The organism is Alcanivorax sp. (assembly GCF_019431375.1).
GTDB lineage: Bacteria > Pseudomonadota > Gammaproteobacteria > Pseudomonadales > Alcanivoracaceae > Alcanivorax > Alcanivorax jadensis_A.
Genome location: NZ_CP080267.1, coordinates 2,690,150 through 2,805,492, shown reverse-complemented (window position 1 = coordinate 2,805,492; position 115,343 = coordinate 2,690,150). Strand labels below are relative to the sequence as shown.

102 protein-coding genes and 3 pseudogenes (2 of these 105 running past the window's edge) are annotated in these 115,343 nt (G+C 58.9%); 59 read left to right on the top strand and 46 right to left on the bottom strand.

Annotated features, from left to right (window positions below):
* The 6 genes from KZ772_RS13080 to KZ772_RS13055 all read left to right on the top strand — a co-directional run.
* Positions 1–648, top strand: partial view of an SDR family oxidoreductase gene (locus KZ772_RS13080; protein ID WP_290536977.1) — the 3' portion only. It extends 417 nt beyond the left edge of the window; 648 of the gene's 1,065 nt are visible here — the last part of the coding sequence; its start codon lies beyond the left edge, outside the window; the stop codon is at positions 646–648.
* 96 nt (positions 649–744) lie between these two features.
* Positions 745–1,239: a pantetheine-phosphate adenylyltransferase gene (gene coaD, locus KZ772_RS13075; protein WP_290536976.1), complete on the top strand. Its 495-nt coding sequence runs from the start codon at positions 745–747 to the stop codon at positions 1,237–1,239.
* A 210-nt stretch (positions 1,240–1,449) separates the two neighbouring features.
* The gene (gene ggt / locus KZ772_RS13070; RefSeq protein ID WP_290536975.1) at positions 1,450–3,123 is read left to right on the top strand and encodes a gamma-glutamyltransferase; all 1,674 of its coding nucleotides are present in this window, start codon (positions 1,450–1,452) and stop codon (positions 3,121–3,123) included.
* Positions 3,124–3,143: 20 nt separating this feature from the next.
* Positions 3,144–3,341 carry a hypothetical protein gene (locus KZ772_RS13065; RefSeq protein WP_290536974.1) on the top strand — a complete coding sequence of 66 codons (198 nt, stop codon included), beginning with the start codon at positions 3,144–3,146 and terminating at the stop codon, positions 3,339–3,341.
* A gap of 139 nt (positions 3,342–3,480) precedes the next feature.
* A complete protein-coding gene (locus KZ772_RS13060; RefSeq protein WP_290536973.1) occupies positions 3,481–4,515 on the top strand; it encodes a nitronate monooxygenase in 1,035 nt (344 codons plus the stop codon).
* A 214-nt stretch (positions 4,516–4,729) separates the two neighbouring features.
* Positions 4,730–5,149, top strand: a complete 420-nt coding sequence (locus KZ772_RS13055) for an SRPBCC family protein (RefSeq protein ID WP_365870247.1) — start codon at positions 4,730–4,732, stop codon at positions 5,147–5,149.
* A gap of 121 nt (positions 5,150–5,270) precedes the next feature.
* Here KZ772_RS13055 and KZ772_RS13050 read toward each other — a convergent pair whose 3' ends face one another.
* Together KZ772_RS13050 and KZ772_RS13045 are read right to left on the bottom strand one after the other, a co-directional pair.
* Complete coding sequence (locus tag KZ772_RS13050) at positions 5,271–7,391, bottom strand: TonB-dependent siderophore receptor (protein ID WP_290536972.1); 2,121 nt, start codon at positions 7,389–7,391, stop codon at positions 5,271–5,273.
* 123 nt (positions 7,392–7,514) lie between these two features.
* Positions 7,515–9,287, bottom strand: coding sequence for a monovalent cation:proton antiporter-2 (CPA2) family protein (locus tag KZ772_RS13045; protein WP_290536971.1), 1,773 nt, complete (start codon positions 9,285–9,287; stop codon positions 7,515–7,517).
* Between the two features lie 202 nt (positions 9,288–9,489).
* Here KZ772_RS13045 and KZ772_RS13040 point away from each other — a divergent pair, with 202 nt between their 5' ends.
* From KZ772_RS13040 to KZ772_RS13025, 4 genes are all read left to right on the top strand, one after another.
* Positions 9,490–10,125, top strand: a complete 636-nt coding sequence (locus KZ772_RS13040) for a DUF1326 domain-containing protein (protein ID WP_290536970.1) — start codon at positions 9,490–9,492, stop codon at positions 10,123–10,125.
* A 22-nt stretch (positions 10,126–10,147) separates the two neighbouring features.
* Positions 10,148–10,909, top strand: coding sequence for a DUF2182 domain-containing protein (locus KZ772_RS13035; protein WP_290536969.1), 762 nt, complete (start codon positions 10,148–10,150; stop codon positions 10,907–10,909).
* Positions 10,910–11,016: 107 nt separating this feature from the next.
* The gene (locus KZ772_RS13030) at positions 11,017–11,619 is read left to right on the top strand and encodes an HPP family protein (protein WP_290536968.1); all 603 of its coding nucleotides are present in this window, start codon (positions 11,017–11,019) and stop codon (positions 11,617–11,619) included.
* A 73-nt stretch (positions 11,620–11,692) separates the two neighbouring features.
* The gene (locus tag KZ772_RS13025) at positions 11,693–12,952 is read left to right on the top strand and encodes a PepSY-associated TM helix domain-containing protein (protein WP_290536967.1); all 1,260 of its coding nucleotides are present in this window, start codon (positions 11,693–11,695) and stop codon (positions 12,950–12,952) included.
* A 113-nt stretch (positions 12,953–13,065) separates the two neighbouring features.
* On the opposite strand, the gene KZ772_RS13020 is transcribed toward KZ772_RS13025, so the two are convergent.
* Positions 13,066–13,449, bottom strand: a complete 384-nt coding sequence (locus KZ772_RS13020; protein ID WP_290539481.1) for a transposase — start codon at positions 13,447–13,449, stop codon at positions 13,066–13,068.
* Between the two features lie 66 nt (positions 13,450–13,515).
* Between KZ772_RS13020 and KZ772_RS13015 the strand changes: the two genes are divergently transcribed.
* Positions 13,516–13,692 (top strand): hypothetical protein, encoded by a 177-nt coding sequence (locus tag KZ772_RS13015; RefSeq protein WP_290536966.1) that lies wholly within the window; start codon positions 13,516–13,518, stop codon positions 13,690–13,692.
* A gap of 59 nt (positions 13,693–13,751) precedes the next feature.
* Here KZ772_RS13015 and KZ772_RS13010 read toward each other — a convergent pair whose 3' ends face one another.
* The 6 genes from KZ772_RS13010 to serA form a co-directional block, all read right to left on the bottom strand.
* Entirely contained in the window at positions 13,752–14,159 is a 408-nt protein-coding gene (locus KZ772_RS13010) for a DCC1-like thiol-disulfide oxidoreductase family protein (protein ID WP_290536965.1), read from the bottom strand.
* A 48-nt stretch (positions 14,160–14,207) separates the two neighbouring features.
* Positions 14,208–15,503, bottom strand: coding sequence for a CsgG/HfaB family protein (locus tag KZ772_RS13005; RefSeq protein WP_290536964.1), 1,296 nt, complete (start codon positions 15,501–15,503; stop codon positions 14,208–14,210).
* A gap of 61 nt (positions 15,504–15,564) precedes the next feature.
* A complete protein-coding gene (gene lpoB / locus KZ772_RS13000; protein ID WP_290536963.1) occupies positions 15,565–16,158 on the bottom strand; it encodes a penicillin-binding protein activator LpoB in 594 nt (197 codons plus the stop codon).
* 38 nt (positions 16,159–16,196) lie between these two features.
* Positions 16,197–16,595 carry a YcfL family protein gene (locus KZ772_RS12995; protein WP_290536962.1) on the bottom strand — a complete coding sequence of 133 codons (399 nt, stop codon included), beginning with the start codon at positions 16,593–16,595 and terminating at the stop codon, positions 16,197–16,199.
* On the bottom strand, positions 16,592–17,932 hold the full coding sequence (locus tag KZ772_RS12990; protein ID WP_290536961.1) for a hypothetical protein: 1,341 nt from the start codon (positions 17,930–17,932) through the stop codon (positions 16,592–16,594). The genes KZ772_RS12995 and KZ772_RS12990 overlap by 4 nt, the downstream gene beginning before the upstream one ends.
* A 148-nt stretch (positions 17,933–18,080) precedes the next feature.
* Complete coding sequence (gene serA, locus KZ772_RS12985; protein ID WP_290536960.1) at positions 18,081–19,310, bottom strand: phosphoglycerate dehydrogenase; 1,230 nt, start codon at positions 19,308–19,310, stop codon at positions 18,081–18,083.
* Positions 19,311–19,453: 143 nt separating this feature from the next.
* Between serA and KZ772_RS12980 the strand changes: the two genes are divergently transcribed.
* Positions 19,454–20,848: an FAD-binding oxidoreductase gene (locus KZ772_RS12980; protein WP_290536959.1), complete on the top strand. Its 1,395-nt coding sequence runs from the start codon at positions 19,454–19,456 to the stop codon at positions 20,846–20,848.
* On the top strand, positions 20,841–21,539 hold the full coding sequence (locus KZ772_RS12975) for a fumarylacetoacetate hydrolase family protein (RefSeq protein WP_290536958.1): 699 nt from the start codon (positions 20,841–20,843) through the stop codon (positions 21,537–21,539). The genes KZ772_RS12980 and KZ772_RS12975 overlap by 8 nt, the downstream gene beginning before the upstream one ends.
* Before the next feature lie 146 nt (positions 21,540–21,685).
* On the opposite strand, the gene KZ772_RS12970 is transcribed toward KZ772_RS12975, so the two are convergent.
* The 5 genes from KZ772_RS12970 to KZ772_RS12950 all read right to left on the bottom strand — a co-directional run bounded on the left by KZ772_RS12970 (position 21,686) and on the right by KZ772_RS12950 (position 26,034).
* Positions 21,686–23,068 (bottom strand): hypothetical protein, encoded by a 1,383-nt coding sequence (locus KZ772_RS12970; RefSeq protein ID WP_290536957.1) that lies wholly within the window; start codon positions 23,066–23,068, stop codon positions 21,686–21,688.
* Positions 23,004–23,615, bottom strand: a complete 612-nt coding sequence (locus KZ772_RS12965) for an START domain-containing protein (protein WP_290536956.1) — start codon at positions 23,613–23,615, stop codon at positions 23,004–23,006. Before KZ772_RS12965 ends, KZ772_RS12970 begins: the two co-directional genes overlap by 65 nt.
* Positions 23,599–24,282, bottom strand: coding sequence for a lysophospholipid acyltransferase family protein (locus KZ772_RS12960; RefSeq protein WP_290536955.1), 684 nt, complete (start codon positions 24,280–24,282; stop codon positions 23,599–23,601). Before KZ772_RS12960 ends, KZ772_RS12965 begins: the two co-directional genes overlap by 17 nt.
* 75 nt (positions 24,283–24,357) lie before the next feature.
* On the bottom strand, positions 24,358–25,455 hold the full coding sequence (locus tag KZ772_RS12955) for a histone deacetylase (protein ID WP_290536954.1): 1,098 nt from the start codon (positions 25,453–25,455) through the stop codon (positions 24,358–24,360).
* Between the two features lie 114 nt (positions 25,456–25,569).
* Positions 25,570–26,034 (bottom strand): bacteriohemerythrin, encoded by a 465-nt coding sequence (locus KZ772_RS12950; protein WP_290536953.1) that lies wholly within the window; start codon positions 26,032–26,034, stop codon positions 25,570–25,572.
* Positions 26,035–26,231: 197 nt separating this feature from the next.
* On the opposite strand from KZ772_RS12950, the gene KZ772_RS12945 reads away from it, so the two are divergent.
* On the top strand, positions 26,232–28,415 hold the full coding sequence (locus KZ772_RS12945) for an OsmC domain/YcaO domain-containing protein (RefSeq protein WP_290536952.1): 2,184 nt from the start codon (positions 26,232–26,234) through the stop codon (positions 28,413–28,415).
* 79 nt (positions 28,416–28,494) lie between these two features.
* On the opposite strand, the gene KZ772_RS12940 is transcribed toward KZ772_RS12945, so the two are convergent.
* Complete coding sequence (locus KZ772_RS12940) at positions 28,495–30,132, bottom strand: hypothetical protein (RefSeq protein ID WP_290536951.1); 1,638 nt, start codon at positions 30,130–30,132, stop codon at positions 28,495–28,497.
* Positions 30,133–30,472: 340 nt separating this feature from the next.
* On the opposite strand from KZ772_RS12940, the gene KZ772_RS12935 reads away from it, so the two are divergent.
* Positions 30,473–31,492: a class I fructose-bisphosphate aldolase gene (locus KZ772_RS12935; protein ID WP_290536950.1), complete on the top strand. Its 1,020-nt coding sequence runs from the start codon at positions 30,473–30,475 to the stop codon at positions 31,490–31,492.
* 103 nt (positions 31,493–31,595) lie between these two features.
* A complete protein-coding gene (locus KZ772_RS12930; RefSeq protein ID WP_290536949.1) occupies positions 31,596–32,399 on the top strand; it encodes a methyltransferase domain-containing protein in 804 nt (267 codons plus the stop codon).
* 227 nt (positions 32,400–32,626) lie between these two features.
* Here KZ772_RS12930 and KZ772_RS12925 read toward each other — a convergent pair whose 3' ends face one another.
* The 10 genes from KZ772_RS12925 to KZ772_RS12880 all read right to left on the bottom strand — a co-directional run bounded on the left by KZ772_RS12925 (position 32,627) and on the right by KZ772_RS12880 (position 42,458).
* The gene (locus KZ772_RS12925; protein ID WP_290536948.1) at positions 32,627–33,580 is read right to left on the bottom strand and encodes an NAD(P)-dependent alcohol dehydrogenase; all 954 of its coding nucleotides are present in this window, start codon (positions 33,578–33,580) and stop codon (positions 32,627–32,629) included.
* Positions 33,581–33,762: 182 nt separating this feature from the next.
* Positions 33,763–34,179 (bottom strand): alternative ribosome rescue aminoacyl-tRNA hydrolase ArfB, encoded by a 417-nt coding sequence (gene arfB / locus KZ772_RS12920; protein WP_290536947.1) that lies wholly within the window; start codon positions 34,177–34,179, stop codon positions 33,763–33,765.
* 151 nt (positions 34,180–34,330) lie between these two features.
* Positions 34,331–35,683, bottom strand: a complete 1,353-nt coding sequence (locus tag KZ772_RS12915) for an SPFH domain-containing protein (RefSeq protein WP_290536946.1) — start codon at positions 35,681–35,683, stop codon at positions 34,331–34,333.
* Positions 35,684–35,901: 218 nt separating this feature from the next.
* Complete coding sequence (locus tag KZ772_RS12910; RefSeq protein WP_290536945.1) at positions 35,902–37,158, bottom strand: DUF445 domain-containing protein; 1,257 nt, start codon at positions 37,156–37,158, stop codon at positions 35,902–35,904.
* 4 nt (positions 37,159–37,162) lie between these two features.
* Complete coding sequence (locus KZ772_RS12905) at positions 37,163–37,822, bottom strand: hypothetical protein (RefSeq protein WP_290536944.1); 660 nt, start codon at positions 37,820–37,822, stop codon at positions 37,163–37,165.
* A gap of 164 nt (positions 37,823–37,986) precedes the next feature.
* On the bottom strand, positions 37,987–39,858 hold the full coding sequence (locus KZ772_RS12900; RefSeq protein WP_290536943.1) for an MFS transporter: 1,872 nt from the start codon (positions 39,856–39,858) through the stop codon (positions 37,987–37,989).
* A gap of 131 nt (positions 39,859–39,989) precedes the next feature.
* A complete protein-coding gene (locus tag KZ772_RS12895; RefSeq protein WP_290536942.1) occupies positions 39,990–40,589 on the bottom strand; it encodes a TetR/AcrR family transcriptional regulator in 600 nt (199 codons plus the stop codon).
* Positions 40,590–40,709: 120 nt separating this feature from the next.
* Positions 40,710–41,420: a PspA/IM30 family protein gene (locus KZ772_RS12890; protein WP_290536941.1), complete on the bottom strand. Its 711-nt coding sequence runs from the start codon at positions 41,418–41,420 to the stop codon at positions 40,710–40,712.
* 21 nt (positions 41,421–41,441) lie between these two features.
* Positions 41,442–41,714 carry a YiaA/YiaB family inner membrane protein gene (locus tag KZ772_RS12885; RefSeq protein ID WP_290536940.1) on the bottom strand — a complete coding sequence of 91 codons (273 nt, stop codon included), beginning with the start codon at positions 41,712–41,714 and terminating at the stop codon, positions 41,442–41,444.
* 129 nt (positions 41,715–41,843) lie between these two features.
* Entirely contained in the window at positions 41,844–42,458 is a 615-nt protein-coding gene (locus KZ772_RS12880; RefSeq protein WP_290536939.1) for an acyltransferase, read from the bottom strand.
* Positions 42,459–42,628: 170 nt separating this feature from the next.
* On the opposite strand from KZ772_RS12880, the gene KZ772_RS12875 reads away from it, so the two are divergent.
* Positions 42,629–43,339, top strand: coding sequence for a DUF4197 domain-containing protein (locus KZ772_RS12875; RefSeq protein WP_290536938.1), 711 nt, complete (start codon positions 42,629–42,631; stop codon positions 43,337–43,339).
* Positions 43,340–43,373: 34 nt separating this feature from the next.
* On the opposite strand, the pseudogene KZ772_RS12870 reads toward KZ772_RS12875, so the two are convergent.
* Positions 43,374–44,078, bottom strand: a pseudogene (locus KZ772_RS12870) (glutamine amidotransferase); the annotation flags it as partial.
* A gap of 260 nt (positions 44,079–44,338) precedes the next feature.
* The gene (locus tag KZ772_RS12865) at positions 44,339–44,902 is read right to left on the bottom strand and encodes a DNA-3-methyladenine glycosylase I (protein WP_290536937.1); all 564 of its coding nucleotides are present in this window, start codon (positions 44,900–44,902) and stop codon (positions 44,339–44,341) included.
* Positions 44,903–45,158: 256 nt separating this feature from the next.
* Here KZ772_RS12865 and glyQ point away from each other — a divergent pair, with 256 nt between their 5' ends.
* The 5 genes from glyQ to KZ772_RS12840 all read left to right on the top strand — a co-directional run bounded on the left by glyQ (position 45,159) and on the right by KZ772_RS12840 (position 50,151).
* Positions 45,159–46,151, top strand: coding sequence for a glycine--tRNA ligase subunit alpha (gene glyQ / locus KZ772_RS12860; protein WP_290536936.1), 993 nt, complete (start codon positions 45,159–45,161; stop codon positions 46,149–46,151).
* Positions 46,151–48,223 carry a glycine--tRNA ligase subunit beta gene (gene glyS / locus KZ772_RS12855; protein ID WP_290536935.1) on the top strand — a complete coding sequence of 691 codons (2,073 nt, stop codon included), beginning with the start codon at positions 46,151–46,153 and terminating at the stop codon, positions 48,221–48,223. Before glyQ ends, glyS begins: the two co-directional genes overlap by 1 nt.
* A 183-nt stretch (positions 48,224–48,406) precedes the next feature.
* A complete protein-coding gene (gene gmhB, locus KZ772_RS12850; RefSeq protein ID WP_290536934.1) occupies positions 48,407–48,949 on the top strand; it encodes a D-glycero-beta-D-manno-heptose 1,7-bisphosphate 7-phosphatase in 543 nt (180 codons plus the stop codon).
* A 2-nt stretch (positions 48,950–48,951) separates the two neighbouring features.
* Positions 48,952–49,680: a lysophospholipid acyltransferase family protein gene (locus tag KZ772_RS12845; RefSeq protein ID WP_290536933.1), complete on the top strand. Its 729-nt coding sequence runs from the start codon at positions 48,952–48,954 to the stop codon at positions 49,678–49,680.
* Positions 49,681–49,791: 111 nt separating this feature from the next.
* Positions 49,792–50,151: an H-NS histone family protein gene (locus KZ772_RS12840; RefSeq protein ID WP_290536932.1), complete on the top strand. Its 360-nt coding sequence runs from the start codon at positions 49,792–49,794 to the stop codon at positions 50,149–50,151.
* Between the two features lie 69 nt (positions 50,152–50,220).
* Here KZ772_RS12840 and KZ772_RS12835 read toward each other — a convergent pair whose 3' ends face one another.
* The 5 genes from KZ772_RS12835 to dnaA all read right to left on the bottom strand — a co-directional run bounded on the left by KZ772_RS12835 (position 50,221) and on the right by dnaA (position 57,235).
* Positions 50,221–50,442 carry a hypothetical protein gene (locus tag KZ772_RS12835; RefSeq protein ID WP_290536931.1) on the bottom strand — a complete coding sequence of 74 codons (222 nt, stop codon included), beginning with the start codon at positions 50,440–50,442 and terminating at the stop codon, positions 50,221–50,223.
* Between the two features lie 342 nt (positions 50,443–50,784).
* Positions 50,785–53,202 (bottom strand): DNA topoisomerase (ATP-hydrolyzing) subunit B, encoded by a 2,418-nt coding sequence (gene gyrB / locus KZ772_RS12830; protein ID WP_290536930.1) that lies wholly within the window; start codon positions 53,200–53,202, stop codon positions 50,785–50,787.
* A 9-nt stretch (positions 53,203–53,211) separates the two neighbouring features.
* A complete protein-coding gene (recF, locus tag KZ772_RS12825) occupies positions 53,212–54,321 on the bottom strand; it encodes a DNA replication/repair protein RecF (RefSeq protein ID WP_290536929.1) in 1,110 nt (369 codons plus the stop codon).
* Positions 54,322–54,634: 313 nt separating this feature from the next.
* Positions 54,635–55,735, bottom strand: coding sequence for a DNA polymerase III subunit beta (dnaN, locus tag KZ772_RS12820; protein ID WP_290510523.1), 1,101 nt, complete (start codon positions 55,733–55,735; stop codon positions 54,635–54,637).
* Positions 55,736–55,825: 90 nt separating this feature from the next.
* Entirely contained in the window at positions 55,826–57,235 is a 1,410-nt protein-coding gene (gene dnaA, locus KZ772_RS12815) for a chromosomal replication initiator protein DnaA (protein ID WP_290510522.1), read from the bottom strand.
* A 596-nt stretch (positions 57,236–57,831) separates the two neighbouring features.
* Here dnaA and rpmH point away from each other — a divergent pair.
* The 4 genes from rpmH to mnmE all read left to right on the top strand — a co-directional run bounded on the left by rpmH (position 57,832) and on the right by mnmE (position 61,673).
* Positions 57,832–57,966: a 50S ribosomal protein L34 gene (gene rpmH / locus KZ772_RS12810; RefSeq protein ID WP_011590025.1), complete on the top strand. Its 135-nt coding sequence runs from the start codon at positions 57,832–57,834 to the stop codon at positions 57,964–57,966.
* Between the two features lie 38 nt (positions 57,967–58,004).
* Positions 58,005–58,370 (top strand): ribonuclease P protein component, encoded by a 366-nt coding sequence (gene rnpA / locus KZ772_RS12805; RefSeq protein WP_290536928.1) that lies wholly within the window; start codon positions 58,005–58,007, stop codon positions 58,368–58,370.
* 40 nt (positions 58,371–58,410) lie between these two features.
* Positions 58,411–60,147, top strand: coding sequence for a membrane protein insertase YidC (yidC, locus tag KZ772_RS12800; protein WP_290536927.1), 1,737 nt, complete (start codon positions 58,411–58,413; stop codon positions 60,145–60,147).
* A gap of 143 nt (positions 60,148–60,290) precedes the next feature.
* Positions 60,291–61,673 (top strand): tRNA uridine-5-carboxymethylaminomethyl(34) synthesis GTPase MnmE, encoded by a 1,383-nt coding sequence (gene mnmE, locus KZ772_RS12795; protein WP_290536926.1) that lies wholly within the window; start codon positions 60,291–60,293, stop codon positions 61,671–61,673.
* A gap of 9 nt (positions 61,674–61,682) precedes the next feature.
* On the opposite strand, the gene KZ772_RS12790 is transcribed toward mnmE, so the two are convergent.
* From KZ772_RS12790 to KZ772_RS12775, 4 genes are all read right to left on the bottom strand, one after another.
* Positions 61,683–63,848: a DUF6160 family protein gene (locus KZ772_RS12790; RefSeq protein ID WP_290536925.1), complete on the bottom strand. Its 2,166-nt coding sequence runs from the start codon at positions 63,846–63,848 to the stop codon at positions 61,683–61,685.
* Between the two features lie 20 nt (positions 63,849–63,868).
* Complete coding sequence (locus tag KZ772_RS12785) at positions 63,869–65,215, bottom strand: hypothetical protein (RefSeq protein WP_290536924.1); 1,347 nt, start codon at positions 65,213–65,215, stop codon at positions 63,869–63,871.
* A gap of 15 nt (positions 65,216–65,230) precedes the next feature.
* Positions 65,231–65,821 (bottom strand): hypothetical protein, encoded by a 591-nt coding sequence (locus KZ772_RS12780; RefSeq protein ID WP_290536923.1) that lies wholly within the window; start codon positions 65,819–65,821, stop codon positions 65,231–65,233.
* 62 nt (positions 65,822–65,883) lie between these two features.
* The gene (locus tag KZ772_RS12775; protein ID WP_290536922.1) at positions 65,884–67,071 is read right to left on the bottom strand and encodes a hypothetical protein; all 1,188 of its coding nucleotides are present in this window, start codon (positions 67,069–67,071) and stop codon (positions 65,884–65,886) included.
* A gap of 308 nt (positions 67,072–67,379) precedes the next feature.
* Here KZ772_RS12775 and KZ772_RS12770 point away from each other — a divergent pair, with 308 nt between their 5' ends.
* The 5 genes from KZ772_RS12770 (at position 67,380) to KZ772_RS12750 (ending at position 71,009) form a co-directional block, all read left to right on the top strand.
* Complete coding sequence (locus KZ772_RS12770) at positions 67,380–67,946, top strand: RNA polymerase sigma factor (RefSeq protein WP_290536921.1); 567 nt, start codon at positions 67,380–67,382, stop codon at positions 67,944–67,946.
* Entirely contained in the window at positions 67,943–68,629 is a 687-nt protein-coding gene (locus KZ772_RS12765) for a zf-HC2 domain-containing protein (RefSeq protein WP_290536920.1), read from the top strand. Before KZ772_RS12770 ends, KZ772_RS12765 begins: the two co-directional genes overlap by 4 nt.
* 43 nt (positions 68,630–68,672) lie before the next feature.
* Complete coding sequence (locus KZ772_RS12760) at positions 68,673–69,041, top strand: hypothetical protein (RefSeq protein ID WP_290536919.1); 369 nt, start codon at positions 68,673–68,675, stop codon at positions 69,039–69,041.
* A 92-nt stretch (positions 69,042–69,133) separates the two neighbouring features.
* Complete coding sequence (locus tag KZ772_RS12755) at positions 69,134–70,408, top strand: tetratricopeptide repeat protein (protein ID WP_290536918.1); 1,275 nt, start codon at positions 69,134–69,136, stop codon at positions 70,406–70,408.
* Between the two features lie 202 nt (positions 70,409–70,610).
* The gene (locus KZ772_RS12750) at positions 70,611–71,009 is read left to right on the top strand and encodes a hypothetical protein (protein WP_290536917.1); all 399 of its coding nucleotides are present in this window, start codon (positions 70,611–70,613) and stop codon (positions 71,007–71,009) included.
* 363 nt (positions 71,010–71,372) lie between these two features.
* Here the strand turns inward: KZ772_RS12750 and KZ772_RS12745 are convergent, their stop codons facing one another.
* Positions 71,373–72,335, bottom strand: a complete 963-nt coding sequence (locus KZ772_RS12745; RefSeq protein ID WP_290536916.1) for a GIY-YIG nuclease family protein — start codon at positions 72,333–72,335, stop codon at positions 71,373–71,375.
* On the opposite strand from KZ772_RS12745, the gene KZ772_RS12740 reads away from it, so the two are divergent.
* The 5 genes from KZ772_RS12740 (at position 72,334) to KZ772_RS12720 (ending at position 80,939) form a co-directional block, all read left to right on the top strand.
* Positions 72,334–73,713 (top strand): class II fumarate hydratase, encoded by a 1,380-nt coding sequence (locus KZ772_RS12740; RefSeq protein WP_290536915.1) that lies wholly within the window; start codon positions 72,334–72,336, stop codon positions 73,711–73,713. The two genes, KZ772_RS12745 and KZ772_RS12740, sit on opposite strands and share 2 nt — an antisense overlap.
* A gap of 266 nt (positions 73,714–73,979) precedes the next feature.
* The gene (locus KZ772_RS12735; RefSeq protein ID WP_290536914.1) at positions 73,980–75,611 is read left to right on the top strand and encodes a fatty acid--CoA ligase; all 1,632 of its coding nucleotides are present in this window, start codon (positions 73,980–73,982) and stop codon (positions 75,609–75,611) included.
* A gap of 240 nt (positions 75,612–75,851) precedes the next feature.
* A complete protein-coding gene (locus KZ772_RS12730; RefSeq protein ID WP_290536913.1) occupies positions 75,852–76,973 on the top strand; it encodes an efflux RND transporter periplasmic adaptor subunit in 1,122 nt (373 codons plus the stop codon).
* Positions 76,970–80,065 carry an efflux RND transporter permease subunit gene (locus KZ772_RS12725; RefSeq protein WP_290536912.1) on the top strand — a complete coding sequence of 1,032 codons (3,096 nt, stop codon included), beginning with the start codon at positions 76,970–76,972 and terminating at the stop codon, positions 80,063–80,065. The genes KZ772_RS12730 and KZ772_RS12725 overlap by 4 nt, the downstream gene beginning before the upstream one ends.
* A gap of 208 nt (positions 80,066–80,273) precedes the next feature.
* Complete coding sequence (locus tag KZ772_RS12720) at positions 80,274–80,939, top strand: SprT family zinc-dependent metalloprotease (RefSeq protein ID WP_290536911.1); 666 nt, start codon at positions 80,274–80,276, stop codon at positions 80,937–80,939.
* A gap of 100 nt (positions 80,940–81,039) precedes the next feature.
* Here the strand turns inward: KZ772_RS12720 and KZ772_RS12715 are convergent, their stop codons facing one another.
* Positions 81,040–81,483: a transposase gene (locus KZ772_RS12715; RefSeq protein WP_290536909.1), complete on the bottom strand. Its 444-nt coding sequence runs from the start codon at positions 81,481–81,483 to the stop codon at positions 81,040–81,042.
* A 33-nt stretch (positions 81,484–81,516) separates the two neighbouring features.
* Here KZ772_RS12715 and KZ772_RS12710 point away from each other — a divergent pair.
* Positions 81,517–81,950: pseudogene (locus KZ772_RS12710) on the top strand (SprT family zinc-dependent metalloprotease).
* A gap of 100 nt (positions 81,951–82,050) precedes the next feature.
* On the opposite strand, the gene KZ772_RS12700 reads toward KZ772_RS12710, so the two are convergent.
* The 4 genes from KZ772_RS12700 to KZ772_RS12685 all read right to left on the bottom strand — a co-directional run bounded on the left by KZ772_RS12700 (position 82,051) and on the right by KZ772_RS12685 (position 85,581).
* Positions 82,051–82,494 carry a transposase gene (locus tag KZ772_RS12700; RefSeq protein WP_290536909.1) on the bottom strand — a complete coding sequence of 148 codons (444 nt, stop codon included), beginning with the start codon at positions 82,492–82,494 and terminating at the stop codon, positions 82,051–82,053.
* Between the two features lie 225 nt (positions 82,495–82,719).
* Positions 82,720–82,923 carry a cold-shock protein gene (locus KZ772_RS12695; RefSeq protein WP_011590014.1) on the bottom strand — a complete coding sequence of 68 codons (204 nt, stop codon included), beginning with the start codon at positions 82,921–82,923 and terminating at the stop codon, positions 82,720–82,722.
* Positions 82,924–83,118: 195 nt separating this feature from the next.
* The gene (locus tag KZ772_RS12690; RefSeq protein ID WP_290536908.1) at positions 83,119–84,006 is read right to left on the bottom strand and encodes a D-hexose-6-phosphate mutarotase; all 888 of its coding nucleotides are present in this window, start codon (positions 84,004–84,006) and stop codon (positions 83,119–83,121) included.
* 201 nt (positions 84,007–84,207) lie between these two features.
* On the bottom strand, positions 84,208–85,581 hold the full coding sequence (locus tag KZ772_RS12685) for a wax ester/triacylglycerol synthase family O-acyltransferase (protein ID WP_290536907.1): 1,374 nt from the start codon (positions 85,579–85,581) through the stop codon (positions 84,208–84,210).
* 491 nt (positions 85,582–86,072) lie between these two features.
* Here KZ772_RS12685 and KZ772_RS12680 point away from each other — a divergent pair, with 491 nt between their 5' ends.
* A complete protein-coding gene (locus KZ772_RS12680) occupies positions 86,073–87,671 on the top strand; it encodes an isocitrate lyase (RefSeq protein ID WP_290536906.1) in 1,599 nt (532 codons plus the stop codon).
* A gap of 345 nt (positions 87,672–88,016) precedes the next feature.
* Here KZ772_RS12680 and KZ772_RS12675 read toward each other — a convergent pair whose 3' ends face one another.
* The 3 genes from KZ772_RS12675 to KZ772_RS12665 all read right to left on the bottom strand — a co-directional run bounded on the left by KZ772_RS12675 (position 88,017) and on the right by KZ772_RS12665 (position 92,944).
* Positions 88,017–89,831 carry an acyl-CoA dehydrogenase C-terminal domain-containing protein gene (locus tag KZ772_RS12675; RefSeq protein ID WP_290536905.1) on the bottom strand — a complete coding sequence of 605 codons (1,815 nt, stop codon included), beginning with the start codon at positions 89,829–89,831 and terminating at the stop codon, positions 88,017–88,019.
* A 421-nt stretch (positions 89,832–90,252) separates the two neighbouring features.
* Positions 90,253–91,065 (bottom strand): SDR family NAD(P)-dependent oxidoreductase, encoded by an 813-nt coding sequence (locus KZ772_RS12670; protein ID WP_290536904.1) that lies wholly within the window; start codon positions 91,063–91,065, stop codon positions 90,253–90,255.
* A gap of 178 nt (positions 91,066–91,243) precedes the next feature.
* Positions 91,244–92,944 (bottom strand): potassium/proton antiporter, encoded by a 1,701-nt coding sequence (locus tag KZ772_RS12665; RefSeq protein WP_290536903.1) that lies wholly within the window; start codon positions 92,942–92,944, stop codon positions 91,244–91,246.
* Between the two features lie 277 nt (positions 92,945–93,221).
* On the opposite strand from KZ772_RS12665, the gene mnmG reads away from it, so the two are divergent.
* The 19 genes and pseudogenes from mnmG to KZ772_RS18605 all read left to right on the top strand — a co-directional run bounded on the left by mnmG (position 93,222) and on the right by KZ772_RS18605 (position 113,255).
* Positions 93,222–95,117, top strand: coding sequence for a tRNA uridine-5-carboxymethylaminomethyl(34) synthesis enzyme MnmG (gene mnmG, locus KZ772_RS12660; RefSeq protein WP_290536902.1), 1,896 nt, complete (start codon positions 93,222–93,224; stop codon positions 95,115–95,117).
* A complete protein-coding gene (gene rsmG, locus KZ772_RS12655) occupies positions 95,114–95,746 on the top strand; it encodes a 16S rRNA (guanine(527)-N(7))-methyltransferase RsmG (protein WP_290536901.1) in 633 nt (210 codons plus the stop codon). The genes mnmG and rsmG overlap by 4 nt, the downstream gene beginning before the upstream one ends.
* A 34-nt stretch (positions 95,747–95,780) precedes the next feature.
* Positions 95,781–96,578: a ParA family protein gene (locus KZ772_RS12650; protein WP_290536900.1), complete on the top strand. Its 798-nt coding sequence runs from the start codon at positions 95,781–95,783 to the stop codon at positions 96,576–96,578.
* A 13-nt stretch (positions 96,579–96,591) separates the two neighbouring features.
* Entirely contained in the window at positions 96,592–97,512 is a 921-nt protein-coding gene (locus KZ772_RS12645; protein ID WP_290536899.1) for a ParB/RepB/Spo0J family partition protein, read from the top strand.
* A gap of 39 nt (positions 97,513–97,551) precedes the next feature.
* Entirely contained in the window at positions 97,552–98,655 is a 1,104-nt protein-coding gene (locus KZ772_RS12640; RefSeq protein ID WP_290536898.1) for a hypothetical protein, read from the top strand.
* Between the two features lie 570 nt (positions 98,656–99,225).
* A complete protein-coding gene (locus tag KZ772_RS12635; protein WP_290536897.1) occupies positions 99,226–99,606 on the top strand; it encodes an ATP synthase subunit I in 381 nt (126 codons plus the stop codon).
* 35 nt (positions 99,607–99,641) lie between these two features.
* The gene (gene atpB / locus KZ772_RS12630; protein WP_290536896.1) at positions 99,642–100,550 is read left to right on the top strand and encodes a F0F1 ATP synthase subunit A; all 909 of its coding nucleotides are present in this window, start codon (positions 99,642–99,644) and stop codon (positions 100,548–100,550) included.
* Positions 100,551–100,605: 55 nt separating this feature from the next.
* Positions 100,606–100,827 carry a F0F1 ATP synthase subunit C gene (gene atpE, locus KZ772_RS12625; RefSeq protein WP_007151035.1) on the top strand — a complete coding sequence of 74 codons (222 nt, stop codon included), beginning with the start codon at positions 100,606–100,608 and terminating at the stop codon, positions 100,825–100,827.
* A 64-nt stretch (positions 100,828–100,891) separates the two neighbouring features.
* Positions 100,892–101,362, top strand: a complete 471-nt coding sequence (locus tag KZ772_RS12620; protein WP_035245638.1) for a F0F1 ATP synthase subunit B — start codon at positions 100,892–100,894, stop codon at positions 101,360–101,362.
* Between the two features lie 15 nt (positions 101,363–101,377).
* A complete protein-coding gene (locus tag KZ772_RS12615; RefSeq protein ID WP_290536895.1) occupies positions 101,378–101,914 on the top strand; it encodes a F0F1 ATP synthase subunit delta in 537 nt (178 codons plus the stop codon).
* A gap of 16 nt (positions 101,915–101,930) precedes the next feature.
* Complete coding sequence (atpA, locus tag KZ772_RS12610) at positions 101,931–103,475, top strand: F0F1 ATP synthase subunit alpha (protein WP_062815058.1); 1,545 nt, start codon at positions 101,931–101,933, stop codon at positions 103,473–103,475.
* A gap of 23 nt (positions 103,476–103,498) precedes the next feature.
* Positions 103,499–104,359 (top strand): F0F1 ATP synthase subunit gamma, encoded by an 861-nt coding sequence (gene atpG / locus KZ772_RS12605; protein ID WP_290536894.1) that lies wholly within the window; start codon positions 103,499–103,501, stop codon positions 104,357–104,359.
* 58 nt (positions 104,360–104,417) lie between these two features.
* Positions 104,418–105,800: a F0F1 ATP synthase subunit beta gene (gene atpD, locus KZ772_RS12600; protein ID WP_290536893.1), complete on the top strand. Its 1,383-nt coding sequence runs from the start codon at positions 104,418–104,420 to the stop codon at positions 105,798–105,800.
* Between the two features lie 21 nt (positions 105,801–105,821).
* Positions 105,822–106,244, top strand: a complete 423-nt coding sequence (locus KZ772_RS12595; RefSeq protein ID WP_022985898.1) for a F0F1 ATP synthase subunit epsilon — start codon at positions 105,822–105,824, stop codon at positions 106,242–106,244.
* 310 nt (positions 106,245–106,554) lie between these two features.
* Positions 106,555–107,922: a bifunctional UDP-N-acetylglucosamine diphosphorylase/glucosamine-1-phosphate N-acetyltransferase GlmU gene (gene glmU / locus KZ772_RS12590; RefSeq protein ID WP_290536892.1), complete on the top strand. Its 1,368-nt coding sequence runs from the start codon at positions 106,555–106,557 to the stop codon at positions 107,920–107,922.
* 223 nt (positions 107,923–108,145) lie between these two features.
* Positions 108,146–109,204 (top strand): isomerizing glutamine--fructose-6-phosphate transaminase, encoded by a 1,059-nt coding sequence (locus KZ772_RS12585; RefSeq protein ID WP_290536891.1) that lies wholly within the window; start codon positions 108,146–108,148, stop codon positions 109,202–109,204.
* 46 nt (positions 109,205–109,250) lie between these two features.
* Entirely contained in the window at positions 109,251–110,627 is a 1,377-nt protein-coding gene (glmU, locus tag KZ772_RS12580; protein ID WP_290536890.1) for a bifunctional UDP-N-acetylglucosamine diphosphorylase/glucosamine-1-phosphate N-acetyltransferase GlmU, read from the top strand.
* A gap of 162 nt (positions 110,628–110,789) precedes the next feature.
* A pseudogene (glmS, locus tag KZ772_RS12570) lies at positions 110,790–112,618 on the top strand (glutamine--fructose-6-phosphate transaminase (isomerizing)).
* Positions 112,619–113,123: 505 nt separating this feature from the next.
* The gene (locus KZ772_RS18605) at positions 113,124–113,255 is read left to right on the top strand and encodes a zinc ribbon domain-containing protein (protein WP_365870217.1); all 132 of its coding nucleotides are present in this window, start codon (positions 113,124–113,126) and stop codon (positions 113,253–113,255) included.
* A gap of 234 nt (positions 113,256–113,489) precedes the next feature.
* On the opposite strand, the gene KZ772_RS12565 is transcribed toward KZ772_RS18605, so the two are convergent.
* Positions 113,490–113,933 (bottom strand): hypothetical protein, encoded by a 444-nt coding sequence (locus KZ772_RS12565; protein WP_290536887.1) that lies wholly within the window; start codon positions 113,931–113,933, stop codon positions 113,490–113,492.
* Positions 113,934–114,182: 249 nt separating this feature from the next.
* Between KZ772_RS12565 and KZ772_RS12560 the strand changes: the two genes are divergently transcribed.
* Together KZ772_RS12560 and KZ772_RS12555 are read left to right on the top strand one after the other, a co-directional pair.
* Positions 114,183–114,605: an RDD family protein gene (locus tag KZ772_RS12560; RefSeq protein WP_290536886.1), complete on the top strand. Its 423-nt coding sequence runs from the start codon at positions 114,183–114,185 to the stop codon at positions 114,603–114,605.
* A 329-nt stretch (positions 114,606–114,934) separates the two neighbouring features.
* Positions 114,935–115,343: the 5' end (the start) of a DUF262 domain-containing protein gene (locus KZ772_RS12555; protein ID WP_290536885.1), read on the top strand. The gene runs 1,526 nt beyond the window's last position; only the first 409 of its 1,935 coding nucleotides appear in the window; the start codon lies at positions 114,935–114,937; the stop codon falls past the right edge of the window.

The window sequence follows — 115,343 nt, the reverse complement described above, 5'->3', positions numbered from 1 at the left end:
CCAGAGCAAGTGGACTGGCAAGCCGTCTACCGCCGGGCCGGCGGTTATGAAGCCAGCAAGCTGGAAGCAGCGATCCGGGTGCGCGCCCTGGCGGCGGCCAGCGATCTGGATCTGGTGGAGGTGCAGCCCGCCACCGTGGCCGGGCACAGCCAGAACGGCACCCTGGATACTGCCCAGCCCCTGTTTGCCCTGCTCGACAACCTGGCGAGTGGGCGCCTGGCCATGGTACCCGGCAGCCCGGAGCACTGGCTGCCGCTGGTGGCCGTGGACCATCTGGCGGCACTGATTGCCGTTGCCGCCACCAGCGACACCGTGCCGCAACGGTTACTGGCCCTGGATCCGGACACACCCAACTTGCAGGGCCTGCTGGCCATCGCTGCCAATACTCTGGGACGGCGGGCCCCGCAACGGCATCTGCCGATCCCGGTACTGGCGGCCCTGCTGCGCCTGCCCGGCATGCCGCGACTGATGAACACCTGGCCGGAGGCCCTGCACTTTATCCAGCCCACCCGCTTCGATACTGCCAGTACCGATGCCTTCCTGGCACAGCAAGGGCTAACGCGCCCCGCCATGGAAGCGGTGATCGCCGCCAGCGCCCGCTGGTACCAACAATATCGACGTGATCAGCCCGACCTGTATCCGGCCTGACCCTGCATCTTTGCAGACGCTTGGGGTATGCTTGCGGGCATTGTGGGTGCCCGGCGCCAGGCCGGGCACGGTATTCAGCGACAGAGCGAGCCAAGCATGACCAACCGCGTAATCTACCCCGGCACCTTCGATCCGATTACCAACGGCCACCTGGACCTGGTAGAGCGGGCCGCCAAGATGTTCGATGAAGTGGTAGTCGGCATTGCCGCCAGCGAAAAGAAAGGCCCCCTGTTCACCCTGGAAGAACGGGTAGACCTGACCAATCAGGTGCTGGCTCACCTGCCCAACGTGCGAGTCACCGGCTTCTCCAAACTGCTGGCTCACTTCTGCAAGGAAGAGGAAGGCAACATCCTGCTGCGTGGCCTGCGGGCAGTGAGTGACTTCGAATACGAATTCCAGCTCGCCAACATGAACCGGCAACTGGCCCCGGAACTGGAGACGGTCTTCCTGACCCCGGCGGAGCACCTGTCTTTTATCTCCAGCTCCCTGATCCGCGAAATCGCCCTGCTGGACGGAGATGTGAGCAACTTCGTGCCACCGCTGGTGGCAGAAGCGCTGGAGCAAAAACGCCATGAAAGAAAGAAAGGATAAAGTTAGCCGACAACGCCAGTCAGCCCCGGCATGACAGCCAGGCCAACCCCGCGAACCGGAACCAGTCGCGGGTACCGGCTGTTCAGAAACGGTAGCCTTGGATCGCGTCATCAGGATCGCCACTCAATAATAATAACGCTGACAACCCCTGTAGGAGCGCCACTCTCTCTGTGTTCCTACAGAAAATATCCGCATCCACGGAGGAACCCCATGCGCATTCTGCTCTCCTTTCTACTGCTGATCGCCGTCAGTGCCCAGGCCGCCGGGCCGGGCAAGAACGCGGTAGCGAGTGCTCACCCACTGGCCACTGAGGCCGGCATGGAGATCCTCGAGCAGGGCGGCAATGCCTATGACGCGGCCATTGCCGTAGCCGCAGCGCTGGCCGTGGTGGAACCCTACTCGGCGGGCATGGGCGGCGGCGGTTTCTGGCTGCTGCACCGGGAAAGTGACGGCCTGCAAACCTTCGTGGATGCCCGGGAAACCGCCCCGGACGCCGCCATCCCCACCATGTACCAGGATCGCGATGGCAAGGTGGTGCGTGACTGGGCCCTGAACGGCCCCAGCGCCGCCGGTATCCCCGGCCAGGCCGCTGCCTTTGTGCATCTGGCGGACAACTACGGCAAGCTGCCCCTGAAGAACTCCCTGGCCCCGGCCATCCGACTGGCGAAGGACGGGTTCGAGGTGGAAGACCACTACCGCAAACTCGCCGGTTACCGTGAGGATGTGCTCAACCGCTTTCCGGAAGCCGCCGCCATCTTCCTGCACAATGGCAAGGTGCCCCCCGCTGGCCATGTGATCAAGCAACCGGATCTGGCCCGGGTACTGACCCTGCTGGCCGAGAAGGGCAAGGCCGGCTTCTACCAGGGGGAGGTCGCCCGCAAACTGGTGGAAGGCGTGGAGCAGGCCGGGGGTATCTGGACCCTGGAAGACCTGGCCAACTACGACGTGATTGAGCGCTCACCCACCGTGAGCACCTTCAAAAATGCCCGTATCGTTTCTGCACCACCGCCCTCCGCCGGTGGCATCGTGATGGGCCAGGCCCTCAATATCCTCAGCCAGTTCGATGGCGAACCGGACACCCACCTGATCGTGGAAACCATGCGCCGGGCCTACCAGGACCGGGCCCGTTATCTGGGCGACCCGGACTTTGTGGATATCCCTGTGGATAAGCTGTTGAGCAGCGATTACGCCAAACAGCGAGCCAGCACCATCAACCCGGACGAAGCCACCCCCAGCCACACCCTGGGCGAGCCGCTCACCGTGGAAGAGGGTTTCCACACCACCCACCTGTCGGTGCTGGACAAGGCCGGCAACCGGGTCGCCGCCACCCTGAGCATCAACCTGCCGTTCGGCAGTGGCTTCGTGCCCCCGGGCACCGGCGTGCTGCTCAACAACGAAATGGATGATTTCTCCGCCAAGCCCGGTGTCCCTAACGCCTATGGTCTGGTGGGCAGCGAGGCCAACGCCATCGCCCCCGGCAAGCGCCCGCTGTCGTCCATGACGCCCACCTTCGTGGAATTCGACGACCGCGTGGCTATCCTCGGCACCCCCGGTGGCAGCCGTATCATCACCATGGTCATGCTCGGCGTGCTGGAAGCGGCCAACAACCAGCCGGTGGACGCCTGGGTCAACCGGGTCCGCTTCCACCACCAGTACCTGCCCGATGAAGTGCAGGCGGAGCCGGAATTTGTCGGCAGCGACGCCGCCAAGGAGTTGATGCTGCGCGGCCACCATGTGGTTTCCACCGGCCGCGACTACGGCAACATGCAGGCGATCCTGTGGCGCAAGGACAGCAATGAGGTCACCGCCGCCAGCGACCCCCGCGGGATCGGCAGTGCCGAGGTGAGTGGGCAAGCCGCATTGAAGAAAACCGGGTCGGATTGAGGCCTGAAGGAGCCCCTGTTGTGAAAAAAACACTGCTCTTTATCGCCATGACATTTCTGACCGCCTGCAGCCAGAAGGCGGTTTATGACAATATCCAGCTCAACAATCGCATCCAGTGCGACAAGGTGCCGCTGTCGGAATACGATGCCTGTATGGAGCGGGCCAGCAAATCCTACGAAGACTATGAAAGGGAGCGTCGGGAAGTGGACGAGTCATAGCACTCCGATCGTTCGCCAGCATTTATCCCGTATTGCTCAGCAATAACACCTCGCACACTTCCACCCCTCGGACAGCGGTAGCAGCGCACCCGGTTTCCGGTTAGCGTTGCTGTTCCCGTGATTACGACTGGAGCCGTCCATGCCCTCCCTGTTTGGCACAGCCCTTCCCCTGATCCAGGCCCCCATGGCGGGTGTGCAGGACTGGCGCCTTGCGGCGGCGGTGTGTGAAGCCGGTGGTTTGGGGTCGGTTCCGGCGGGGATGCTCAATGCGCAGGGACTGGAAGAACAGTTGGCGCAACTCCGCGCTGCCACCACCAAACCCTGGAATGTGAATTTCTTCTGCCATACACCACCGACGCCGGACCCGGACGGGGAGCAGCGCTGGGTGGAAACCCTGCAGCCCTTCTATGAAGAATTTGCGGCGGATACCTCGGCGATCCCCCGTGGCCCGTCACGACAACCCTTCGACGCGGACTGTGCAGCGATGCTGGAACAGTATCGCCCTGCGGTGGTGAGCTTCCATTACGGCTTGCCGGAAGCCGCTTTGCTGGCGCGGGTAAAGGCCACCGGTGCCCGGGTGCTGTCCAGCGCCACCACGGTGGAAGAGGCCATCTGGCTGGCAGAGCATGGCGCCGATGCGGTAATTGCCCAGGGGCTGGAGGCCGGCGGCCATCGTGGCCATTTCCTCAGCGACGACCTCAGCCGGCAGCAGGGCACCTTCAGCTTGCTGCCGCAAATCTGCGACGCCATTTCCCTTCCGGTGATCGCCGCCGGCGGCATTGCCACCCCCGCAGGGGTCCAGGCCGCCCGCGCGCTGGGTGCCAGTGCGGTTCAGGTGGGCACGGCCTATCTGCTATGCCCAGAGGCCACCACCAAGAGCATCCATCGGCAGTGGCTGCAGAGTGACCGCGCCCGCCATACCGCACTGACCACGGTATTTTCCGGCCGCCCGGCCCGGGGCATGGTGAACCGGCTGATGGACACCCTGGGCACCCTGCCGGACACGGCACCGGCCTTCCCGCTGGCGGGTAATGCCATTGGCCCGTTACGCGCGGCAGCGGAATCGCAGGGGAGCGGGGACTGCTCGCCGTTGTGGGCGGGGCAGTCTGCCAGCGGTTGTCGGGAAATGCCGGCGGCGGAGGTAACCCGGTGGCTGGCCGAGGGCTGGGCTTAATTTTTACGTAGGAGCTATGCTTGCATGGCGAACAGGCTCTGACGCCTTCGCCATGCAAGCATGACTCAAACAGAACCCGCCGGGCTGCTTTCTCCTATGGCCCGATTTAACCTTGCAGGTTGTGGGGCAGCGGTCAGAATCGACATCCTGTTTACCGGCCAGGCCGGTGTGAGACTTGCCCGGCCCGCTGCCGGGCCCCAGCGGAGTGCTTTTCATGCAGCGTATCGAGATTACCAAGACCTTCCCGTTTTCCGTGGACAAGCTGTTCGACTTTCTCAGTGACCACGAGAACCTGGAAGTGATTTTCGCCCCGGCCAAGATCAAGCGGGTGAAGCCCGGCATCGACAGCCCCAACGGCGTGGGCTCCACCCGCCGTATGCGCATCCTGATCGCGCCGCCGTTCGAAGAAACGGTCACCAAGGTGGTCCCCAACGAGCTGATCGAATACAAGATCAGCAAGGGCAGCCCGCTGAAGAATCACAAGGGCACCATGCGCTTTTCAGAAAGTGGTGATGGTGGCAGCCAGTTGCATTACGTGATCGAGTTTGAAGGCAAGTTGCCGCTGATCGGGCCGGCAGTGAAAGCCGGTCTGGGCCAGGCCATCAGCCGCGGCCTGAACAAGCTGAAATTGTAAGCCGCACTCTGTAGGCGCCATGCTCGTATGGCGCCTACAGGGCTTTCAGACATAAAAAAACACCGGCACCCTTGCTTGCACAGATGCCGGCGTTAAACGGTTGCACAGTGATTAACCGAGGTTAGAACGTATAGTTCAGACTCAGGTTTGCGTTGGTCGGTGGGCCGTAATAGCTCTGACCAAAGTAACGCAGACTGCTCAGATATTTTTCGTCGGTCACATTGTTAACACGCAGTTTGGCATTGAAGTTGTCAGTGAAGTCATAGCCGGCCATCAGGTTAACCAGAGCATAACTATCCTGTTTCGTTTCGTTGCCTCCGCTGGTGTTGGTCACACGGCTCTGCCAGTTAACGGTCATTCCCACTTTCAGTTTCTTCAGTCCGACCGGGCGATACGTGGTAGCCAGGGTAAAGGTGTCTTCAGGAATGTAGGTTCTCAGCGCATTCCCTTCATCATCGTCCTCGATATCCAGGTAGGAGTAGCCGGCAGTGATATTCCAATCATTGAGAATCTCACCGGACACTTCCGCTTCATAGCCCCCGCTGTCGAAGTCCTGCCCACGGAATTCGGCTTTCGGTGTATTGTTTTGAATCTCCTCAGCCACATTCTTCTGCTCGGTTTCGAATGCCACTAAAGATGTGTTCAGTCGACCCTGGAACCATTCGCTCTTCAGCCCATATTCAATGTTAACGCCTTCCACCGGATCCAGACGGCTGCCATCCGGCTTCAGTTCTGTTTGTGGATTGAAGATAGTGGTATAGCTGGCGTACAGGGAGTGCTGCTCGGTAAGGTCAAAGATCACGCCAGCATAGGGGACCAGCTCAGAGGCACTGCTGGTTCGTGAAGCACCGTAGGCTTCGCCCTCGCTTTCCACATCCTGATAACGGGCACCAAGCACCGCCGTCAGCGGGTCAGCCAGGTTAAGGCGGGTGGCCAGATAGCCGCCCAGGTAACGGTCAACCCAGTCACTGCCTTCTTTCTCTCCGTCAAAGGCTGGCTCGGGGAAGTCCCCGGTGAACACTTGCTCCGAGTCAATGGGGGTAAAGCGCGAACCGCCGAAATCAGCAAAGGTCGACATTTCTTTCGGGCGGACTTTGCCACGGTTAAAGCCGATGACCATTTCATGGACACGCCCACCGACCTCATAGGGGCCCCGGGCAGACAGATCAACGGTTTCCTGGCGTTCATAACTCTGGAACTTGCTGGGGTAGGCAAACATGCCATCCAGATCACGGGTAGGATTACCGAAGAGATAAAGTAACTTCGAGTCACCTTCCCATTTACGGTATTGGTAAACCGCTTTGCTTTCCCAGCCATTATCAAACTGTTGAGCCAGTTCGACAAAGGCATCTTCCTTGACCGTATCCCAGAAGGCCCAATCGGCACCGGTGCTGGTGGAAACGCTAAAGTCTGTCGGGGTGCCATCCGCATAGAAAAGCGGCAAGGAGCCCCACATGTTCTGGTCCGCTTTGTCTTCCTGACGGGAATAACCAACGGTGAACAAGGTATTCTCGGTCAGATCCGCTTCAACAACACCATAGAGAACGCCACGCTCTTTTTCATAGCGGTCCAGATAGGAGTTTCCATCCCGGTAAGCGGTCACCACACGGGCTCGGACATTATCGGTCAGACTGCCTGACACATCGCCATCGGCGCGGTAGGTGTCCCAGGAGCCTCCGGTCAAGCCCACAGACGCCTGGCTATCACGGGTGGGGCGCTTGCGGACAAAGTTCACCACTGCGGAAGGCTCGCCTGCCCCGGTCATCAGACCATTGGCACCACGAATCACTTCCACGCGTTCAAATAGCGCGGTATCCAGATCGCCTCGCACGCCGGGTCGACCCGATGGTGAACCCACACCATCATATTTGAACGTATCAATATCAAAACCGCGGGCATTATATTCAGCCCGGTCGGTTTCATATTTCTGCACGGTAATACCGGTCGTATTGGCCAACACATCATTGATGGTGTTTTGCCCGAAATCATCCATCTCCGTACGCGTGGTGACCGATACGGATTGCGGCGTTTCCCGCAGACTCATCGACAGGCCTGTGGCACTGGAAACGGCTCTTTTGGGCGCATAGCTCTCGGTATTATCGGACACTGTTCCCGGCGCAGAGGCACCGACAGAAATTTCACCCAGTTCATGGGCTGGCGTATTCGCCTCATCAGCCAGAAGGCCGGGCGAGAAGACTAACAGCGAAGCATTGACAGCCCCGATCAGAATTCGCTTTCTCATTGAAGACCCCAGTCAGTTCAAACACTTATCGGCCCCGCAGGCAGAATGATCGCTGCCCCCACAACACTGTGAGCCGAAACTGACGAAGGATCATAATGATTTTGATAACCGTTCTCAATAGCGTTACCGGCTATTGCCGTCATCCTGGGAAAGCAGAGACTGCAATTCCGCGCGACCACGCTGGTTTGCCTCCACCAGCTTGTCGCCGTCGTGCTGGTGCTCAACCTGCTCGCGCAGCAGGGCCTCGTCCAGCTCGCGGAAGCTGCGCACCAGGTCGATGGCGGTGGATTCCGGCACGCCCAGTTGCATCAGCGTCAGGCGGGTGCTGAGCAGGGCAGACTCGAAGGTTTCGCGGATCACCTGCTCCACCCCCAGGGCATGGAGCTTGTAGGCGTGGAACCGGTCCCGGGCTCGGGCCACGATGGTCACGTCAGGAAAATGGTGGCGCACCAGTTCCGCCGCCTTGAGCGACGCATCCACGTCGTCCACGGCCAGCACCATGACTTTGGCGTGTTCCAGTCCGGCGTTGCGCAGCAGGTCCAGACGGGTCACATCGCCGAAGTACACCTCGTTGCCGTAGCGGCGCAGCATGTCGATTTCGTCCGGGTCGGAATCCAGCGCGGTGAAGGGAATCTTGCGGGCTACCAGTATCCGCGCGGTGATCTGCCCGAAGCGGCCCAGCCCGGCAATCACCACCCGCGGGTGGTGGTCAGGCAAATCTTCCGCTTCCAGATCCGGGCGAGTGCTGCTGGTACGCCGGTCCGGCCACAACAGGGACACCAGCTTCAACAACAACGGGGTGGCCGCCATGGACAGGGCCACCACCAGGTTGAGCTGTCCCACCAGGGTGTTGTCCAGCAGATTCAGCGCCTGGGCCTGGGTAAACAGCACGAAGGCGAATTCACCGCCCTGGCACAGCAGGATGCCAAACAGGGCGGTATTGCGCCATTCCACCCCGCGCAGCCGACTGATCACCGCCAGCACCAGCGCCTTCAGGCCCAGCAGCACCACCAGATACAAGGCAATGTCGCCGGGGTTGTCGACCAGCAGACGCAGATCCATGGTCATGCCGATGGCCAGGAAGAACAGCCCCAGCAACAGGCTCTTGAAGGGCTGGATATCGGTTTCCAGTTGCTCCCGGTAGGGGGAGTTGGCCAGCAATACGCCGGCCACGAAGGCCCCCAGGCCCATGGACAGGCCCAGATGCTCCATCAGGGCGGCGGCGCCCAGCACCAGCATCAGGGCACTGGCGATCATCAATTCCCGATTGCGCAGTTTGGCCAGCCAGCCCAGCCAGGGATTGAGGGCATACTTGCCCGCCAGCACCATGGCGACCAGTGCCACCAGACCCGCCAGCAACTGCGGGCTATCCTCACCGGCCTGGGTACCGGCCAGCAGGGGCAACAGCAGCAGGATGGGAATCACCGCCAAATCCTGGAACAGCAGGATGGAAAACGCGGAACGGCCCTGGGGCGTGCCCAGCTGGTTGTTTTCCACCAGCATCTGCACCACAAAGGCGGTGGAGGACAGCGCCAGGGTAAAGCCGATGGCCAGGCTCTTGTTGGTTTCGAAGCCCAGCAGCAGGAAGGCACCGGCCAGCAGCAGGGCGCTGAGAATCACCTGGCTGGCACCCAGCCCCACCAATCGCTGGCGTTGCGCCCACAGCTGTTGCGGCGCCAGTTCCAGCCCCACCAGGAACAGCATCAGCACCACACCCAGCTCGGCGAAATGCAGCACGTCGGTGCCGCCGCTTACCAGCGCCAGTCCCAACGGCCCCACGGCGATCCCCGCCGCCAGATAGCCAAGGATACTGCCCAGACCCAGTCGCTGGAACAGGGGCAATAACAACAACGTCGCCGCCAGCAATACCAGCGCCTGAGAGAAAAAGCCTTCCACGGTGACTCCTTGTTTTGTCGATTGCTGGCCACAAACCCGGCTCAGCCTGTGTAGCTGCCACGGCTCATAACATATCGAAAATAACACTGAATTATTGCTTCAATTTAATCTAACCACCCAGCCTTTGCCGCTCTTTGTACAACGTTTATACACGGACCTTTTGTTATGCTGATCAGGTAACCCCCTGAAGGAGGACCGCCCCATGACTACCCCCGATTGGCGTCTCCAAGGTCTGGAATTCATTAACTGCAACTGCGCTTTTGGCTGCCCCTGCCAATTCAATTCCCTGCCTACCCATGGCGACTGCGAAGCTCTCGGCGCCACCCATATCGAGAAAGGCTATTTTGGTGATGTGCGCCTCGACGGGCTCGACTTTGCCATGGTGCTGAAATGGCCGGGCCCGATCCACGAGGGCAATGGTGCCGCCCAGGCATTCATTGATGAACGCGCCACGGAGGAACAACGGGAAGCGCTGCTGGCGATTCTGTCCGGCGAAACCTCGGAACCGGGCGCCACCTTTTTCAACGTCTTCGCCAGCACCATGACCACCATGCATGATCCGGTTTTCTGTCCCTTGTCCATCGAGGTCGATGTGGACGGTCGCACGGCCCAGGTCAAGGTGGCAGATCAGGTCGAGGCCCATGGCGAACCCATCATCAACCCCATGAGCGGCGAGCCGTTACGAGCCCGCATCGACCTTCCCCAAGGATTTGAATTTGCCGTGGCCGAAGTGGCCAGTGGCACCACCCGGGCCAGCGGTGCGCTGCCGTTATCGCTGAGCGGCTCCCATGCTCACATGGCAAGGCTGGACATCGGCCCGGCAGGGATTCACCACTGAGGTAAACGCCGGCATGCCTGGCATGAAAGCGTTAAACCTGCTCTGGCAACCCCTGCGCCGCCAGCCGATCACGCTGGCGGCGCTGTTTGCTATTGTCGCGCTCAGTTGGTGGTATCTGGTCAACATGGCGCAGGGCATGACCACCATGGACATGCCCATGCCATTTCGCCCCTGGTCGGGGAATGATTTCCTGGTGATGTTGCTGATGTGGATCATCATGATGGTCGGCATGATGATCCCCAGTGCCCTGCCCATGATCCTGCTTTACAAACAGGTTGCCCGGCATAACCGACTGCGCCACGTCGGGCTGGGCGTCACCCTTTTTGTGTTGGGTTATCTGCTGGTCTGGTCCGTGTTCAGCCTGCTGGCCACGGTGCTGCAATGGCAGCTGGAACGCCTGACGCTGCTCAGCCCCATGCTGGTCAGTAATAGTGTTGTCTTCAGCGCGACGGTGCTGATCCTGATCGGCCTGTACCAGTGGTCACCCTGGAAAGAGAGCTGCTTGCGATGGTGCAGGGGGCCCATGCTGTTCATCACTCGCCACTGGCAGCCGGGGTTATCCGGTGCCCTGCGCATGGGTATTCGCCACGGCGCTTTCTGCACGGGCTGCTGCTGGCTGCTGATGGCGCTGTTATTTGTTGGCGGCGTCATGGATCTGACCGTTATCGCTGCCGTGGCTGTATTGGTGCTGCTGGAAAAGCTGCTACCAGGCGGTCACGTCTTTACCCGTGGCACAGGCATTCTGGCCATACTGACCGGCCTGGCGCTGCTGACTTACTACTAGCTACCGCTCGACCCACTCTCAACCGATAGCAACTGCACCAAAATTGCCCACAACCCCGCAAAGCCTTACCATGCGCGCTCCTTGTCCGCCCCGGAATAGTGCACGGCATGAGTGAACAGAATGACAGGCTGCGCCAGCAGCTGGTCGGCGGCCTGCTGCGGCAACTGCACCTGGATGTGATGAGCCAGCGGTTCAACCCCCGCCTGGTGCTGGCGCTGTTCAATCTGGTGAATGGCGGGCTGAGTATTGCCCTGATCGCCATCGTCGCGCTGATCACCCAGCAGTCGTTTATCTTTCCGTCCCTGGGCGCCACTGCCTTTCTGCTGTTCCACCTGCCCCTGGCGGAGGCGGCCTCGCCGCGCAATGTACTCAGCGGCCACGTGATTGGCGCCCTTTGTGGTTGGGCCGCGCTGTGGGTATGCGGGCTGCACGATGCCCCCGCCGCCTTCCTCACCGGGGTGGAATGGCCACGGGTGGTGGCCGCCAGCCTGTCGCTGGGCTTTACCAGTGCGCTGATGATCCTGTTCCGGGTCGCCCACCCACCGGCCGGAGCCACATCGCTGATTGTTTCCCTGGGGCTGATGCACGAACTGCAGCAACTGCCAGTGCTGATCAGCGCCGTGGCCCTGCTGGTCGGCCAAGCATTTATCATCAATCGGGTGGCCGGCATCCCCTATCCCCTGTGGCGTAGTCGCAAACAGAGCACCTGAGCCACTTTCGTAATGAGAATTACTTTTATTCCTGTTATGCTGCCGCGCTCAGTCTGATCGTGACAGGTGCATCATGCGCGCAATTCTGGTGGTTCTTCATCGCTGGTTCGGCCTTTTTATCGCCAGCTTTCTGATTATTGCCGGCCTCACCGGGGCATTGATTTCCTGGGATCACGAGCTGGACGAGTGGCTCAACCCGCACCTGTTCGAAAGCCAGAGTCAGGGCGACCCCCTGCCCATGCTGGAACTGGTGCGTCAGGTGGAAGCCGAAGATCCCCGGGTACGCGCCAGCTTTTTTAATCTGCAGGCGGAACCCGGCCATAACGCGGAGATCTGGGTAGACGCCAAGGTGAACCCGGAGACCGGGCGCCGTTATGAACTGGATTACGACCACGCCTTCGTGGACCCGGTGACCGGCGAGATCGTCGGCAAGCGCCAGTGGGGCAAGATTTCCCTGCACCCGGAACACCTGATGTCCTTCCTCTACAAGCTGCACTTCACGCTGCACCTGCCGGAGTGGAAGGGTATCGACCGCTGGGGCATCTGGCTGATGGGCGCCGCCGCCATGGTCTGGCTGTTCGATACCTTTATCGCCATGGCACTGACCCTGCCGCGCAAGCGCCGTACCCAAAAGCCCGCGGGCAAGAGCTGGCTGCAGCGCTGGAAACCGGCCTGGATGATTCGCCGCGGCGCCGGTGCCTACAAACTGAATTTTGATCTGCATACGGCGGTTGGGCTGTGGGTGTTCGGCCTGCTATTGATTCTGGCCTTTACTTCTTTCTCCCTGAACCTGTACCGGGAAATCTTCTACCCGGTCATGTCCATGGTGTCCGAGACGACCCCCGGGCCTTTCGAGACGCGCACACCCACCGCCCTGCATGACCCGGTGGAACCGCAGGTAAGCTGGCCGGCCCTGTTCGATAAAGCGCGCACCGAAGCGGATAACCGCCAGTGGCAAGAGCCCATCGGCGATACCTTCTACAGTGACAACTTCGCCGTTTTCGGGGTGCGCTTCTACTACCCAGGTGAAGACCACGACAGCGGCGGCATGAAAGTGAAGAGCCTCTATTACGACGGAGAGAACGGCAAGCTGATCGGCGATGAAGTGCCCTGGCAGGGCACCGCCGCCGACGTCTTCAACCAGCTGCAGTTCCCCCTGCATTCCGGGCGCATCGCCGGCATGCCGGGCCGTATCATCGTGTCGATCATGGGTATTGCCGTGGCCATGCTGTCGATCACCGGCGTGGTGATCTGGTGGAAGAAGCGCAAGGCACGGGTGGCCAGCAAAAAGCGAAAGCAGGAAATGGCCCTGAACACCGCCACCTACCAATAGGCACCTGTAGGAGCACCTCTTGAGGTGCGAACAGAGGCCTTGCCGTAAATCACAGGCCCATGTGAACCCCTCAAGCCGGGGTTCGCACCTCAAGAGGTGCTCCTACAGGGGGGTTATAGCCAGGCGGCGTTCCAGTACGGGTAGTCTCTCAGCGATCTGACAAGGCCGGCTCGCAAAGGGTTGGCAACGATATATCGCGCCACATCCCGAATGCTTTCTTCTTTGCGTACCGCATGGTCGTGGTATCCCTTTTGCCAAACCGCCGAACCGCAAAGCCGGCCACTTCGACCCTTCACTCTGAGCATGACTCTGGACAAGGACTCGCCATCCCCAAGCTGAAACAACCAGTGCAAATGGTCAGGCATAAGCACATAGCAAAGTGTTGATGTGGCCCCTGAGCGGTCACTCCAGAGAATCGTCCTGCACACCAGGCTGGCGAGGTAACAGTCGGAGAAGAAAGGGTAACGGGCATTCGTGACAGTGGTAACGTGGTAAATCCGTCCCGCCTCTGAGTAACGTCCGCTTCAGTGGCTTCCCTGATATCGCTAACGTGGTTGCGCTGAATGAAAGAGCAGGAAAGACGATATCCTGAATTTTACGCATCTTTAGCAAAAAGACACCGAAATTCGCGCCTTGAGGTTGTTGATGCGGCTTTTGCCCAGCAGTTTCAGCAACATCATGCAGACACGATTGCGCTGAATGAAAGAGCAGGAAAGACGATATCTCTGAATTTTACGTAGGCATCTTTAGCAAAAAGACACCGAAATTCGCGCCTTGGGAAGGTGCCCTACAGCCTCAATCAGAACCGATCACGACCAGGCTGGTTGAGGTTGTTGATGCGGGTTTTGCCCAGCAGTTTCAGCAACAGGTTGCGGAAGAATCGCAGTAGCGGATAGAGCACTTTCGACACGCGCCGGGAGCGGAACATCCAATAGTTGAAGCGGTTGAATATGCCGGAGCGGCTGCCGATCAATGCCAGGGCATGGATGGCATCGGCACCGTAGTAAAGCTGGTCGCCCATCTTCACCACCATGCCCTGATCGATATCCAGGCCAGCGCCGGTAATCTCGCGCATCACTTCGCTATCTTCCCGGGCATCCACGATGTGCAGCTCACCGACGCTTTCGCGGATGCGCACCACCTGGCAGTAAGCATGGCAGGCCGGGCATTCCTTGTCGTAGACCAGCAAGATATTGGGGCGTGACACGTGATCTCCAGCTGAGCCAATAAAAAGCCCCCTTACGGGGGCTTGTTGTTACCACTGAATCGGCGCTTCCGATGACCCTGGGCTGGGCTGCTGGCCAGCGGGACGGGCCGCCGGGCTGCCTGCACCACCGGCGCTGCGTACCCGGTCGCCGGCTTGCAGGGGGCTGCTGGCCGGGCCGTCCAGGCGCGCCACGCCATAATCCGGGCGTACGTCGGTGACGGTCAGGGTGGCCAGAGCGTTGCCTTCCAGCTTGATGGTCAGACCGGTGTCCGGATCTTTCATTTCCCCGGCGGGGCGGTAGACCTGCATGCTGGCATCCTGCTCCAGCCGGCCCTGGCCCTGACTCAGGAACACGGTATCGCCCTGCACCTTGATGATCTGCACCGGGTAGAGCACATCCGTAGCAGCACCGGCCATGGCCCGGGCGATGACGGGATAGAGTTCATCCGCCAGCCGCTCCGGGTGGTTACGGTCGTCAATCTTGAGCTGACGAGCCACCTCGCGGATGGAGGCTTCAGACTGGTTCCAGTCGAACAGGTCTGCCCACAGGATTTCGCTGGTGGTGGTATCGATCAATCGATAGCGAACCCGGATACGCGGTTCATAGCCGGAGAACTTGGCACCGTAGAATTCCCGCTGGCTGTCGCCGATGCTGAAATCTTCGATGGTGCCTACCAGCAGCAGATCGGCCCCCTTGCGCTGACCCAGCCGGGCCAGTTCTTCCGGCGCCACACTACCACTGGCGACGACTGACTGCTCCTGATCAATGGCATCCAGGTTCGCCCGGTCCAGAACCCGGAAGCGGCCGGACTGGGTAAAGGCGGTGACCAGATCATCGCGCAACTGACGCTGCACCTGGCTGGCCGGCACCTGCACGTCACCCAGGTCGTAACGAGGTTGGCGGCTGTCGAAGGTGGTGATGGCAATACCGGGCAGGTGGGAGCGATCCGCACCCAGGGTCTTGGGACGCAGCACCTCCGCCTGCACATTGGCCTGCCACAGGCCGTCTTCCACCTGCTTCACCGACTGCACCTGGTAACTCTTGATATTGCCCAGGGTGGGCAGCTGCGGCTCCGGCACCGAGGTTTCGGTACCGATCCAGGTGCTCACGTCACCCTGCTGGCGAACCACCCATTGCAGCACATTGGTGCGGAAATTCGGGTCCACGGCCACGCTGACCCCGCCGGCCTGTCGCACCGCCGCCACCAGGGCATTGGTCATGGCCTGTTCCGGGTTGTCGCCATAGCCCCGGGCCGACACGGAAACGGTTTCCGTGGCGGCCTGGGCCAGCGACGCACACAGCAACAGGATGAAACATAACGGAGCGAACAGGTGCTTGGTCATAACGGCCTCCATGTCTGGTTAGCATGCACGCAACCGGTGACGCCAGTTGCGTGCTGCGTCCTTACAACCCGAACAGGCTCTTGCTGCGAGTCTTGCGGATTTCTTTTTCGTTGGTCCACTCAATGATGCCGGTCTGGATGTTGAGCAGCTTGAGAGTGAACTTGTAGTACACGTCCTTGGTGCTGCCATCGCGTTTGACGATGGAAGAGAAGTTACCGTACATCATCAGCTCGGCGCCGATCTGGCGGCCCATGGCGGCGGCCGTGGACGGATCCACCAGGCCGGAGTCGCTCTGGTATTCCAGCTGCTGACGCACACGATCCACCACGGACATGTCCACAAAACGGAACTTGCCGGAGTTGATCAGCTTGGACTGAATGGTGTCAGTGATGGACTCGGTGTCCACGTGCTCGGTGGTCTTGTTCTTGATGCGATCCACGAACACCACCGGACGACGGTTCTGGGTCATCTGCACGATGGGCGGGAACACCATCATGTCATCCACCATCTTGGCCGCGATCATCTGCAGGTCGGTGGAACCGAAATCCGTGTTGACGGTTTCCCGGGCCTGGGCATCGCCATAATCCACTTTGGAGGCACAACCGGACAGGGCCAGGGCGCTGCCCAGCAGCAGCATGGAAAGTACGCGTAGCATTATGGTTTTCTCCTTGTTCCTTTTAGAAAGGCGCACAGTTATTCACGCACCCAGATTTCAAAGCGTACCGCGGACGGGTTGGGGGCAACGGCCTGGACGCTGTTCTGGCTACGACCGGCCATCACCACCTGCCGCCAGGGCTGGCCTTCCGGCGCCTGCTCGAAACCGTCCTTGTCGAACCATTTGAACTTGTATTGGAAATCCAGTTCAAATTTCCAGTCATTTTCCAGGGTGGCCTGCACATAGAGCAGGTTGCCCACGGTCTTTTGCTTCAGGTCCTGCACGGAAATGCGGCTAGCCAGCAGGCTGTTGCTGGAATAGACCTTGGTGATGGTCTCGCCGTCTTCATCCACTTCCATGCGACCCATATTGGTGGCCGAGCAGGCCGCCAGCATGGCGGCCAGCAGCAGCGCCAGCATCGGGCGTAACAGTGTCATAAGGGTCCCTCCTGAACGGGTAACACGCGGGTAATCAGCTGGCCGGGAACGGCCGCCACATGAATCACGGTGAGGCCACGGTTTACCACCGGTACCGTCAACGTAGCATTGCCCCCGGGGGTGCTCAATACAAGGGTATGCTCCCCCTGGGGCAGTGAAAATCGTGTTGCCTGGGCATAGGCAGGCAGGGTCAGCCAGCTGCGCCGGTCCGCCTGCTCGCTGACCAGGTTATACAACTGGGTGGCAAAAGCCCCCAGCGGGCCGAAATCGTCGTTGGCCTTTTTCTGCAGGTTGTACTTGGCGGTGGCCCGCAGGGTCTGGCGTACCAGCATGCCGGGCAGTCGCTCTTTCAAATCCTTGGCGGCCAGGGCACCCACGTCGGCCAGTACCACGGTTTCCGCCAACGGCTGGCTGGCGCTATCCAGCACCCGCAGGCTGTTGGGGCGCGGCTTGCTGGTCAGGGAATAGGTGGGGAAGGCCACCGAGAAGATGCCGTGGACAGTGGGAATGGGCAGGCTGAATTCTTCCCGGGCCTGCACAAAACCCTGCTCGTAAAGTACCGCCACCATGCCGTCTTTTTCAGGCCGACCTTTCATGGCATTGGACACGCGCTCAACATCTTCCTTGAGCATGTCCAGCTCCGGGTGAATCTCCAGGGCCTTCTTGTAGTCCACCAAGGCATCGTTGTATTCGCCGTGGGCTTCCCAGAACAGGGCCGACAGGTAGAAGGTCCAGGCATTCTGGAAGCTGGCTTTCACTTCCCCGGCCACCGCATTGATACCTTCGAAATAACCGTCGAACTGGCTCAGGTCCACGTTGTTTTCTTCCGCCGCTTCCTCGGCCTTGGCGATTTCCTTGTCGCGCTTGTCCGCCGCCACCCGCTGCTCCAGGGCCGCCCCGCGCAATTCCACCGCGGTGCCAGTAGGGTCGTTGGCGTCCCAGTAATTCAGCGCCTGGTAGGCATGGGTGAAGATGCGCTCGTAGTCCGGCGCCACATAACTGCGGGCATTGTCGTTGGTGACCAGGGACGTGCCGGAGGAGGCCAGAGAAGAAAGCTGGATGCGGGCGCTGGCATCTTCCTCATCGTATTTCTGGATGGCACCGGCAAAGGCTTCCCGGCTCTGTTCACGCTGGCCAGTGAGCTGGCTGACCCGGCCCAGTTCCTGCAGGTAAAGGACACCATCACCGCCGGAGGCAGCCTTTTCCAGCTTCTCGGTGGCCGCTGGCGTCACCGGGGCGGTCGCCAAAGCGGCTTTCCATTGCTGGGCCTGGTTGGGGTAGGGCACAAACAGGGAGTTTGTGGCACAGCCGGACAATGCCAGCAGCCCTGCAACCAACAGGCATCCTTTCCTGAGTCGTCTTATCATGCGTTAGATACGAAAAAAGCCGGAGCAGGCAAGGTAGCCCGGCACCGGCTTTTTGTCGAGCGTTTCACCGTTCAGGAGGAGGGCCGGAACAGCCACTCCCCGAGAAACACCGAATCGCCTAGAACAACACCCGGGTACGGATGGTGCCGTCGATGGTACGCAGCTTCTCCAGCGCCAGCTGGCTGTAGCCCTTGTCCACATCAATGACCACGTAACCGATTTCCTCGTTGGTCTGCAGGTACTGGCCACAGATGTTGATACCGTTCTCGGAGAATACGGTGTTGATCTGGGTGAGCACGCCGGGCACGTTCTTGTGAATGTGCAGCAGACGGTGCATGTCCGGGTGGGCCGGCAGGGCCACTTCCGGGAAATTCACCGCACCCAGGGTAGCGCCATTGTCGGAGTAGCGGATCAGCTTCTCGGATACTTCGGTGCCGATGTTCACCTGGGCTTCCTGGGTGGAGCCACCGATGTGCGGGGTCAGGATCACGTTGTCGAATTCACGCAGCGGGCTGATGAACTCGTCGTCGTTACCCTTGGGCTCTTCCGGGAACACGTCGATGGCGGCACCCAGCAGGTGGCCATCGCGCAGGGCACCGGCCAGGGCGTCGATATCCACCACTTTGCCGCGGGCATAGTTGATCAGGTAGCCCTTGGGCTTGATGGCGCGGATCTGCTCTTCCTTGATCATCCAGCGGGTGGCAGCGGTGTCCGGCACGTGCAGGCTGACCACGTCGGACTGGCCCAGCAGTTCGGTGAGGCTACCTACCTGCTCGGCATTGCCCAGCGGCAGTTTCGGTACCACGTCGTAGAACTTCACCTTCATGCCCATGGATTCGGCCAGCACGGACACCTGGGCGCCGATGTTGCCGTAACCCACGATACCCAGGGTCTTGCCACGGATCTCATAGCTGTCCTTGGCAGACTTCAGCCAGCCGCCGCGATGGGCAGAAGCGTTCTTCTCGGGAATGCCGCGCATCAGGTTGATGGTGTGGGCAATCACCAGTTCGGCCACCGAGCGGGTGTTGGAATAGGGGGCATTGAATACCGGGATACCACGCTTCAGGGCGGCAGTCAGATCCACCTGATTGGTACCGATACAGAAACAACCCACACCGATCAGTTTCTCCGCCGCCTGGAACACCTCTTCGGTGAGCTGGGTGCGGGAACGAATGCCAATGAAATGGGCATCCTTGATCTTGTCTGCCAGGTCGTTGCCGGTCAGCGCGGTGGGCAGCAGCTCCACATTGCTGTAGCCGTGCGCCTTCAGGTTCTCCACGGCGTTTTCGTGGATGCCCTCGAGCAGGAGAACGCGGATCTTGTCCTTCTCAAGAGAAGTATCGGCCATGATTGAAGTCTCGGTAGCCTGTGAAATGGGCGCGTATGTTAACATAGCCCGCTCAAATTGAGAGCAGCCGCGCCGTCGGATTGCTCAAGTTGCCTTGAGAACGCCTCAACATCGTGCGTTTTACCCCTGCAGGAGACCCGTTGATGACCGCCCATGCCCATGCTGCGCTGGAGCAACTGACTGATTTGCTTGGCAATCGCCTCCTTACCGACCAGGAAAGCGCCCAGCGCTACGGGGTCGACTGGACCAAGGTATGGGCCCCGGCCCCTACGGCCATCGCGCTGCCGGAGACCATCGACGAAGTGCAGCAGATCGTGGAAATCGCCAACGACCACGGCCTGCACCTGGTGCCGTCCGGGGGCCGCACCGGCCTATCCGCGGGGGCGGTCGCCGCCAACGGCGAGCTGGTGGTGGCCTTCGATCGCATGAACACAATCCTGGATTTCAACGAATTCGACCGCGCCGTCACCGTGCAGCCCGGCGTCATCACCCAGCAGCTGCAGGAATTCGCCGAAGAGAAGGGCCTGTTTTACCCGGTGGACTTCGCCTCTGCAGGCTCCAGCCAGATTGGCGGCAACATCGGCACCAATGCCGGTGGCATCAAGGTAATCCGTTACGGCATGACCCGCGACTGGATCACCGGTCTGAAAGTGGTCACCGGCAAGGGTGAGCTGCTGGACCTGAACAAGGGCCTGATCAAGAACGCCACCGGCTACGACTTCCGTCACCTGTTCATCGGCGCCGAAGGCACCCTCGGCTTCGTGGTAGAAGCCACCGTGAAACTGGCCCGCCAGCCGAAAGACCTGACCGCCCTGGTTCTGGGCGCCCCAGGCTTCCGCGAAGTCATGAAGATCCTGCATGCCTTCCAGCAGGACATCGATCTGACCGCCTTCGAATTTTTCTCCGACAAGGCCATGGCTCACGTGCTGGAACACGGCGTGGCCAAGCCCTTCGATACCGAGTGCCCCTTCTACTGTCTGCTGGAATTCGAGCAGCTGTCGGAGGCCACCGGCGACCAGGCCATGGCCATCTTTGAGAAGTGTGTAGAAGAAGGCTGGGTGCTGGACGGCGTCATGAGTCAGTCCCTGCAGCAGCTGGACCAGCTGTGGCAGCTGCGCGAACGCATCTCCGAATCCATTGCGCCGCACACCCCCTACAAGAACGACATCTCCGTGACCGTGGCGAAAGTGCCGGACTTCGTGGAAGACATCGACAAGGTGGTGCAGGACGCCTACCCGGATTTCGAGATCGTCTGGTTCGGCCACATCGGCGACGGCAACATGCACCTGAACATCCTCAAGCCCGCCGACCTGGCCAAGGAAGATTTCTTCGCCAAGTGCAATAACGTGTCCAAGTGGGTGTTCGAGATCGTGCAGAAATACAACGGCTCCATCTCTGCGGAACACGGCGTGGGCATGACCAAGAAACCCTACCTGGAATACTCCCGCAGCCCGGAAGAGATCGCCTGCATGAAAGCGGTGAAACACGTCTTCGACCCCAACAACATCATGAACCCGGGGAAACTGTTCGATGTTTGATGAAGTGAACACCCCGGTGGATCAGGACGGTTACCAGCATCGCTGGATCGACGGCTCCCCCATCGACATTCCGGTGGGCAAGGCCGTGTGCGTGGGCCGCAACTACGCCGACCACGCCAGGGAACTGGGCAATGATGTGCCAGATGCCCCCATCCTGTTCATGAAGCCGGCCACCTCGCTGGTGAGTCTGCACGAACCCCTGGTGCTCCCCAAAGGGCAGGGCGCCGTGCACCACGAAGTGGAAATGGTGGTGCTGATCGGCAAACGGATTCACAGGGAAACCGACCTGGACAACGTCCGCTTCAGCATTGCCGGCTACGCCGTGGGTCTGGATCTGACCCTGCGTGACGTGCAGAACACCCTGAAAGAAAAAGGGCATCCCTGGGAACGGGCCAAGGCCTTCGACGGCGCCGCCCCGGTATCCGGCTTTATCGATGCCCGCGGCATTTCCGTAAAGCAGAAGCTCAACGTGACCCTGGAAATCAACGACGAGGTGCGCCAGCACGGGCACACCGGCCAGATGCTGTTCCCCACCTTCGAACTGCTCAGCGAAATCAGCCAGACCTTCACCCTGGAACCCGGCGACCTGGTCTTCACCGGCACCCCCGCCGGCGTCGGCCCGCTCAACAGCGGTGACAAGTTCACGGCGCGGCTGGGCAATATCATTCAGGTGTTCGGCTCCGTCGCCTGATGGTTAGCCCCTGAAGGAGCGCCCTTCCTGGGCGCGATCCTGCTGCCTGGGCAACCAGGCGCGGTATTGGATCATGGCCGATAGAGTAACGAAACCGTCATCGCTCAAGGGCCAACAATGTTTTAGCCCGAGCCCCAGTCAATGATTCATTCAAACAGCGCTTCTGCCAGCTTCGCCTCATCAAAATGCCTCCTACCCTTGAAGGCAATCGCATGCTCCCCCGGCTGCCGCATGGCACCGGCGGAGGGTATCCCCATGGGCCACAGATAAAACCGCTCCCCCCGTTTCGACACCGGCACCAGTCCTTTTCCATTGAACAGACTGCCGATACGGCCATCCGGTTGCGGCAGCGCACGCAAACGATCGGCGCTGGCAAACGAGTAGGGCGTCACCGGAAGACTGTCGTCCACCCTGCCGACTTGGACCAGGTAATGGGTGTCCGGCTCCAGTAACAGACTGACGCGTTGATCGCGGGCATCGGCAACGGTTCCCGGATAGAGGACAGGTTTGTCGCCTTTCATGTCAGCCGGTTTCAGGTTCGGATCCACCGGATAGATCTTGTGGTAACAGCCGCAGGGATGAATGCTGTCGTAGAACAACACATGGCCATCCGGCTTCAGGGTAACGCGCCAAATCAGACCATCCAGCGTTCCACCATAGCCGTCCAGCCAGCCGGTTTTGGGCCTCTGGCTGAACCAGAACTGGTAGTTGAGTTGCAGCAGGTTCTGGCCCTGAAAACGGGTCCAGCTGATCCAGGTGTAGCTGACGGGTTCCCGGGTGTTGATCATCGGCAAGCCGCTTTCATCCAGCTCAACGCGACCGGGCCGATTCCAGGTTTGTGTATCTGCCACAGAGAGCGCCGGAGCGTAGTGTTTCAGCAGTGCCTGGCGTTGTTCGTCATCGGGAAGAGGAATCTGCAGCGGGTTATCCGACAGGCTCGATGGCGTTACCGGCGCCTCGGAAGAAACGAGTGGTGCGAATTGCTGCCTGGCCCTGGGCAAAGGCGCATTGAAACGGGCGGTCATGGTTTCGTGGTAATCCTCGATGAAACCGGCGGCCAGCCTGGCAGTGACGGGATACAGGCCGATCACCCGCAACCAGGTGGCATAGCTGTCCGGGATGTCAGCCTGGGGCAGGGCGGCAAACTCGGTACGTGCGGCCAATACCGGGAGGCAGGTGTTCAGCAGCGCCTGGGCGGATGCCGGGGTGAAGCCATCACCCTCTGCAGGTAACCGCTGGCTCATCAGTGCCTGATCCTGCCAGGCCTTGGCAGTCGCCAGACGAATCCAGTGTTGCTGCTGGGCTTCGGTGCTAGCCTGCTGTTGCTGATAAGCCAGCCAGCGATTGATACCCAGGTGGGGATAACCCGGCAGGGTCTTCGCCTGGGCATCCTCGATGCCGGCGTGAGCCAAGGCCTGCTGCAAGGCGAAGAAGGCTTCTTCACAGTCGGTGTTAGTCTGCTCGTCACTCTGCCCGATCAGGGGCAGACTGAGCAGCAGAGCAATCAGAGCGTTGCGGATTGCGTACATACGCCTCCAGTGCGACCAGCGCCGCTTCCATTTGCCCCGGTGCCAGCCTGTCGGCCAGCCATTGCGGAATCCCGCCGCCCGGGTCTACCCGTTGCCGGTATACCACGCGGGTACCGCCGTTATGATCCTGCGGCCGCAATGTCCAACTGCCTTCCGTATAGGTTACTCGCACATGGCCGGGTTGTTCAGGCCAGGCGTCCGGTCGGCCTGACATAGTGAGCTTCACGGGATTACCGGGGTGACGTTCAAACAGGATCACCGCGTCACGACCGCTCAGTGGCCAGGGCGCCCGGCGGGCCATGTAAATCAGGGTTTGGGTGTCAGAAGGGCGATCAAGGACGGTGAGCGCTTCGAGACCCGGCATCCACTGGCGAACATGGCAGGGTACTTCCAGTATTGGCAGTAATACATCCAGCGGTATTGGCAATTCTGCCTGTAGCTCGAAGCAATCCGGGCCGGGCATCGATGTGCGGCTGACAGTGTCCGCCCTGGCAATAAGCCCGAGACCCAGTAACAGCGGCAATAGCAGGTTAGGCTTCCAGCGCATCCACAAAGACCTGTCGCAATTGTTCTGTTGTCAGCGTAGCCGGTTGAGGGGAAAGCACCGTAATGCGTACCGTCCCCGGTTTCATCAGCAATCCCTGTGCAGGGAGAACCTCACCGCTGTTGTGCAACACCACAGGGATCAATGGCGCCCCGGACTGCTGTGCCAACCACAAGGCACCGGACTTGAAGGGCTGCAGGCGACCATCGCGGCTGCGCCTACCCTCCGCAGCCAGTACCACCGCATCGCCCGCAGCGAGTGCAGGTAGAACGGGCGCCAATACTTTTGGGCCCAAGCCCTGTTCCCGTTTCACGAACACAGTGCCGAACATCCGCATCAGCGGGCCCAATAAAGGGTGGAACTGCAATTCATGTTTGCCGATAGCGACCATGTCGCGCCGTACCAAGGACGCCACGATGATCGGGTCTGTGCCGCTTTGATGGTTGATGACAAAAATCGCCGGACGCCGCCCCAGAAGGTGGCTCTCTCCATCGACCTGCAAGCGAATACCTGCCAACCCCAGGCCCAGCCAGCAGACCACGGCGATACCCAGATTGGTCGCTCGGCGCCTACCCAATGGAAGACACACCACAAACAACACCATGCCAACAATAGGCGGGATCACAAACGCCAGTGCACTGCGAATCCCGATGGTGATGTGGTTAAGCATCAGCGGGAGTCCTTACATAAAATAAACCCATCAGGTTATTACCATAAGAACAACGCTACCTGCACCAAGTGGTGACTATTCCTCCTCGAACGCATCCCGATGAAACTCCGCCGCTTCCATCACCTCACGGAGTCCGCACGCCATCAATTCCGGCACGTCGCCGCCGGCCAGCACCGTTAATATGGTATGCACACCCCGGGCGAGAGAGGTCAGGTTGTAGCCGCCTTCCAACACCAGTACCAAGCGGCCATCGCAGTGTTTGTCGGCAATGCCCTGCACGATGCTGGTGAGCACGGCGAAGCCGTCGTAGCTCAGGTTGAATGCCATGTCGTTGTGGTGGGGGTCGGTGCCGGCGGAGACCAGTACCAGGTCGGGCTCAAAGCGATCCGCGGCGGGAATCAGGATATCCCGAAAGGCTTTTTCCATGGCGATGTCGCCAGCGGCTTCCGGTAAGGGCACGTTCACCGTATAGCCCTCACCCAGGCCGGCGCCCACCTCATTCAAGTTGCCGGACCCCGGGTAAAAGGGTGCGGCGCAGTGGGTGTCGAAGAACAGGACATCCGGGTCGGCCCAGAAGATGTCCTGGGTGCCGTTGCCGTGATGTACATCCCAGTCAACGATCAGGATACGCTCGCAACCCAGTTTTGCCTGGGCATGGGCGGCGGCCACGGCCACGTTATTGAACAGGCAGAAGCCCCGCGCCCGCACCGGTTCCGCATGGTGTCCGGGGGGACGCACCAGGGCGAACGCGCTTTGCGTTTCCCCCTTCACCACGCTCTCCACGGCGGCAATGGCATTGCCCGCCGCAGAGGTGGCTGCCGGAATGCTCTCCGGTGACACGGCGGTGGTGTCGCTGTCCAGCCAGGCGCGCTGCCCTTCCAGGGAAAAGATGTGGTCCAGATAGGTAGTGGTGTGGACACGACCCAGTTGTTCGTAGGTGGCGCGCGGGCCGGACTGGAACTGCACACCGGGGATGGGCTCCTGCTTGAGCAGGTCCATGATGGCGGAGAGCCGACCGGGATGTTCCGGGTAGTTCCATTTAAAATTCAACCCACCGAGAATATTCCTTACCCGCTTTTCCACCCGGCTGGGCAGAAAGGGCAAATCCACTTGCGGATCATGGCCGAGCATTACCTCGTCATAAAACACGGTTACGCTGCGCGACGCTGACACTCGTGACTCCCTCACTGGATGTGTGTCTTCGTTTGATTCTCCGCGCCCCCTCCACGTAACGCAACAGCACGACCTTCCATGGCCGCTGTTATCCGGATGCCAATAGCGCTACGTTTACACCACCCGAAAATGCTTGCGCAGATTATCGTTCACCCAGCCTCCCAGACGCTCTCGGCCGATGCTGTTGATGAAGTCCCGCACCTCGTCGGCGTAGGCACCGTCCTCTTCGAGAATATGGTGTAGCAGCCAACGCTCCAGCAGGCGCAGTAGCTCCTGGGCCACCGCTTCCCCCTCGTCATTGCGGCGCAGCAGGGATTCGATGTGGAAGGTGAACTGGCGGTGTTTGTGGTGGTGGTCATCCAGACTCTTGTAACCGGCCCGCTCCATCAGCGCTTCCTCGAAACTGAAGTGGGATTCGGTGTAATCCACCAGGTCGTAGAGCACCCGGGCCACCCCCAGCTGGGCATCAGGCTGATCGACCAGGCGATCCAGGTCGTTGATGTAATCCACGATGCGTTTGTGCTGCTGGTCGATGACCAGAATGCCCAGTTCATAGGTCGGGCCCCATACGATGCGCATGATCCGTCTCCGGTTGAAGATGCGGCATTTCACGCTAACAGGGCTGGTAAACGGGAATGTAGATATAGATCAATGTTTGAACAGCTTGGTGCAGCCCCGATTGATGCCCTGGAAAGGTCGCCCCTACAGACGGTGGAGGGTAAAAGCTGGATAATGGCGCCCCTAGCTCACCATTTCTTAACCCCGGTAGCCCCGCCATGGAAATCAACGTCAACTTCCTCGATAACCTTCGTCTGGAAGCCAAGTTCGACGACTTCACCGTCATCACCGACCAGCCCATCCGCTACAAGGGCGATGGCTCGGCGCCCAGCCCGTTTGACTATTTCCTGGCCTCATCGGCCATGTGCGCGGCCTATTTCGTGAAGGTGTACTGCAAGGCCCGGGATATCCCCACGGACAATATCCGCCTGTCGCAGAACAATATTGTTGACCCGGAAAACCGCTACAACCAGATCTTCCGCATTCAGGTGGAGCTGCCGGAGGATATTTCCGACAAGGACCGCCAGGGGATTCTGCGCTCCATTGATCGCTGCACAGTGAAGAAGGTGATCCAGACCGGGCCGGAATTCCAGATCGAGGAAGTGGACAACCTGGACGAGGATGCCCAGGCCTTGCTGATGGTGCAGCCGGACGAGCAGCACCGCACCTTTATCGAGGGCAAGGATCTGCCGCTGGAGCAGACCATCGCCAACATGAGCGCCATCCTCGAAGCGCTGGGCATGAAAATCGAGATCGCCTCCTGGCGCAACATCGTGCCCCATGTCTGGTCCCTGCATATCCGCGATGCGGCCTCGCCCATGTGCTTTACCAACGGCAAGGGTGCCACCAAGGAAGCAGCCCTGTGTTCCGCCCTGGGCGAGTTCATCGAGCGGCTCAACTGCAACTTCTTCTACAACGACCAGTTCTTCGGTGAAGAGATCGCGGCCAGCGACTTCGTTCATTACCCCAATGAAAAGTGGTTCAAACCCGGCCCCAATGATGCGCTGCCAGCAGGCATCCTGGATGACTACTGCCTGGGCATCTACAACCCGGACGGGGAGCTGGGCGGCTCCAACCTGATTGATACCAACTCCGGCCGGGTGGACCGGGGCATCTGCGCGCTGCCCTTTGTGCGCCACTCCGATGGCGAAACGGTGTACTTCCCCTCCAACCTGATCGAAAACCTGTTCCTCAGCAACGGCATGAGCGCCGGCAACACCCTGGCAGAAGCCCAGGTGCAGTGCCTGTCGGAAATCTTCGAGCGGGCGGTGAAGAAGCACATTATCGAGGAAGAAATCACCCTGCCGGATGTGCCCGAGTCCGTGCTGGCCAAGTACCCGACGATTGTCGAAGGCATCCAGGCGCTGGAAGAACAGGGCTTCCCGGTGCTGGTGAAGGATGCCTCCCTGGGTGGCCAGTTCCCGGTGATGTGCGTGACGCTGATGAACCCGCGCACCGGTGGAGTGTTTGCCTCCTTCGGCGCCCATCCGAGCTTCGAGGTGGCCCTGGAGCGCAGCCTCACCGAGCTGTTGCAGGGCCGCAGTTTCGAGGGCCTCAACGATGTCCCTCCGCCCACCTTCAACAGCCAGGAAGTCACCGAACCCAATAACTTCGTGGAGCACTTCATTGATTCCACCGGCGTGGTGAGCTGGCGCTTCTTCAGCGCCCAGGCGGATGAAGACTTCTGCGAGTGGGACTTTTCCGGAACCAATGACGAAGAAGCGGCGCGGCTGTTTGCCATTCTCGACGATCTGGAAAAAGAAGCGTATGTCGCGGTATACGACCAACTGGGTGCGCCGGCCTGCCGAATCCTGGTGCCGGACTTTTCCGAGGTGTACCCGGTGGAAGACCTGATCTGGGACAACACCAATATGGCGCTGGATTACCGGGAAGACATTCTCAACCTGCATCGTCTCGACGACGACCAGCTCAGCCAACTGGTAGAGCGACTGGAAGAAAGCCAGATCGACAACTACACGGACATCATCACCCTGATCGGCATCGAGTTCGACGAGAACACCGTGTGGGGCCAGCTCACCGTGCTGGAGCTGAAGTTGCTGATCAACCTGGCGCTACAGCGTCACGACGAAGCCCTGGAACTGGTGGATATGTTCCTGCAGTTCAACGACAACACGGTGGTGCGCGGGCTGTTCTACCAGGCCATGCGGGCAGTGCTGGAAATCACCCTGGATGACGAGCTGGAGCTGGCTGACTACCTGCGCAACTTCCAGCGCATGTTCGGTGAGGACACCATGGACGCGGTGGTGGGCTCAGTGAATGGCACGGTCCGTTTCCACGGCCTGACGCCCACCAACATGCAGCTGGAAGGGCTGGAAAAACACCAGCGCCTGATTGAAAGCTACAAGAAGCTGCATGCAGCTCGAGCTGCCAGGGCAGGATAACCAAAACACTGGCGAAGCGGACACAAAAAGCGCCATTAGTGCTTCCTGTGTCCGCTCTGATGACGCCATGTTCCCGGGATTATTCCCCGCCTGTTTCCGTCTTTTCCAGATATACCCGGGCCTGCCGCAATTCATCCCGGTCACTGTTTTCCGACATGACAGCAACCACTTGCTCGTAGTAGTCCCTCGCCATGCCCGGTTGCCCCGCCAACCGGGCGGCTTCGGCGGCACCGGCAAGGCTGCGCAGGCGTCGTGCGCTGCGCTCCAGGGCCTGCTGGTAGGTAGCGAGCGCCTGATCATACTGGCCAAGGGCCAGCTGCAGGTCACCGAGCAGCTCCCCGGCCGGTAACAGTTCGCCCGGTGTCACTGGATGTTTCTCGGTGGCAGCTTCCATATCGGCAGCAGCCTGCAGGTTTTCCAGGGCCTTGTCGGTATTGTTAGCGGCAAATTCCAGCCAACCACGCAGCGCTTGCTGCTGGATAGCCACCTGATTGGACCAGTATGGCGAATCTATCTGCCCCCGCAGGGTTTCCATGGCCGTCAATGCCTGGCCGGCGCGCTCTTCATCCCCCAAACGAGCAGCACCCAGCCCCCGGGCGAAGTGGGTCATGGCTTCCGTGACCGGGGCTTTTTCCCAGGGATAGCTGGCAGGATCACGCAACGGCAGATCCGCCGCTGCCATCCAGTCGCGGCGCTCCAGGGCCAGGCGAGCCGGTACCGCCGCCAGCGCATAGGCGCTGGCCAGGTGGGGCTGGAGGCGATCTTTATATTCGGCCAACCATTGGCCTGCCTGCTCCGCCTGGTCGGATTCACCGCGCTGCAAGTGTGCATAAACCAGATAATCGATGGCGTGGGCAAAATGTAGCGAAGTGGCCGTATCACTGGATATCTCCAGAGCCGCCTTGGCAGACCGCTGGTTATAGTCGATCACCTCCGGCCACTGCCCCAGCCGGGTGAGGATATGGCTGGGCATGTGCAGGGCATGGGGGACTGATGGTGCCAGCTTTCCGTAATGAAGCGCCACTTCCTCCGCCTCGGCGGCCAGGGCCGGGTAATCGAAGGCATGAATCAGGTAATGGTGAGCTCCGGGGTGATCCGGGTGCTCTTCCAGCACGCCTGCCGCCAAGGCGCCGGCCTGCCTCTGTTTACGATATTCCTTGTCGTCGGCACTGGCGGTTCCCAACAACGCCAGGGCATAAAAACTGCTGGCCTCCGGATCATCGCCATATTGCTGATATGCCTGTTTCCAGCCTTCCTCAAAGGCAGCCAGGTGGTCAGCCTCACTGCGCTGCTGGTCGCCCGCATAATAGCGGCCGGCGGCTTCAATAAACGCCTCCACACGGGGGCTGCTCTGCGATGACTGGCGCGCTTGGCGCAGGTGCCCCTGGCCCGCCTGGTATTCCTCAGCGGATGGCGGGTCCGACCAGAGCGGGTGGACATAGGTCATGGCCACCCCCCAGTGAGCCATGGCGCAATCCGGCTGCTGATTGGTAGCAGCGGTAAAGTGCTCGCGGGCCTGGTCATAGGTCATGTGATGTAACAGCTTCAGAGCCCGCTCAAGTGTGGGGGCTACCGCACTGTCACAGGACGCGGAAAGACGTTGGCTAGCGTCCGGTTCTTCGGATGAGGAGGCTTGTGGCGGTTCGTCACCGCAAGCCGACAGCAGTGCAAACAGCACCACCGACAGGGCTATTCTGAGTGATTGTGACAATGACATGACCATTTCTCCCTGGAGCGGGTTGGGGAAAGGGCCATCGGCTTGTCAGGCAACATCGTTGTGTAGAGCAGGGCCGCTGGCCCTAATTCCCATATTAGCACTGCCTCCACACCGCCGACGTCATGGTTTGTGTGTCTCATCGTCAAGCAACGTTTCCCGCAACAGGGGGCCATCAACATGCTTTTTGCCAATAGCCGCATCCTTTGCATGCGGCTGCGAGTGCCCGCCGAACAGAAAGCCACAAGCAGCGCCAATGAGAGGCTCGTGGCGAAGGCGTAAATCGACCGTGATCCGGGTTTATACTGGTTCATATCACCTTCCCCGCTTCCAGGAGAACGGTATGAGCGTTCGCGACCAGTTAGAAGCCACCATCCAGGCACTGGTACAGGATGGCAAGGGCATCCTTGCCGCTGACGAGAGCCACCCCACCATCGCCAAGCGATTCGCGGCCATCAAGGTGGAATCCACCGAGGAGAGCCGCCGCAGTTATCGCTCACTGCTGCTGTCGACCACGGACCTGGGGCAGTTCATCAACGGCGTCATCCTGTTCGAGGAAACCCTGGAACAACGGGACGAGACCGGCACGCCCCTGCCGGAACTGGCCGCACGGCAAGGCATCGTGCCTGGCATCAAGGTGGACAAGGGCAAGGTGGCACTGGCCAATGCCCCCGGCGACGAGATATCCCGGGGCCTGGATGGTCTGGAGGCCAGGGTGGATGGCTATGCCACTCTGGGGGCACGGTTTGCCAAGTGGCGCTGCGTTTATCACATCGGCCATCACAATCCCTCCCGTCTGGCCATGGAAGCCAACGCCAATGTGCTCGCCAGCTACGCCGCCACCTGCCAGGAACGGGGGGTGGTGCCCATCGTTGAACCGGAGGTTTTGATCGACGGTGATCACACCCTGGAACGCTGCGCCAGGGTGGCCGAGGCGGTATTGCATGACGTCTTTACCGCCCTGTACCGCCACGGGGTAGCCCTGGAGTACATGCTGCTCAAACCAAGCATGGTGACGCCGGGCAAGAACCATGAACAGCAGGCATCGCCCCAGGAGGTTGCCGAGGCTACTTTGCGGGTATTCCGACGCACCGTGCCCGCCGCTGTGCCCGGTATCAATTTTCTGTCCGGTGGCCAGACGCCTGAGGAGGCCACTCGCAATCTGAATGCCATCAATAGCCTGTCCCGGCGCCCCTGGAATCTCAGCTTTTCCTACGGTCGCGCCCTGCAGGAGCCCGCTCTCAACGCCTGGCAGGGTAACCCTGCACAGACCCTGACCGCGCAACAGGCCCTGCTCCACCGGGCCAGAATGAATAGCCTGGCGGTTCGAGGTCAGTATCGTGATGAGCTGGAGCGTGAGTGATAGCCTGTGGTAGGGAGCCTCAACCACCGTGAAGCGACATTTCAATCGGAGTAAACTGGTATGCAGGTGACAGGCCAGTGCCGAAGGGCAAAGGAGGCTCACCATGACAGGACAACATACCCCGGCACCTGAAAGTGTGGCACGCGCCTATGAACAGCGACTGGTGCCTGCCCTGTTCGAGGAATGGGCACCGCGGGTAGGCGCCGCGGCGGAAATACTACCTGGCCAACGCGTACTGGATGTTGCCTGCGGCACCGGCATTCTGGCCCGAACCGTGGCCAGGTGCACTGGCTCCGATAGCTTGGTGTCGGCGGTGGATCTCAACCCTGCCATGCTGACGGTGGGCCGGGAGCGCTCACCCGAAATCGATTGGCGTGAAGGCCCGGCCGAGGACCTTCCCTTTGATGATGCGCTGTTCGATGCTGTTGTCAGTCAATTCGGCCTGATGTTTTTTCCTTCGCCAGAATCCGCGCTTGAGGAAATGATGCGCGTCCTGAAACCGGGGGGGCATCTGGCCGTGGCGGTGTTCGGTTCTCTGGACTCCCTACCAGCCTATGCGGCCATTGCTGATGTGTATGAACGACAGGTCAACAAAGCCGTCGGCGATGCGCTGCGTCTGCCCTTCTCAATGGGCGATACCCGGAAGCTCGCTTCCTGTTGCACCGCAGCGGGTATCGACACGGCTGACATCACCCCGCATGAAGGCAGAGCGTATTTTGCCGACACCAGAGAGATGGTACTGGCAGATGTGGAAGGCTGGTTTCCTTTTGCCGAAATACATCTGGATGACCAAACCCTTGAGGCGGTTATCGACGAGGCCGAAAAAGTGCTGGCACCATTTCGCACAGAGCAGGGCGGGATAACGTTTCCGGTTCCGGTGTACATCATCGCTGCAACGAAGACATGACAATACACCTCGATCACACCATCGACCCTTCCCGGGACAGCAACGCTGCGGCGGCGTTGCTGGCTGGCGTCCTGGAACAAGCCCGACGGGCATGTCTGGGAAATACTCACGGTCAGTTATGACCGGCAACCGTTTCCGGCGCTCGACACGGCGGAAACTGGGAGTTGATGGTCAGGACATTGGCATTACCGCCCTGTTGGAATAGAGCAGTGTCGGAGTTCAGCTCCTCAGGCAACGACCTCTATCACCACCTTGCCCCGACAGCGACCCGTGCGGCTACGATCATAGGCTTGCTGACTTTGCGCCAGAGGAAAGATGCTGTCGATGATGGGGCGCAGTTTGCCGCTCTCGACCAGGTCCGACAGAGTGTCCAGATCCCGCTTCCAGGATTCCACCACCACAGTGCCGCAATGCTTGCCGAATACCCGATAGAAAGGTGTCACCAGCATGGAGCGGGCGTCACCGCCGGTGGAGATAAACCAGCCATCCTCGGCGATCAATTCGTCACAGCTTAGCGGTGATTCGTAGGAAGTGACGTCGAAGACCAGATCGAAGGACCCCGACGTTTTGCGGTAGTCGCCCTGGGTGTAATCGATGATCTCGTCGGCACCCAGCTCCCGGACAAAGTCCGCATTACGACCGCTGCATACCCCGGTGACATGGAGCCCCATGGCCTTGGCAATCTGCACCGCAAAGGTACCGACACCACCGGAGGCACCGATGATCAACACCGTCTTGCCGGCTTCCGCCTTGCCCTTGTTCAGGCCTTGCAGGGCGGTCTGGGCGGCAAGCGGCATGGACGCCGCCTGTTGAAAGGTGAGCGACGGTGGTTTTTTGGCAATACGTTTCTGATCGATGCGGGTCAACTCTGCCAGTGACGCGGTACGCGGGCGCATGTCCATGCCGTAAACCGCATCGCCAATCTCGAAGTCCTGCACCTTGCTGCCCTTGTCGATGATCACACCGGCCAGGTCATCGCCGAAGAAAGGCGGCAGCTTGTTAACCAGCAGAGGGGACAGCGCCACCGCCGCATGGTAGTTCAGCTTCCAGTCCTTGGGATTCACGGAGGCCGCATGCACCTGCACCAACACATCATTGGGCCCCAAGCGGGTGGGCGCGGGGATGTTTTCCAGGACCAGTTTGGCAGACAGGCCCCAGCCTGATGTGGTGACGGCTTTCATGGATTCGGCTCCGTGATGAAATCAGCGAAGCCAAGCTTAGCAAAGAGGGACGTGAAGGGAGTGGTCAGATAACGCCAAGGGAGGGGAGCTTTGTGTCAATACAGCGGCAGGCTTCAAGCCACAAACTGCAAGGCGAATCATCGCTTCAGATGATGGGAAAGGTCTGCGCCGCGCCGTAGCTGTCAGCCCGGATCGACTTTGCCGCGCAGGGATTTGGTTCTGCCCCGTTTGGTCTTGCTGTCCATGCGCCGGCGCTTGCTGCCCAGGGTAGGGCGGGTGGCTTTGCGGGTTTTCTGCTCCACCGTCACGCTTTTGATCAACTGGGCCAGCCGGGCCAGGGCGTTTTCCTTGTTCATTTCCTGGGTGCGAAACTGCTGGGCCTTGATGACCACCACGCCATCGCTGGTGATGCGCTGGTCACTGAGCGCCAGCAGGCGCTCCTTGTAGCGTTCTGGCAAGGAGGAGGCGCGAATATCGAAGCGCAGGTGAATCGCTGACGCGACCTTGTTCACATTCTGGCCGCCGCTGCCCTGGGCACGGATCGCCTGAAGGTCGATTTCCTGTTCCGGCAGGGACAGGTTGGGGCTGATGTGTAGCATGGCGCTACTGTAGCGGCTTCGGGGAAAGAGGAGCAAGTCGCTACGCGCAAGCGGATCGTCATTGTTCCAACGAACCCCGCCGCGGGGTTCGCTCCCTAACAGAAACTCCTGCAGCGTCCACCGTCCTGCTGCAGGAGCTTGGGCCTTGCGTTTAGTTCTTCACATCCCGGTCGTAGTTCAGTCGCTTGGCCGCATCCAGGGTCAGCAACTGCATGAAGGCCTTGGTTTCGGAATCCGAGCCGGTAGGCGTATTACCGTCGCCACCGCCAAAGACATACTGTGGGACCTTGCGCTGGGCAAAGGCTTCTGCCCAGATTTTCTGGATCTCGATTTCCGCATCCAGCTTCTGCGCCAGGGCGTTATCCGCCTGCAGCACGGCTTTCTTCTGATAGGCCTCCGCATCAGCCAGGGTTCGACGGGTTTCTGCTTCGATGCGCGCTTTCTCCAGGTTGACCTGAGCGGTCTGTTTGTCGATTTCCGCCTGTTCCTGTTTTTTCTGCGCTTCGGTAATGGCCAGCTGTTTCTCGGTTTCCGCTTCCGTAGTGCGCTGGATCTGATCCACCTTGGCCTTGGCCTGACGCTCGGCGACTTCCCGCTCACCCCGGGCGATGGCCAGCAGCCGCTGCTCTTCTTCCTGCACCCGTTGTTCCCGGGCAATGGCCCGATCCGCAGAGGCTTTCTGCTTGAGCTGCATGCGCTCTACAAACCGCTGATTCGGGTCCATCTGGGTGATACGGGCTTCCACCACCGACACGCCGTAATCGATAAAGCGCTGGGATTTGCGCCGTGGAATGCCGGTATCGTCCAGCATCTTGCGGACCACGAAGACCACCTTGGAATCATCGCCGTAATCCTGCTGCTGGGTGCCCATGGCAACATTGGCGCTGCCTCTCACATCACCCACTCTCTTTTCGCTTATCTCTTCCCGGCGAACAATGTAGATGCCATTGATCATCTGGTTCTCGAATTCGGTATTGAATTCGGTGCGACCGCCGGAGTAGTACTCCTCGGCGCTCATCAACGACGCATTGGCCTGCAGGGTTTCCTTGAAGGCGGGAATCAACGCGGTGCGCAGCAGGTTTTCCGGGTTACGGTATTCATGGGCCAGCTGCAGGAAGCTGTCCTTGTCGGTGGGGATAGTAAAGCGCACCGTGGCCTGGGCATTGGCATCCACCTGATCCAGGAACATGATGTTCTGGGGCGGCAGGGCGGCAGAAGTTTCCGAACTTTCCACTTCCACATAGGCCAGGTCTTCCGTACCGCCTTTCACTGCCTGCACCGTCAGCGCCCGTTTCCAGGAATTCCAGCGACCGAAGAAAAAGAACTGATAGCCCACATCCGACACCACCTGTTCCTGACCGGTGATGGTGCGCACGTGATACACATAGCCGGGTTCGGCATAGAAAATGGATTTGTTGGCAACTACCACCAGTACCAGTACACCGATCACGACCCCGATCAGCTTTGGCACGGGCAGGGCGCCCTTGAGCTTGTCCTTGAGCATGAATGTTCCCCCAGAGAGTCAATGTGAAAGGGGAATATTCTAGTGGGCGTTCCGGGAAAGGATAGTGGGCAATGTCTTACATTTGGGATCTTGCCGATAGCAGGGCAACAGCGTGCAGTACGGGTATCGGTCAGGCAGAAACAAGAGGCTCAGGATCGAGGTACGAGTTGCGAACCCCTGACGTGCCGGCTTTTCGCAACTCGTACCTCGTGACTCGCTTACCCCACCGGTACCGCGAAGTGGAGCATCACATGGACCTGCAATTCACCAACCAGGAAGCCGAGTAGTGCCCCCACAGTAATCAGGATCCATTCGTCCTGATGGAAAGCCGGCCTGAGAAGACCCTCGAATTCCTCCTCGGTGAGTTCCTGCATCTTGGTCACCAGCAGGTTTTTCAGGTCCATGGCTTCTTCGGCGTAGGCTTCCATGTGGGTCAGGGTTTCCGGCAGGTGCTGCATCACCTTCTCGGATACGGAGCGTTTCATTTCCTGGTACTTGGTGCTGCCCACGGCGAACACCACCAGCGGCTTGGCCAGGCCGGCCTGTTCGTCCATGGTGCGCTGCACCTGTTTCTGGACGAGGCCGAACAACCGGTCGGACATGGGCCCGGTGAGGATGGCACCGATCACCGCCGCCGGGGTGACGATCTCTGTGGCTACCAGCTCCCCATAGCGGGCCGCCACCTGTTTGCGACGGCGCAGGAACAGCCCCTGCCATTCGAACAGGCCCAGATAACGCACCGGCTGTTTCGGGTTGAAGATCATCTTCAGGGCCAGCCAGTCGGTGAACCAGCCGGTAAACAGACCGAACAGCGGAATCACCCAGATGTTATGGGTCATGGCCCAGACGATGGCCTGCACGATGCCGATGGCAAAACCGAAGTAGATGCCGGAGTTGCGGATAAACTTGAACTCCACATGACCGGCTTCCAGAAACACCCGGTTGAGCAACTCCTTGTCACGCACCAGTGCACTGGTGACCAGATCCTTGAGATCAAACACCCGAGTGATGTTGCTTTTGATGTCCGTCATGATCTGCTCGACCATGTGCGGCGCTTCATTCTGAATGCGCTGGATAATCAGGTTCTTCACTGATTCCGGCGCGGACTCCCACAGACCCGGCTGGTATTCGGCAGCCACCTCGCGGGTGATGTCTTCCACGGAACGGATCAGCGGTTCGCGGATTTCCTTTACCACCCGTTGCGGATCCAGCTTGTCGAACACATCCTCGGGTTTGAGCAGCCGCTCCATCATCAGGTCGCAGGCAATGCTGGCCATGGTGGCGGCCTTGCGCGGTACGATGCCCTGCCAGCCCAGGAAAGGCCGCCAGCCCACAAAATTCAGTGGCTTGAACATCATCTTGATGGCCACCACCTTGGTGTAATAACCAATGGCAGCCGCCACAAAGGGCATGGCCAGATACAGAAACCAATTGGCCTGAATATCCGCCAGAATCAGATTGATATCGGTAATCACTGGGCTACTCCTCAGTTACTGCTGCTTCGCTCAACAACGCCCACACCTTGTTGCCCACCGGGCTCATGTGGAGAGTTTCACGACGGACTTTCAGTTTTGGGGAGTGTGCTTTGAGCGCCTCTTCCGCCTTGCGGTAATCGCTGTCACCTTCCAGCAACTCGTAATCCATGCGCCGCGCTTCACTGAACCCGGACGCGACCACCAGACCGCGAGCAAACAGGCGGTTCAGGTAGAAGGCAATGAAATCCGTGCACTGGATACCAGCGGCCCGGCCGATATTGGAATGGCGATGCAGGACCTCACCCCGTGACAGACGCCCGCCGGTAAACAGGGTCAGCATGGGGAAACCGCTACCATCGGACAGGGCAGCCAGCAGACGGGCTTCATCGGCGGTGGTGCCCGCCAGGACCTGGCTGACCAGCATGGCGCGGGCCTGCTCCTGGCTCTGCTCCATGGACACTTCCAGCAATTGCTGAAAACTGTCCGCGGTTCCCCCGAGGGTGCCAGGTTCATTGAGCCCTTCCAGGCGATGCTTGAGGCCCTGAAGGACATCCTGCTCCACCTGCTGCAGGCGTTCGTCGGCACGCTGCACCGGCGGCAATTGATACAGCAAATGCTGTATTCGCGCCCGCAGGGCAGCGGGCGAGAGTGGGGAATCAGACACGGTTGTTTCCTGTTCTTATTGTGGTTTCGGGCCTTTGTGGCTTACCGGTGTGTCCCGGTATCGCCAGAGATAAACAGAGACCGCTTTATTATTGAGTGTGCTCGGTTTTCATTTTTGTGCAAGTTACCGTGCGTATGTTTTACGCAACCCCCGCGGCCGTGGCTTCATGGCCGCTCCCGCAAGGCCAGCACCCGCTCACGCAGATCATCCGCACGCACCTGTTCCGGCGCCACCGCGTCACCCACCGCCAGTTTGATCCGCGACCAGAATCGTCGCGGCAGCCGGGTGAGCGCTTTGCCACCCTTGTGGCTGAAGAAGCTGCCCCACAGACCAGACAGGGCCATGGGAACCACCGGTACCGGATAATCGGCGACGATTTTTTCGATGCCGGCACGGAATTCCGCCACCTCGCCATCGTCGGTGAGCTTGCCTTCCGGGAAGATGCACACCACTTCGCCTGCCTCAAGCTCCTCACGAATGCGCACGAAGGCCCGCTCATAGATCGCCGGGTTACGAGCCTTGGAATCGATGGGGATGGTCTTGCCGGTACGGAAAATATAGTTGAGCAAGGGCATGTCATAGATGGGTTTGAACATGACAAACCGCACGGGGCGACGGATAGCTCCGGCCAGCAGCAGGGCATCCACATAGCTCACATGGTTGCACACCAGCATGCAGGGACCTTCGTCAGGAATATGCTCCATGCCATGGTGCTTCACCCGGTACATGGTGTGGGTGAGCATCCATACCAGCAGGCGAATAAGGAATTCCGGCACCACTGTATAGATGTAGCTGGCCACCAGCACATTGGCCAGCGCCAGCGCCAGGAAGAACTGCGGCACGGTCAGTTCCAGCAGACCCACCAACACGATGCCGGCCACCGCCGAACCCACCATCAACAGGGCATTGAGAATGTTGTTGGCCGCAATGATCCGCGACAGGTGTTTGGGGTTACTGCGGTGCTGAATAAAGGCGAACAACGGCACGATATAAAAGCCACCGAACACGCCGATACCAAGCAGATCCATCAGTACCCGGTAACCACCGGCTTGCTGCAGGAAGCCGGCGATATCCACCTGGCCATTGCCTGCCAACCCGGCGTAGGAAAAGAACAGATCCACCCCGAATACACTCAGGCCAATGGAGCCCAGCGGTACCAGCCCCAGTTCTACCCGTTTGCCGGACAACTTTTCGCAGAGAAACGAGCCCAGGCCGATACCGATGGAGAAAGTCCCCAGCAGCAACGCATAAAGGCCGTCGGTGCCCAACAGGTAATCGTCCACATAGACCTTCAGCTGGGTGGTGTAGGCGGCACCGAGGAACCAGAACCAGGAGATGCCCAGCACGCACATCCACACGGATTTCACTTCCCGGGCATAGCCGACGATATGCCAGGTTTCCTTCCACAGGTTCCAGTTGATTTTCAGCCCATCGTCCGCCGCCGGCGCAGAGGGGATGCCGCGAGCTGCCAGGTAACCGAGCAATGCCAGCCCTACAACAGCGATAGCCACCACGGCATCGCCTACACCCTCCATCTTCAACAGCACGCCGGAAATGGACCCCAGTAGAATGGCCAGGAAGGTCCCCATTTCCACCAGCGCATTACCGGATACCAGTTCCTTGTCATCCAGCTGCTGGGGAATGATGGAATACTTGATCGGGCCGAAGAAGGTGGACTGCAGGCCCATGCAGAACAACACACCAAGCAGGAAATACACCGCATCAAAGAAAAAGCCCACGGCGGCGGCAGACATGATGCAGACTTCCACGAACTTGATCTTGCGCACCAGCGACGCCTTGTCGTACTTGTCCGCCACCTGGCCGGCCAGAGCCGAGAACAAAAAGAAGGGCAGGATAAACAGGGCCAGCGCCACGTTGTTCAGCGTATTGACGCTGACAGCGGTCACCGCCCCGGAGGCGATCAACAGGATCAGCGCCTGGCGGAACACGTTGTCGTTGAAGGCCCCGAGAAACTGGGTAAAAAAGAAAGGCCCGAAGCGACGAGACGCCAGCAGAGAGAACAACCCTTTTTTCATTTTCTCGCCTTGCAGTTCATGTTTGGGGTTGGGTGAGTGGCAAGTTACAAGTTGCAACTTTCAACGCGGGCACGGCCCTTAAAAGCGTAAAAAAATCATCTCGCGCCTTGCAGCTTCAAGCTTGTAGCTTGCTACTCCAGCCCCGCCCAACTGTTCAGATAGTTTTCCAGCAACGAATCCAGCATTGCCTGCTCATCCACATCGCCGGCCACATCCAGTTTGTTTTCCGCCGCCAGTACCGCAATGCCGTGGACACTGCTCCACAAAGTGCGTGCGGCCAGGTGGATGGCGTTGTCTGACTCGCCCTCCGCCAGCCGAGCCATCTGCCGCTCCACCCGGGCAAACAATCTGGCCGTGCGCTGCTGATACCAGTCCGGCACTGGCGCCGCTTTCTGCATGCGATGCATGAATACCATCTGCCAAAGGGCGGTCTGTTCCCTGGCCAGGGCCAGGTAGGCGCTGGCCATATGGTGCAGGGCCTGCTGCGGGGAGCCTGTGTTAACGGTTTCCACCTCTGCCAACAGCGCATCCAGGGTGGCAGCATTGGCGTGCAGAATCAGATCATCCAGGTTGGCGAACACATGGTAGAGCATACCCGGGGTATAACGGATTCGCTCCGCCACCTTGCGCACACTGAGTTTCGCCAGCCCCTGTTCCTCCACCAGTTCGCGTACCGCATGAACGGCCAGTGCCTGCAGTTCCTCACGGCTGTGTTGGTTACGACGTGCCATGGTAAATGCTCAACTCTGTATTTCTCGTTGCCCGAGCCGTCTCCCGGGACGATGAGCCCTCCAATGACTGAGGCAATCACCGTCCGGAATGACGACCTGTACAGTAATGCGGGATGTCCTTCAGACTTGCCCGTTCTCTGTTCCAAGCCGTGACAGAATCGCCCGGGCCCGCTCGGTCTGGCTATCGCCGATACCCGCATCTGCCATGCGCTTGTCCAGGCTATCCATCTGACTGTCGCCGGTCTGCCAGTCGCAGTGGATCTCACTGTGCCACAACAGCCGGCATTCTTCCTGCCGTTGCTGGATCTGCTGCAGGGTCTGCTTGCTGTCGCTGAGCCGCTCGGCCAGTCCGCGCCCCTGCGCTTCCCGATTCCGGCTTTGTCCAAACAGGGCTTCCTGGGTTCTCGCCAGGGACTGTTCATGGCGCAGGGTTTTCAACTGGTCCGCCGCCTGCTGGATGAAGCGCTGGTACTCCGCTTCCTGCTGATTCAGGGCAATGCCCTGTTGCTCAAGCCGCGCCTGTTGCTGTTCCAGGTCGGCCAGCCGTTTGCCGATATCCAGGGCCAGCGTTTCCTCGCTGGCAGCCAGGGCCTGGCGGGCACCCTCTTCGTAGTAGCGTATCTGACCGGCCAGCTCGTCGCTGCGACGGCGGTTAAGTTTCTGCTCAGCCATCAGCCGCGCCAGTTGTCGGCGGGCATCGCGCAGGGAGTGCTCGGTTTCATAGAGCTGCTGATCGAGCAGCAGCATGTCGTTGGCATTGACGATCTGTTCCATACTGACACGGGCCTGGCCGCGCATCAGCGTTTTTAGTTTGTTCCAGGCGGTAGCCATAGCGCTCTCCTCGTTATCGGTTTAATCCGTGTATTCCTTGAGTAGACGTTCGGTCTTCGCCTCACTGATGCGATTGATCAGCCGCCGCGCTTCGTGGTCATCGCGCAGGGTCTTGGCCAGGGTGATGGTGGAGCCCACCACGAACATGATGCCCATCACCAGGTAACCCTTGATCCACAGGTCCGTGGGCAGCCAGACGATGCCCAGAATCATCAGGCCCAGGCTGATACCAAAGGCCGCCTTCACGTAGAACAACCAGCCGCCGGAATGGCGTTGAATCGCGCTCTCGTCCATGGGATATCCCTCTCGGTCTGTACTGTTTATTTAACGATGTTTAATAAACAGCATTGCTAAACATCGTTCAACAAGAAGGCTGTTACCGATTATGTGGCGGAGTGTTCAATAGCATAGGGGAGGGGAGAGTCAGGGAGCGCCGGGGCGACGACCCACGGGGCGGGCGGGGTTACCGGCGACGATGGTCCAGGGTGCCACATCCCGGGTCACCACGGCCCCCATGCCGACCACGGCATGGTCGCCAATGGTGACGCCATCGACGATGCCGACCCGGGCACCGATCCACACATCCCGGCCGATGCGAATGCCTTTTGAGGTCACCGGCTGCTCGCGAATCCGGCGGTCTGCGTCGAGGCCGTGGTTGAAGGCATAGAGGGTGCAATAGGCGGCGATGCGGCTATCGTCGCCAATCTGGATGCCGGCGGCACCGCCATCCAGGGTCACATGGTGATTGAGGCTGACCCGCTCGCCCAAACGGACCGGGCCGTGAATAACGCAATCTGCCGCGATCTGGCTGCCATCACCCACGATAATGTCACGACCTGGCTCAGCCAACAGCACCGCCTGGGGCGCCACAAAACAGTCCTCCCCGAAGCGAACGGTCTCCAGCGCCATCAAGTCCTGCTGAATATCGCGCTGCCAGGGCTCGGCCCAGGCCCGATGCTTCGCTTTCAGGCGACCGTACAGCCAGGGCATATAAGCCAGGCGTTTTTTGTGTTGTTCGCGGTAGTCGTCTTCGGTCATTCCCTCGTCACTCCCTGTGTAGGAGCGGCGCTTGAGCCGCGAATCTACTTGCTAAGGCCTTCCCAGGTACGATTCGCGGCTCAAGCGCCGCTTCTACAATTAAGAATACGAGTTTAGCAGCCAGCACGGAATGCAGTAGCATTGGCCGCAAATCATAAGGAGAACGTGGCATGAAACAGCTTTGGGTTCTGGTGGGGCTACTGGTATTGAGCGGCTGCAAGACCATGGACGCAGCGATGCCCTGGGTGGGCATGGGCAACCAGATGGCCAAGAACGCCGGCTACGACACCGACTCGAAACTGGCTGCAGGCATCAAGGAAACACTGATCACCGGCACCGACCGGGCCAGCGCCCAGCTCTCCCAGACCGGGGCATTCAATCTGAAGTTACCCGCCGCCGCCCAGCCTGTTGCCGATACCCTGCGCCAGTTCGGTTTCGGTAGCTATGTGGACAAGGTGGAAACCGCCATGAACCGGGGCGCGGAACAGGCGGTGGCGGAAGCGGCACCAGTGTTCAAACAGGCCATCACCAACATGAGTGTCAATGATGCCCTGGGAATTATTCGCGGCGACAATACCGCGGCCACTTCCTACTTCCGTGGAGAGACCGAGAGCAGCCTGCGCCAACGGTATCAGCCGATCGTGGAAGATAACCTGAAGAAGACCGGTTTCTACGATCAGTACAATAATTTGCTTGGGGTGTACGATAAGTTACCACTTACTAACAAGCCGGACCTGAACCTGGAAAGCTACGTCATCGACAACAGCATGGACGAGCTCTACACCCGCATTGGCGAGCAGGAAGCGCTGATCCGCCAGAACCCCATGCAGCAGGGCAGTGCCCTGATCGGGGCGGTGTTTGGAGCGGGACAGGCCGAGTAAGCAGGGCTTTTGGTAGGAGCGTCGCCGACAGTTGCGCAAACCGACTCAGGATAGCACTGGCATCGTCGCATTCGCGCACTTCCGGCAGGTGACTATCCACCTGTTGCTGACTTAATCCTTCTCCACGCAGCGCCTGCAGATAGGCGCGCATCACATCGGCGCTGAATTCCGGATGAAACTGCACCCCCCAAACCCGCTCCCCGTAACGGAAGGCCTGGCAGGCGTCATGAACATTGCTGGCCAGCACCGTGGCACCGGGCGGCGGAGTTAGCACTGACTGACGGTGCACCACTTGTGCCCACGGGTGTCCGGCGATGGCGCCTAACAGGGCATCCTGTCGACCAGCGCCGGTCAGGCGCAGGGCTACGGTGCCCACTTCCAGCCCCATGGGGTTATCCGCCACTTCACCACCTAGGGCACGAGCCAGCAGCTGGTGGCCAAAACACAGTCCCAGCACTGGCATCTGTACCACTTCATGAACCAGGGTATACAACCAGCGCATCAACTCCCGCATCCAGGGCGCCTGATCGGTGACCATGGCGTGGGAACCGGTAATTACCACACCTGCCAGCTCGCTCAAGGCAGGCAGTGCCCCACCCCGTTGCGCATCAATCACCATGACACCGGTGGCCGAGCCCAGCCCCTGGTGTATCCAGGTGTCGAAGTCACCGTAGTGAGCGCTGATCTGCGGGAAGGTGCTACCGGTCTTGATGATGGCGATGGGTTTGCTGTGATTCATGGCCTTTCCACCGTACTTTCCTTGTCTGGTTTCCTTATACAGAGCAAGGGCTGTACCAACTTTTCAATAGCTCCAAACCTCTTTGTAGGAGCGTCGCTGGCGGCGCGATAACCCAACACCGGAAAAGCGGTATTTACCACATAGGGCACAGAGAAAACGGTTTTCCTCAATGATCTCTGTGCCCTATGTGGTGAAAAGCTTTTGATCCCGGGCTGGGTTATCGCGCCGCCAGCGACGCTCCTACGGCAATGGTAGAGGCGCTATCGGAGATCCCGATGCCGCGGGCAGGTGGTGAGGTGATCGTTGACCATGCCGGTAGCCTGCATGAAGGCGTAGACGATGGTGGGGCCGACAAACTTGAAGCCCCGTTTTTTCAGGGCCTTGCTCATGGCCTCGGCCACCGGGGTGGAGGCTGGCACCTCCTTGAGAGTGTGGAAGTGGTTGATCTGCGGCTGGCCATCGACAAAATCCCAGAGGAAATCACTCAAGGTCTGCCCCTGGTCACGCAGGGCCAGATAGGACTGGGCGTTGCCGATGGTGGCTGCCACCTTCAGACGGTTGCGGATAATCCCCGCATCCTGGAGCAGGGCGGCCACCTTGCTGTCGTCATAGCGGGCGATCTTCTCCGCGTCGAAGCCATCGAACACCTTGCGATAGTGCTCGCGCTTGCGCAGCACGGTGATCCAGCTCAACCCGGCCTGGGCGCCTTCCAGATTCAGGCATTCGAACAGGGCCCGGTCGTCGTATTCGGGTACACCCCATTCGTGGTCGTGGTAGTGCTGGTAGAGCGGGTCATCCCCGCACCAGGGACAGCGGTCGTTCATGGCTTTTCTCTTCGCGTTTGTCACTATCAAGGCAGGCTTGGTCATCGGCCAACGGTCAGATCTCTCGTTATCATTCCGCTGCTGACATTCTGGCCATCGACATTACCGGAGCTGGCCTGGTGCGTCATTCTCCCCGTTCACGCCTGACACTCCACTGTCGGTGGTCGTCCGGCCAGCGGTATCACCGGCCCGGCCGGCCCGGTATACTTGGCGCCTGCTTTTTGGGGCAAATCGAAATCGAACAACAGGATTCAGCATGGCGGAACAACCGCAGACGGACATCATGACATTCCAGGGCCTGATTCTGGCCCTGCAACAGTACTGGGCCGAGCAGGGGTGCGTAGTGGTACAGCCCCTGGATATGGAAGTGGGCGCGGGCACCTTTCACCCGGCCACTTTCCTGCGCGCCATCGGCCCGGAAAACTGGAACAGTGCCTATGTGCAGCCTTCACGCCGGCCCACCGACGGGCGCTACGGGGAAAACCCCAACCGGCTGCAGCACTATTACCAGTTCCAGGTGGTACTGAAACCGTCGCCGGACAATATCCAGGAACTGTATCTGGGTTCCCTGCGCATGCTGGGCTTTGACCCGCTGGTTCACGATATCCGCTTTGTGGAAGACAACTGGGAATCGCCCACCCTGGGTGCCTGGGGACTGGGCTGGGAAGTGTGGCTCAACGGTATGGAAGTCACCCAGTTCACCTACTTCCAGCAGGTGGGCGGCATCGACTGTTACCCGGTCACCGGCGAGATTACCTATGGCCTGGAACGCCTGGCCATGTATATCCAGGGCGTGGATTCGGTCTACAACCTGGTATGGTCCGACGGCCCCTTCGGCAAGGTCAGCTACGGCGATGTGTTCCTGCAGAACGAAATCGAGATGTCCACGTTCAACTTTGAGCACGCCAACGTGGACGAACTCTTCAAGCAGTTCGACCTGTTCGAGGGTGAATCCACCAAGCTGATCGAGGCCGGCCTGCCGTTGCCCGCCTATGAATATGTGCTGAAAGCCTCCCATACCTTCAACCTGCTGGATGCTCGCAAGGCCATCTCCGTCACCGAACGCCAGCGCTTTATTCTGCGTGTGCGCACCCTGGCCCGTGCTGTGGCCCAGGCCTACTTTGACAAACGCCGTTCGCTTGGCTTCCCCATGGCGGATGCCAGCATTCGCGAGGAAGTAGAGACGGAATTGAAAAAGCAGGATGAAAAGGCCGCAAAGCAGGCCGCCAAAAAGAAGGGGAAGCAATAATGTCCCGGGATTTACTGATTGAACTGGGCACCGAAGAACTGCCCCCCAAGGCGCTGCCCGCACTGAGTGCAGCGCTGACGGAAGAATTTGTCCGCCAACTGGACGAAGCCGGTCTCAACCACGGTGAAGTGGAAAGCTTCGCCGCCCCCCGCCGTCTGGCGGTACTGGTACGTGGCCTGGACGAGAAGCAGGCGGATCGTGATATTGAGCGTCAGGGCCCGGCCGTGCAGGCCGCCTTCGACAAGGACGGTAACCCCACCAAGGCCGCAGAAGGCTTTGCGTCTTCTCTGGGGCTGACTGTGGATCAGTTGGGCCGTCAGGACACCGGCAAAGGGGAGCGCCTGGTGGCCCAGATTACCGAGAAGGGCAAACCCGCCGCCGAACTGATCCCCGACTTCTTTGCCCAGGCGGTACAGAAGTTGCCGATCCCCAAACGCATGCGCTGGGGCAAGCGCAAGGTACAGTTCGTGCGCCCGGCCCACTGGCTGGTGGCCCTGTTCGGTGAGGACGTGGTGCCGTTCGAGCTGCTGGACCTGCAGGCCGGTCGCACCAGTTACGGCCACCGTTTCCATGCCCCCGGTGCCATCGAGCTGGCTACTGCCAACGAGTACGCCGAGCGCATGGAAAAAGACGGTCATGTGATCGCCGACTTCGCCCGCCGCAAGGCCATGATTGAAGAACAGGCCATCGCCGTCGGTAAGGAAGCCGGTGGTACCGCGCAGATCGACCCGGACCTGCTCAACGAAGTCACCGCCCTGGTGGAATGGCCGGTAGCGCTGACGGGCAGCTTCGACGAGGACTTCCTGCGCGTTCCCCAGGAAGCCCTGATCAGCGCCATGGAAGAACACCAGAAATATTTCTCGGTACTGGATGCCGACGGCAAGCTGATGCCCCGTTTCATCACCATCAGCAACATCCAGTCCAGGGATCCCCAGCAGGTGATCCATGGTAACGAGAAGGTGATTCGTCCCCGTCTGGCGGATGCGGCCTTCTTCTACGACAACGATTGCAAGAAGACCCTCGCCCAGCACGGCAAGGGCCTCGAAAAAGTCGTGTTCCAGCAACAGCTGGGCACGGTGGCCGACAAGTGCGCACGCATTGGTGCCCTGGCCGCCATCATTGCCGAGCAGATCGGTGGCAATCCCGAGCAGGCAAAACTGGCTGGTGAATTGAGCAAGGCCGACCTGAACAGCGAGATGGTCGGTGAGTTCGACACCATGCAGGGCATTATGGGTTTCTATCTGGCGCGCCTGGAAGGCCAGCCGGAGGAAGTGTCCCAGGCGCTGTACGAACAGTATCTGCCCCGTTTCGCCGGCGACAAGCTGCCGCAGAGCAAGACCGGTATGGCCGTGTCTCTTGCCGACAAGATCGATACCCTGGTGGGCATCTTCGGCATCGGCCAGAAGCCCAGCGGCACCAAGGACCCCTACGCCTTGCGTCGAGCCACCCTGGGGGTGCTGCGCATCATCATCGAAAACCAGCTGGATGTGGATTTGCAGCATCTACTGGAAAAAGCCGGCGACCAGCTGGAGCTGCGCATCAACCGCGCCGAGGCTGCCGAGGCGTTCGAGTTTATCAAGGGTCGCTACCGGGCCATCTACCAGGAGCAGGGCATTGCTACCCCGGTGATCCTGTCGGTGCTGGCCATCGATGACGCCTGCCGCAAGCCGCTGGATTTCGACCGTCGGGTAAAAGCGGTCGCTGCCTTCCAGCCACGGGAAGAAGCCCAGGCTCTGGCCGCCGCCAACAAGCGGGTATCCAACATCCTGGCCAAACTGGACAAGGCACCGCCGGAAGAAATCGACGGCGCCCTGCTGGAAGATGAGGCTGAGCAAACCCTCACCAATCTGGTAGTAGCCAGCTACGAGCAGTCCGAACCGCTGCTGGAGAAGGGCGACTATCAGGGCGTGCTGGAAATGCTCGCCGAACTGCGTGAGCCGGTTGATGCCTTCTTCGACACCGTCATGGTAATGGCGGAAGATGAAGCGGTGCGCAACAACCGCCTGGCCCTGCTGGCCTTCCTGCGCGACCTGTTCCTGAACGTGGCGGATATCAGTCTGCTGCAGGAATAAATTGGCGCTTGCACGCAACACGCTTCACGCAAGCACGCGAAAAAAACAGGGCCGCTTTCTAGCGGCCTTTGTTTATCCGTAGGAGCGCCTTCAATTTTTCCGGTAACTTGTTGGTAACCCGAAACCCTTTCGCCATGCGAGCATGGCTCCTACGGTTCAAAATTTATATCGGGCAGGATTCCCATGAACAACCTCATCATCCTCGACCGCGACGGCGTCATCAACGAAGACTCTGACGCCTATATCAAGACCCTGGACGAGTGGATTCCATTACCGGGCAGCATTGACGCCATCGCCCGTCTCAGCCGGGCAGGCTATACCGTGGTGGTAGCCACCAACCAGTCTGGTATTGCCCGTGGCTATTTTACTGTGGCGACACTGGATGCCATGCATGAACAACTGGCGGATCTGGTCCGGGAAGCGGGCGGGGAAATGGGCAAGGTGTTTTATTGTCCTCACGGACCCGACGATGGTTGCGACTGCCGCAAACCGGCTCCCGGCCTGATCGACCAGATTGTTACCGAGTATGGCGATGTCACCGGCGCACCCCTGATTGGTGATAGCCTACGGGACCTGGAAGCCGGAGTCGCCCGTGGTTGCCAGCCGGTACTGGTATTAACCGGCAAGGGAGCCAAGACACTGGGCAAGGGCTTGCCGACTGCGCTGGGCCATGTCGATATATACGACTCCCTGGCGGATTTTACGGATCATATTTTGAAGGATTAGGCATGACACAGCACACGCATTATTCGCTGCCGATCAAGATCCGCAGCGTTCTGTTTTTTGTGCTGTATAACCTGGCCGGCATTATCCACAGCATTTTCTGCGTACTGATTGGCCCCTTTCTTCCCTACCGTCGTCGCTATAATTTCGTCAATCTGTGGACCCGCTTTGCCATGTGGCTGCTGCAACGGCTTAACGGCGTACGCATAGAGGTGGAAGGGCGCGAGAATCTGCCTTCCGGGGCTTTCGTGGTATTGGCGAATCACCAGAGCAGTTTTGAAACCTTTTATATGCAATTGCTGATCAGTCCACAGGCCACCGTGCTCAAACGCGAGTTACTGTGGCTGCCTTTCTTTGGTTGGGGGCTGGCCCTACTCAAACCGATTACTATTAATCGCAGCAATGGCAGTGCTGCACTCAAATCCGTATTGCAGCAAGGCAAGCAACGCCTGCTTGCGGATATCCCTGTGGTGATTTACCCGGAGGGTACGCGCCAGGCACCGGGCACGCTTGGCAAGTTCAATCATGGTGGTTCCATGCTGGCTTGTCAGGCTGGCGTCCCGGTTGTGGCCATTACGCATAACAGTGGCAATTGCTGGCCAGCTCGTTCATGGATGCGTCTGCCGGGTACGATTACCTTACGCATCAGCCCACCGATTAACAGTGACGGTAAAAAGGCAAAACAGGTAACCGAAGAGGCCGAAGACTGGATTCGCCAACATTACCCACAATAGTCTTTTAAAATCGTTTTTTTATTGTCCATCTGCCGCGAGTTTAATTGCCTTTCCCCGGTAAAATAACTAGAGTTTGTGCCGCTGTTAATCATCGATAACAAGGGCTACTCAATGAGCATTAATCTTGATGAACTTTCCGTTGATGAACTGGAAAAACTGATCAAGCAAGCGGAAACCGCACTGGACAAGAAGCGCAAGGCAGAGCTGAAGAATGCTCAGGCGGTACTTGAGAAAATGGCCAAGGATCTGGGCGTCTCTCCGGAAGCATTGCTGAAGGATACCGCCGGCAAAAAGAAAACTACCCGCAAGAAAGCCGCCAAGAAGAAAACCGGTGTGCGTCGTCCGGCCAAGGTGAAATACCGTGATCCGAACGATAGCAGCAACACCTGGACCGGCCGTGGCAAACGTCCGTTGTGGCTGCAGGGCGCACTGGAGAAGGGCGCCAAGCTGGAAGATTTCGCCGTCGAGTAACGCAGCACTGTTACTTGATACGCGACAAAAAGCGAACCCTCAGGGTTCGCTTTTTTTATGCCGTTCCGGCTAGCCCCTTAACGCCGCCGGCAAGCGGCTATCCCGGGACGTTTCCTGCGGCCCGCCCGAGTTCTGCAACGCCTGGCAGGCCGGTATCAATACCGTCACCATTGCCAGTAGCAACAAACCCGCCATACCGGTCAGCGGCAACAGACTGAACAGATGATGCCAAGCGCCGCGCTTCACCTTGCGACGATACTGGCCGCGGCAATCCCTTTCCTTTTTCACCATGCGACTCCTTTATCCCGACTTCATCACCAGAGAGGTTTTGCGGGTCCTCGCATTGCTGTCACATACCAGCAGCAGCACAATCCGGAAAAAAGTCCGGATAATCCACAATCGTTTTCCCGGTCCAGCGTGAAATTGCCAACCTGAAATCCGGCTTAGCGAACCTTAGCTTTATTATGATTACAAAATACACTCATTTGTTTACAAACTGAACAACATTCAATTCAGCTTTTACGATTGCTATCAAACAAGGAGGAGAAGGGGAGAACAAAAAAGGGCGGCCGGACAGAAACAGAAAAGGGGCCGACTGGCCCCTTTTCTGTTCATTGCGGTGAGCAACCCGTATCAGACATCCAGGTTGGAAACCTGCAGGGCATTGGACTCGATAAACTTCCGGCGCGGATCCACATCGTCACCCATCAGGCAGGTAAAGATCTGGTCTGCGGCGATGGCGTCCTCGATGGTGACCTGCAGCATACGACGGCTTTCAGGATCCATGGTGGTTTCCCACAGCTGTTCCGCGTTCATTTCGCCCAGCCCCTTGTAGCGCTGGAAGCTAGTGCCACGGCGAGCCTGAACCATCAGCCATTCCAGGGCATCGGCGAAGTGGCGAATGGGACGCTGGGTCTCACCACGCTGGATATAAGCATCGGCAGCCAGCAGGCCTTCCAGGGTTTCCCCAAGCGCCTTGATCTTCTGGTAATCCGGCGATTGCAGGAAATCCAGAGTTACCCGGTATTCGCGAGGCACACCGTGAGCGAGTACTTGCACACGTGGCAGGTACAGGCCCCGCTCCTCGTCCCGGGCGGCAGTGATGGTAAAGGTCTGGGTGGCATCGGTGATGGCATCCACTCGTTTGCCAAGCACCTGACACCAGTCTTCCATGGCCGACTGATCCTTCAGGCCTTCTTCGTTCACCGAAGGCATGTAGATCATCTGCTCCAGCACTTCCTTGGGGAACACCCGGGACTGACGATCGACAATCTTCATCACGTTGCGGTATTCCGCAATCAGGTTGGCCAGGGGCTCGCCGCTGATTGGCGGTGCATCGTCCCCCGGATAAAGGGCAGTTTTCTCCAGAGCCAGGGTGGTCAGATACTCCTCCATGGCCGGATCATCCTTGAGATACGTTTCCTGCTTACCTTTTTTCACCTTGTAGAGCGGCGGCTGGGCAATGTAGATATAGCCCCGTTCGATCAGCTCCGGCATCTGACGGAAGAAGAAGGTGAGCAGCAGGGTACGGATGTGGGAACCATCCACGTCCGCATCCGTCATGATGATGATGCGGTGGTAGCGGAGTTTTTCCACATTGTATTCATCGCGGCCGATACCACAGCCCAGGGCGGTGATCAGGGTGCCCACCTCCTGGGAGGAGAGCATCTTGTCGAAGCGCGCCTTTTCCACGTTGAGGATCTTGCCCTTCAGCGGCAGGATCGCCTGATTCTTGCGATCGCGGCCCTGTTTGGCAGAGCCCCCCGCAGAATCACCCTCCACAATATAGAGTTCGGAGAGGGCAGGGTCCTTCTGCTGGCAGTCAGCCAGTTTGCCGGGCAGGCCGGCAATATCCAGTGCGCCTTTACGGCGAGTCATTTCCCGGGCCTTGCGCGCCGCATCCCGGGCGCGGGCCGCATCAATGATCTTCGAGGAAATAGCCTTGGCTTCCTGGGGATTTTCCAGCAGGTAATCCTGGAACAGCTCACCCATGGTCTGTTCGACCGCGCTTTTCACCTCTGAAGACACCAGCTTGTCTTTGGTCTGGCTGGAAAACTTGGGGTCCGGCACTTTTACAGAAATTACCGCGGTAAGACCTTCCCGGGCATCATCCCCGGTGGGGTTGGCCTTCTCCTTCTTGAGCAGGCCTTCCTTTTCCATGTAGCTATTCAGGGTACGGGTGAGGGCGGCGCGGAAGCCCGCCAGGTGAGTACCGCCATCCCGCTGGGGAATGTTGTTGGTAAAGCAGAACAGGTTTTCCTGGTAGGAATCGTTCCACTGCATGGCCACTTCCACGGCGATACCGTCTTCTTCCCGGTCAAACTGAAAGTGAAACACCTGGTTCAGGGGCGTCTTGTTTTCGTTCAGGTAGCTGACAAAGGCACTCAGACCACCTTCATACTCGAACACATCCTCCTCACCGTTACGCTCATCCAGCAGGTGAATACGCACGCCGGAGTTCAGGAAGCTCAGCTCCCGCAGACGTTTGGCGAGAATATCGTAGTGGAATTTGATATTGGTGAAGGTTTCCGGAGAAGGGCGGAAATGAATGGCTGTCCCGCTGCTGTCGGTAGTGCCCACCACTTCCAGTGGCATAGCCGGTACACCGTGACGGTAGACCTGCTCGTGGACCTGGCCGTTACGGCGAATGGTCAGCTTCAGCTCTTCGGAAAGGGCATTCACCACGGAAACCCCCACACCATGGAGGCCGCCGGACACCTTGTAGGTGTTGTCGTCGAATTTCCCGCCGGCATGGAGCACGGTCATGATCACTTCGGCAGCGGACACCCCTTCTTCTTCGTGCATGTCCACGGGAATACCCCGGCCATCGTCCTGGACGGACACGGATTCATCCGGGTGGATCACCACCTTGATCTCGGAACAGAAGCCAGCCAGGGCTTCGTCAATGGAGTTATCCACCACCTCGAAGACCATATGGTGCAGGCCAGTGCCATCATCCGTATCCCCGATATACATGCCAGGGCGCTTGCGAACGGCGTCCAACCCTTTCAGCACCTTAATGCTGGATGAATCGTAATTTTTCTCCGCCATGGTATTTCCTTATTCACTCCCGGTGAGGGGCCGAAGTTGGCCATGTTCCACGTGGAACATTTTGCTCTCGATCGCCCGTAACGCTTTATTCTGCTGCACCACAGCCTGCCATTGAGGCTGATCCAGTGCGGTAATCAGGGTCTGGTGGCCCGTGGAGGCCAGATAACCCAGCATCTGATTACGGTGTTCTTCGTCCAGCTCCGCTGCCAGATCATCTACCAGCAGGGTACAGACTTTCCCCGCCTGACTGATCAAGGGCAGCTGGGCCAGCACCAGGCCATAGGCAACCAGCTTGGCCTGCCCCCGGGAAAGGCGATCTCGCGCCACCACTCCCCGGGTTTCGATACGAATATCACTGCGATGAAACCCCGCCTGGCTGAACCCGCGACGGATATCGTCAGGGCGAAGGCGAGACAGGGCATCCGCATAGCTTTCATCTTTTTGCAGCCCCGTCTGTAGCTGGACCCGAATTTTCAGCTCTGGCGCCAGATGAGACAACACCGTATCCAGCCCTGCCTGCAGGGCTTGCAGATAGCTACGGCGTAACCCTTCGATTCTATCAGAAGTCTGCGCCAGTTGCTGGTCCCAAAACCCCAGTTCACGGGGGTTCGGACGCCCGGTACGCAGCAGGGCGTTTCGCTGCTTCAGGGCCGCCGAGGCAGTCCGCCATACCGGCATAAATTCATGTTCCACGTGGAACATTCCCCAGTCCATGAAGCGCCGGCGCAGGGCAGAGGCACCAAACACCAGCTCCACCGAGGTGGGGTGCAAGGCTAAAACCGGCAGGAGACCAGCCACCTCACTGAGAGCTTTCGGGGTTTCCCCATTCAGCTTGATGGCATCAATGCCACCAGGCGTGCGACGGACCCCCAACCGGTGGTGTTTTTCTCCCGCTAATACTTCCGCATACAAGGTGGCAGCCGGCGCGCCATCACGGACCAGCCGAGACAGCCTGCCACCCCGAAAGGAGCGACCACCACTACCAATGAAATAGATGGCCTCCAACAGGCTGGTCTTGCCACTGCCGTTATCGCCAAGAATCACATTAAGGGAAGGGGAGAGAGCAATATCCAACTGACGGTAATTGCGAAAATCTCCGAGCTGGAGACGGCTCAACATAGAAAGGAATCCCCACCCACAGCAACCAGGGAAGCCGCCGCAGCGACAAGAAATGACTGCACCGATTGTAGCTCAGGGAGAGGGCAGGGGCGATGATGCTAAAACTGTTTCCACCACAGAGAACACAAAGCTCACTGAGGAAAACCCATTTTCGACCAGGAGGGCACCATATTCATTGGCACAGGATCTTCAACTCTGTGCTTTGCATCCTTCATGGTAATGATGTCGATGCATTTACCTCAGCCGGCAAATCCCGGGCAAAAAAATACCCGGCGCGATGGCCGGGTATTTGGGGAGGAGCAAGGACTGCGGATCACAGCCGCATGGGCATGACCACATACAAAGCCGCCTTGCTCTCCGGGTCCAGCACCAGGGCGCTGCTGTTGCTGTCACCCATTTCCAGCTCCGCCTGGGTGCCAGCCATGGTGTTGAGCACGTCCAGCAGGTAGCTCACGTTAAAGCCGATTTCCAGAGGCTGACCATTGAAGTCCACGGACACTTCCTCTTCCGCTTCTTCCTGCTCCGGGTTATTGGCAACAATGCGCAGGCTGCCTTCGGACAGCTGCACCCGCACACCACGGTATTTCTCGTTGGACAGAATCGCCACCCGAGCCAGGGCCTGACGCAGGGTTTCCCGGTCAGCAATAATGGTGCGCGAACCTTCCTTGGGGATCACCCGGTCATACTCGGGGAACTTGCCGTCCACCAGCTTGGAGGTGAAAGTGATGGCACCCACCACGATACGGACATGGTTGCGACCCACGGTCAGGCGGGCATTTTCGCCGGCATCACCAAGGATGCGCGACAACTCCATCACCCCTTTACGCGGCAGGATCACCGAGGCTTCTTCCACGGGCACATCCAGCTCCGCATCGCACAGGGCCAGACGGTGGCCATCGGTGGCCACGGCGCGCAAGCGCCCCGGCTTCAGCTCGAACAGCATGCCGTTGAGGTAATAGCGCACGTCCTGCTGGGCCATGGAGAAGGCAGTGCGGTCAATCAGACCACGCAGCACACCCGGCTGGATATCCAGGCTGGAGCCAGCGGCATCTTCTTCCAGGTTGGGAAACTCGGAAGCGGGCAGGGTAGAGAGGGTAAAACGGCTGCGGCCGGAACGGACCAGCATACGCTCACCATCCACTTCGAAACGGATGTCTGCTTCCGCTGGCAGGCTCTTGGCAATGTCCACCAGCTTACGGGCCGGCACTGTGGTTTCCCCTGCCTGATGCTCCCCTTCCAGGGGCAGGCGAGCCACCAGCTCCAGCTCCAGATCAGTGCCGGTCATGGAAAGTTGTCCGTCACCCACTTCCAGCAGGACATTGGACAGCACCGGCAGGGTCTGCCGTTTTTCCACCACTGCGGCCACCTGTTGCAGGGGCTTGAGCAGTTGTTCTCTATTGATTGAGAATTTCATCGCGCTTTCCCGTTCTGGTTATTTGGGCCAGAGGCTCCCAGCCCCTTCCTTTACTGTATACAGAACCGGCCACCCGGCCGGACTCCCCCATCAGGACGTTAGCGTCCGCAACAGGCTCTGATAGTCTTCCTCGATTTCCGGATTGGATTCCCGCAGCTGCAAGACCTTGCGACAGGCATGCAGGACGGTGGTGTGATCACGGCCACCAAAATTTTCACCGATCTCCGGCAGACTGTGGCTGGTCAGTTCCTTGGACAAGGCCATGGCCACCTGCCGGGGTCTCGCCACCGAGCGGGTCCGCCGCGGGGAGAGCAGGTCGTTGATCTTGATCTTGTAGTACTCGGCCACCACCCGCTGGATATTGTCGATACTGATCTGCCGTGCCTGCAGGGCAATCAGATCCTTCAACGCCTCCTTGATCAGGCCGATATCGATCTGCGCACCGGTGAAACGCACATGGGCAATCACCCGGCGCAACGCCCCCTCCAGTTCCCGTACATTAGAACGGATTCGTTGCGCAATAAAGAAGGCGGCGTCATTGGGCAGATCCACCTTGGCTTCTTCCGCCTTCTTTTTCAGGATCGCCACCCGGGTTTCCAGCTCCGGCGGCTCCATGGGCTGGGACAGCCCCCAGCCGAACCGGCTCTTGAGCCGCTCCTCCAGACCATCCACTTCCTTGGGAAACTTGTCACAGGTGAGGATGATCTGCTGACCATTTTCCAGCAACGCATTAAAGGTATGGAAGAACTCTTCCTGGGACTGCTCCTTACCTGCAAAGAATTGAATATCATCAATCAGCAGGGCATCCACCGAGCGATAGAAGCGCTTGAACTCGTTGATGGTCTTGTTGCGCAGGGCAGAAATCATGTCTGCCACAAACCGCTCACTGTGCAGGTAGACCACCTTGGCATTGGGGTTGCGCCGCAGCAACTCATTGCCCACCGCGTGCATCAGGTGGGTCTTACCCAGGCCCACACCGCCATACAACAACAACGGGTTATAGCCATGGCTGGCCGGGTTCTCCGCCACCTGCTGAGCAGCCGCCGCCGCCATGCGGTTGGACTTGCCTTCCACAAAGGTGGAAAAGGTGAAACCGGTATTAAGGTTGCTGCGATGCTTGCGGGCCCCTCCCAGCTCCGTGGGCTGGGGTTTGCTCTCTGCCAGCTCGGGTGTGCGCATATGGCCGGAAGAGGGCGTAGCGGCACTGACAGGGGCAGAGGAAGACGACTGGGCCGGCGGTGCTGGCATACGACTGGATCCGACTTCCAGGCGCAACTGGGGCAGGGCACCGCTCTGCAACTCACCCAGCACCTCGCCAATGCGATCCATGTACTTGTCGCGAACCCAGTCCACCACAAATCGGTTGGGAGCAAACAGCGTCAGCTCGGCGCCATCCGCAGATGCAGCCACCTGTAATGGCCGTATCCACATGTTGTACTGCTGTGACGGCAACTCATCCTCGAGTCGAGTCAGGCAGCGTTGCCAGAGCTCTTCAGACACGCACACGCCTTATTATCCTGAAACGATACCGTGCTTCCGCCCCGCAGGCGCAGAAGAACGAAGGGACCCGACCGCGACAGAAATCACAGTCCAGCGGCACCCGGCCCCTGAATCGTCTTTTATGAACTGAATGAAAATTCGGTCAATGAACCGCAATCGAGCCCGTCATTCTACCCCCTCCGCGCGATAACTATCCACAGGACAGCTGGGATTTTTCCGGCTTTATTTCTGTGGATAACTAGGGCCATAACCCTGTGCGGGGATGCAGGCACAACCCGGTGGATAACCGGAGGTACAACTTATACCCACATTTAATGACAGCTCGTCCCCCGCTCGTCCCCAGTACTTACACACAATGGTACGCAAGTTATCAACGAAGCAAGATAATGATTTAAAAGGGGTTTTCAGGCTTATCCACAAAAAGGCGCTTCCCCTATAATAACTACTACTATTAAAAACATTTAAATATTTAAGTTCTATTAACAGTTCTCTCCAGCCCGCTTGGCACATGCCTGAAAAGCCGATTGACAGGGCATTACGCTTTCCCTAGACTTGCCGGCCTTCTAATTGATGTCTCATTCCATGGGGAAGACACCATGAAACGCACATTTCAGCCCAGCGTACTCAAGCGCAAACGTGCCCACGGTTTCCGTGCTCGCATGGCGACCAAAAATGGTCGCAAAATCCTGGCAGCTCGTCGTGCCAAGGGTCGTAAGCGGTTGGCTGCCTGAGCCAACCGTTTTACTCTGCCCTCCTGGCTGAGGTAACAGTGCCGACAACCCAGGCTTTTACCCGCCAGCACAGACTTCTTACCGGATCCCAATATCAGACCGTATTCGACCACTCCAAATGGAAGGTGGGCAATGCGGTGTTTCTGTTGTTGGCCTGTCCGAACCAGCAAGCGCTGCCCCGCCTGGGATTGGTGATTGGCCGCAAACGTGCCAAGCGTGCTGTGGACCGTGGCTGCGTCAAGCGCAGAGCCCGGGAACAGTTCCGGCTACGCCAGCAACAACTGGCCGGTCTGGACATTATCCTGCTGGTACGTGGACGCATTGATCACCCGGACCCGGCAGAAGTCACTGATCAGCTCGGCAAGCTATTCGACAAGCTGCTTGCTAAGTGCGGGCAAGCTTGAGAAACTGCGGCCCGTTTTTCACGCCACAGAATAGCCCGTTATGGAAATCCAGCGCGCCCTAGTTATTACCGGCATTGCCATCGTTTCCTACCTGATGATTCAGGCCTGGCAACAGGATTATGCCAATCCGACCCAGCCAGCCGCCGTTGAAGAAGTTGCGCAGAACGCGCAAGGCAATGACGACGGGCTCGACCTCCCCGAACCCCAGGCCGAGACTACCGACGACGGTATTCCCTCTGCGCCGGCAGAACAGGCCGACGCGCCTCCTTCTGAATCCGCCGACGCTACTGCCAGACCGGAACGCATCCGCGTCAGCACCGATGTGCTGCGAGTGGAGATCGATCCCAAAGGGGGCGATATCGTACGTCTGGCGTTGCCAGAGTACCCCCGCCATGCGGATACCCCGGACCAGCCTTTCGTGTTGCTCGAGCAGGATGCCAGCCGCACCTATGTGGCCCAGAGTGGTCTGATCGGCAAGGACGGCACAGATTCCAGCGCCGGCCGTCCTTTGTGGAGTGCTGCCAAGCAAAGCTATCAGCTGGATGAAGGCAACCAGGAACTGAACGTGGACCTGACCCTGCGTCAGGACAATGGCGCAGAGCTGGTCAAGCGTTTCACCTTCGAGCGCGGCAGCTACCTGGTCCGTGTCAGCCATATTGTTCGCAACCAGGGCAACAGCGAGTGGTCCGGTGCCTTGTATGGTCAGATCAAGCGCGATGGCAGCGACGACCCGGGCCTGTCCAACAGCGGCTTCATTCCCATGCCCACCTATCTGGGCGGTGCCTACTGGGATAGTGAAAAGCCCTATAACAAACTCGATTTCGAAGACATGGCGGAAAGCCCCCTGGACCTGACCGTGCAGGGCGGCTGGGTGGCCATGGCACAGCACTACTTCGTGTCTGCCTGGGTGCCGGATGCCCAGCAAAAGAATCATTACTCCAGCGTGTATCTGAAAAAGCGCGGACAGTATCTGCTGCGTTTCGTGTCACCCACCGTCAAGGTGGCGCCGGGTGAAGAAAAAGTGCTGTACGCCGAGTTCTATGCCGGCCCCAAAAAGCAGGACAAGCTGGAAGCCATCAGCCCAGGCCTGAACATGACCGTGGACTACGGCTGGCTGTGGTTTATTTCCCAGCCCATCTTTGCGCTGCTGGTATTCCTGCAGAGCGGTGAAGTGTCCGTGTTCGGCATGGATATCGATATCGGTGCCGGTGTGGCCAACTGGGGTGTGGCGATCATCCTGCTGACCTTTATCATCAAGGCGATCTTCTTCAAGCTCAGTGCCACCAGCTATCGCTCCATGGCGAAAATGCGCAAGGTGGCGCCGGAGATGCAGCGCATCAAGGAGCAGAACAAGAACGACCGGCAGAAAGCGCAGATGGAAACCATGAAGCTGTTCCAGCGCGAAAAGATCAACCCGCTGGGTGGTTGTTTGCCCATGCTGGTTCAGATGCCGGTGTTCATTGCTCTGTATTACGTGCTGCTGGAATCCGTGGAGCTTCGTCAGGCGCCGTTCTTCCTGTGGATCAACGATCTGTCAGTGATGGACCCCTACTTCGTGCTGCCGATTCTGATGGGCGCCTCCATGTTCCTGCAAACCCGTCTCAACCCGACGCCGGCAGATCCCATGCAGGCTCAGGTGATGAAGTGGATGCCGGTGGTGTTCTCCGTGTTCATGCTGTGGTTCCCGGCGGGTCTGGTACTGTACTGGCTGACCAACAATATCCTTTCCATTGCCCAGCAGTGGGTGATTACCCGCAAGATCGAAAACGAAGGTTAACGGGCAAGTTGCAAAGCGCGGGAGGTCTGGGTGCCAATCGAGGTAATCCAATCCCGCGCTTCTGTCTTGTAAATGCCGTGACATTCCCACGGTTTTGGGGTTTCCTTGCGGCTTGAAGCGTGTTGCTTGTAGCTGCTTTCTCTATGTCAAATACTGCCCAGGACACTATTGTTGCCATTGCCACGGCGCCCGGCCGGGGTGGTGTTGGTGTGGTGCGCCTGTCCGGCCCGGACTCACAAGCGATTGCCGGTAAATTGATTGGTGACCGCTCACTGACCCCGCGAATGGCGCATTTCTCCCGATTCCGGGATGCCGGCGGTGAGACCATTGACGAGGGGCTGGTCATTGCCTTCCCTGCGCCCCATTCCTTTACCGGCGAAGACGTGGTGGAGCTGCAGGGCCACGGTGGCCCGGTAATCCTGGATATGCTGGTGGCCGCCTGCATTGCCGCCGGCGCCCGGCAGGCCCGGGCCGGGGAGTTCTCCCAGCGGGCTTTCCTCAACGACAAGATGGATCTGACCCAGGCCGAGGCCATCGCCGATCTGATTGATGCGGGCACCAGCGCCTCGGCCCGTGCCGCCCTGCATTCCCTGCAGGGGGTCTTTTCCGACCAGGTGAATCGCCTGGTGGAGGAACTGATCGGGCTGCGCATCTATGTGGAAGCGGCTATCGATTTCCCGGAAGAGGAAATCGACTTTCTTTCCGACGGCAAGGTGGCTGGTGATCTGCGTGACCTCCGCGCACAATGCCAGCGGGTGCTGGAGGAGGCCAATCAGGGGCGTCTGGTGCGGGAGGGCATGACCCTGGTAATCGCCGGCAAACCCAACGCCGGCAAGTCTTCCCTGATGAACGCCCTGGCCGGTTTTGATGCTGCCATCGTCACAGATATTGCCGGCACCACCCGGGATGTGTTGCGCGAAGCCATCCAGCTCGACGGCATGCCCCTGAACCTGATCGACACCGCTGGCCTGCGTGACAGTGCCGACGTGGTGGAGCAGGAGGGGATCCGCCGGGCCTATGCGGAAATGAAAAAAGCCGACCGACTGCTGGTGATGGTGGATTCCCGCGACGGCGACGTTAATCCACAAGATATCCACAGCTTGTTGCCGCAGAGCCAGCAGCAACTGGAAAACCTGGAGTTACCAGTGACAGTGGTGCTCAACAAGGCGGACCTGTCCGGCATGACCCCCGGTCCCCGGGAAAACGGCAGCTTCGTGATCTCCGCCGCCACCGGTGACGGGTTACCCGAGTTGCGTGAACACCTGAAAGCCGCTGCCGGTTTCAAAGGGATGGGGCAGGGTGAGGGACAGAGTCGCTTCTCTGCCCGCCGCCGCCATATCACTGCCCTGGAGCAGGCCCTGGCCGCCCTGGACAAGGGCGAGCAGCAACTGCAGGACCACGCCGCCGGCGAACTGCTGGCCGAAGATCTGCGTGCCGCCCAGAAAGTCCTGGAAGAAATCACCGGTGCTTTTACCGCGGATGATCTGCTGGGGCGGATTTTCTCTTCCTTCTGTATCGGCAAATAACCAGGCGCCCTAGTTGCAAACCCCATTAGTGGTCTGGCAGGTGAGACCAACCCGGGTGCGCAGCTGCCCCGAGGGAATCACCATGGTCCCCAGGTTGCGGTTGCCGAATTCCAATCGCCCAATTTCCAGTGCCGCACCGCCAGCCGTAGCCCCAAACAGCAATTCCTGCTGAATCAGCAGTTTGGCCGGATCGCCATTGCTGTTGTCAGCGGTCGATTGTAAATCCAGTTGGCCGTTACGAACCGCGATATCCCCCGTGATCCGGGCCAGACGCAGGTCCACATCCGGTTGGCCCGGCTCCGAAATAGAAATAAAAGTGCCGTCATCAATTACGTCGTCACTACTCTGGGTGTGTGCCAGGGAGCTATCCAGGTCTGTAAGGCTAAAGTCACCGGCGTAACGCAGGTACACAGGGCAAGGTGGACTGGCGCAGCTGGGGGAACCGTTCAGGTTAAGATCAAACTGGCTGAACTCCAGGTTGGCATTGATATCCAGCCCTTTGACCGGGTTGCTGCTCAGGTCCGGGAAGGGGCCACCGCCAAAGCGCCCCAGAAACTGGATGCGGGCCTCGCTGGTGTTCAGGTTCAGCCCGGAGTTCAGTACAGAAATATAAAGGTCGTTGGCGGACAGCAGCAGGTCGACACTGTGAAAACCCACCGCCAAATTGGTATCGGTGTCGGCGATCATGAAGTGACTGCCGCGGGTAAACTGGTTGTAAGCGTCATCGCTGGACAGGCTGGGGCCGACAATCTCGCTGGTATTGCCATCGTTATCCATGTCACCGCCATCGCGGGCCCGCGACTGGATTTTCAGCACCAGGTCCGTGCGTAAGCCGGGGAGTGTGGCGCCGGCCAGGTGGGTATCAGCGTTACCGCCGCCCGGGTAGAGGTAAATATTGCCGTCCACGCTGCCCAAGGTATAAATCAGCCCCCAGTTCTTGGTCCAGACTTCATCATTGCCCGGGTCTCCGGCGATGCCGTTATTCAGATATTCGCCATCACCGTTGACATCATCCCGTACGGTGACGCCGCTGGAATAGGCTCCCAGATGGCCATTACGCACCAGCAGCGCCAGGCCGCCGGTGCTGTCCAGGGGCACATCCACCAGTGTGCCGCCATCGCTGCAGCCACTGGTGTTACTCAGCCCCAGCCAGCAAAGCCCGGCAGGAGCCTCACCGCCGGCCAGTGGGTCCAGGGTAATATTGGGGAAGTTGAAGGCGGAGACAGTACTGTCCAGTGACTGCCATTTATCGAACAGGATGGTGGTTCCCAGGCGAGGGGTTTGGGAAGGGTCATCCGTTTCACCCAATACCCACTGGAAATCGTTGGCAAAATCCCAGCGCAGGGCCAAATTCAGCCCTTCGCTGCGATTGCCAATATTCTCGTCGCCACCGCTCCAGGCACCGCCGCCGGCCAGCCGGGCACGAAAGTTCTCCAGGCCACCGGCCCAGCCGCTGGTGAGAGTGGGCCGATCTGCCTCAGTAATGGCGAACGGCGAAATGCCGTCAGAGTCATAAGTGAAATCCGCCAACAGTTTTACGTCGGCTCGTGCGGCGTCAAGAATCAGACCTGTGGCGTCCGCGTTGAGATTGGCATTGCTAACACTGAAGTCCACTTCCAGATTGTTAAGTCCGAATTCCGGAGAACCCGAGCCGCCCTGGCGGTAAAACAGCGTCGACGGCGCCATGTCCAGGGCAAGGCTGGTCAAACCACTATCCGTGGTGTCCGCAAGCAGTGGGCCGCTGTAGTGAAAGGTAAGGGAGGAATCCAGAGCCATCTGGCCATTGCTGCTTCCGATGCCGCTATGAATGAAATCGCCCGTATAAAGACGAAAACGCGGAAGGGTGACGTCTGCATTGATGAACGGCAACGGATTGGTTCCATCGGTACCCGCATCGATCGTCATAGCGAGAGTGAAGGGGTCCCCGCTGTAGGGGCTGCTACCGTCCACATTCTGGATCGCCATATTATTCGCTTGCACGGTTGAGCTGTCAGCGCTCCAACTGATGCTGCGAATATCCGGGCTGGTGATATTACCTTGCAGGGAAATGCCATCCTGCCCGGCCACGCTGGAAAGTTCACCCTCGGAAAGGGGAGTGAGTGCCTGGACGGTGGGAGCAAGACCTATCGGTATCAGGGCCAGTATTGATCTGGTTGTTAGGCTGAATATAGTCATGGCGTTTACCTGTGTGGCTGCTAGCAGAACTGGGCACTGCCAAAACAGTTGTCATAAACCGGATCCAGCCCAATGATGTTGCCATCACGTGCTGCGGTACTGGTTGCGATATTGCCAACGAAAACGGATGTCTTGTCGGAAATATCGAGAGTGAAAGCATCTGGCATGTGCATGGCCCAACCCGCAGGCATGGCTGCCTGGAAACCTGGGTACTGGATATCCTCTTTTTGAAAGGTAAGACCAAAGTTGCTGGAATTGATGTCTACTTGGTGCAAGTTGGAGATGTTGTAAGGCATGTTGTAAGCATTCAAATCATCATGAATACCGTTGCCATTTACATCGGTTACTCCCAGCCCGGTCGCCAATTGATTCTTGAACTTGTCGGCAATGCTGCCTCGAAGCAAGGGAAGTACCGCGTCCAGGAGCCCCCCGGAAAAACCATCCGGACGAACGATCCCGAGAGGGTTCGTGGTATCCGTTCCATGGATGATATCGTCCACCAGATCGGCCAGTCTGAGGTCATAAATAAAAGCCTGGGTCTGGCGTTTACCATTGAGTGATACCGGAAGCCCTGTTCTTCTCTGTGTTTCGAACTCGACGGTAAGGTTGCTGAAAGAAGCACAGGTCCCCAAAACACATTCGTGATCATCATTGACCCCAAGAGTCCACTCCGGCTGGCTAAAATCATTATTGGGGTCCGCATCACCGGGAGCATTGGTTCCCGGGTTTTCTTCATAGTAAGTGCTGCCGTCATTGGTGGGCGGCCGTGGTGTCCAGAATACACAGCAGCCCTGGTCCTGTGCGGTTCCCTGGCAGGGAGCACTGGCGTTGTCACAAGTAACGCCCACGTCATACTGACCCTGCATTTCGATATTGGCGGTAGCATTGAGGAAACCGCTGAAAGATTTGAACTTTCCAATGCTGAGTGGGCCAGTGACATTCTCTGCGCCAAGGCGAAGACCCACGATTTCACGAAGGGTAGGGTTGTCATCATTCTTGATGGCAAACTGCAGATACGGACGTGACATGGAAAAGGGTTTCAGGCCAGTGGCGTCACCTGAAGGTACACAGTTGGTTCCATCTGAGGTGCAGCCAAAAGCCAGGTTTTCTGCATGCAGATCCACACCTGTATCGGTGCGACCCAGCTCGAGATTCTTGACGTTCATGTTCAGATCGAGAGTGGCATCCAGCCCTCCACGATAAAAGGTATAACCATTCTCGGTAACCTTGTCGCCTACAAACAGGGCCTGACCGGTAATATCGGATAACTCGTCATCATCCATCACCTGCATGGCTGAAAGTCCTGGACTTGCTGCAAGAATCAGGAAAAACGCCAGAAAAGAGAATCTTGTTATTTTTTTATTCATGAAAAATTCCGCTCGTCAGAATCCGAAAATGTAGGCATTTCCTTGAACATTAACTCCGGCAAAGGGGCCGTTTTCATCGGCTACCCTGAGACCAAGAAAAGAGCCATTGGCATTGGCGTTATAACCATTTGCACCGGCACCAAATTCAACCGCGGTGCCGGTCAAAGTCATGCCGAAAGAGATGTTGGTGTAACCGTTGCTCGTTTCTGTGGCAGGGTCATAGCTCCCTGAAGCTGCGGGCAGAGACAGCTTCATGGCAGCCATGGAGTCCAGGGTCGCGGTATCGCAGCTGCCGCCAGGCAACAGGCAGTCGTTGCTGTCATTCAGGAATTTGCTGCTATCAAATAGCGTGGTGTTATTGCCTGCTTCACTGAGATAGGCTGCGTCCAGGTTCAGGGTGGGGATGGATAAATTGCCGTAGTAGCCTTTCAAGACCAGCCATTCATCGGTGCGGTTGGCAAAGCTGAGTGCCAGGCGGCAAGGGCCTCCGAGAGTGTCGCAATCAGCGAGAGCAATGGAGCCGTCCGGATTGGTGTTGAGATCCATGCCCAGTTCCAGTGCCACACCGGCCTGGCCAATAACGGTTTGCATTTCCTCTTCCGCCATTGGTTCCAGTGCATGGCTGGGCGCGGACAGAATCAGCAGAACCGGGGAAATTAACCAATACTTCATAGCCCGGCTCCATTGGTGGTGAGTTTCATCTGCTGAATCAGAATGCCTTCTATTCGTGCTACCCCAATATTGGCTACGCTGCCGTCGGGGTCGGTGAAATAGATGCCGTTATCAGTGGCAGTTGAATTGGGCGGAGGCGTGGAAAAGTCCCCCCAGCGAACATAACCATGGGTTTCGGGATTAGGGGCGCTGATTGCTTGAACGCTGTTACCAAAAAAATCCGTGGACTCGGTCTGTGTGTCGCAACTGGTTCCCTGATTGCAATAAATGTCGTTGTAAACCGCAGCGACAGGGGGGATGGCAGTAAGCTCTATAATGAAATTGCCGTCGGTACCTGCGCTGTTCAGAGTGATAGCCTGGGAATGCAGCCGGCCGAGAGGCAGAAAAGCATCCACATTGCGAAACGTGAGCCCCTGACTATCGGAAAAATCGGGAACGCTACGCAGGCTGTCGGGACTACTATCGGTCTGGTTTACCGAAAAACGGAAATCGCCACTCAGGGCGCTTTGATAGGTGAAACCAAAGGTTGGGTCGTCAGAATTTGCGGTTTGCATCAAGCGGAAAATGGTAGGGTCGCCCGCTCGGGTAATGGGTTTTCCAAGGATGACTGTCTGACTTTGTAATCCGCAATAGCCGGTATTGCCGTTGCCATCCGGGCAGGCGCTTCCTTTGCCCACTTCCATTTCGCCCCAGAAACTCCAGCGCCAGGAGCTGCTTGCCGTTGGCCCGATGGTTTCCAGTACCGTGGGGCGATCAACACCCTGCAGCAGATTGCCTTGATAGTCATACCCCTGGTACTGGAATACTCGTACCAGAAAGGGATTGTAGACGGGTGCGAAATCACTGATGACATTACTGCCAATGGGGCACAGGTCGTCATTACAGGCGTTACCGTGCCAATCTGTTCCTGCTCCCTCACCGGTCATATGCAGGCCGTAGTAACGTGCATCCCCCCGGTGCCAGCCGTTATCCGTCGCACTCTGGCTGGGCGCCTGGCCAACTATTTCGAGATAGCTGGTGGGGGCTGTTTCGTATCGAAAATCATCCAGCGCTATGGCCAGCCCCTGGCCTTTGATGCTGGCCATGTCATGGTCACTGAGTGGCTCAAGCGCGTGGCTGGTAGTAACAGCACACATGAGCAAAGGGAGGGTTAACGGCAAGCGTTGCCGGGCATATTTCTGCATGATGGTTTCCCTGATCATGACAAGGTACTGACGTACCTTTTTGTTATTGTTTTATTTTCTGTGAGCCTTGTTATTCGACTTGTGGGCTAACGGGTGCAGTTTCAGCACGCTTATTCCCAAGACACGCTTGCAAACAGAAAAAGGTTCCCGGTTTCGGGCTTTTTATATCTTTGTGTAATCGAAAGTGATGTTGAGGGTGCTTGTAGGGTGGGGCGGGCTTACTGTAGGGGATAAATAGAGGGAACCTTTTTTTGCTCCCATGCGTGTAAGCATGTGTAGAGAACTATGCGATCGCCAGAGAGCCCCATATGAAGCAGCGAGAGTTCGAGTCGCTGGTAGGTCCTTTCCTGCCGGACCTGTACAGGCTGGCTTATCGATTTACCGCCAATTCCCACGATGCTGATGATCTGATACAGAACGTCCTGGTGAAACTGTATCCGCGGCTGCAAGAGCTAAAGGCGGTTGAGCGTCTCAAGCCCTGGCTGGCCAAGGTGCTTTATCGGGAGTTTATTGACAGCAAGCGTCGGGAAAAGCGCTGGCTCAAGCTGGTTGAGCCCCTGGATAACGACCTGGACAGGGAGTACCAGGCGGTAATGGAGAGTACTGAGTTGGCACCTGAGTACCTGTACGGGCAAGCTGAACAGTGGAACACGATAAGCCTTGCACTGGACGGGTTAAACAGCGATCAGAGAACCCTGGTCACCATGCATGACATCGAAGGCTATACGGTCACCGAGTTGACCGAAATCCTCGACCTGGCTCCGGGAACCGTCAAATCGCGTCTGCATCGGGCGCGGGCGCGGTTACGGGACTACCTGGAAAGGGAACCGGAAGTGCCTCTCGAGCGTGTTCAGGGTAACGGGAGAAAACGATGAACTGCCATCAATTTGAGAAAATGCTGGATGATCATCTGGATGGTTATTTGTCCGGGGAGCAAGATCGGCAAGTAACGGCGCACATTGATAATTGTGCGCAATGCCAGCGGGTTTTGGCCCAGGCAAAGGATGTGCAAAAGGCATTGAAAACCATGCCAGTACCACGGCTACCGGATAATTATGCCGAGCGTCAATTTCAGCGGCTGTGGTCTGAACAGAATTTCGAGACTGGCAAGAGGGGATTTCATCATCTTTTCCAACCCGGGTTGGCCGCTGCATTACTGGTGGGAATCTTGCTGGGTGGCGGCATGGTGCAGTGGTTGTCTTCCAGCGAACCCTCACTTGTCTCTCAGCCCCTGACGGTGAATCTGTACGATACCCGTGAAGTTCGCTTCGTGGTCAATTCGCGCAGCGACCTGCAGGGTGCGAGGGTTACGTTGCGTATTCCGGAACATATGGAATTGGAAGGGTTCCCGGGCAGGCATGAGCTGACCTGGACAACAAATCTGAAGGCCGGGGCCAATTTGTTGTCTTTGCCGCTTCGGGCGGCGGATCTTGGCAGCGGTGAAGTTGTCATGATGATTGATTCCCCGGGAGGCACGCTGGTTGAAAAGACACTGGTCATTGAATCCAGCGCTAAACGGACAACAGGACGTTATCAACCGGAAGGCGTGACCGGGTGATAACGCCGGCGATCCCGATGCGATTGAAAATGAGGGAAAGACAATGAATATCAAGATGTTTTGGGTGGCTTGTGCTTTTTCCCTGCTGGCATCGCCGGCGTTTGCGGAAGAGGCGGAAATCACTATCGATATTATTGAAGAGGAAAGTGGCGATCCGGCGCAATTGATGAATCGTATCGAGTTGCCGGAAGCCGCTTCCATGGAAGCCAGTGAAAATTCCCAGTCCGGCCTGGATGCGGCTAATGATGCTCGTGAAAAAGGGCAGCAACAAGGAGCAGAAGCCGCTGCCGAATTCCGCGATGTGATCAATCTTGGCAGAGAGATTCCCTTGCCCCCGGAGCTGGGGGGGAGCGATATTCAGCGACCCGAGCCAGAAACTCCGCAGCCGCCATCATCACCGGGTGCGCCTTGATCCATTAGATGGTGGGTGCGCGGATTCAAGATTGTGTTTCAGATTTAATTATTCGGTACTGCGCCTTTCGCAGCGCCATAAAGGGGAAAAAAATGTTGAAGCCGGTATTCGCATTGATAATGCTGGTACTGATATTGGCCGTCATTTCCTTGCAAGCAAATGCCGGTACGGAAGTTGAGTCTTTCCAGGAGGGAGTTTTTTCCTTCAAGAAAGGCGATTATCCAGAAGCCAGAAAGGCCTTTGAAAAAGCCCGGAATGAAGGGCTTGATAGTGCGAGTCTGCATTACAATCTGGGTGTGACCTATTATCGCCTGGGTGAGTACGATAACGCTGCTACCGAATTCGAATTACTCACAGAAGAGCCCAAGTGGAAAAACCTTGCCTACTATAATCTTGGTCTTGTTGCGGAAAAACAGGGGCTAAAAAAGAAAGCGAAAGATTACTACCAGAGCGCTCTTTCGCAGCAGGAAAGCAAGGTGAATACCCTTGCGAGCAGGGCACTTTCCCGCTTGATGGGTCCGCAGTCACCCAGTTATTTGTTCGCCAGTCTCTTTGCCGGTAGCGATGACAATGTGACGCTAGTGCCGGATCAGGAAACAGAAGGGAGCGAGGACAATCAGCTGACCGGCTTCATTACTGGTCGTTATTATCTGGATCGACAATGGAGTCTGGAAGGGCTGCTATACGGTCGTCGATACGAAGACAGTAGCGAATTTAATACGTCTCTGGCAGAAGTCGGGCTTCACCGGGAGCATGGACAGGGGGAATGGCGCTGGGATAACGCGGTGAATGTGTCTCTACAGTCCCTGGATGGTGAGCGTTATCTGGATACCGCCAGCCTGGAAGCCGAGGCCCAGCGCAGCTTGTCAGGGAAGCGAGCGGTGAAAGTTGGCGGCGAGCTTTCAGGAATTCGTGCCGCTGACGGTTTTGATTACCTGGAGGGATGGCGGGCCCGCGGAAAGATTCGCTGGCTACAGGGGCTGGGTTCAGGACAACTTCAGCTCGACTATCGGCTGGAGTTAAATGATCGCGAAGATCTGGTGGCTGGCGAAGACTTTGCCAGTTTCTCCCCGATTCGCCATCTCATCAAGACAGATTACAGCTGGCCCTTTTCCAGGCGCTGGGCCGGACGTGCCTCCGTCGCTTATCAGCATAGTGATTACCGTGATGACCATATTATCCAGGGAGAGACCATCCATCGAAAGGACAATCGATTGATGGCTTCCCTGCGTGCCGATGTGACACTTACCCCTCGCTGGCGGTTGTTTGGTGAGTATCGTCATACCGATAATTCAAGCACGATAGATATCTATGATTACGATCGTAACGAATGGAGTCTTGGTCTGGAGTATTTCGATTTTTATTAATGATCCCGTTCTTCCTTGAGCGCCTTTTCCTGTTTGGGCGGGAAAGGGCGTTTATTTAGCAGATCCTTTTTTATCTCCCTCTTGATAATGGAACCTTCTGACAGCGCCAAGCGTGTTAATGGATGAAAGCGGTGAAGATCGATAACCGGCAACCGTTACTAACCCAAAGGTTGTAAATATTTTTAAGATCAAGGAGATGTTTATGAAACTGTTTAGCATGCTTGTCTGTGCCTTGCCCCTTTCTTTGGTTACTGCACCGATATATGCGGATGAAGAGACCTCTGAAGGCGAAGCGACCATTGAGGTTGTTGGGGACGTTGAAGCGCAACCGGAAGGCCTGACTGACGCAATCAGCTTGCCGGAAGAAGCTGCAGCAGAAGCACGACAGAATGCAGCCCTGGGTCTGGAAAAGGCAAACCGCGCCCGTGAAAAAGGCGAGGAATCCGGTCAGGCGCAAGCAGAAGAAGCGCGCGAAAACGGCCGCATGGATGGTGGCTTTGGCGCAGAGATAAGTGCGGAAGGACAAGCCTCTGGTGGTCTTGACGGCGCAGCTGTTGAAGGTGGGGTAAGTGGTTCCGCCGACGGGGCAATCAACCGCTAACTCTCTTGTCCTCCCCCCGTTTAAGGGTTGTGCTCTCCCCCTTTGCACAGCCCTTACCTTGGCCAACCTTCGGGTTGGCCTTTTTCATTCCCGCCCCTGATTGGTAAATATTTTACAGTCCTGAGAAAGTCGCTTATCACTTAAATGAAAGACGACTCCTTTTTTAAATAAATCGTCTACCAAAAATTGAGTAGTTGTACAAAAACAATAACAACTTAATAGAGGTGAGCATGCTCGCCAGACTCAAAGACAGGCAGCGCAACAGGATGGCGGTGCCTGTGACATGGTGGGCTAATGGTAGGATTTGATGTGCTGGAAGATCTGCATTTCAGGAATGTGAGACCTATGCGTCGCTAGGGCCGCTTAACAGTTTGCCGACAGCACATAATGTTCCACCCCCTGATTCAGAAACCGGATCAACATCCGGTAACTGTCCAGATCAAAACTGGCGTCCGCATCCGGGGTCGCCGCTGTCGGTTCCGGCTCATTTTTCAGGGTGGTGAGATAACACCACTGATCAATCAGATGGTAGTCAGTTTGTTGCGTGTTCTGCTCACGAATAACCAGCATTCCCGCGTAAGGCCAAGCCTGGATATGCTGATCTTCCAGGGTTGTCCGCAACCGCTGGTTATGGCTTTCCACTGCTTCCTTCCCGCAACAGGCGCCACGGCAACGGCCCAATTGGTGAGCAAAGCAGGCTCCCTTGCCGTTGCCTTCCAGGCCACAGATCCGCGGGCAAAGGCCGGCCTCGCGCACTTTGCTGTCCAGCATGGCTTTTGCCTGTCGGGGGCTGCGAAACAGGCCATAGCTGTCCTGTTGCCAGCCATGGTTACCCATCAGCGGCCGGTATAACAACGGCACCAGAAAACCGCGGGTATCGGTTTCCAGCCGCCAGCTATGCAGCTGGCGGTAACGCCGCTGGCGACGGTTGAAGATTGGCTGGCGTTGCTTGATTTCCCGGTTTTCCAGCAGCAGGGCGCCCAGCTCCCCGGCGGTGACCTGATGCTCGATGCGACGGGTCAGGTAACACAGCCGCCCTTCCTTTTTATCCCGATGCCGGGCAGAAAAATGACTCTTTACCCGTTGCCGCAGGTTGATGCTTTTTCCTACATAGAGCAGCTCGTCCTGCTCGCCAAAAAACCGGTAAATACCGGGGAGGGCGGGCAGGCCAGCAAACAGGGTTGGATCGACCGGCGAGGACTCGAAATCTGGGATCATGCCGATAGTGTCCATGGGGAAACGCCATGATGTGGTGAAGGCGGGGTGGATGATCTGATATTTTTCCCGTGCCATGATGATGAAAATGCATTGCCAGGAGGCAACCATGAGTGGCCACGACACCGACACCCGTATCGAAACCGATTCCCTGGGCGAGGTGCAGGTACCCAAAGCCGCCCGCTGGGGTGCCCAGACCCAGCGGGCGGTGGATAACTTTCCTATCAGCGGTCGCCCGCTACCGGAGCGTTTCATTCTGGCCGTGGTGCGCATCAAGCGCTGTGCGGCGGAGGCCAATCTCAAGCTGGAGCAATTGCCGGCGGACAAGCAGGCCGCCATTGTCGGTGCCTGCAATGATCTGCTGGCCGGCCACCATCTGGATCAGTTCCCGGTGGATATTTTCCAGACCGGCTCCGGCACCAGTACCAACATGAACGTGAACGAGGTGATTGCCCACCTGTGCGCCGACGCCGGGGCCGAGATTCATCCCAACGATGATGTGAATCTGGGGCAGAGCAGTAACGACACCATTCCCACCGCTATCCATGTGTCCGCCGTACTGGCTGTCACCGAGCAATTGCTCCCGGGCCTGGAACACCTGATCGCGACTCTGGGGCTGCGAGCCCGCGAAGGCCGCGAGCTGGTCAAGACCGGCCGCACCCACCTGATGGATGCCATGCCGGTGACCGTGGAGCAGGAACTGCAGACCTGGGTGCTGCAATTGCAGGACGCCAGCAGCCGGCTGGCCCGGGCCCGGGATGAACTGCTGGCCATTCCCCAGGGTGGCACGGCGGTGGGCAGCGGCATCAATGCCCATCCGGACTTTGCGGTTGCCTTTGCGGAGCAACTGGCGGACGAAACCGGGCTGGCCTTCAAGCCCATGCCTCACCCCTTTGTGGCCCAGAGCGCCCTGGATGCGCCGCTGAATCTGTCCGCTGCCCTGCGTGGGCTGGCAGTGGTGCTGATGAAGATCAGCAACGACCTGCGCTGGATGAACTCCGGGCCCATCCATGGCCTGGGTGAATTGCAGCTGCCGGCCACCCAGCCCGGTTCCTCCATCATGCCCGGCAAGGTCAACCCGGTGATCTGCGAATCGGTGACCATGGTGGCGGCCCAGGTCATGGGGCTGGATCAGGCCAATGCAGTGGCGGCCCAGAGCGGCAACTTCCAGCTCAATGTGATGCTGCCGCTGGTGGCCAGCAACCTGCTGGACATGACCGCCTGGCTGGCCAACAGCTGCCGCAACCTGGCCGACCGGGCCATCACCGACATGACCTTCAACGAGGGTCGTCTGGCCGAGGGCGTGGGCAAGAACCCGATCCTGGTCACCGCCCTGAATCCGGTGATTGGTTACGAGAAGGCGGCGAAGATTGCCAAGGAAGCCTTTGCCAGCGGCCGCCCGGTGATCGACGTGGCCGAGGAACAGTCGGGCCTGTCCCGGGACGAGCTGGAAAAACTGCTGGACCCGAAAACCCTCACCCGTCCCTAGAATGGGTAGGGTGCACAAAGCCTCAGGCGAACCGCACCGGGAGGTGGTCAACGGTGCAGTTCGCCCCAGGCGCAGTGTACCCTGCGCCTCCTTCAATTTTATCCCTAGACACAGCGTCTACACCGGGTAGTATTTTGTTACCTTTGGCACAGCTGAACGGATGACCCGTGCGGGGGACTGTGTCAGTCTGGAGCGCCTTACATACCCACGAGTATGGGCGTCCAGCCCCACCCATATCGACAGAATAACAAGGTAACGGAGCAACTATGAGCAGTAACCTCACCATCCAGCGCACCCCCTCCGCCGTGGAGCCGCCGCTGGTGATCAACCGCATTCTCGAAGCCGGCGTGCGCAAGGCGCCGGAACAGACCATCACCTACGGCGACCGGGACTTTACCTACCGGGAATTTGAAGAGCGGGTACACCGTTTGGCCGGCGCCCTGGCGGCCCAGGGCATCAAGCCCGGTGACACCGTGGCCGTGATGGACTGGGATACCAACCGTTATCTGGAGGCGTTCTTTGCCATCCCCATGATGGGCGCGGTGCTGCACACCGTGAACGTGCGCCTGAGCCCGGAACAGGTGCTCTACACCATCAACCACGCCGAGGATGACGCCATCCTGGTGAACAGCGAATTCCTGCCGATCCTGGAAGCCATCAAGGATCGCATCGAGCCGGTGAAGACCTACATCCTGCTGGACGACGATGGCGTGAAAAGCAGCGATGCGCTGCCTATCGCCGGTGAGTACGAAGACCTGTTGGCCAAGGCACCAGCTCGTTATGAGTTCCCGGAGCTGGACGAAAACACCCGCGCCACCACCTTCTACACCACCGGCACCACCGGCCTGCCCAAGGGCGTGTACTTCTCCCACCGTCAGCTGGTGCTGCACACCTTCGCCGGCCGCTCCTCCATGGCCGGTGTTGGCCAGGGGCGTTTCAACGAAGACGACGTCTACATGCCGATCACCCCCATGTTCCACGTACATGCCTGGGGCATTCCCTACATGGCCACCCTGATGGGCGTGCAGCAGGTGTACCCGGGTCGTTACGAGCCTGCCACCCTGCTCAAGCTGCTGGTCACCAAGAAGGTCACCTTCTCCCACTGCGTGCCCACCATCATCCAGATGCTGTTGCAGGCGGAAGCGGCCAAGAGCATCGACCTGAGCGGCTGGAAAGTGATCATCGGCGGTTCCGCCCTGCCCAAGGCCCTGGCCATGGGCGCCCTGGAGCGCGGCATCGACATCTACACCGGCTACGGCATGAGCGAAACCTGCCCGCTGCTGACGCTGGCGCAATTGACTCCGGAACTGGAAAAGGCCGACCTGGAAACCCAGGCGGACTACCGCACCCGCACCGGTCGCCCGGTGGCCATGGTGCAGCTGCGCATCGTCGATGCGGAAATGAACGACGTGCCCCACGACGGCAAGAGCCAGGGCGAAGTCGTGGTCCGTGCCCCGTGGCTGACTCAGGGCTATCTCCACGACAAGGAAAAATCCGAGGAGCTGTGGGCCGGCGGCTGGCTGCACACCGGTGACGTGGCAGTGATGAGCGAAGACGGCTGGCTGAAGATCGTCGATCGCATCAAGGACGTGATCAAGACCGGCGGCGAGTGGGTGTCTTCCATCGACCTGGAAGGCATGATCCTGCAGCACGCGGGCGTGGGTGAATGTGCCGTGGTCGGCGTGCCCGACGAGAAATGGGGCGAGCGCCCGGTGGCCCTGGTGGTCAAGAATGGCGACGCGGACGAGGAGGGCATCAAGGCGATGATGGCCGACTACGCGGACAAGGGCATCATCAGCCGCTACGGCATTCCCGATCGCGTCATCTTCGTGGACGAGCTGCCGCGCACCTCCGTGGGTAAGCTGGACAAAAAGAAGATGCGTGCCGAAATGGTGTAACGCCTTCAGGCGTCACACTACCGAAGAGCCCGCCACCCGGCGGGCTTTTTATTGGCGGGTCGCCGGATCGCATCCTTGCTGTAGGAGCGCCGCCAGCGCCCCCCTACAGCAAGAATCTGCGCTAAAAATGAATTTCCTTCATAATTCCCTGTCACTTTAACGCTCCCTCTACAAATTGCTTGCATAATTGGGCGTTAGACTTCCCTACGGCTTGTTGCGAATTACACATTGGAGACTTCCATGAAGCGGATTATCGCCGCCCTGATACTGGTGGTGCTGGTAGGTGCAGGCCTGTGGTGGGCCCTGGCGCCCGCGCCGGCACCCATGGGGCAGCGTCCGCCCACGGTGGTGAACCTGGCGCCGAGCATTGAACGTTCCCTGTTTGATCGGGTGGAAGCCGTTGGAACCGCCCGGGCCGCCCAGGCGGTGACCATTCTCACCGAAGTACCCGGTCGGGTGGCGCAGATCCACTTCCGCCAGGGGCAGAAGGTGGAGCAGGGCAAGGTGCTGGTTACCCTGGACGACCGCAATGCCAGCGCGGAGCTGGCTCGCAGTGAAGCGGAATACCAGCGCGCGCTCAACGATTTCCAGCGTGGCCAGAAGTTGGTCAAGAGCCGCGCTATTTCCCAGTCCGAAGTGGATAGCTTCCGCACCACCCTGGATGGTGCCAAGGCCAGCCGCGATGCCGCCCGGGCCAATTTCAACGACCACACTATCCGCGCCCCCTTTGCCGGGGTGGTGGGCTTGCGCCAGGTGGATGCGGGCAGTTATCTGCAAACCGGTGATGCCATTACCACCCTGGATAACCTGGGATATATCGAAGTGGATTTTCAGGTGCCGGAACGCTACCTGGCGCGACTGGTCTCCGGTCTGCCAGTGCAGGCGCGCAACGAAGCCTTCCCGGATCAGGTGTTCGAGGGGAACATCACGGTTCTGGATTCCCGGGTCAGCACCGCAAGCCGTAGTCTCACCGCCCGGGCCCGGCTGGAAAATCCCCAGGACCGGATTCGTCCCGGGCAGTTTCTGCGCGTGTCCGTGCAGCTGGCCCAGCGCGATGCGCTGCTGGTACCCGAGCAGTCGATCATTACCCAGGGGTCGCAGAGCTATGTGTTCACCGTCACCGCAGACAATACTGCCGAACGCCATCCGGTTACCCTCGGTGGCCGCCGTGACGGCTGGGTGGAAATCACCAGTGGCCTGACCGGCCAGCCAGACGTGGTGGTCAATGGCCATTCCCGTCTGGGGAGCGGCCAGGCGGTGCAGGTGCTGGATAATCCGGAGGCCTTGCTGCCGGGCCAGCGGGCCCTGCTGAAACCTGCTTCGCCGGACGCCGATCAGGCGGACAGCGAGGCCGCCGCATGATCCTTTCCGATATCTCCATCAAGCGGCCGGTGTTCGCCACTGTTATCAGTCTGCTGATTGTGGTGTTCGGCATCAGTGCGCTGATGAAACTGTCGGTGCGCGAATACCCGGACATTGATCCGCCGGAAGTCTCCATCTCGGTGGACTATGCCGGCGCCGCCCCGGAAGTGATCGATACCCAGATTATCCAGGTCATCGAAGGGGCCGTGGCCGGGGTGGAAGGGGTGCGCAAGATCGAGTCGCGCAGCCGCCTTGGCTCCGCCCGTACCAGTGTGGAATTCAACCTGGACCGGGATGTGGACGTGGCCGCCAACGACCTGCGTGATGCGGTGTCGCGGGTGCTCAACCGTCTGCCGGAAGAGGCGGACACCCCGGTGATCGCCAAATCCGACGCGGACGCCCGGCCCATCATCTGGGTCACCCTGACCAGCAGCACCCTGGCTCCCCAGGAACTCACCGACTTTGCCGAGCGTTCCCTGGTGGATCGTTTCGCGGTGCTGGACGGGGTGTCGGAAGTCTTTATTGGCGGCGAACGCCGCTACGCCATGCGCGTCTGGCTGGACCGCCAGAGCATGGCCGCCAACCAGGTCACCGTCACCGATATCGAACAGGCCCTGCGCAGCAACAATGTGGAGCTGCCCGCCGGGAAGCTGGAATCCCAGTCCCGCGCCTTTACCGTGCGCGCCGACAATCGCCTGTCGTCGGTGAATGAATTTGAGGATCTGGTGGTACGCCGCCAGGGCAACTACCTGCTGCGGGTGGGCGATGTGGCCCGGGTAGAGCTGGGCGTGGAAAGTGATGACACCGTGCTGCGCGCCAACGGCGAAACCGCCATCGGCCTGGGCATCATCCGCCAGTCCAAGGCCAACACCGTGGCGGTATCCGACAACGTGCGTGCGGAAATCGAGGCGGTGCGCACCAGCCTGCCGGCGGATATCAGCCTGGACGTGAACTACGACGAATCCCTGTTTATCCGCGCCTCCATCAAGGAAGTGCTGGTGACCCTGGGCATTTCCGTGGTGCTGGTGATCGCGGTGATCTTCGCCTTCCTGGGCAACCTGCGCGCCACCTTGATCCCGGCGGTGACCATTCCGGTATCCATCATCGGTGCCTTTATCGGCCTGGGCATCATGGATTTTTCCATCAACGTGCTCACTCTGCTGGCGCTGATTCTGGCCATCGGCCTGGTGGTGGACGATGCCATCGTCATGCTGGAAAACATCCAGCGGCGCATCGACGAAGGGGAAACCCGGCTGGTGGCCGCCTATCGCGGTGCTCGTCAGGTGGCCTTTGCGGTGGTCGCCACCACCCTGACCCTGGTGGCGGTGTTCGTGCCGATCTCCTTCATGGGCGGGGACGTGGGCCGGTTGTTTGGCGAGTTCGGTTTTACTCTGGCATCGGCGGTGATCATCTCCAGCATTGTCGCCCTGAGCCTGGCGCCCATGCTCTGTTCGCGCTGGCTGCACCGGCATAGCGTCAAGGAGCTGCGCGGCGAGGGCAATGCCTTTGAACGTGGCCTGCAAAAACTCAACAGTGGTTATGCGCGTAGCCTGGCGGCAGCCCTGGGCAAACCCTGGCCGTTGGTGGTGGGCTGCGTAGCCCTGTGCGTGGTGGCGCTGCTGGTGTTCCGTGGCCTGCCCCAGGAGCTGGCTCCCACCGAAGATCGGGGCGTCTTTATTATTCCCGCCTCGGCGCCCCAGGGTGCTACCTCTGAATACAGCGTGCACCACGTGAAGGAAGTGGAAAAAATCATGGCGCCGCTGGTGGAAAGCGGTGAAGCGGAGCGGGCCCTGTCCATCGTCGGTTTCCGTGGCGTCACCGAGCGGGCCTTCAGCATTGTGCGGCTCAAGGACTGGGGCGAGCGGGACCGGTCCCAGCAGGAAATCGTCAACGAAGTGCGGGGCAAGCTGTCACAGGTGGCGGGCTTGCGTGCCTTTGCGGTGAATCCTCCGGGGCTGGGCCAGAGTGCCTTCAACCAGGCGCTGGAAGTGGTAGTGGCCGGCCCGGATTACGATCAGGTGCTGGCCTGGAGCGAAACGCTCATGGACGCCATGGAAGAGAACCCGGGGCTCACCAGCATCGATACGGATTTCGAGCAGACCCAGCCCCAGCTGGACGTGAAAATGGACCGGGAGCGGGCCGCGGATCTGGGTATCACCGCCACCGATGTGGGCCAGACCCTGCAAGCCATGTTCGCCACCCTCACCGCGTCCACCTATGTGGACCGGGGCCGCGAATACGATGTGCTGCTGGAAGCGGAGAAGCGCAACAGCCAGGGCCCCGACGATGTGTTGCCGATCTATCTGCGCGCCGCCAACGGCGAGCTGGTGCCGTTTTCCAGTGTGGTGGAACTGACCACCACCGGCGATGCCCCGGAACTGCGCCGGGTGGACCGGCTGCCCGCCATCACCCTGTCCGCCAACCTGGCGGATGGCTATGACCTGGCCACGGCCATGACCTATGTGGAAGAGCAGGCCCGCGAACGGCTGCCCCTGGAAGCACGCATCGGCTACAAGGGCATGGCCGAGGAACTGCAGGAATCCGCCGCCGCCATCCTGATTACCTTCGGGCTGGCGCTGGTGATCGTGTTCCTGGTGCTGGCCGCCCAGTTTGAAAGCTGGATCCATCCGCTGATCATCATGCTCACCGTACCCCTGGCCCTGGCCGGGGCGGTGCTGGCCATCTGGGTTACCGGGGACAGCCTGAACATCTACAGCCAGATCGGTATGATCATGCTGCTGGGGCTGATGGCCAAGAACGGCATCCTGATCGTGGAATTCGCCAACCAGCTGCGCGACCAGGGGTTGGCAGTGAAAGAGGCGGTCTATCAGGGCGCCATCGTGCGCTTCCGTCCGGTACTGATGACCGGCATCTCCACCATCTTTGGCGCCATCCCGCTGGTACTGGCCACCGGCGCCGGTGCGGAAAGCCGCTTCACCATCGGCGTGGTGATTCTCGGCGGCCTGCTCTTTGCCACCGTGCTGACACTCTTTATCATCCCGGTGTTGTACCAGTGGCTGGCACCCTATGCCTCGCCGGCGGATGCAGTGAAGCAGCAGCTGGATAAAGAGATGGGCCAACCGCAGGAGTAGGCGCGTCGTTGGCGGCGCGATCCAGATGGCGTGCTACTAGAGGGGACGGAGTTGCAAGCTACAAGCTTCAAGCTACAAGGCGCGAGAAAGGGTAGGGCTGTATTACAGGCTGTGCCCGCGACCATAAAACTTGGGGTGCGGAATCCATTCTCTTCAGGTTGGCTACGCGGCAGTTTCGCGTTGCAGCTTGTAGCTTGCCGCTGTATCCATGACTGACTACGAACTGATCCGCAGCAAACGCCGCAGCCTGGAGTTGCGGGTGCTGGAAGATGGCCGGGTGCAGGTGCGGGCGCCGCAGCGGGCGCCGGTGCGCATGGTGCAGGCGTTTGTAGATAGCCGCCGCCAGTGGATTCACAGTCAGCAGCAGCGTCAGGCCAGCCGGCCTCGCCAGCGTTGGCAGGATGGTGCGTCATTTCCGTTCCGCGGGCAGCCGCTGACCATGGATGTGTCTGCCGGGCGCAATGCGGTGACCATCTCTGGCGGCTACCTGCAGATCCGGGTGTCGGAGCCGGAAAGCGAAGCAGCGGTAAAACAGGCGTTGGAAAGCTGGCTGCGCAAGCAGGCACGGCCGCTATTCGAAGACAGCATCGCTCGCCAGTTTTCGTGGTTTGCTGCCCAGGGCTATACGCAGCCAGTGCTGCGGGTGAAGAAAATGCGCACCCGCTGGGGCTCGCTGTCGGCCAGGGGCTACATCAATCTGAACATGGCCCTGCTGCATTACCCGCCGGCGGCGCTGGATTACGTGGTCATGCACGAGCTGTGTCACCTGCAACACATGGACCACGGCCCCGGCTTCCACGCCCTAATGGACGCCCGCATGCCCGACTGGCGCCAACGCAAACAACTCCTCGACCAGCCTCTCTACCAGCCCTGAGGACAACCAGCAGGTCCTTTCTGTAGGAGCGTCGCTGGCGGCGCGATAACCTGGCGTATGGAATCGCCCCCCCCGCGACGCTCCTACGGAGAGGGGGGGGCTACAACCATACGGCATACCAATAGGGGTAATCCTTGACGCTATTGACCAAACCGGCACGAAGCGGGTTGGCGACGATATAGCGGGCGATTTGCAGGATGTCTTCTTCCTGTCTGAGGGCGTGGTCATGAAACCCCCGCTGCCAGACGGATTGCCCAATAGCGCGGGCAGTCTGGCTCTTTAGCATACCCACCGTCTGCGAAAGGGAATGCTTGCCGGATAATTCCAGCAACCAGTGAAAATGGTCCGGCATCACCACAAAGCATAGAGACTGGCTGGCGCCTTGTTGGTCCAGGTTCAGGAAATTGCGGGCAAGCAGTCTTGCCCTGTCGGTATCCTCAAACCAGGGAGTCCGGTTTCGGGTGACAGCAGTGATCAGATAGTGCTGATGCGGTTGTGAGCAACGCCCTTGCCTCAGTTTGTATCCATTATGCAGTGAGTCCATGGATTCAAGGGTGATGAGAGAGTCGCGCTGACCATGGATGTGTCTGCCGGGCGCAATGCGGTGACCATCTCTGGCGGCTACCTGCAGATCCGGGTGTCGGAGCCGGAAAGCGAAGCAGCGGTAAAACAGGCGTTGGAAAGCTGGCTGCGCAAGCAGGCACGGCCGCTATTCGAAGACAGCATCGCTCGCCAGTTTTCGTGGTTTGCTGCCCAGGGCTATACGCAGCCAGTGCTGCGGGTGAAGAAAATGCGCACCCGCTGGGGCTCGCTGTCGGCCAGGGGCTACATCAATCTGAACATGGCCCTGCTGCATTACCCGCCGGCGGCGCTGATTACGTGGTCATGCACGAGCTGTGTCACCTGCAACACATGGACCACGGCCCCGGCTTCCACGCCCTAATGGACGCCCGCATGCCCGACTGGCGCCAACGCAAACAACTCCTCGACCAGCCTCTCTACCAGCCCTGAGGACAACCAGCAGGTCCTTTCTGTAGGAGCGTCGCTGGCGGCGCGATAACCTGGCGTATGGAATCGCCCCCCCCGCGACGCTCCTACGGAGAGGGGGGGGCTACAACCATACGGCATACCAATAGGGGTAATCCTTGACGCTATTGACCAAACCGGCACGAAGCGGGTTGGCGACGATATAGCGGGCGATTTGCAGGATGTCTTCTTCCTGTCTGAGGGCGTGGTCATGAAACCCCCGCTGCCAGACGGATTGCCCAATAGCGCGGGCAGTCTGGCTCTTTAGCATACCCACCGTCTGCGAAAGGGAATGCTTGCCGGATAATTCCAGCAACCAGTGAAAATGGTCCGGCATCACCACAAAGCATAGAGACTGGCTGGCGCCTTGTTGGTCCAGGTTCAGGAAATTGCGGGCAAGCAGTCTTGCCCTGTCGGTATCCTCAAACCAGGGAGTCCGGTTTCGGGTGACAGCAGTGATCAGATAGTGCTGATGCGGTTGTGAGCAACGCCCTTGCCTCAGTTTGTATCCATTATGCAGTGAGTCCATGGATTCAAGGGTGATGAGAGAGAGCCCGGCGAAAAAGCGTTAGCGGCGGAAAAGGCTGTAGGTAATGGTCATACCTTTCCGTAGGAGCGTCGCTGGCGGCGGGATAACCTAGCGTATGGAATCGCGCCGCGAGCGACGCTCCTACGGAGAGGCGTGGAGCTTCTTGTTTTCACCAGACATAAAAAAAGCCCGCCGAAGCGGGCTTTTTCCTGCTAATGCAATCGCTTATTCAGCAACCACGTTAGCGGCCTGCGGACCTTTGGGGCCCTGCTGGATCTCGAAGGAAACCTTCTGACCCTCGGCCAGGGTTTTGAAGCCTGAGCCGGTAATTGCGCTGAAATGAACGAATACGTCCGCACCACCATCGTCCTGGGAAATGAAACCAAAACCCTTGGACTCATTGAACCACTTCACAGTACCTGTAGCCATGTGAATCTATACCTCGAAACTATTACTTTGAGTGTTGCTTGCAAACCATGTTGGGCGGTGTTCGGAGACAACTTCAGCTTCACGCAGGGAAGACAATTACCAAACTAATCCACGGCCATAATTCGCAGCCATTTCCGACTTTACCCTCCTTTTTTGGCGAGCACCACCCCTTTTTATAGCCGGTTAAACCGACAGTTATAACGCCGTTGTCACAAAGCGAACCGCCATGCTGTGCTGCTCGCCAGGGCCCAGCAACAGGGCGTTGTCGAGGACACGGGCGGTTTCGATACAGAGCATTCGCTGCCAGGCATCGTCGGCGAACTGGCTCAGGCGTCGGCTTTTTTCGATCCAGGGATTCCATACCACCGCGGAGCGACTGCCGCAGGCCGACAGGGTCAGCCGGCGCTGCCAGGCGGGGTCATCGATATGCAGGGTGTCGGGCAGTTGCAGATAGAGGCGGTCGGTTTCCCCGTGGAACGTCAACGGGCCTTGTTGCCGGTGGCGCTGCCAGTCATCCAGGGCATCCACATAGGGACAGCTGTCCAGACCATGAATCTCAACCTGCCGACAGTCAGAGACAGCAAAGTAACTGTGCAGGGCCTGGCTGATCCATACCGGTTCATCGCCGTGGTTATGGTTGTGCAGAGACAGGCTCAGGCCGTCGTCCAGGCGCACGGTCAGAGTGGGTTCCACGTCGGGCAGGCATTGCCGGTCGGCATGGGGAGACAGGGCAAACGTGAGGGTGATCTGTTCATCATCCTGCTCGGAATGCGTCAGGCACCAGGGTTGCTGGCGCACCAGTCCGTGGGCCGGTGGCTGTGCCAGCGTATATTGCTGGCGGATCTCGATGGGGTTGAAATCCAGACCACCGAACCAGGGCCAGCACACCGGCACCCCACCACGCACGCCCTGACCGTTGTGATAGGCGGCGTCTTCACTCAGCCAGATCAGCGGGGGCTCGCCATCCCGTTGGTACGACAGCACCTGGGCACCCTGTTCGGCGATCACCAGGGTCTGATTGCGATGGCGAACTTCCCAGCCGGTCAGCTCGCCGCGGGTGATCGGTTTGATGGTTGCTGTCATACCCTCTCCACGCAAATGTAGGAGCGTCGCTGGCGGCGCGATAATCAGGGGTTCGAGTTGCGAGAAGCGAGTTTCGAAAGGCAAACCCCTATAAAGTCGCTCCCGAGATATGCTTTTCGAAACTCGCTTCTCGTGTCTCGTTTCGGTTTCAATCGCGCCGCCAGCGACGCTCCTACGATGGCGTGGCGTTTGTTGCGGCGGTTATTTAATCCCCGCCGCAATCTCCAGTTCGCGGATGGACTGCTCCAGATAATCCAGGAGCCGCTGCATGGAGGGCAGGGTACGCCGGCAGGCGATCAGGCCGAATTCCAGCTGATCCTGGTAACTGGTCAGGGTGATGTTCAGCGCGATGCGGTCCAGCACGATGGAGACCGGGTACATGCCTTTCAGCTTGGCGCCGTTCCAGTACAACGGTTCTTTGGGGCCGGGTACATTGGAGATCACCACATTAAAGGCTCGCCATTTGGGGGCTAGCCCGGTGAGCAGGTTGAGACCGGTGGGGGCCATGGTGAGAGCGGTGAAGTTGAGAATTTCCTCCGGACTCATCTGGGAGAAGCGTTCCTTGGCTTCCTGTACCGAGTCATTCACCACCCGTAGCCGGTTGGCCGGGTCGCAGATATGGGTGCCCAGATTGGCCAGGATCATGCCGATCTGGTTGCCGCCGGCGCTGTCATCCTGACGCAGGCTCATGGGCACCATGGCAATCAGTGGCTCATCCGGCAGGGCGTTCTGGCTGATCATGTACTCGCGCAGGGCGTGGCCACACATGGCCAGCACCACGGTATTGATGGTGCAGTTGAACGCCTTGGCGATCACTTTCAATCGCGACAGCGAATAACTCTGGGCGGCAAAGCGCCGCGAACCGGTGACCGTCTGGTTAAGTACAGTGTCCGGGGCCTGAAAGATGGAGACATAGTTTTCATCCTTCTTGGCCTTCTGGCTCACCTTGTAGATTTCCCGGGCCAGGCCGGGCACCGTGGCGGCCTGCTTGCTGATACCGGCACCCAGGCGTGCCAGGCTGGAGGCCACATCCACCGGATTACTGGGCAGCGAGCGGCTGCGTTTTTTCGGCTGGTAGGCCCACACCGGTGGCAGGTCTCGTTCATTCGGGTCGGTGGACAGGGCGCGCATGCCCATGCGCATGGCAGAGATGCCATCCACCACGGAATGGTGAATCTTGGTGTAGAGCGCGAATTGTCGCCCGCGGATGCCTTCGATCAGGTGGGCTTCCCACAGCGGGCGTTCCCGGTCCAGCAGGTTGGAGTGCTCGGCGGACACCAGCGACAATAGCTCACGGATACGGCCTGGCTTGGGCAGGGCCTCGTGGCGGAAGTGGTGGTCGATGTCGAAGTGCTTGTCCTCGGTCCAGTAATACTGGCCCAGGCGGCGGGTCAGGCGCTGGTTGAATGGCGCCACCGGGCTGCAGTAGTCGCGCATGTGCTGGGCCAGTTCGCTGACATACTTGGGGCCCGCATCTTCCGGAAAGGAAAATAATTGCAGTCCGGCCACATGCATGGGCTGCTGTCGTTTTTCCAGCCACAGGAAAAGTTGATCCACCGGGCTAAGCGCTTTCATAGATTCCCCTTCGTCATTTTTATATCCCTGAACACAACCAAAACGATTACCGGAAAACGGCAATGCACTCTCTATGCCAAGGGAAGATCATAGTAGCAAAGGCGCATTCGGGTCACTGTGTGCAAGGTGTAAATCGGCGGGCGATGCGGTAACTGCCGCCGGATGGCACATTGATGAATGGCAGTGTGTTCGGGAAAATGAAAAGATATCCCCACCCTGAACACCGGGTTGCCGATTGGCAAGCCGGCTGGCGATTGTTTGGGATGGCGCCGTCGGTAAGGTCGTTGCGGCCAGCAGAATGACCGGCGCAGGCTAGGAAATACCTCCTATATTCACCAGAAAAATACCGAACATAGATCATATTGATTATGTTTATGGGTCTGCGGGCTCTAGAATGCGCCCCATCGGTAGACCGGCATGTGTTCTGTCTGGCATGAGCAGGGTTGCCCCTCCCGGTATCGATAAACCAATTTGTTAATCAGAGGTTCACCATGTCATACACCAAAGACATCGAAGCACTTAGCTCCGTGATTGGTGCCAACAGCACCTGGAAAGACATCAATCCGGAATCTGCTGTTCGCATGCGTCTGCAAAACCGTTTCAACACGCATCTGGACATCGCCAAGTACAACGCCAAGATCATGCGTGAAGACATGGCGGCCTATGACGCTGACAACTCCAAGTACACCCAGTCCCTGGGTTGCTGGCACGGTTTCATCGGCCAGCAGAAGATGATCTCCATCAAGAAGTACTTCGGTGGCACCAAGCGTCGTTACCTGTACCTGTCTGGCTGGATGGTTGCTGCCCTGCGTTCCGAGTTCGGTCCGCTGCCTGACCAGTCCATGCACGAGAAGACCGCTGTTGCCGATCTGATCCGTGAGCTGTACACCTTCCTGAAGCAGGCTGATGCCTGGGAACTGAACCACCTGTTCCGTGCTCTGGATGATGCCAAGGACGCTGGCGACGAAGCCAAGCAGAAAGAAATCATCAACAAGATCGACAACTTCGAAACCCACGTTGTTCCGATCATTGCCGACATCGATGCTGGCTTCGGTAACCCGGAAGCCACCTACCTGATGGCCAAGCAGATGATCGAAGCGGGTGCTTGCTGCATCCAGATCGAGAACCAGGTTTCCGACGAGAAGCAGTGTGGTCACCAGGACGGTAAAGTAACCGTTCCTCACGCCGACTTCCTGGCCAAGATCAACGCCGTACGTTACGCCTTCCTCGAGCTGGGTGTTGACGATGGTGTGATCGTTGCCCGTACCGACTCCGAAGGTGCTGGCCTGACCAAGCAGATCGCCGTGACCAACGAGCCGGGCGACCTGGGCGACCAGTACAACTCCTTCCTGGAAGGTGAGTACATCGAGTCCGCCGACGAAATCAACAACGGCGACGTGGTAATCAAGTCCAACGGCAAGCTGCTCAAGCCGACCCGTCTGGCTTCCGGCCTGTTCCAGTTCCGCAAGGACAGCAACATCGACCGTGTTGTTCTGGACTGTGTGACCAGCCTGCAGAACGGCGCTGACCTGCTGTGGATCGAGACTCCGACCCCGAATGTCGAGCACATCAAGCTGATGGTTGATCGCATCAAGGAACAAGAGCCGAACGCCAAGCTGGTTTACAACAACAGCCCGTCCTTCAACTGGACCCTGAACTTCCGTCAGCAGGTATTCGATGCCTGGGAGAAGGAAGGCAAGGACCTTTCCGCCTACGATCGCGCTGGTCTGATGAGCGTGAAGTACGACGACAGCGAACTGGCTGCTGAAGCTGACGAGTGGGCGAAAGAGTTCCAGGCCAAGGCTTCCCGTGAAGCTGGCGTTTTCCACCACCTGATCACTCTGCCGACCTACCACACCGCTGCTCTGTCCACCGACCAGCTGGTAGAAGGCTACTTCGGCGAAGAAGGCATGCTGGCCTACGCCAAAGGTGTTCAGCGTCAGGAAATCCGTCGCAACATCGCTACTGTGAAGCACCAGGACATGGCCGGTTCCAACATCGGTGATGACCACAAAGAGTACTTCTCTGGTGAAGCTGCGCTGAAAGCCGGCGGTAAAGACAACACCATGAACCAGTTCGAGAACAACTAAGTTCCGATCTGTTCAAGGTAAGTCTGAAAGGCGGCTCCCGAAAGGGGGCCGCTTTTTTTTGTGTCAAAAAAGCAATCCGCTTTTTTAAACTCGCTGTAGGAGCGCCGCTAGAGGCGCGAACCTCGCGAAGCGAGACAATTCCCGAAGGGGATCAGGCACAGCCTCTCTCCAGAAATTTCCGTCCATGACGGTATTGGTTGTCACCTCGCTGGACGAGGTTCGCGCCTCTAGCGGCGCTCCTACAAAGGTTTTTCCGGGTGACGGAGTGTTGACCATAAAAAAGGGCGACCCGAAGGTCGCCCTTTTTTGTGTCTGACGTCCGTGTAGCGACGTCCGACCTTCCCCTTACTCGTAATCGAAGGAGAAGTGCTCCGCCTTGAGCTGCATGGTGCTCTTGGTGGGCTTCAGCGCGGCTTCGGCGTGGGCCTTGGCGCTGGGCAGCATGCGATCGAAGTAGAACTCGGCGGTGGCCAGCTTGGCCTGGTAAAACTCCGCCGGCTCTTCACCGCCGTTCTCCAGCTTGTCCTTGGCAACGCCAGCCTGCAGGGCCCAGAAGTAGGCCATCATGGCGTAGCCGCTGTACATCAGGAAGTCGTAGCTGGCGGTGGAAACGATATCGCGGTCCTTGGAGGCTACCAGCATGATGCGGGTGGTCAGGTAGTTCCACTCAGCGGCGATCTTCAGCAGCTTCCAGGCGAACGGACGCAGCTTGGGATCACGCAGGTTCTTGGTGCCGAAATCCACCAGCTTCTTGCTGAAGTCACGAACACACTTGCCCTTGGTCAGCAGCAGAACCTTACGGCCCAGCAGATCCAGAGCCTGGATGCCGGTGGTGCCTTCGTACAGGGTAGAGATGCGCGCGTCACGGACGATCTGCTCCATGCCGTGCTCTTTGATGTAGCCGTGGCCACCGAACACCTGCATGCCGTCGTTGGCCACTTCCAGACCTTTCTCGGTGAGGAAGCCTTTCAGGATCGGCGTCAGGAAGCCCAGCTCGTCATCCCACTTCTGGTATTCCTCGTCGTTGTCGGCCTGGGCAGCGCTGATCATCTTGTCCGCGTACTGGGCGGCGAAGTAGATCATGGCGCGACCGCCTTCAGCGATGGCCTTCTGCTTGAGCAGCATGCGGCGCACGTCACCGTGGTGGATCAGGCTGTCGGCGATGGCATCCGGCTCTTTCTTGCCAGACAGGGCGCGCATGGACTTACGCTCCTTGGCATAGGTCAGAGCGCCCTGGTAGGACAGCTCGGCGTGGGCCAGACCCTGGATGGAAGTACCGATACGGGCGGTGTTCATGAAGGTGAACATGCACTCCAGGCCCTTGTTTTCCGGGCCGATCAGGAAACCGGTGGCTTCATCGAAGTTCATCACGCAGGTGGCGGATGCCTTGATGCCCATTTTCTTTTCCAGGGAACCACAGCTGACGCCGTTATCTTCACCGATCTTGCCCGGCAGGTACTTGGGCACGATGAACAGGGAGATACCACGGGTGCCTTTGGGGGCGTCAGGCAGACGCGCCAGCACGATGTGGACAATGTTCTCGGTCAGATCGTGCTCACCGGAAGAGATGAAGATCTTGGTGCCGGAAATCTTGTAGGAGCCGTCTTTCTGCGGCTCGGCCTTGGTTTTCACCTGGCCCAGATCGGTGCCGCACTGCGGCTCGGTGAGACACATGGTGCCGCCCCAGCGACCTTCGGTGAGCGGGACCAGGTAATCCTGCAGCTGCTGGTCGGAGCCGTGCATCTGGATGGTGTTCATGGCACCCATGGACAGGCCCGGGTACATGGTGAACGACCAGTTGGCGGTGGCCATCATCTCGGACTTGATCAGACCCAGAGACGCCGGCAGGCCCTGGCCGCCGAATTCCACCGGGTGGCTGAGACCCTGCCAGCCGCCGGCCACGAACTCGTCGTAGGCTTCCTTGTAGCCTTTCGGAGTGGTAACCACGCCGTTTTCAAACTTGCAGCCTTCTTCGTCACCGCTCTGGTACAGCGGCGCCAGAGTGTTTTCACACAGCTTGGCCATTTCGCCAATGATGGCTTCGACCATATCCGGGGTGGCTTCTTCACCTTCCGGGAAAGTTTTGTAGTGGCTTTCGAAATCAAGCACTTCGTTCATCAAAAAGCGCATATCGCGCACGGGAGCCTTATAAGTCGGCATAACAGTTACCCTCGTCAGGCAGAAATCGATTCAACTGTCAGTAACGGACAGCGCAACAGGGCGAGCATTGTTCGGCAATTCAAGCGCAAACACATTGACTGTCAAGGCGGGCGCGGGCGGGCGTTAGGGTGAATGGGTGTAAACGGGGAAGCTTCTAGCTGCGAGCTACTAGCTTCTAGGAAAATGACGCGATTTCTAGGAAGCCGCTGTTGGAGCTCCGCTTGAGGGGCGAAGGGGTGCGATGATTCCCTCTTACACCTGGATAAACCTGTCGAGAATCAGAGATGCCTGATTGCCCTGCGGCCAATCCCGCGCTAACGCGCGATTCGCCCCTCAAGCGGGGCTCCTACAGCAGCTGCGTAGATATGTTGGTGTAGGGTATGCCCGCGGGGGCTCGCAGCTAGAAGCTCGTAGCTAGCCGCTATTTCTTCTTCCCCTTCCAGCTATACATGGAGGTGGACACCCCCGTCCGCCGCGCCACTTCGTCCCAGATGCCCTGGGGGAGAATGGCCTTCATCAGTTCCACCGACTTGGCCATGGGCGGTTCGATGACGAAAGCGTCCTTTTTCTGCATGCCCCGCATGATGCTTTTCACCACCTTCTTCGGGGTCAGCATGGGAGAGAACAGCGGCGTTTTCACGCCGTCGAACATGCCGGTGGAAATATAGCTGGGGCAAACGCTGGTCACATGTACATGCTTGATCTTGCGTACCGCCAGTTCCAGTCGCAGGGATTCCGAGAACCCCACCACTGCCCATTTGCTGGCCGCGTAGGTGCTGCCGTAGGGCAGGCCGATAAAGGCAGAAGCACTGGCGATGTTGACCAGGAAGGCCTCGCTGGCCTGGATCAGGTCTTCCAGGAACGCATGGGTGGTGGCCATCAGCCCTTCACTGTTCACCCGGAAGGTGTTCAGGTGCTGTTCCAGCTCCACGGTCTCGAATTCACCGCCGAACACCACCCCGGCATTGTTGATCAGGGTGGTGATGGGGCCCACTTCCTGGTGCAGCTTGTCGCGGAATTTGGCGATGGAGGCAATCTTGCTCACATCCAGCACATAGGGGTGCGCCTTGCCGCCGGCAGCCTTGATGCGATCGGCGACTTCACGGGCGGCGCTGATACGCCGGGCGGTAACAATCACCTCGGCGCCCTGGGCCGCAAACTCTTCGGCCATCAGGGCACCAATGCCGGCACCGGCACCGGTGATCAGAATGCGATGATTATCGAAACGGGCCATAACAAAATTCCTTAAAACAAGCTGCGAGCTACTAGCTTCGAGCTACGAGGCGCGTAAAAGGGATGGAGATGTTTGCACTCCTGTGCCCGCGCCATGGCATTAATCGCGGCGAGGACGGTTCAAAGTAATGCACTGGTTCTCGCGTCGCAGCTGGTAGCTTGAAGCTCATAGCTGCTTTTTACCCTGGCAGCTTCAGCCCGACCAGCACCACCTTGCCATCTTCCACCGAGCGGGCCCGCAAGCGCAGGCCGCTGATACGCACCGTATCACCGACAACCGTCTGCTTCCCTACCTGTTTGGTAAACAGCTCGGCCACGGTCAGGCCCTGCCAGAGCGGCGGCGGGGCTTCTACGCCGTAGATGGCAATCAACTGCGCCACCGGGGTCTTGCCGAGCACAGTGAAATCGCCGTAATAGCGTTTCTCGTCGTGGCTCATCTTGTGGCACAGGTCGGACAGGGCGGACTTGTGCGACAGGGGCGCCAGCCAGGCGATCAGGTCGCCGGCTTCGATATCCGGGTTGTCATTGAGACTGAGCACCTGCTGGTTACGGTACAGGATCAGCGGGGTGCGTTTGTCCTCGCTCAATTCGCCCAGTGGCTTGCCCACGGCCCGGGCGCCGGCCTCAACCTCGAACTGCATCAGATAACGATCACGGGGGGCGGCCAGCGGGACGGTCTGTTTGGGTTCGGTGGTGGGCGGCACCGACACTTTCAGTTTACGCGCCACATAGCGCAGGCTGGCGCCCTGGCCGAGCAGGGAAATCAGCACTACCACCAGGGTGATATCAAACAGCAGGTAAGTCTGCTCCACCCCGGCCAGCAACGGGAACACCGCCAGCACAATAGGCACCGCGCCGCGCAGGCCGGTCCAGGCGATAAAGGTTTCCTCCCGCCAGGTAAACCGGAACGGCAGCAGGCTCACCCACACGGCTATGGGGCGCGCCAGCAGCATCAGGAAGGCCGCTACCGCCAGTGCCCAGGGCAGGTTTTCGGTGAGCCGGGATGGCGTTACCAGCAGACCGAGGATCAGGAACATGCCGGACTGGGCCAGCCAGGCCATGGAATCCATGGCCTTGAGCACGTTGTCGCCGGTGCCGCCACGGCGATTGCCGGCCACCAGGCCAGTGAGATAGATGGCCAGAAAGCCGGAGCCGCCCACCAGGTTGGTGAGGGCGAACACCATGGCGCCGCCACTGCACAGCAGCAGGGCATGCAGCCCTTCGTTGCTGCGCACCCGGAGCAGCAGCTCACTGATTACGGCACCCAGCAGCAGGCCGAGCAGGGCGCCCAGGCCGAACTGTTGCAGCAGGGTCCACAGCATGCCGATGCCCCAGTCGGCAGTCGGGTCCACCAACAGCCCTACCAGCATCAGGGTGATGAAGATGGCCATGGGGTCATTAAGACCGGATTCGATTTCCAGGGTGCTGGCCACCCGTTCGTTGAGGGTCACCCCGGCGCCCTTGATCACGCTGAATACCGCTGCCGCATCGGTGGAGCCAATAATGCCGCCCAGCAGCAGCCCCACCCGCCAGTCCACGCCCATCAGCCAGGTGGCAAACGCCCCCACCAGGGCGGCGGAAATGGCGACGCCAAAGGTGGCCAGGCTAAGAGCCGGCTTCAAACCCAGCCTGAAGGTGCTGAGTCGGGTACGCAGGCCGCCGTCCAGCAGGATCACGGCGAGGGCGATATTGCCGATCACATAGGCAGTGGAGAAATCATCAAACTGGATGCCGCCGATACCGTCTTCGCCGGCAACCATCCCCACCACCAGGAAAATCAGCAGCGACGGGACCCCGAACCGGGCACTCAGCGAGCCCAGCAGCAGTCCGGTAAACATCAGGCCGGTGCCGATAAGAAGAAACAGGTTCAGAGAGTCCAAGCCGAATCCATGCCAAGAGAGTCAGGGTTCTATAGTAGACTAGCTTACACGCAACTTGCTGCACGCTGCATGACGGGACTTTGACTCTTTTCGTAGGAGCGGCGCTTGAGCCGCGAAAGGGCATTGGGAAAGTGTTCGCGAGTAGCCTCGCGGCTCAAGCGCCGCTCCTACGGTGAATTGCGTGCGCGGTGCTTGCAGCGTGTGATGTTGCCATTATACTAGCGCGCCCTTCTGGCTATATTTTGAACAGCAGGCCCCCTGCAAGGCGAGTGTTGAGATGGATTTTTCCCAGCGATTTGGCGTGATTGTGATCGGCGGCGGCCATGCCGGCACCGAGGCGGCACTGGCGTCCGCGCGCATGGGCGTCTCTACCTTGTTGCTCACCCACAACATCGAAACCCTGGGCCAGATGAGCTGCAATCCGGCCATCGGCGGCATCGGCAAGAGCCACCTGGTGCGCGAGATCGACGCCCTGGGCGGTGCCATGGCCCGGGCCACCGATAAAGGCGGCATCCAGTTCCGCGTGCTCAATGCCCGCAAGGGCCCGGCGGTGCGGGCTACCCGCGCCCAGGCGGATCGGGTCCGCTACAAGGCCGCCATCCGCGCCACCCTGGAAAACCAGCCGAACCTGACCCTGTTCCAGCAGGCGGTGGACGACCTGATCGTGGACAATGGCCGCTGCGTGGGCGTGGTCACCAATATGGGCCTGCGTTTTGTGGCCGATGCGGTGGTGCTCACCGCCGGTACCTTCCTGGGTGGCGTCATTCATATCGGCCTGGATAACCACCAGGGCGGTCGTGCCGGCGATCAGCCGTCCAATGCCCTGGCCCGTCGTCTGCGCGAGCTGCCGTTCCGGGTCGACCGCCTGAAAACCGGCACCCCGCCACGCATCGACGGCAAGACCGTGGATTTTTCCGTGATGGAAGAGCAGTGGGGCGACAGCCCGCTGCCAGTGATGAGCTACCTGGGCAAGGTGGAAGAGCACCCGCAGCAGGTGTGCTGCTACATTACCCACACCAATGCCCAGACCCACGACATCATCCGCAGTGGCTTCGACCGCAGCCCCATGTTCACCGGCGTGATCGACGGGGTCGGGCCGCGCTATTGCCCCTCCATCGAGGACAAGGTGAACCGCTACCCGGACAAGGACAGCCACCAGATCTTTGTGGAGCCGGAAGGGCTGGATACCCACGAGCTGTACCCCAATGGCATTTCCACCAGCCTGCCGTTCGACGTGCAGCTGCAGGCGGTGCGTTCCATCCGTGGCTTCGAGAATGCCCATATCACCCGGCCGGGCTACGCCATCGAGTACGACTATTTCAATCCCCAGGATCTCAAGCACAGCCTGGAGACCAAGCACATGCCAGGCCTGTTCTTCGCCGGCCAGATCAATGGCACCACCGGCTACGAAGAGGCGGGTGCCCAGGGGTTGCTGGCGGGCCTGAACGCGGCGCGACTGAGCCAGGAAAAAGACGCCTGGACGCCCCGTCGCGACGAGGCCTATATCGGCGTGCTGGTGGATGACCTGATCACCATGGGCACCCAGGAGCCCTACCGCATGTTCACCAGCCGCGCCGAATACCGGCTGCTGCTGCGCGAGGACAATGCGGACCTGCGCCTTACCGAAAAAGGCCGTGAGCTGGGCTTGGTGGACGACGAACGCTGGGCGGCCTTCAGCGCCAAGCGTGAGGGCATGGCGAAGGAAGAGCAGCGCCTGAAAAGCACCTGGGTGCAGCCGAAAACGCCCCAGGCCGAGGCGGTGAATGCCCTGATCGAGAAGCCGCTGACCCACGAATACAGCCTGCTGGATCTGCTCAAGCGCCCAGAGTTGAGCTACGCAACCCTGGCGGACGCGGTGGCGCTGGACGAGCGTCCGGATGCGGCGGTCATCGAGCAGATGGAAATCCTCGCCAAGTATGCCGGCTATATTGACCGTCAGAACGACGAGATCGCCAAGTTGAGGGCGGCGGAAACCACCAAACTGCCGGAAGACTTCGATTATGGTCAGGTGAAAGGCCTGTCCAACGAGGTGAAGCAGAAGCTTGGCGATATCCGCCCCGAGACCCTGGGGCAGGCGGGCCGGATACCCGGGGTGACCCCGGCGGCCATCTCCCTGCTGATGATCTATCTGAAGAAACACCAGCACCAGCAGAAGGCGGCCCAGCAGGCATGACCCTTTCCACAACCTTATCCGATACCCTGGCCCGGGGCGTGGACGCCCTGGGCCTGTCCCTCAGTGATGACCAGCAGCGCCAGCTCCTCGCCTATGTGGACCTGCTGGTGAAGTGGAACCAGGCCTATAACCTCACCGCCATCCGTGATCCGGCAGAAATGGTCACCCGCCATCTGCTCGATTCCCTGGCGGTGCTGCCCTATGTGGAAGAAACCGACACCCTGGATGTGGGCACTGGCGCCGGCATTCCCGGCATTATTCTGGCCGTGTCGCGGCCGGATCAGGCCTTTACCCTGCTGGATTCCAACGGCAAGAAAACCCGTTTCGTGCGCCAGGCCCGCCGGGAGCTGGGGCTGGATAACGTGGAGGTTGTGCACGCCCGCGTGGAACAGTACGGTAAGAGCCCATCACAGATAATTTGCCGTGCCTTTGCATCCTTGTCGGACATGCTGGCACTCATGGCGCCGATAATTACCGATAATACCCGGGTACTGGCCATGAAAGCGGCCAGCACAGAGCGGGAATTGGCGACCATGCCGCCGCACTGGCAGGGAAACCACCATAGTCTGAACATTCCCGGGCTCGATGAGCCCAGGACACTGGTGGTGGTACAACAGCGCAGCGATTGAAGGCCACCGGGGTGGCCTCCATAAGGAGACAGCAGTGACCACCGTATTTGCCGTAGCGAACCAGAAAGGCGGCGTGGGGAAGACCACCAGCAGTGTGAACCTGGCGGCGTCGCTGGCAGCCACCCGCAAGAAAGTCTTGCTGGTGGATATTGACCCCCAGGGCAATGCCACCACCGGCTCCGGGGTGGACAAGTTCGAGACGGATTACACCATCTACGATGTGCTCTGCGATGACGTGCCCATCGAGCAGGCGGTTACCGGTACGCCGGAAGACTCCGGCTTTGCGCTGATCGCCGCCAATGGGGATTTGACCGCCGCCGAAGTCCAGCTGCTTGAGATGAAGTCCAAGGAATTCCGCTTGCGTAATGCGCTGGCGCGGATCCGCGACGACTATGATTACATCCTCATCGACTGCCCGCCGTCCCTGAACATGCTCACCGTGAATGCATTGACGGCGGCGGACTCGGTGATCGTGCCGATTCAGTGCGAGTACTACGCCCTGGAAGGCCTGACCGCGCTGATGAACACCATCGAAAAGATCCGCTCGGTCCTCAATCCCAAGCTGCACATCGGCGGCCTGCTGCGCACCATGTACGACCCGCGCAACAGCCTGTCCAACGATGTGTCCAACCAGCTGATCAGCCACTTCGGCGACAAGGTGTATCGCACCATTATTCCGCGTAACGTGCGTCTGGCGGAAGCGCCCAGCCACGGTGCGCCGGTGATCACCTATGACCCCAAATCCCGTGGCGCGGTCAGTTATCTGGCCCTGGCCGGTGAGATCCTGCGTCGTGAGCAGGCTCTCAAGGCCCAGCCTGCAGCAGCTTCATAAGGAAAGAAAGATCATGGCGGCAAAGCGTAAACGCGGTCTCAGCAAGGGCCTGGATGCCCTGCTCAGCAGCAGCGAGTCCTACCAGCAACACCAGGACGAAGTGCGGATCCAGCAGCAGGCGGAAGACCGCGCCAGTGGCGTGGAGCATCCCCCCCGTGACGGCGAACTGCGTCACCTGCCGGTGGAATGCATGGAACGCGGTCGCTACCAGCCGCGCCGGGATATGTCCCCGGATGCGCTGGAAGAGCTGGCCGAGTCCATCCGCGCCCAGGGGGTCATGCAGCCCATCGTGGTGCGCCCCCTCGGCGAAAAGCGCTACGAGATCATCGCCGGTGAGCGCCGCTGGCGTGCCGCCAAGATGGCCGAGCTGGACACCATTCCCGCGGTAATCCGCGAGGTGCCCGACGAAGCCGCCATCGCCATGGCGCTGATCGAGAATATCCAGCGGGAAAACCTCAATCCCATGGAAGAGGCCATTGCCCTGGGCCGCCTGAAAGAAGAATTCGGTCTCACCCACCAGCAGGTGGCCGACGCAGTGGGGAAATCCCGCGCCATGGTCACCAACCTGCTGCGCCTGATGAGCCTGGAATCCGACGTCAAGAAGCTGCTCGAGCATGGCGACCTGGAAATGGGTCACGCCCGTGCGCTGCTGGCGCTCACCGGCAACAAGCAGGTGGAAGCGGCCCGCACCGTGGTGGCCAAGGGCTTGTCCGTGCGCCAGACCGAAGAGCTGGTGCGCGATTTCGAAAAAGCCAAACCCGCCAAACCGGCACCGCCCAAGGAAGATCCCAACGTGAAAGCGCTGATCGGCGATTTGTCCGACCGTCTGGGTGCGCCGGTACAGATCCAGCAGGGCCAGGGCAACAAGGGCAAGTTGGTAATCAGCTACAACAGCCTGGATGAACTGGATGGCATCCTGGCGCACATCAAGTAGCCCGTCCGGCGTGATAACCATGGAAGGTATGGAGGGATAGTGGGGCGGTTTCTTTACCGGGCCGAGGCCGACGGCAAGCCGGTTTCCGGTATTCAGGATGCGGACAGTGCCGCTGAGGCCGTGGCGTTGCTCAAGGAGCAGGGTCTGCAGGCCGTGCGCCTGCAGAGCGATGCCATGAGCGCCGCCATGCCCCTGGATACCAACGGCCTGGCGGACCAGGACTACGCTGAACTGCGCCATTATTTCCAGGCCCGTCACGGGCTGCGCCCCTTCCTGTTGATGCTGTTCAAGCAAACCTGGCTGCTCTGGCTGCTGGCCGTGCCCGGTGCCATGCTGCTGTGGCTGGCGGATTATCGGCTGTGGGCGGGGCTGTTGCTGCTGGTGCCGCTGATCGTGGCCGCCATTGCCCTGTGGAAATACCGCGACGCCCGTGACTTCGATGCCATGCTCTCCGCCATTGCGCTGGGGCACTGGCAAAAAGCCGCCGCCCTGGGTGACCGCCTGGGCCGTCGCATCCGTGATGAATCCGTAGCCATGGAACTGACCGTGCAACGGGCCTGTTTGCAGGCCAGGACCGGTGAGGCCGACGAGGCACTCGCTACCCTGGCACCCTGGCAACCGGTCATGGATATGCTGATGCCGGGCATGTACGCTGCCCAGCAGGCCCGGGTCTACCTGGCTGCCCGTGAGCACGAGGCCCAGTTATGCTGCCACCGCGAGGCCGTGGCAGCCTCCCAGCAGGATCCCAGCCAGACCCTGGACTATGCCCTGATGGAAGCCCGCTATGGGTCCGCCGCCCGGGCCCACTGCCTGCTGCTGGAGGTGGACCCGGCGCTGTTGCCGGAATATGGCGATGCCTTTGTGCCCTGGGTGGAAGGGATCGTGGCCATGCGCCAGGGGCGCAATGAGGCAGCGGCCACCAGCCTGCGCCTGGCCCTGGACAGACTGCAGCAGCTGGCTGGCAATCCGGCGGTGTGGCCCACCCTGGCCATGGTCGGCGGGGATGCTGCCCGGGTCCTGCTGCGGCGGGGCCGGAGTGATGAGGCGGCGGCCATGGTGGACGCCGTCTGGCCGGTGCTGGCGGTCCATGGCGACCCGGACCAGCTTGCCGCTCTGGCGCCGGTGTTGCCCGCCAGCGCATAGCTGATGGCTCTGGCTGACGGGTAAACAAAAGAATTTTAATGTTTACCAAATATCCTGAATCTGGTTCATAATGGGCCTGGCCCCGCTCTCACAACATCCCCCCTCTGAAATTGGTCTTGAGAGCCTTTTTAGGATCCATACGCTGCCGCGCCGGAGTCAATTTTTTTGTCAGGTCGTGATTGCGATTGTGTGGTGTAGTTTTTCTACATAAACAAGAGCAATCACGGGCTGGCGGAAAAAGGGGCCCGGCCCTTCGGGTTGCCGCTAAAAATGGCCCCATGCTGTGTTATGAACCTTGAGCTTGACCCGTCAGGCCCTGCGGTTCATGCCTTGCCTGGGGCCATTTTTAGCGGCAACGCGGCAGCGTATGGATCCTAAAAAGGCTCTGAATTGACTAACAATCCGTCCTGCACGGTTGCCAGTAGCGTGCCAACTCCATATACTTCGCCGCGCTAAAGATCAGGGGTGCCAAGACCTTGCGCCTGGTGCGGCATCAACTTGCATCAGCCCAGAGGCTTTACGGTGACCAGCAACGAATTTCAGCCCAACAGAACACTGTTCTGGGGCTTAATGCGCGCCCAGCTTGTAACGCTGGTGCTTTTCGCGCTGCTGGTAACCACCCTGGCCGGTACACTGGCCGGTCTGGTAGCGGCCTGGGGAGGCACTATCAGCCTGATCGCTTACGCCTGGGGCGGCTTTCAGTTATGGATGCACCCCGGAAACCGCGCACCGAAACGCATGGCCACTGCCGCGATTCGGGCAGAGATGGGCAAGATCGCAATTATGTTGTTGCTGTTTTGGCTCACCTTCTCCAAGGTCCCTGAAGCGCGGGAAATGAAAATCGCAATGGTTCTGCTGCTGGGCTTCATGCTGACCCAGATTGTGGGCTGGGTTCAGGTGGCACGCCTGGACGGGCAAGCGGCGGCAGAACAAGACAGTCAAGACGACTGAGACGGTAGGCATCGGCTCTCTAACAGAGGTTTGACATGGCAGCGAACTCCGCCGGCGAGTATATCAAGCACCATCTGGGTAATCTGACCTATGGCAAACTGCCCGAAGGGTATGTCCGTGAATGCCATGGTCACGCGGAGACGCTCACCGAGACTACCTGGACCTTCGCCTGTAACGGTAACGAAGCCAAAGACATGGGCTTTGCCGCCATTCACGTGGATTCCCTGGTCTGGTCCGGCGGTCTCGGCATCATCATGTGCCTGCTTTTCTGGCTGGGCGCTCGCAAGGCGACTGCCGGCATTCCTTCCGGCTTCCTTAATTTCGTAGAAATTATTATCGAGTTCATTGATACCCAGGTTCGCGACTCTTTCCACGGTAAGAGCAAGCTGATCGCCCCGTTGTCACTGGTGATCTTCTGCTGGGTTTTCCTGATGAACCTGATGGATCTGGTCCCCGTGGACTTCATCCCGAAAACATTTGAGTGGGTAATGGTGAGCTTCTTCGGCTGGAGCGCCCACGAAGCCTACTTCAAGATTGTTCCGACCACCGATCCGAACATTACTCTTGGCATGTCATTTAGCGTAATGTTCCTGATCATCTTCCTCACCATCAAAACCAAAGGTGTGGGTGGATTTGTCGGAACGTTGGCACTGCATCCTTTTGAATCCGGCAACCCGGTGGTCAAAGCGCTTCTGATCCCGGTGAACCTGCTGCTGGAAACCATTGCTCTGCTGGCCAAGCCGGTATCTCTGGGCCTGCGACTGTTCGGCAACATGTACGCGGGTGAGTTTGTGTTTATTCTGCTGGCAGCCATGATGGGCACCTGGCAGTTCGTAGGTGCCTGGCCCTGGGCGGTATTCCATATTCTGGTAATCACCCTGCAGGCATTTATCTTCATGGTTCTGACCATCGTGTATCTGAGCATGGCGGTCGAAGAGCACTAAGTTTTTTAAACCGGTTTTTAATTAAACCAACCAAGCACTTAACGGGAGTGTAAAGATGGAAGGCATTCAATTTCTTGCTGCTGCTATCGTAGCTGGCCTGGCGGCCATCGGCGCAGGTCTGGGCTTCGGCATGATGGGTGGTCGTTTCCTGGAGTCTGTGGCTCGTCAGCCTGAACTGGCTCCGATGCTGCAAACTCGCATGTTCATCATCGCCGGTCTGCTGGATGCTGTGCCGATTATCTGTATCGCCATCGCGTTCCTGCTGATTTTCCAGTAAATCGCGCTTTACTTTTTAAGCCCCGATTTTGGGAAATCTAAGCAACGCGGATTGAGGTGTTGGCATGAATATTAATGCGACACTAATTGGCCAGGCCATTTGGTTTGCCCTGTTTGTGTTCTTCTGCATGAAGTTCGTTTGGCCTCCGATTTCTCGGGCGCTCGAGGAACGAAAGCAGAAGATTGCCGAAGGCCTGAGTGCCGCGGATCGGGCAGAGCGTGATCTGGAACTGGCGCAGGAAAAGGCGACCGCCAATCTCAAAGAAGCGAAAGAGAAGGCGGCCGAAATTATTGATCAGGCCAATCGCCGGGCTAATCAGATTGTGGAAGAGGCTAAAGATGCAGCGCGCACCGAAGGTGAGCGTCTGGTAGCCAAGGCCCACTCTGAGATTGACCAAGAGGTTAATCAGGCTCGTGAGCAGCTGCGTAAAGAAGTGGCGGCCCTGGCGCTGAGCGGTGCCGAGAAGGTACTGGCTGGCGAAGTAAACCAGGACGCGCACAAGCAGATGCTTGAGCAGCTGGCGGCTGAACTCTGAGACTACGGGTAACCCATGGCTGAACTGACCACCATCGCACGCCCCTACGCCAAGGCCGCCTTTGTTTTTGCAAAGGAACAGGGCGCCCTGGACAAGTGGGAAAAGATGCTGGGCTTGGCAGCGGCAGTGGCAGGTGATGCCACCATGCGTGCCTACCTTGACCAGCCGGAACTGGATGACGCTGCCAAGGTTTCTGCTTTTGCAGAAGTCTGTGGCGATGAACTCGACGAAAGTGGGCGCAATTTTGTCGCCCAGCTGGCGCATAACAAGCGTCTGCCGCTTTTGCCGATCATCCTGCAACTGTTCCACGAGCTTCTGGCCCAGGAGCAGCGGTTCACCGATGTGGAGCTTGTCTCCGCATTCGATCTGGACGACGCTGCAACCGAGAAGCTGGTAACAGCGCTGAAGAAACGCCTTGGCACTGACGTGAATGTCACCACGTCTGTGGACCAGTCCCTGATTGGAGGCGTGCTGGTGCGAGCCGGCGATACCGTAATTGATGGCAGTGTGCGTGGCCGACTAAACCGTCTGGCAGAGCAACTGAACTCTTGAGTTTGAGGGATTAGAGATGCAGCAACTCAACCCGTCCGAAATCAGCGAGATTATCAAGTCGCGCATCGCGAAACTTGATACCTCCACCGAAGCACGCAACGAGGGTACGGTGGTATCCGTATCCGATGGTATTGTGCGTATTCATGGTCTGGCCGACGTGATGTTCGGCGAGATGATCGAGTTTGAGGGCGGCATCTACGGCATGGCCCTTAACCTGGAGCAAGACTCTGTGGGTGCCGTAGTCCTGGGTGATTACCTGGGGCTGGCCGAAGGTCAAAAGGTACGTTGTACCGGCCGTATCCTGGAAGTGCCGGTAGGTCCGGAACTGCTGGGTCGTGTCGTGGACGCCCTGGGTAACCCCATCGACGGCAAAGGCCCGGTCGACGCCAAGCAGACCGACGCGGTCGAAAAGGTAGCGCCCGGCGTTATTTGGCGTCGTGAAGTAAACGAGCCCGTCCAGACCGGTTACAAGTCCATCGATGCCATGGTGCCGATCGGCCGTGGTCAGCGTGAGCTGATCATCGGTGACCGCCAGATTGGTAAGACGGCGGTAGCGGTTGATGCCATCATCAACCAGAAAAATTCCGGCATTAAGTGTGTCTACGTCGCCATCGGCCAGAAGCAGTCCACCATCGCTAACGTGGTGCGCAAGCTGGAAGAGCACGGTGCCATGGACAACACCATCATCGTTGCGGCTTCCGCCTCCGATCCGGCCTCCATGCAGTTCCTGGCAGCCTTTGCCGGTTGCACCATGGGCGAGTACTTCCGTGATCGCGGTGAAGATGCACTGATCGTTTATGATGACCTGACCAAGCAAGCCTGGGCCTATCGTCAGATTTCCCTGCTGCTGCGTCGTCCGCCGGGTCGTGAAGCTTATCCTGGTGACGTGTTCTACCTGCACTCCCGTCTGCTGGAGCGCGCCGCCAAGGTAAACGAAGAATACGTTGAGCAGTTCACCAACGGTGAAGTGAAAGGCAAGACCGGTTCTCTGACCGCGCTGCCGATCATTGAAACCCAGGGTGGTGACGTGTCTGCCTTCGTACCGACCAACGTAATTTCCATTACCGATGGTCAGATCTTCCTGGAAACCGACCTGTTCAACTCCGGTATTCGTCCGGCGATGAACGCGGGTGTATCCGTATCCCGTGTAGGTGGTTCCGCGCAGACCAAGATCGTCAAGAAGCTGGGCGGCGGTATTCGTCTGGCACTGGCTCAGTACCGTGAACTGGCGGCATTCGCCCAGTTCGCCTCCGACCTGGATGACTCCACTCGCGAACAGCTGGAGCATGGTCAGGCGGTCACCGAGCTGATGAAACAGAAGCAGTACAGCCCCATGAGCGTTGCCGAGATGGGCGTTGTTCTGTACGCAGCCAACGAAGGCTACCTGAAAGGGATGGAAGTCGAGAAAATCGGCGCCTTCGAAGCGGCCCTGCTGGACTACATGAACAGCGAAAAGAAAGCGTTGATGGACAAGATCAACGAGAAGGGTGACTACAACGGCGAGATCGAAGCCGAGATCAAAGAATCTCTCGATCAGTTCAAAGCCACCCAGACCTGGTAATTCGCTGAAAAAGGGTACTTCCTATGGCCAGCGGTAAAGAGATCAAAGGCAAAATTGCCAGCGTCCAGAGCACGAAGAAAATTACCCGTGCAATGGAAATGGTGGCAGCCTCCAAGATGCGTAAAGCGCAGGATCGTATGGCGGCAAGCAAGCCCTACGCGACTCGCATGCGTCAGGTGGTTGCACATCTGGCCAATGCCGATCTGGAATACCGGCACATTTACCTGCAAGAGCGGGAAGTGAAAAACGTTGGCTACATCGTAGTGACCTCCGATCGGGGTCTCTGCGGTGGCCTCAACGTGAACCTGCTCAAGAATGTCGTCAAAAGCGCGCGAGCGTGGGAAGAGGAAGGCGCCAAGGCCCAATACTGTGTAGTGGGCTCCAAGGGCGTCAGCTTCTTCAAGAGTGTTGGCGGCAATGTGGAAGCGACAGTTTCCGGTCTGGGGGACACCCCGCACCTGAACGACCTGATCGGTTCCATCAAGGTGATGCTGGATGCCTACGAAAATGGTGAGATCGATCGCCTGTACATCGTGTACAACGAGTTCGTGAACACCATGACCCAGGCGCCCAAGAACATTCAGATGTTGCCGCTGGAACCAGCGGATGATGAAGAGTTCAAGCGCCACTGGGACTACATTTACGAGCCTGCCCCGAAAGCACTTCTCGACGAGCTGCTGGTGCGGTTCATTGAGTCCCAGGTGTATCAGGGTGTGGTTGAAAACAATGCCTGCGAGCAGGCAGCGCGAATGGTAGCGATGAAAGCGGCCAGTGATAACGCCGGCGACATCATTCGTGATCTGCAGCTGGTGTACAACAAGGCACGCCAGGCTGCAATTACGCAGGAAATCTCCGAAATCGTTGGTGGTGCTGCTGCGGTCTGATTTGTCAGCAGACTGGTAGAAAGAACGCGGCAAAAACGCAAGTTAAGAGGATGCAAGCATGAGTAGCGGTCGTATTGTTCAGATCATCGGTGCTGTGATCGACGTGGAATTCCCGCGCGACGGCGTACCGAAGGTATATGACGCCCTCACCGTGGACGGTACTGAAACCACGTTGGAAGTTCAGCAGCAGCTGGGCGACGGCGTTGTTCGTACCATTGCCATGGGCTCCACCGAAGGTCTGAAGCGTGGTCTTGGCGTGACCGACTCCGGTGAGCCGATTCAGGTTCCGGTAGGCACCAAGACTCTGGGCCGTATCATGGACGTGCTGGGTCGTCCCATCGACGAAGCCGGCCCCATCGGTGAAGAAGAGCGCATGCCGATTCACCGTGCTGCTCCTACCTATGCGGACCAGGCAGCCACCAACGAACTGCTGGAAACCGGCATCAAGGTAATCGACCTGGTCTGCCCCTTCGCCAAAGGCGGTAAGGTTGGCCTGTTCGGTGGTGCGGGTGTAGGTAAAACCGTAAACATGATGGAGCTGATCCGGAACATCGCGATCGAGCACTCCGGTTTCTCCGTGTTTGCCGGTGTGGGTGAGCGTACTCGTGAGGGTAACGACTTCTACCACGAAATGAAGGACTCCAACGTACTGGATAAAGTATCGCTGGTTTACGGTCAGATGAACGAGCCGCCAGGTAACCGTCTGCGTGTAGCGCTGACCGGTCTGACCATGGCCGAGAAGTTCCGTGACGAAGGCCGTGACGTACTGTTCTTCGTGGATAACATCTACCGTTACACCCTGGCCGGTACCGAAGTATCTGCACTGCTGGGCCGTATGCCTTCAGCGGTAGGTTACCAGCCGACCCTGGCGGAAGAGATGGGCGTTCTGCAGGAACGTATTACTTCCACCAAGACCGGTTCCATTACCTCCGTTCAGGCCGTATACGTACCTGCGGATGACTTGACTGACCCGTCCCCGGCGACCACCTTCGCCCACCTGGACGCCACCGTGGTACTGAGCCGTGACATCGCTTCCAAGGGTATCTACCCGGCGATCGACCCGCTGGATTCCACCTCTCGTCAGCTTGACCCGCTGGTGATTGGTCAGGAACACTACGACGTGGCCCGTGGCGTGCAGTCCGTACTGCAGCGCTTCAAGGAACTGAAGGACATCATCGCGATCCTGGGCATGGACGAACTGTCTGAAGAAGACAAACTGATCGTTGCCCGTGCTCGTAAGATTGAGCGTTACCTGTCCCAGCCGTTCTTCGTGGCCGAAGTATTTACTGGCTCTCCGGGCAAGTATGTTTCCCTGAAAGACACCCTCGCGGGCTTCCGGGGCATCCTTGACGGTGATTACGATCACATTCCGGAGCAGGATTTCTACATGAAGGGTTCTATCGACGAAGTGGTAGAAGCCTACAACAAACGTAGCAAGTAACCTGCACCGGGAGACAAGCAAATGGCGATGACCGTGCATTGCGACATTGTTAGTGCAGAACGCCAGCTGTTCTCCGGTCTGGTTGAAATCGTGGTGGCCTCCGGTGTGGAAGGCGATCTCGGTATCATGCCGGGCCACGCCCCGCTGCTGACCCGGCTCAAGCCGGGTCCGGTACGGGTGAAGAAGCAGAATGGTGAAGAAGAAGTGTTCTACGTATCCGGCGGCTTCCTGGAAGTGCAGCCGAAGCTGGTAACTGTGCTGGCCGATACCGCAGAACGTGCCGACAACATGGACGAAGCCGCTGCCGAACAGGCAAAACAGCGTGCCAAGGAAGCGTTGGAAGGGAAGAACTCCGAAATGGACTACTCCCGTGCCGCCGCCACCCTGGCCGAGGCCGTTGCCCAGTTGCGTGCAATTCAACAGTTGAAGAAGAAAGGGCGGTAAGCACCTTTTGCAATTCTTCAACACAGAGGGGGGTAGCCAAGTGCTACCCTTTTTTGTTTCTGTCATAGACCTGAGTCCATGACTTGATCGCGGCGCCTGACGTAAGCCTTTGCCGCCACAGAAAATTTTCTTCAGTCGATCGCATTCCCTGATGCGACGCTTCTTCAGAAAATTCCCTGTGACAACAAATTCTTACGCCATGCATCCACGCTGAAACCATGGATTCAGGTCAAGAGACAGAAATGTCACGATGTCATGCTATAAAGCGGCACGGCAGATCGCGACAAGGGTAAAACGATAAGGACAGGGTATGAGTTCAGGGTCTATTGCAGTAGTCATTCTCGCCGCCGGCAAAGGCACACGCATGAAAAGTGCCTTGCCCAAGGTGCTGCATGAAGTGGCCGGCAAGGCCATGGTCCAGCATGTGGTAGATGCCGCCACCAGCCTGGCCGCCGACAACACCGTGATCGTCTATGGCCACGGTGGCGACAAAGTGAAAGACATCGTCAACGGCGATCACCTGCAATGGGCCGAACAGGCCGAACAGCTTGGCACCGGCCATGCGGTGGCCCAGGCCATGCCCCTGGTCAAGGAAGACACCGTGCTGGTGCTGTACGGCGACGTCCCCCTGATTCGTCCGGAAACCCTGCGTGAATTTGTCCAGTGCGTGGATGACAAGACCCTGGCGCTGATGACCCTGACCCTGGACGACCCCAGCGGCTATGGCCGCATCGTCCGTGACGGCCAGAACAATGTGCAGCGCATCATCGAGCAAAAAGATGCCAGTGAAGCGGAGCTGGGCATCCCGGAAATCAACACCGGCATCCTCGCCTGTACCCGCAGCTTCCTGGAAGACTGCCTGCCGAAACTGTCCAGCAACAACGCCCAGGGCGAATACTACCTGACCGACGTGGTCGCCATGGCAGTGCAGTCCGGCCTCACCGTGGAAACCCTGCAGCCCGAGTTCGCCTGGGAAGTGGATGGCGTCAACGACCGGGTACAGCTGTCCCGTCTTGAGCGTATCTACCAGCTGGCCCAGGCTGAATCCCTGATGCGCGACGGCGTCACCCTGCGCGACCCGGCCCGCCTGGACGTGCGCGGCAGCGTGCAGATCGCCACGGATGTGATCATTGATGTGAACGTGGTGCTGGAGGGCGACGTGACCATTGAAGAAGGCGTGGTCATCGGTCCCAACTGCATTATCCGCGATACCAACATCGGCGCTGGCACCGTCATCGAAGCCAACAGCCTGGTGGATGGCGCCATCGTCGGCGAGCAATGCACCATCGGCCCCTACGCCCGCCTGCGCCCCGGCACGGAACTGGCCGACAAGGCCAAGATCGGCAACTTTGTGGAAACCAAGAAGTCCTATGTGGGCGAGGGTTCCAAAGTGAACCATCTCACCTACATCGGCGACAGCCAGATCGGCAAGGGCGTCAATGTGGGCGCCGGCACCATCACCTGCAATTACGATGGCGCCAACAAATTCCAGACAGTGATGAAAGACGGCGCCTTTATCGGCTCCAACTCATCACTGGTGGCACCGGTCACCATCGGCGAAAATGCCACCGTGGGCGCCGGCAGCACCATCACCAAGGACGTGGACGACAACGGCCTGGCCGTGGCCCGTGGCCAGCAGCGCAACGTCAGCGACTGGAAACGTCCGAAAAAGAAATAAGGAGCCTCTGAAAACCCCAGCATCACTGATTTCTGTGGGAAGCGATGCTCGCATCGCGAATAACGGTGGCTCTAATGGCACCTTCGCGATACAAGCATCGCCTCCCCCAATAGAAAGGGGTTTTCAAAGGGTCGAGAATTCGTTGGAGCCATGCTCGCATGGCGAATAGATACGGCAGAGAATCCGCAAAGACTGTCGGCAAGCAATATTCAAGGAAACCAACATGTGTGGAATCGTCGGGGCCATTGCCCAGCGTAATGTCACCAATATCCTGATCACCGGCCTCAAGCGCCTGGAATACCGGGGCTACGACAGCGCCGGTGTGGCGCTGCTCAATGATTCCGGCATTACCCGGGTGCGCCGCCAGGGTAAGGTGGCCGGCCTGGAAGCCGCCACCACGGACGAGCATGCCAGCGGCTTCACCGGCATTGCCCATACCCGCTGGGCCACCCACGGCAAACCCTCCGAAGCCAATGCCCACCCGCACATGTCCGGCAGCGATCTGGCCCTGGTGCACAACGGCATCATCGAAAACTTCCAGGAACTGAAAGACGAACTGGAAGCCGCCGGTTATGCCTTCCAGTCCCAGACCGACACCGAAGTCATCGTGCACCTGCTCCACCAGGTGCTGGCCACCGGCGTGGATCTGTTCACCGCCGTCCAGCAAGTGGTGAAAAAACTCGATGGCGCCTACGCCCTGGGTGTGATCCACAAGGACGAGCCCCACAAGCTGGTCGCCGTGCGCTCCGGCAGCCCGCTGGTCATCGGCCTGGGCATCGACGAAAACTACATCGCCTCCGATCAGCTGGCCCTGCTGCCGGTGACCAACCGCTTCATCTTCCTGGAAGAAGGCGACCAGGCAGAAATCAGCACCGACAACATCCGCATCGTCGATGCACAGGGCAACCCGGCCAACCGCGACACCCATGAATTCGACGGCACCCACGAAGACGCGGAAAAAGGCGAATACCGCCACTACATGCAGAAGGAAATCTTCGAGCAGCCGGCGGCCATCCAGAAAACCTCCAACCAGAAAACCTGGAAGGGCGATCGAGAAGCCCGGCGAAATCGACTGAAGCAGCATCCGCCATCTTCGACCAGGGTGAATCGAAAGCCCGGCGAGCCTGCCGACCTGCGGCACCAGCCCCACGCCGGCATCGACCGACCAACCGTTACTGAAGCTGAGAAAATTCCCTGTGACAACAAATTCTTACGCCATGCATCCACGCTGAAACCATGGATTCAGGTCAAGAGACAGAAATGTCACGATGTCATGCTATAAAGCGGCACGGCAGATCGCGACAAGGGTAAAACGATAAGGACAGGGTATGAGTTCAGGGTCTATTGCAGTAGTCATTCTCGCCGCCGGCAAAGGCACACGCATGAAAAGTGCCTTGCCCAAGGTGCTGCATGAAGTGGCCGGCAAGGCCATGGTCCAGCATGTGGTAGATGCCGCCACCAGCCTGGCCGCCGACAACACCGTGATCGTCTATGGCCACGGTGGCGACAAAGTGAAAGACATCGTCAACGGCGATCACCTGCAATGGGCCGAACAGGCCGAACAGCTTGGCACCGGCCATGCGGTGGCCCAGGCCATGCCCCTGGTCAAGGAAGACACCGTGCTGGTGCTGTACGGCGACGTCCCCCTGATTCGTCCGGAAACCCTGCGTGAATTTGTCCAGTGCGTGGATGACAAGACCCTGGCGCTGATGACCCTGACCCTGGACGACCCCAGCGGCTATGGCCGCATCGTCCGTGACGGCCAGAACAATGTGCAGCGCATCATCGAGCAAAAAGATGCCAGTGAAGCGGAGCTGGGCATCCCGGAAATCAACACCGGCATCCTCGCCTGTACCCGCAGCTTCCTGGAAGACTGCCTGCCGAAACTGTCCAGCAACAACGCCCAGGGCGAATACTACCTGACCGACGTGGTCGCCATGGCAGTGCAGTCCGGCCTCACCGTGGAAACCCTGCAGCCCGAGTTCGCCTGGGAAGTGGATGGCGTCAACGACCGGGTACAGCTGTCCCGTCTTGAGCGTATCTACCAGCTGGCCCAGGCTGAATCCCTGATGCGCGACGGCGTCACCCTGCGCGACCCGGCCCGCCTGGACGTGCGCGGCAGCGTGCAGATCGCCACGGATGTGATCATTGATGTGAACGTGGTGCTGGAGGGCGACGTGACCATTGAAGAAGGCGTGGTCATCGGTCCCAACTGCATTATCCGCGATACCAACATCGGCGCTGGCACCGTCATCGAAGCCAACAGCCTGCTGGATGGCGCCATCGTTGGCGAGCAATGCACCATCGGCCCCTACGCCCGCCTGCGCCCCGGCACCGAACTGGCCGACAAGGCCAAGATCGGCAACTTTGTGGAAACCAAGAAGTCCTATGTGGGCGAGGGTTCCAAGGTGAACCATCTCACCTACATCGGCGACAGCCAGATCGGCAAGGGCGTCAATGTGGGCGCCGGCACCATCACCTGCAATTACGATGGCGCCAACAAATTCCAGACAGTGATGAAAGACGGCGCCTTCATTGGCTCCAATTCGTCACTGGTGGCACCGGTCACCATCGGCGAAAATGCCACCGTGGGCGCTGGCAGCACCATCACCAAGGACGTGGACGACAACGGCCTGGCCGTGGCCCGTGGTCAGCAGCGCAACGTCAGCGACTGGAAACGTCCGAAAAAGAAAAGGAGCCTCTGAAAACCCCAGCATCACTGATTTCTGTGGAAGCGATGCTCGCATCGCGAATAACGGTGGCTCTAATGGCACCTTCGCGATAAACGCCATCCTCCCCAATAGAAAGGGGTTTTCAAAGGGTCGAGAATTCGTTGGAGCCATGCAAACCAACATGTGGAAACCAACATGTGTGGAATCGTCGGGGCCATTGCCCAGCGTAATGTCACCAATATCCTGATCACCGGCCTCAAGCGCCTGGAATACCGGGGCTACGACAGCGCCGGTGTGGCGCTGCTCAATGATTCCGGCATTACCCGGGTGCGCCGCCAGGGTAAGGTGGCCGGCCTGGAAGCCGCCACCACGGACGAGCATGCCAGCGGCTTCACCGGCATTGCCCATACCCGCTGGGCCACCCACGGCAAACCCTCGAAGCCAATGCCCACCCGCACATGTCCGGCAGCGATCTGGCCCTGGTGCACAACGGCATCATCGAAAACTTCCAGGAACTGAAAGACGAACTGGAAGCCGCCGGTTATGCCTTCCAGTCCCAGACCGACACCGAAGTCATCGTGCACCTGCTCCACCAGGTGCTGGCCACCGGCGTGGATCTGTTCACCGCCGTCCAGCAAGTGGTGAAAAAACTCGATGGCGCCTACGCCCTGGGTGTGATCCACAAGGACGAGCCCCACAAGCTGGTCGCCGTGCGCTCCGGCAGCCCGCTGGTCATCGGCCTGGGCATCGACGAAAACTACATCGCCTCCGATCAGCTGGCCCTGCTGCCGGTGACCAACCGCTTCATCTTCCTGGAAGAAGGCGACCAGGCAGAAATCAGCACCGACAACATCCGCATCGTCGATGCACAGGGCAACCCGGCCAACCGCGACACCCATGAATTCGACGGCACCCACGAAGACGCGGAAAAAGGCGAATACCGCCACTACATGCAGAAGGAAATCTTCGAGCAGCCGGCGGCCATCCAGAAAACCCTGGAAGGGCGCATCGACAGCCCGGCGAGCCTGATCGACGCCTTCGGCGAAAAAGCCCCGGCCATCTTCGACCGGGTGAAAACCGTGCAGATCGTTGCCTGCGGCACCAGCTACCACGCCGGCATGGTGGCCCGTTACTGGCTGGAAGACATCGCCGGCATTCCCTGCCAGGTGGAAGTGGCCAGTGAATTCCGCTACCGCAACCATGTGGTACCGGAAGGCACCCTGTTCGTCACCATCTCCCAGAGCGGCGAAACCGCCGACACCCTGGCCGCCCTGCGTGATACCCAGTCACCCAACTACGTGGGTCGCCTGGCCATCTGCAACGTGGATAGCTCCTCCCTGGTGCGCGAATCCGAACTGGTATTCCTCACCAAGGCCGGCCCGGAAATCGGCGTGGCCTCCACCAAGGCATTCACCACCCAGCTCACCGGCCTGCTCATGCTGGTGCTGGCCCTGGGTCGCCAGAAAGGCCTGGACGATACCCGCATCGAAGGCATCCTTGACGAACTGCGCCAGCTGCCCAACCTGATCGAACAGACCGTTGCGCTGGACAAGCCCATCGAGAAGCTTTCCGAAGCCTTCGTGGAAAAACACCACACCCTGTTCCTGGGCCGTGGCGTGCAATTTCCGGTGGCCCTGGAAGGCGCCCTCAAGCTCAAGGAAATTTCCTACATCCACGCCGAAGCCTACCCGGCCGGCGAGCTCAAGCACGGCCCCCTGGCCCTGGTAGACAGCGACATGCCGGTGGTCTCCGTGGCGCCCAACGACGAACTGCTGGAAAAGCTCAAATCCAACCTGCAGGAAGTCCGTGCCCGTGGCGGTGAGCTGTACGTGTTCGCCGACAAGAACGCCCACGTGAAAGAAGGCGAAGGCATCCACGTGCTGAACATGCCCGCCGTGCCGGAAACCATTGCCCCGATCGTCTATACCGTGCCGTTGCAGTTGCTTAGCTATCATGTGGCGGTGCTGCGGGGGACGGATGTGGATCAGCCGCGGAATCTGGCGAAGTCGGTGACGGTGGAGTAAAGGCAGTTAACAGTTAATAGTGAATAGTTAACAGTGAAAGCCCGGCATTGCCGGGCTTTTTTGTGGGTGCCTGGCTGACAACAATAGCCTTGCCGTAGGAGCGTCGCTGGCGGCGCGGTACACAAGCATCCGGTAAGTGCGGACTTCTCCGTTTTCAGCGGAAAGTCCCTCAGGCGACAACGTATGTCTTTGCAGTTTTCTTGTTAATCAAGCACTTTGCTGTCAATGAAACTGACTCGTTATGGAACGTTCTAATTAATACACTGTTATCGGCGCTGAAATGGCGCTGCATGGCCTGTGAGCTTGGAAATGAAGCAGATGAGAAACGTTGTGTTCGATGTGGATGCCCGGCATCTCCCCAAGATACAGAAATTGAAGCACACAAAGCCCAGTATCTGGCTCTTCAGGGGAGAAAATACGAGTGCGCCAAGTGTGGGTTCGGTGAGTATAAAGCAGGAGAAATGAGGGGCTCTGGAGGTATTCTTTCGAGTCGTGCCGTTCTTTTGTGTCTTGCGCGAAATGTGGCTACACAGAGTTTTATAGAGGAAAAGCAAGCGCGTTGAGGAATATTGGTGACTTTCTTAGGGAACCTCTGAAAAACTCCCCGACTTTGCCATTGGGCTTTCTATTGCCATGAGCCAGCGGTGCTGCGGGGGACGGATGTGGATCAGCCGCGGAATCTGGCGAAGTCGGTGACGGTGGAGTAAAGGCAGTTAATAGTGAATAGTTAACAGTGAAAGCCCGGCATTGCCGGGCTTTTTTGTGGGTGCCTGGCTGACAACAATCGCCTTGCCGTAGGAGCGTCGCTGGCGGCGCGATAAAAGAGGTTTAATGAAACAACCGGCACTTTATCGACGCTAAAATTTATCTGTTAACGAAGACGATCCACCGTTTCTGGTGTGACTCGCTTGAAGCTGGCCTCCCCAAACGCCTCACCAATAAACCACTGGCCCGACATTACCTGACCCTGTTGGCTCAAAACCAGCTTGTACTCAACCGGCTGGGCATCTTCCTTGAGCCTAATGGGCGTAATGCTTTTCAGGTCAGAAAAATAAGCCTTGTCGAACACGACTCTATTGCCATCTGACTCGCCGAAAATAATGGCGGGGCGGCCGATATCCAGTGCCTCGCCTGAGGTCTGAGGCTCAATCATCTGCCCGATTAACGTAGAGCCATCGGACTGGATCACGACGGACATGGGCACACGGGCGTTACCCCCATAGCTGTAATAGCCAACCCATAGGCCGGTGAGCCGGGCAGCAGCAATATTGGAAGAAACAAGCAGCAAACCGAGCAATACGGCAAATCGAGACATCAGTACCCCCATGCAGTGCAGCCAGAAGGAAATAATCTGGCATCAGAAATCTGAATGGAAATTTATCACGGACCATAGGGGAAAGCCCGTTGTTGATAATTCGGGTCTGCGTGGACGTTTTGTAAGAGGTCGGGTTTAGAGGCCTCTTAATTCCCATTGCACCAATGCAGCTAATGGGAAATGTAAGACTTTGATCCTGGACTCCGGGCTCTGTATTGTCTTGAACAAAGAATAAAAAGGAATCGGCATATGGAAATGAAGACAGCGTTGCTCAGGATTCCGGCATTTATCATTGATTTGGTGCTGGTTTCCGGTGTGATCATGCTAACCAATAAAATCGCCGTGCACGCCGGGCTAGTGACAGGTTTCATGCCTGCTGAAGCCCTGATGCTGCTGGCTATACCGCTGGGCTTTTTTGTGTACTGGTTGACAGGTCTGCATCTGGGGAAAAGGCTATTCGGCTTGAAGGTTATAGATGCGAAAACCGGCCATCCTCCATCCGGGTTTCAATGGTTCCGCCGGTGCTTGCTGTTCTCACTGTTGGTATCCCTGAATGTTTTCCTCATTATTCCTGTGCTTGTTTCTCGGGAGCAGAAAGGTTTTCATGACATGGTCGCTGGGACGCGGGTTGTCTTTGCTGGGGAGCTCGCTAATAAACAGAAAGAAGGCTAACCGTGAGCCGCGATATCGGTGGGGGCTGCTTCGCAAGGTGGGGGATTCCTAGAGAGGTTGCTGGCGGCGCGATAGACGTTACGGGTTGGTAAGAGCTTAAGGCTAGAGATGAGCCCAGATCTCGATAAGCTGATACAGCTGCTCAATGACCGAAAGTTGCAAAATAAGAAGTACAGGACAACTAAATAACTTCTTTGCTAGTGGTCGAGCTTGGTATGATCTTTTACTAATATTATTGTTGGTCTTCGAAGACGCAACTAACCAGTGTTAGAGTAAATAGGCGCTCAATAGCGGGTGGGAATGTTGACTTAACAGGAGAACTTACAGGGATGTCTAACGACCTTCACGTTCAAGAAGCAAAGATTGATCAAATAATCGCTAATCTTAAAAGTGGGGCGTGGCAAGTTCCACAGTTCCAGCGAGATTTTGTTTGGAATGAAGCCCAGGTGATTGGACTTATTGATTCAATTCTACGCTCGAGACCTATAGGCATGGTGACTCTATGGGCTCAAGCCGATGAGGCAGAACTCCCGTTGGAACCTGTATCCATTCCCGACTGGGATGCTGAGAATAAACGTACAGCACCAAAGTATTTTGCCCCTAAAGATCGTAAGCCCAATTCTTACTATGCCATTCTAGATGGGCGTCAGAGATGCACGTCGATCGCCATGGCATTTGGTGGGTTGCATCCAGTAAATGGCAGTTACAAATTTGCTGGTGAATTTTTCCTTAATGTAG

What these genes read in the sequence shown, in the direction of transcription:
- coaD (WP_290536976.1), top strand. Translation starts at nt 745, where the DNA reads ATGACCAACCGCGTAATCTACCCCGGCACCTTCGATCCGATTACCAAC.
- ggt (WP_290536975.1), top strand. Translation starts at nt 1,450, where the DNA reads ATGCGCATTCTGCTCTCCTTTCTACTGCTGATCGCCGTCAGTGCCCAG.
- KZ772_RS13060 (WP_290536973.1), top strand. Translation starts at nt 3,481, where the DNA reads ATGCCCTCCCTGTTTGGCACAGCCCTTCCCCTGATCCAGGCCCCCATG.
- KZ772_RS13055 (WP_365870247.1), top strand. Translation starts at nt 4,730, where the DNA reads ATGCAGCGTATCGAGATTACCAAGACCTTCCCGTTTTCCGTGGACAAG.
- KZ772_RS13050 (WP_290536972.1), bottom strand. Translation starts at nt 7,391, where the DNA reads ATGAGAAAGCGAATTCTGATCGGGGCTGTCAATGCTTCGCTGTTAGTC.
- KZ772_RS13040 (WP_290536970.1), top strand. Translation starts at nt 9,490, where the DNA reads ATGACTACCCCCGATTGGCGTCTCCAAGGTCTGGAATTCATTAACTGC.
- KZ772_RS13035 (WP_290536969.1), top strand. Translation starts at nt 10,148, where the DNA reads ATGAAAGCGTTAAACCTGCTCTGGCAACCCCTGCGCCGCCAGCCGATC.
- KZ772_RS13030 (WP_290536968.1), top strand. Translation starts at nt 11,017, where the DNA reads ATGAGTGAACAGAATGACAGGCTGCGCCAGCAGCTGGTCGGCGGCCTG.
- KZ772_RS13025 (WP_290536967.1), top strand. Translation starts at nt 11,693, where the DNA reads ATGCGCGCAATTCTGGTGGTTCTTCATCGCTGGTTCGGCCTTTTTATC.
- KZ772_RS13015 (WP_290536966.1), top strand. Translation starts at nt 13,516, where the DNA reads ATGAAAGAGCAGGAAAGACGATATCCTGAATTTTACGCATCTTTAGCA.
- KZ772_RS13005 (WP_290536964.1), bottom strand. Translation starts at nt 15,503, where the DNA reads ATGACCAAGCACCTGTTCGCTCCGTTATGTTTCATCCTGTTGCTGTGT.
- lpoB (WP_290536963.1), bottom strand. Translation starts at nt 16,158, where the DNA reads ATGCTACGCGTACTTTCCATGCTGCTGCTGGGCAGCGCCCTGGCCCTG.
- KZ772_RS12995 (WP_290536962.1), bottom strand. Translation starts at nt 16,595, where the DNA reads ATGACACTGTTACGCCCGATGCTGGCGCTGCTGCTGGCCGCCATGCTG.
- serA (WP_290536960.1), bottom strand. Translation starts at nt 19,310, where the DNA reads ATGGCCGATACTTCTCTTGAGAAGGACAAGATCCGCGTTCTCCTGCTC.
- KZ772_RS12980 (WP_290536959.1), top strand. Translation starts at nt 19,454, where the DNA reads ATGACCGCCCATGCCCATGCTGCGCTGGAGCAACTGACTGATTTGCTT.
- KZ772_RS12975 (WP_290536958.1), top strand. Translation starts at nt 20,841, where the DNA reads ATGTTTGATGAAGTGAACACCCCGGTGGATCAGGACGGTTACCAGCAT.
- KZ772_RS12970 (WP_290536957.1), bottom strand. Translation starts at nt 23,068, where the DNA reads ATGTACGCAATCCGCAACGCTCTGATTGCTCTGCTGCTCAGTCTGCCC.
- KZ772_RS12965 (WP_290536956.1), bottom strand. Translation starts at nt 23,615, where the DNA reads ATGCGCTGGAAGCCTAACCTGCTATTGCCGCTGTTACTGGGTCTCGGG.
- KZ772_RS12960 (WP_290536955.1), bottom strand. Translation starts at nt 24,282, where the DNA reads ATGCTTAACCACATCACCATCGGGATTCGCAGTGCACTGGCGTTTGTG.
- KZ772_RS12950 (WP_290536953.1), bottom strand. Translation starts at nt 26,034, where the DNA reads ATGCGCATCGTATGGGGCCCGACCTATGAACTGGGCATTCTGGTCATC.
- KZ772_RS12945 (WP_290536952.1), top strand. Translation starts at nt 26,232, where the DNA reads ATGGAAATCAACGTCAACTTCCTCGATAACCTTCGTCTGGAAGCCAAG.
- KZ772_RS12940 (WP_290536951.1), bottom strand. Translation starts at nt 30,132, where the DNA reads ATGTCATTGTCACAATCACTCAGAATAGCCCTGTCGGTGGTGCTGTTT.
- KZ772_RS12935 (WP_290536950.1), top strand. Translation starts at nt 30,473, where the DNA reads ATGAGCGTTCGCGACCAGTTAGAAGCCACCATCCAGGCACTGGTACAG.
- KZ772_RS12930 (WP_290536949.1), top strand. Translation starts at nt 31,596, where the DNA reads ATGACAGGACAACATACCCCGGCACCTGAAAGTGTGGCACGCGCCTAT.
- KZ772_RS12925 (WP_290536948.1), bottom strand. Translation starts at nt 33,580, where the DNA reads ATGAAAGCCGTCACCACATCAGGCTGGGGCCTGTCTGCCAAACTGGTC.
- arfB (WP_290536947.1), bottom strand. Translation starts at nt 34,179, where the DNA reads ATGCTACACATCAGCCCCAACCTGTCCCTGCCGGAACAGGAAATCGAC.
- KZ772_RS12915 (WP_290536946.1), bottom strand. Translation starts at nt 35,683, where the DNA reads ATGCTCAAGGACAAGCTCAAGGGCGCCCTGCCCGTGCCAAAGCTGATC.
- KZ772_RS12900 (WP_290536943.1), bottom strand. Translation starts at nt 39,858, where the DNA reads ATGAAAAAAGGGTTGTTCTCTCTGCTGGCGTCTCGTCGCTTCGGGCCT.
- KZ772_RS12895 (WP_290536942.1), bottom strand. Translation starts at nt 40,589, where the DNA reads ATGGCACGTCGTAACCAACACAGCCGTGAGGAACTGCAGGCACTGGCC.
- KZ772_RS12890 (WP_290536941.1), bottom strand. Translation starts at nt 41,420, where the DNA reads ATGGCTACCGCCTGGAACAAACTAAAAACGCTGATGCGCGGCCAGGCC.
- KZ772_RS12885 (WP_290536940.1), bottom strand. Translation starts at nt 41,714, where the DNA reads ATGGACGAGAGCGCGATTCAACGCCATTCCGGCGGCTGGTTGTTCTAC.
- KZ772_RS12880 (WP_290536939.1), bottom strand. Translation starts at nt 42,458, where the DNA reads ATGACCGAAGACGACTACCGCGAACAACACAAAAAACGCCTGGCTTAT.
- KZ772_RS12875 (WP_290536938.1), top strand. Translation starts at nt 42,629, where the DNA reads ATGAAACAGCTTTGGGTTCTGGTGGGGCTACTGGTATTGAGCGGCTGC.
- KZ772_RS12865 (WP_290536937.1), bottom strand. Translation starts at nt 44,902, where the DNA reads ATGAACGACCGCTGTCCCTGGTGCGGGGATGACCCGCTCTACCAGCAC.
- glyQ (WP_290536936.1), top strand. Translation starts at nt 45,159, where the DNA reads ATGGCGGAACAACCGCAGACGGACATCATGACATTCCAGGGCCTGATT.
- glyS (WP_290536935.1), top strand. Translation starts at nt 46,151, where the DNA reads ATGTCCCGGGATTTACTGATTGAACTGGGCACCGAAGAACTGCCCCCC.
- gmhB (WP_290536934.1), top strand. Translation starts at nt 48,407, where the DNA reads ATGAACAACCTCATCATCCTCGACCGCGACGGCGTCATCAACGAAGAC.
- KZ772_RS12845 (WP_290536933.1), top strand. Translation starts at nt 48,952, where the DNA reads ATGACACAGCACACGCATTATTCGCTGCCGATCAAGATCCGCAGCGTT.
- KZ772_RS12840 (WP_290536932.1), top strand. Translation starts at nt 49,792, where the DNA reads ATGAGCATTAATCTTGATGAACTTTCCGTTGATGAACTGGAAAAACTG.
- KZ772_RS12835 (WP_290536931.1), bottom strand. Translation starts at nt 50,442, where the DNA reads ATGGTGAAAAAGGAAAGGGATTGCCGCGGCCAGTATCGTCGCAAGGTG.
- gyrB (WP_290536930.1), bottom strand. Translation starts at nt 53,202, where the DNA reads ATGGCGGAGAAAAATTACGATTCATCCAGCATTAAGGTGCTGAAAGGG.
- recF (WP_290536929.1), bottom strand. Translation starts at nt 54,321, where the DNA reads ATGTTGAGCCGTCTCCAGCTCGGAGATTTTCGCAATTACCGTCAGTTG.
- dnaN (WP_290510523.1), bottom strand. Translation starts at nt 55,735, where the DNA reads ATGAAATTCTCAATCAATAGAGAACAACTGCTCAAGCCCCTGCAACAG.
- rpmH (WP_011590025.1), top strand. Translation starts at nt 57,832, where the DNA reads ATGAAACGCACATTTCAGCCCAGCGTACTCAAGCGCAAACGTGCCCAC.
- yidC (WP_290536927.1), top strand. Translation starts at nt 58,411, where the DNA reads ATGGAAATCCAGCGCGCCCTAGTTATTACCGGCATTGCCATCGTTTCC.
- mnmE (WP_290536926.1), top strand. Translation starts at nt 60,291, where the DNA reads ATGTCAAATACTGCCCAGGACACTATTGTTGCCATTGCCACGGCGCCC.
- KZ772_RS12790 (WP_290536925.1), bottom strand. Translation starts at nt 63,848, where the DNA reads ATGACTATATTCAGCCTAACAACCAGATCAATACTGGCCCTGATACCG.
- KZ772_RS12785 (WP_290536924.1), bottom strand. Translation starts at nt 65,215, where the DNA reads ATGAATAAAAAAATAACAAGATTCTCTTTTCTGGCGTTTTTCCTGATT.
- KZ772_RS12780 (WP_290536923.1), bottom strand. Translation starts at nt 65,821, where the DNA reads ATGGCGGAAGAGGAAATGCAAACCGTTATTGGCCAGGCCGGTGTGGCA.
- KZ772_RS12775 (WP_290536922.1), bottom strand. Translation starts at nt 67,071, where the DNA reads ATGCAGAAATATGCCCGGCAACGCTTGCCGTTAACCCTCCCTTTGCTC.
- KZ772_RS12770 (WP_290536921.1), top strand. Translation starts at nt 67,380, where the DNA reads ATGAAGCAGCGAGAGTTCGAGTCGCTGGTAGGTCCTTTCCTGCCGGAC.
- KZ772_RS12765 (WP_290536920.1), top strand. Translation starts at nt 67,943, where the DNA reads ATGAACTGCCATCAATTTGAGAAAATGCTGGATGATCATCTGGATGGT.
- KZ772_RS12760 (WP_290536919.1), top strand. Translation starts at nt 68,673, where the DNA reads ATGAATATCAAGATGTTTTGGGTGGCTTGTGCTTTTTCCCTGCTGGCA.
- KZ772_RS12755 (WP_290536918.1), top strand. Translation starts at nt 69,134, where the DNA reads ATGTTGAAGCCGGTATTCGCATTGATAATGCTGGTACTGATATTGGCC.
- KZ772_RS12750 (WP_290536917.1), top strand. Translation starts at nt 70,611, where the DNA reads ATGAAACTGTTTAGCATGCTTGTCTGTGCCTTGCCCCTTTCTTTGGTT.
- KZ772_RS12740 (WP_290536915.1), top strand. Translation starts at nt 72,334, where the DNA reads ATGAGTGGCCACGACACCGACACCCGTATCGAAACCGATTCCCTGGGC.
- KZ772_RS12745 (WP_290536916.1), bottom strand. Translation starts at nt 72,335, where the DNA reads ATGGTTGCCTCCTGGCAATGCATTTTCATCATCATGGCACGGGAAAAA.
- KZ772_RS12735 (WP_290536914.1), top strand. Translation starts at nt 73,980, where the DNA reads ATGAGCAGTAACCTCACCATCCAGCGCACCCCCTCCGCCGTGGAGCCG.
- KZ772_RS12730 (WP_290536913.1), top strand. Translation starts at nt 75,852, where the DNA reads ATGAAGCGGATTATCGCCGCCCTGATACTGGTGGTGCTGGTAGGTGCA.
- KZ772_RS12725 (WP_290536912.1), top strand. Translation starts at nt 76,970, where the DNA reads ATGATCCTTTCCGATATCTCCATCAAGCGGCCGGTGTTCGCCACTGTT.
- KZ772_RS12720 (WP_290536911.1), top strand. Translation starts at nt 80,274, where the DNA reads ATGACTGACTACGAACTGATCCGCAGCAAACGCCGCAGCCTGGAGTTG.
- KZ772_RS12715 (WP_290536909.1), bottom strand. Translation starts at nt 81,483, where the DNA reads ATGGACTCACTGCATAATGGATACAAACTGAGGCAAGGGCGTTGCTCA.
- KZ772_RS12700 (WP_290536909.1), bottom strand. Translation starts at nt 82,494, where the DNA reads ATGGACTCACTGCATAATGGATACAAACTGAGGCAAGGGCGTTGCTCA.
- KZ772_RS12695 (WP_011590014.1), bottom strand. Translation starts at nt 82,923, where the DNA reads ATGGCTACAGGTACTGTGAAGTGGTTCAATGAGTCCAAGGGTTTTGGT.
- KZ772_RS12690 (WP_290536908.1), bottom strand. Translation starts at nt 84,006, where the DNA reads ATGACAGCAACCATCAAACCGATCACCCGCGGCGAGCTGACCGGCTGG.
- KZ772_RS12685 (WP_290536907.1), bottom strand. Translation starts at nt 85,581, where the DNA reads ATGAAAGCGCTTAGCCCGGTGGATCAACTTTTCCTGTGGCTGGAAAAA.
- KZ772_RS12680 (WP_290536906.1), top strand. Translation starts at nt 86,073, where the DNA reads ATGTCATACACCAAAGACATCGAAGCACTTAGCTCCGTGATTGGTGCC.
- KZ772_RS12675 (WP_290536905.1), bottom strand. Translation starts at nt 89,831, where the DNA reads ATGCCGACTTATAAGGCTCCCGTGCGCGATATGCGCTTTTTGATGAAC.
- KZ772_RS12670 (WP_290536904.1), bottom strand. Translation starts at nt 91,065, where the DNA reads ATGGCCCGTTTCGATAATCATCGCATTCTGATCACCGGTGCCGGTGCC.
- mnmG (WP_290536902.1), top strand. Translation starts at nt 93,222, where the DNA reads ATGGATTTTTCCCAGCGATTTGGCGTGATTGTGATCGGCGGCGGCCAT.
- rsmG (WP_290536901.1), top strand. Translation starts at nt 95,114, where the DNA reads ATGACCCTTTCCACAACCTTATCCGATACCCTGGCCCGGGGCGTGGAC.
- KZ772_RS12645 (WP_290536899.1), top strand. Translation starts at nt 96,592, where the DNA reads ATGGCGGCAAAGCGTAAACGCGGTCTCAGCAAGGGCCTGGATGCCCTG.
- KZ772_RS12635 (WP_290536897.1), top strand. Translation starts at nt 99,226, where the DNA reads ATGCGCGCCCAGCTTGTAACGCTGGTGCTTTTCGCGCTGCTGGTAACC.
- atpB (WP_290536896.1), top strand. Translation starts at nt 99,642, where the DNA reads ATGGCAGCGAACTCCGCCGGCGAGTATATCAAGCACCATCTGGGTAAT.
- atpE (WP_007151035.1), top strand. Translation starts at nt 100,606, where the DNA reads ATGGAAGGCATTCAATTTCTTGCTGCTGCTATCGTAGCTGGCCTGGCG.
- KZ772_RS12620 (WP_035245638.1), top strand. Translation starts at nt 100,892, where the DNA reads ATGAATATTAATGCGACACTAATTGGCCAGGCCATTTGGTTTGCCCTG.
- KZ772_RS12615 (WP_290536895.1), top strand. Translation starts at nt 101,378, where the DNA reads ATGGCTGAACTGACCACCATCGCACGCCCCTACGCCAAGGCCGCCTTT.
- atpA (WP_062815058.1), top strand. Translation starts at nt 101,931, where the DNA reads ATGCAGCAACTCAACCCGTCCGAAATCAGCGAGATTATCAAGTCGCGC.
- atpG (WP_290536894.1), top strand. Translation starts at nt 103,499, where the DNA reads ATGGCCAGCGGTAAAGAGATCAAAGGCAAAATTGCCAGCGTCCAGAGC.
- atpD (WP_290536893.1), top strand. Translation starts at nt 104,418, where the DNA reads ATGAGTAGCGGTCGTATTGTTCAGATCATCGGTGCTGTGATCGACGTG.
- KZ772_RS12595 (WP_022985898.1), top strand. Translation starts at nt 105,822, where the DNA reads ATGGCGATGACCGTGCATTGCGACATTGTTAGTGCAGAACGCCAGCTG.
- glmU (WP_290536892.1), top strand. Translation starts at nt 106,555, where the DNA reads ATGAGTTCAGGGTCTATTGCAGTAGTCATTCTCGCCGCCGGCAAAGGC.
- KZ772_RS12585 (WP_290536891.1), top strand. Translation starts at nt 108,146, where the DNA reads ATGTGTGGAATCGTCGGGGCCATTGCCCAGCGTAATGTCACCAATATC.
- glmU (WP_290536890.1), top strand. Translation starts at nt 109,251, where the DNA reads ATGAGTTCAGGGTCTATTGCAGTAGTCATTCTCGCCGCCGGCAAAGGC.
- KZ772_RS12565 (WP_290536887.1), bottom strand. Translation starts at nt 113,933, where the DNA reads ATGTCTCGATTTGCCGTATTGCTCGGTTTGCTGCTTGTTTCTTCCAAT.
- KZ772_RS12560 (WP_290536886.1), top strand. Translation starts at nt 114,183, where the DNA reads ATGGAAATGAAGACAGCGTTGCTCAGGATTCCGGCATTTATCATTGAT.